We start from the raw sequence: 113,478 nt of genomic DNA on the forward strand, positions 1-113,478 counted from the left end.
ACCAGCTCGGGGTCGAGGCCGAGGCTCTGGCCGGCCAGGGCACCGGAGCCGTACGGCGAGTCGCCGGCCACGCGCCGGCGCCAGTCGCCGAGCCGCTCGACGTCGCGGAGCAGGGCCCAGGCGTGCGCGAGCAGGTGGTGCGAGAGCAGCACCGGCTGGGCGTGCTGGAGGTGGGTGCGGCCCGGCATGACCGCCGGTCCCCCGTCGACCGAGGTGAGGTGCTGCTCGGCCTGTCCGGCGAGCGCGTCGACCAGGTCGAGGACCAGGCCGGCCACGGTGAGCGAGTGGTCGAGCAGGTAGCACCGGAAGAGCGTGGCGATCTGGTCGTTGCGCGAACGGCCGGCGCGCAGCTTGCCGCCGACGTCGGGTCCGACCTCCCCGATGAGCAGCCGCTCGAGGGCGCCGTGGACGTCCTCGTCGGAGGGATCCGGCTGCAGCGAGCCGTCGGTGAACCGGGCAGCCAGGACGTCGAGGCCGCGGTGCAGCTCGGCCTCCTCGTCGGCGGTGAGCAGGCCCGCGGCGCCGAGCGCCTTGGCGTGGGCGTGGGAGCCGGCGATGTCGTAGAGCCCCAGGCGCCAGTCGAAGTGGGTCGAGCGCGACAACGCGTCCAGCTCCGGCGAGGGTCCGCCCTCGAAGCGTCCGCCCCACAGCTTGCCGGTATTGGTGCTCATTGCGCTGGTTCCGTCCTGTCAGTTCTGCCGGACGTGCGCGATCGCCGCCCGCATCTGGTCGATCAGCCGCGGGTCCACCGCGCGGCCGTCCCGGTCGAGCTCCTCGGGCGTCCACCAGGCCGCGTCGAAGATCGACTGCGACTCCAGCAGGTCCAGGCCCGCGAAGCTGATCGCTCCTGCATCCGACTCCTCCAGCGCCACGGCGAAGAGGGTCGAGTCGTTGACGTAGTCACGCCCGTCCCACGAGAACGCGACCTCGAAGGTGCCGTACGGCTCACCGAGCGCCTCGGGAGACACGACCACGCCGGTCTCCTCGCGCAGCTCGCGGGTCGCGGCCTCGGCGAGGGACTCCCCTGCGTCGGCCGCTCCCCCGACGGTGAACCAGTACCGCACCTCCGGCAGCGCCGGGTCGCACCCGAGCAGCAGCAGGACCTTGCCCTCGCTGCTGACCGGGAGGACCCGGGCCACCGTGCGCCTCGTGGGCTCGTGGTGCATCAGTCGGTCCCGAGCTCCATCGCGACCTCCTCGAGGATGGCCTCGCCCTCGTCGCCGCCCTCGGGGTTGGCGGTGATCTGGTCGTAGCCGCCGGCCGGGAGCTCACCGAACAGGGTGCCGTTCTCGACGAGGACGGTGCCCTGGTCGAGCGGCTGGCCGGCGTACGCCTCGAGCTTGGCGCGCGAGTCGGCGATGTCGAGGTTGCGCATCGTCAGCTGACCGATCCGGTCGGTCGGGCCGAAGGCGGCGTTCTCGACACGCTCCATGGAGAGCTTCTCCGGGTGGTAGGAGAAGTTCTCGCCCTCGGTCTTGAGGATCGTGTAGTCGTCACCGCGGCGCAGGCGCAGGGTGACGGTGCCGGTGACGAGGGAGGCGATCCAGCGCTGGATCGACTCGCGCAGCATCAGCGCCTGGGGGTCGAGCCAGCGACCCTCGTAGAGCAGCCGGCCGAGCTTGCGGCCCTCGAGGTGGTAGTTGGCGAGGGTGTCCTCGTTGTGGATCGCGTTGAGCAGGCGCTCGTACGCCGCGAACAGCAGCGCCATGCCGGGCGCCTCGTAGATGCCGCGGGACTTGGCCTCGATGATGCGGTTCTCGATCTGGTCCGACATGCCCAGGCCGTGGCGACCACCGATGGCGTTGGCCTCCAGCACGAGGGCCACCGCGTCGTCGTAGCGCCGGCCGTTGATCGCGACCGGACGGCCCGCATCGAAGGTGACGGTGACGTCCTCGGTCTCGATCGCCACCGACGGGTCCCAGAACTTCACGCCCATGATCGGCTGGACGATCTCGAGGGAGACGTCGAGGTGCTCGAGGACCTTGGCCTCGTGCGTGGCGCCCCAGATGTTGGCGTCGGTGGAGTAGGCCTTCTCGGTCGAGTCGCGGTAGGGCAGGCCGTGCTCGACGAGCCACTCGCTCATCTCGTGCCGGCCGCCGAGCTCGTTGACGAAGTCGGCGTCCAGCCACGGCTTGTAGATGCGCAGCTCGGGGTTGGCCATCAGGCCGTAGCGGTAGAACCGCTCGATGTCGTTGCCCTTGTAGGTCGAGCCGTCTCCCCAGATGTTGACGTCGTCGGCCTGCATGGCACGGACCAGCATGGTGCCGGTGACGGCACGGCCCAGCGGGGTGGTGTTGAAGTACGCCTTGGCGCCGGAGCGGATGTGGAAGGCACCGCAGGCCAGGGCGGCGAGGCCCTCCTCGACGAGCTGGGGCTTGATGTCGACCGCACGGGCGATCTCGGCGCCGTACTGCTTCGCACGCGCGGGGACACCGGCGATGTCGGGCTCGTCGGGCTGACCGATGTCGGCGGTGTAGGTGCACGGGATCGCACCCTTGTCGCGCATCCACGCCACCGCGACGGAGGTGTCGAGGCCGCCGGAGAAGGCGATACCGACGCGCTCTCCCTGGGGAAGGGAGGTCAGGACCTTGCTCAACTGTGTGAATCCTTTCGGGTGTCGCCCTCGGCGAGTGCGGTGAACTTGTGGGCCAGGGCGTCTCCCCCGGCGGGGTCGCGCCCGATCACGAGCACAGTGTCGTCCCCGGCGATGGTTCCGAGCACGTCGGCGAGCTCGACCTTGTCGATCGCACTCGCCAGGAACTGCGCCGCGCCGGGCGGGGTGCGCAGCACGACGAGGTTGGCGCTGGCCTCGGCGCTGACGAGCAGCTCGGAGGCCAGCCGGGACAGGCGGTGCTGACTGGCGGCGCTCTCCCCCGTCACCGGGCTGCGGTTGCCGCCCTCGGCGGGCACGGCGTACACGAGGGCGCCGGTGGTGGAGCGCACCTTGACCGCGTCGAGCTCGACGAGGTCGCGGCTCAGGGTGGCCTGGGTGACGTGCACGCCCCGGCTGCCCAGCAGGTCGGCGAGCTCGGGCTGGGAGCGCACCTCCCGGGTCTCCAGGAGCTCGACGACGATCGCCTGCCGGGCGCTCTTGGTCATCGGGGTCAGGGCGTGCTCGCTCATCTGGGGTCCCCGACGAGTTGTTCGGGGAAGCGCAGCGGAGGAGAGGAGCTCGGTGGGGTGGTCATCTCAGGACCGCTTGCCCTCGAGCCAGGTGAGGACCGCCTTCTGCGCGTGGCGGCGGTTCTCGGCCTCGTCCCACACCACGCTCTGCGGACCGTCGAGGACCTCGGCGGCGATCTCCATCCCGCGGTAGGCCGGCAGGCAGTGCATCACGATGGCGTCGGCCTTCGCGGCGGCGACGAGCTCGGGCGTGACCGCCCAGGGACCGAAGACCGCGCGGCGGGCGTCGCGCTCGTCCTCCTTGCCCATCGAGACCCAGGTGTCGGTGATGACGATGTCGGCACCGGCGACGGCGTCGCGCGGGTCGGCGACCGCCGTGCCGGATCCGCCGGTGGCGGCGCCGATCTCGTCGGCCCTGGCGAACATCGCCTCGTCAGGCACGTAGCCCTCGGGCCCGCTGATCCGCACGTGCATGCCGGCGGTGGCACCCGCGAGCAGCCAGGAGTTGCCCATGTTGCACGCGCCGTCGCCGAGGAAGGCGGCCGTCAGGCCGGCCAGGTCGCCCTTGTGCTCACGGATGGTGAGCAGGTCGGCGAGCAGCTGGCAGGGGTGGAACTCGTCGGTGAGGGCGTTGACGACCGGCACGCCGGCGTACGCCGCCATCTCGTCGAGGTTCGTCTGGGCGTAGGTGCGCCACACGATCTGCGCGGCCTGGCGGCCGAGCACCCGGGCGACGTCGGCGACCGACTCGCGCTTGCCGATGCCGGCGAGGGTGCCGTCGACGAGCATCGGGTGGCCGCCGAGCTCGGCGATGCCGGCGGCGAAGGAGGCCTGGGTGCGCAGCGTCGGCTTGTCGAAGATCATCGCGACGGTGCGCGGCCCGGCGAGCGGCTGGTGACCGTAGGGCTCGGCCTTGAGCTTGGCCGCGAGGTCGAGGACCTCGGCCTGCTCGGCCGGGGTCAGGTCGTCGTCGCGGAGGAACGATCGAGTCATGCGGTCACTCCTGCCGAGTCGTTGGCGTGGTCGAGGATCGCCGGCCAGGCGGCCGCGAAGGCGGCGACGTCGGCGTCGGCGAGGTTGAGGGGCGGGGCCATCCGGACCCGCTCAGGGGTGGCGGCGTTGAGGAGGAACCCGGCGTCCTGCGCGGCGGTCACGACCTCGGCGGCCTTCGGCTCGGCGAGGGTCAGCCCGACGAGCAGGCCCTCGCCGCGGGTCTCGACGACGCGCGGGTCGGTCGCCGCGGCGGCCTTGAGCGCGGCGCCCTGGGCAGTGGCGTGGGCGAGCAGGTCCTCCTCGACGATCACGTCGAGGACGGCGAGCGCGGCCGCCGCGGCGACCGGGTTGCCGCCGAAGGTGGTGCCGTGGTTGCCGGGGTCGAAGAGCTTGCCGGCGCCGTGGGTGGCCAGGCAGGCACCGATCGGGATCCCGCCCGCCAGGCCCTTGGCGAGCGTGACGATGTCGGGCGTGACCGGGGCGTCGACGAGCGCAGGGTTCTGGTGGGCGAACCAGGTGCCGGTGCGGCCGACGCCGGTCTGGATCTCGTCGAGCCACAGCAGTGCGCCGTTCTCGTGGGCGATCCTCTGGGCGGTCGGCAGGTAGTCGCGCGGCGGCACGATGACGCCGGCCTCCCCCTGCACCGGCTCGACCAGGATCGCCGCGGTGTCGCGGTCGACGGCTGCCTCGAGAGCGGCGGTGTCGCCGTACGGGACGAAGACGACGTCGCCGGGCAGCGGCTCGAAGGGCTCGCGGTAGGCGGGCTTCGACGTCAGGGCGAGCGCGCCCATGGTCCGGCCGTGGAAGGAGCCCTCGGTGGCCACGATCCTGGTGCGCCCGGTACGCCGGGTCAGCTTGAACGCGGCCTCGTTGGCCTCGGCGCCGGAGTTGGTGAAGAACACCCGGGCCTCGGTGCCGAGGAGGTTCACGAGCCGCTCGGCGAGCGTGATCTGCGGCCCGCTGGCGAAGAAGTTCGAGATGTGGCCGAGGGTCTGCAGCTGCCCGGTGACCGCGGCGACCAGGCGCGGATGGCCGTGGCCGAGCGCGTTGACGGCGATGCCGCCGAGCAGGTCGACGTACTCGCGACCGTCGGCGTCCCACACGTGGGCACCCTCGCCGCGGACCAGGACGGTCTTGGGCGGGCCGAAGGTGTTCATCAGCGCACCGGCGTAGCGCTCGGTCCACTCCCGGTTGCCGGGTTCGGTGGCGGTCACGTGAGGGCCTCCCGGGCCTTGCGGGTCTTGGTGGTGACGCCGGGCAGCACCTGGGTGCCGACGCCCTCGTCGGTGAACAGCTCGAGCAGGACGGCGTGCGCCTGGCGCCCGTCGACGACGGTCGCGCGCTTCACGCCGTCGCGCACGGCCTGCAGGCAGGCGCTCATCTTCGGGATCATGCCGCTGGCCAGCGACGGGAGGATCTCCTCCAGCGCCTCGGGACTGATCTCGCCGATCACCTCCTCGGGGTCCGGCCAGTCGAGGTAGAGGCCCTCGACGTCGGTGAGGACGAGCAGCTTCTCGGCGCCGAGCGCGGCGGCCAGCGAGGCCGCGGCGGAGTCGGCGTTGACGTTGTGGACGACCCCGTCGACGTCGGGCGCGACGCTGGACACGACCGGGATCCGGCCGGCCTCGATCAGGTCGAGGACCGCCTCGGGCCGGACCTGGGCGACCTCGCCGACCAGGCCGAGGTCGACCTCCTCGCCGTCGACGACGGTGCCGGTCTGCTCGGCGGTGAAGAGGCCGGCGTCCTCGCCGGACAGGCCGACCGCGAGCGGGCCGTGCTCGTTGATCAGGCCGACCAGCTCGCGCTGGACCTGGCCGACGAGCACCATCCGGACGACGTCCATCGCCTCGGGCGTGGTGACCCGCAGGCCACCACGGAACTCCGACTCGATGCCGAGCCGGTCGAGCATGGTCGAGATCTGCGGGCCGCCGCCGTGCACGACGACCGGGCGGAAGCCGGCGAAGCGGAGGAACGCGATGTCCTCGGCGAAGGCACGCTTGAGCGTGTCGTCGGTCATGGCGTTGCCGCCGTACTTGATCACCACGATCTTGCCGTGGTAGGCCTTCAGCCAGGGCAGCGCGCCGGCGAGGGTGTGGGCCTTGAACTGGTCCGGCTTGCCGGGCTCGTGGGTCTCGGTGGTGTCGCTCATGAGGAGTAGGCGCTGTTCTCGTGGACGTAGGCGTGGGTCAGGTCGTTGGTCCACACGGTCGCCTCGGCGTCGCCGGACTTGAGGTCGATGGTGACGGTGACCTTCCGGTCGGACAGGTCGACGAGCGACGGGTCCTCGGCGGGCGTGCTGTTGCGGCACACCCACACGCCGTTCATCGCGACGTCGAGGTTCGCAGGGTCGAACGCGGCCTGCGTCGTACCGACGGAGGCGAGGACCCGGCCCCAGTTGGGGTCCTTGCCGAACACGGCTGCCTTGAACAGGTTGCTCCGGGCGACGCTGCGGCCGACCTCGACCGCGTCGTCCTCGGAGGCGGCGCCCCGCGTGGTGATCGCGATCTCGTGGTCGGCGCCCTCGGCGTCGGCGAGCAGCTGGATCGCCAGCGAGCGGCAGACCTCGGTCAGCGCGGCGGTGAAGTCGGACAGGCTCGGCGTCACGCCCGACGCGCCGCTGGCCATCAGGGTGACGGTGTCGTTGGTCGACTGGCAGCCGTCGGAGTCGAGCCGGTCGAAGCTGACCCGGGTCGCGGCGCGCAGCGCGGCGTCCAGGTCGGCAGCGGGTACGACGGCGTCGGTCGTGATCACGACGAGCATGGTCGCGAGCGCCGGCGCGAGCATGCCTGCGCCCTTCGCCATGCCGCCGATCGACCAGCCCTCACCCTGCACGACGACCTGCTTGCTGACCGTGTCGGTGGTCATGATCGCCTCGGCCGCGTCGTTGCCGCCGTCGGCGGAGAGCCGCGCGTGGAGGACCTCGACGCCGTCGAGCAGGGTCTGGCGGTGGTTGACCAGGCCGATCAGGCCGGTGGAGCAGACGACCACGTCACCGGCGGCGATACCGGCGAGCTCGCCGACCTTCTCGGCGACCTGGTGGGTGGTCTGGAAGCCCTCGGGGCCGGTGTAGCAGTTGGCGCCGCCGGAGTTGAGGACGACGGCGCGCACCACGCCGTCCTTGACGACCTGCTCGCTCCACAGCACGGGGTTGGCCTTGCAGCGGTTGCTGGTGAAGACCGAGGCGGAGTCGAACGTGGGGCCCTGGTTGACGACGAGGGCGAAGTCCTTCTTGCCGCTCGACTTCAGGCCGATCGCGGCGCCGGCTGCCACGAAGCCGGCGGGGTGGGTGACGCTCATGGGGTTCTGGGTTCCTTCGGGACGGTTCAGACGGGGACGGCGGGGGCGACGGTGTGCCCCGATCGTCGCCAGGCCTCCTCGGCCCTGTCGGCCATCCCGGTCGGGACGAGGATCCAGTCGGTGTCGAAGGTGGAGAGCGTGAACACCGGGATCTCCGCCTCGGCCAGCGGTGTCAGCAGGCCGGCCAGGATGCCGACCGCGGTCAGGTCGAGCTCGCCGTCGACGCAGAACGCGGTGAGCGGCTTGTGGTGGCGGGCCTTCTTGGGCACGCTGCGGCCGGCGCAGACCAGGGAGGTCTCGGTCGCGGTCGCGGTGATCGAGAAGACCGAGGAGGACTCGGCCCACAGCGGGATCTCGGCGCCGGCCGCGAGCCGGACGACGGCGAGGGTCTCCGGGTAGCGGGACAGGGAGTAGCCGCCCTGCTCGGTCTGCTCGGTCTGCTCGGTCTGCTCGGTCTGCTCGGTCTGCTCGGTCTGCTCGGTCTGCTCGGTCTGCTCGGTCTGCTCGGTCTGCTCGGTCTGCTCGGTCTGCTCGGGCTGCTCGGTCACGGGGCCAGTCCTACGGTGCTCAGGCCCGTGGTCTCGTCGAGACCGAGGGCGAGGTTCATGCACTGCACGGCGGCGCCGGCAGTGCCCTTGGCGAGGTTGTCGATGGCGCCGACGGCGACCAGCCGCCCGGCGGCCTCGTCGACGGTGACCTGCAGGTGCACGGCGTTCGAGCCGAGCACCGACTGGGTCTGCGGCCACTGCCCGGAGGGCAGGACGTGGACGAACGGCTCGTCGGCGTACGCCTTCACGTAGGCGGCGTGTGCCTCCTCGGCCGTGACCGGGCCGGCCAGCGGTGCCGAGCAGGTGGCCAGGATGCCCCGCGACATCGGGACGAGCAGCGGCGTGAAGCTGACCTTCACCTCGGCGTCCGTGAGCCGGCCGAGGTTCTGGGTGATCTCGGGCGTGTGGCGGTGGACCCCGCCGACGCCGTACGCGCTGGTGTTGCCCATCACCTCGCTGCCGAGCAGGTGGGTCTTCGGGGCCTTGCCGGCCCCGCTCGTGCCGGAGGCCGCCACCACCACGACGTCCGGGACGACCAGACCGGCGGCGACGGCCGGGGCGAGGGTCAGCGAGGAGATCGTCGGGTAGCAACCGGGGACGGCGACCCGCTTGGCACCCTGCAGCGCCGCCCGGTTGCCGGGGAGCTCGGGCAGGCCGTAGGGCCAGGTGCCGGCGTGCGCGCTGCCGTAGAACTGCTGCCAGGCAGCCGCGTCCTCGAGCCGGAAGTCGGCGCCGCAGTCGATCACGACCACGTCGGGGTTCTGCGCGGTGAGCTCCTCGGCGAGCGCACCGGACTGGCCGTGGGGCAGGCCGAGGAAGACGACGTCGTGGCCCGCGAGCACCTCGACGGTGGTCGGCTCGAGCACGCGGTCGGCGAGCGGGAGCAGGTGGGGCTGCAGCGTCCCGAGGAGCTCCCCGGCATTGCTGGCTGCGGTGACCGCACCGATCTCGACGCCGGGGTGGCCCAGCAGCAGCCGCAGCACCTCGCCCCCGGCGTACCCACTGGCGCCGGCGACGGCGACCCTCACCTTGCTCATGTGCATGAACATACAGGGTCATGCATGAAACCGCGACAGCGGCCCGCTGAAACCGGGATGAAAGCGGTGCCCGGCACGCTCGGCGCCATGAACGACATCCTCCACCCTCCCGCGGCGGGACGCGACCTCGCGGTCGACGCCAGCGGCCTGGTGAAGTCCTTCGGGGACTTCAGGGCCGTCGACGGCATCGACCTGCAGGTCGCCCGCGGCGAGGTCTTCGGCGTGCTCGGACCCAACGGCGCCGGCAAGACCACCACCTTGTCCATGCTCGCGACCCTGCTGCCGATCGACGGCGGCCGCGCCTCGATCTTCGGCGTCGACGTCGCCGGCGAGCCGCACCGCGTGCGGCAGCTGCTCGGCGTGACCGGCCAGTACGCGTCGGTCGACGAGAACCTCACCGCCACCGAGAACCTGGTTCTCTTCGCCCGGCTGCTCGGGCACCGGCGGCAGGGCGCGTACACGATCGCGGCCGACCTCCTCGAGCGGTTCGGCCTCACCGAGGCGGCGACCCGGCAGATCAAGAACTTCTCCGGCGGCATGCGGCGCCGGCTCGACCTGGCCGCCTCGCTGATCGCGCGGCCACCGCTGATCTTCCTCGACGAGCCGACCACGGGCCTCGACCCGCGCACCCGCGGCCAGATGTGGGACACCATCCGCGAGCTGGTCGCCCAGGGCTCGACGATCCTGCTGACCACGCAGTACCTCGACGAGGCCGACCAGCTGGCCGACCGGATCGCGGTCATCGACGCGGGCCGCAAGGTCGCCGAGGGCACGCCGGAGCAGCTCAAGTCCGGCGTCGGGTCCTCGACCCTGCACCTGCGCCTGGCCGACCGCGAGCAGACCGCGGCTGCCGCCGCCGTCGTCGAGCGTGCGCTCGGCGAGGCGCCGGTCCTGACCCCCGAGGCGGGCGGCCTCAACGTGCCGCTGACCCATGCGGACCGGGCCGGTGACGTGCTGATCGCGCTGCGCCAGGCCGAGCTGTCGATCACGACCGCGACGGTGCGCCAGCCCACGCTCGACGAGGTGTTCCTGGCGCTGACCGGGCACCACAGCGAGCCCCACGAGAACGACGACGACACCGAGGAGGTGGCCTGATGACCACGCTCACCGACACCCGGCCCGCGGCCGCCGTACCGCTGTCGCCCGCGGAGCTCCCCGCCCGGCCCACCCTGCGCGACACCGTCGACCAGACCCTGGCGATGGCGTGGCGCTCGACGAAGAAGATGCGCCGCAACCCGGAGCAGTTCTTCGACGTCACGATCCAGCCGCTGCTGTTCACCGCGATGTTCGCCTACATCTTCGGCGGCGCGATCTCCGGCAGCGTCAGCGCGTACCTGCCGCTGATCATCCCCGGCATCCTCGCCCAGACCGCGCTCACCTCGTGCATGGCGATGGGCACGCAGCTGCGCGAGGACATGGACAAGGGGGTCTTCGACCGGTTCCGCTCCCTGCCGATCGCGCGGATCGCTCCCCTCGCAGGGCCGGCGCTGGCCGACGTCATCCGCTACACGATCGCCTCGACGCTGACCATCCTGGTCGGCCTCGCGATGGGCTACCGCCCCGGCGGCGGCGTGCTCGGCACCCTCGGCGGCTGGCTGCTGACCATCGTGGCCGCCTGGTCGCTGGCCTGGATCTTCACCTGGCTGGGCACCGTCGCCCGGTCCGCGCAGGCGGTGCAGGGCATCTCGATGCTGATCATGTTCCCGCTGACGTTCCTGTCCAACGCGTTCGTCCCGGCCGAGTCGCTGCCCGGCTGGCTGGAGGCGTTCGTGAAGGTCAACCCGGTCTCGCACGTGGTCACCGCGTGCCGCGACCTGATCAACGAGGGCCAGGTCACCGCCGAGGTCGGCTGGGCGCTGCTCGGCTGCGCGGCGGTCGTCGCGATCTTCGCGCCGCTGGCGGTGCGGTCGTACTCGCGGAAGTTCTAGGCCGGGACGGCCGGGCCGAACAGCCGGCCGACGACGTCGCGGGCCTCGTCCAGCAGGTCGAGCCCGCGGCGTTCGTCGTACCCGGCATCGACGGTGGCGAGCAGGCCGGGCTCGCGCTCCTCGGCGAGGGTGGCGACGTGGTGCCAGTCGAGGGTCGGGATGAAGCGCGGGTAGGCACAGCGCTCGGCGAGGACCAGCAGGCGTACGGCGTCCGCGTCGGCCAGCGCCCTCTTGCGCAGGGCCCACGTGCCGAGCGCGAACAGCAGCAGCCCGACGACGGGCATGTCGACGAAGCCCCGCTCGCGCGCCAGGACCCGCGGCGCGGCGGCGCCCAGCCAGGCGTAGAGGTCGGCGCCGTCGTCATCGCGGCCGTGGGTGGCCAGGGCGACGGCGGCGACGCCGTTGCCGTAGATGGTCCAGGGCGCCAGGTCGGCATCGCGGCCCATGCCCGGGAACCGCAGGGCGCTCATCGTCGTGGCCGCCTGCCGCACGATCCGGCAGCCCTCGTCGACGTCTCCGCGCGCGAAGGCGATCTCGGCGCGGGTGGCGAGCACGGTGCCCTCGGTGCCGATGCCGCCGCTGTAGTCGCCGTCGGCGTACGCCGCCACGTCGTCGAGCACCCGCTCGGCAGCGTCCGGGTCGCCACGCAGCAGGGCCGCGACCGCCGAGACGGTCATCGCCTGCAGCGCGTCCTCCCGTGCGCCGAGGCGGGCCAGGACCGGGGTCGCGGCCCGCGCGTGCGGCTCGGCCCGGTCGACCATGCCGAGCTGGCTGTAGAGGCCGGCGAGCTGGGTGTGCAGCACCGCGCGGCTCCAAGGGCCGGTGTCCTCGGTGACCACCTCGAGCGCCTGCTCGGCCGCCTCGACGGCGCCCTCGATGTCGCCGGCGTTCTCGCGCGCGTGGCTGCTCCACTGCAGCGCCACGCCCCACACCATCGGGTCGTCGGACTCGAGCGCCTCGACGGCGTCGTGGGTGTTGCCGGAGTCCCGGGCGCCCAGGACCACGGTGACGATCGCGGCGATCCGTGGGCTCGTCGTACCCGGGCCGAGGGCGGCGAGGCGGGCGTGGACCTCGGTGAGCACGTCGAGCTGGGCGACCCACGAGTTCACCAGGGTGAGGGACAGCGCCGCCCGGGTCTGGTCGGCACGCCCGGGTCCCGGCTCGTAACCGGCGACCGCGGCGGCGAGCGGCTCGCACAGCATGATCACGCGGGCGTGCTCGCCGCGGATGCTCCAGAACCCGCCGAGCAGCGCCATCAGCGCGACGACGGCGTCGGGGTCGGGAGCGGCGAGCGCCTTGCGCAGGGCGTCGGCGAGGTTGTTCTCCTCGACGGCGACGGCGTCGATGGTGGCCACCTGGTCGCGGGAGAAGATCGCGGGACCGTACCGGTCGGCGTACGCGACCGCCCAGGCCTGGTGGGCCGCCTGGGCCTCGGCCTGCTCCCCCGCGTCGACCAGCTGCATCCGGCCGAACTCGCGGACGGTCTCGAGCATCCGGTAGCGCAGCGGCGCACCGGGACCGGGGTCGAGGACGGTCAGCAGCGACTGCGCGACCAGCTCCTCGACCGACGCCAGCGCGTCGTCGCCGAGCAGTCGCTCGGCCGCGTCGAGGGTGAAGCCGTCCTGGAAGACGGAGAGCCGGCGCAGGCCGCGGCGGTCGCGCTCGGCGAGCAGGTTCCAGGACCAGTCGATGACGGCGAGCAGCGTCTGGTGACGGTCGGGTGCGCTGCGGTCGCCGCCGCGCAGCAGGGCGAACCGGTTCTCGAGGCGGGCTGCGATGTCCTCGACCGACATCGCGCGCACCTTCACCGCCGCGAGCTCGATCGCGAGCGGCAGGCCGTCGAGGCGCTCCACGATCTCGTCGACCGCCGCCGTGGGCAGCACGACGCCGGGTCGCGCCGCGAGCGCGCGCTGGCGGAACAGGTCGGCGGCGTCGGTCGGACCGAGCCGGCTGAGCTCGAAGACGTGCTCGGCCGCGATCGCGAGCGGGGCGCGGGTGGTGGTGAGCACCCGCAGCGCCGGGGTGACGGCGACCAGGAAGGCGACCAGGTCGGCGACGGCCTCGACGAGGTGCTCGCAGTTGTCGAGCACGAGCAGGGTCGGCGCCTGGTCGAGCTGTTGGGCGATCCGCGAGCGGATGTCGCGCTGCTGCTCGGCGGTCAGGCCGTGCCGCCCGATGAGGGAGTCGCGGACGCCGAGTGCCGAGCCCACCTCCGCGACGACGTCGGCCGGGTCGACGACGCCGACGAGCTCGACGACGTGGACCACCGGCTGGTCGGCCTCGGCCGCGACCAGCTGGGCCAGGCGGGTCTTGCCCAGCCCGCCGGGGCCGAGGATCGACACCACGCGGTGGGAGCCGACCAGTCCGCGCAGCCGGGCGAGGTCGTCGGTGCGGCCGACCAGGCTGCTGGCGTAGTGGGCCAGGCCCGAGCGGACCGGGCGGTCGAGGAGCAGCAGCTCGTGGTGGAGCGCCTGCAGCTCCGGGGCGGGGTCGACGCCGAGGCGGTCGGCGAGCCGCGCCCGGTGCTCCTCGAAGCGGGTGAGCGCCGCCGGCACCCCGCGGACGGCGGCCTCGCTGCGCAGCAGGGCGGCGAGGGCGAGGTCGTCGCCGTCGGTGCCGCGCGCCTCGAGCAGCGGCAGCGCCTCGTCGTGGCGGCCGAGGGCGGCGAGGATCCGGCCGGCGAGGGCGGGGTGGTCGCCGAGCTGTGGGAGGTACGCCGCCGCCTCGCTCCAGGCGCCGGCGGCGACGCAGCGGCGTGCGGCCTCGAGTGCCTGGTCGCTGGCCCACAGGTCGACGTCGCCGGTGCCGAGGGCCAGGCGGTAGCCGTGGCCGGCGCGCTCGACGACACCGGGCGCGGTCGCGGCCCGGGCGCGGGACACGACGACCTGCAGTGCCTTGGTCGGGCTGACCGGCGGGTCGTCGCCCCAGATGGCGTCGATCAGGGACTCCTCCCCGACCGTCTTGCCGCGGGCACCGGCCAGGGCCGCGAGCAGCGTGCGCGTCCGGTCACCCGGAACGGGGACGCCGTCCCAGGTGATCTCGTCGGACAGCCGCAGCCGCGGCCCCGGCCTCCCGGACGTCAGCGTTGCACCGCTCCGGTCAGCTCCGCGGCACGGGCCACGGCGGCGTCGCGGGCGGCACCGGTCTCGGCCTCGGTCAGGGTGCGGTCCGGAGCCCGGAACCGCAACGCGAACGCGAGCGACTTCTTGCCCTCGTCGATCTGCTCACCGGTGTAGACGTCGAAGAGCCGGATCGACTCCAGCAGCTCGCCCGCGCCCTCGCGCAGTGCGGCCTCGACCGCCGCGACGGTGACGTCGGCGTCGACGACCAGCGCGACGTCCTCCTTGGCCAGCGGCATCGTCGAGAACTCCGGGCCCGGGACGACGTCGGTGGCGGCGGCCATCAGCGCGTCGAGGTCGAGCTCGACCGCGGCGCTGCGGGCCGGCAGGCCGTAGGCGCGGCACACGTTGGGGTGCAGCTCACCCGCGTGGCCGATCTCGACGCCGTCGATGCTGATCAGCGCGCAGCGACCGGGGTGCCACGGCATCCGGCCGGCCGAGGCGACCTGGACCGTCACGCCGAGGTCGGCGGCGAGGCGTCGTACGACGGCCAGCGCGTCGGTCCAGCCGGCGTCGGTGCCGGCACCCCACCAGCCGGCCCGGCGCCGCTCGCCCGCGAGGACGACGGCGAGGTGCTGGGGCTGGACGGGCAGGGCCTCGACCAGCTTCTCCAGCTCGGCCTCGGACGGCCTGGTGTGCACGCCGTAGATCGGCGCCGGGCCGTTGTCGGCGGGGAACGCGACGGTGCCCGTCTCGAACAGCGCGACGCCGGGCGCACCGCGACCGACGTTGCGCGCGGCCGCCTCGAGCAGGCCGGGCAGCAGCGTGGTCGTGTAGGCCGGCTCCTCGCTGGACAGCGGGTTGGCCAGGCCGACGGTGGCGCGCAGCGGGTCGTCGGCGGGCAGGCCGAGCTTGTCGAAGGTCGCCTCGCCGACGAACGGGAAGCTGACCACCTCGACGAGCCCCGCACCGGCGAGGGTGCGACCGATCCGGCGGCGCAACCGCTGGGTGCGGGTCAGGCCGCGCCCGGTCGCCCGACGCGGGAGCACGCTCGGCACCTGGTCGTAGCCGACGATCCGGACGACCTCCTCGACGAGGTCGTAGGGGTCGTTGATGTCGGGACGCCAGGTCGGCGGGACGACCTCGATGGTCTCGGCGTCCTGCTCGGTGACCGTCGCGCCGATGGCGCGGAGGTTCTCGACCGTGGTCATCGCGGTGATGTCGATGCCGCTGAGCCGGGCGGGCAGGTCGGTGGCGATGGTGATCGCCGGCCGCTCGGGCGCGGTGCCGACCAGGGTGTAGCCGGGCTCGGCGGTCGCACCGCCGTGCTCGACGAGCAGCTCGACCACACGGTCGGCGGCGATGCCGGGCAGCAGCGGGTCGACGCCGCGCTCGTTGCGCTTGCCGGCCTCGGAGGTCAGCTTGTGGCGCTTGCCGGTGCGGAACATCGAGACGGCGTCCCAGTGGGCGGCCTCGACGAGGATGCGCGTGGTGGTCTCCGACATCTCGGTGGTCGCCCCGCCCATCACGCCGGCCAGGCCGATCGGGCCGGAGTCGTCGGTGATGACGAGGTCCTCGGTGGAGAGCTCGCGCACGGCGCCGTCGAGCGTGGTGAGCCTCTCGCCCTCCCGGGCCCGGCGGACGCCGAGGGCTCCCGCGACCTTGTCGGCGTCGTACCCGTGGATCGGCTGGCCGAGCTCGAGCATGACGTAGTTGGTCACGTCGACGGCCAGTGAGATCGAGCGCATGCCGGCCTGCTCGACGCGGCGCTTGATGAACTCCGGCGTCGGGGCGGCCGGGTCGAGACCGCTGACGAGGCGGGCCGCGAAGACCGGGCAGCCGGCCGGGTCGTCGACGACGACCTCCCACGCCTTGCCGTCGACGTCGGGCAGCTCGCGCTCGGCCGGGTCGGCGAACGGGACGTCGAAGCCGAGCGCCGCCTCGCGGGCGACGCCACGCAGGGAGAGCGCGTAGGCGCGGTCCGGGTTGATCTCGAACTCGATGACCTCGTCGTCGAGGCCGAGCAGCGCGAACACGTCGTCGCCGGGCTGACCGGCGTCGGGCGGCAGCACGATGATGCCGTCGTGGTCCTCGCCGATGCCGAGCTCACGGGCCGAGCAGATCATCCCGGCCGAGACGTGGCCGTAGGTCTTGCGCGCGGAGATCTCGAAGCCACCGGGCAGCACGGCGCCCGGGAGCACGACGACGACGAGGTCGCCGGGACCGAAGTTGTGGGCTCCGCAGATGATGCCCTGGGGCTCGCCCGTGCCGTTGGCGTCACCGACGTCGACGGTGCACCAGTTGATGACCTTGCCGTTCTTCTGCGGCTCCTTGTCCTGGGTGAGGACACGGCCGATGACGAGCGGACCGGTGATGTCGGCGCCCTCGATGGCCTCGAGCTTGAGACCGAGCGCGGTGAGCCGGTCGGTCAGCACCTCGGTGGTGACCGACTCGGGCAGGTCGACGAGCTCCCGGATCCAGGAGACGGGGGCCTTCATGTCAGAGCTCGCTTCCGAATGCGGTGGTGAAGCGCACGTCGCCCTCGAACAGGGTGCGCAGGTCCTCGAGGCCGTGCCGGAACATCAGGGTCCGGTCGATGCCCATGCCGAACGCGAACCCGGAGTAGCGCTCCGAGTCGACGCCGCAGGCCTGGAGCACGCGCGGGTTGACGATGCCGCAGCCGCCCCACTCGATCCAGCCCTCGCCCCGACAGGTGCGGCACTGGTCGGAGTCGACGCCACGGCACACGAAGCACACGAGGTCGACCTCGGCGGACGGCTCGGTGAAGGGGAAGTACGACGGCCGGAAGCGCGTCGTGATGCCCTCGCCGAACATCTGCGTCGCGAAATGGTCGAGGGTGCCCTTGAGGTGCGCCATCGAGATGCCCTCGTCGATGGCGAGGCCCTCGACCTGGTGGAACATCGGCGAGTGGGTGGCGTCGTACTCGTCGGTGCGGAAGACCCGACCGGGGCACACGACGTAGATCGGGGGCGTGCGGGTCAGCATGGTGCGGGCCTGGACCGGGCTCGTGTGGGTGCGCAGCACGACGTGGTTGTCGGCCGGCTCGGTCCAGAAGGTGTCCTGCATCGTGCGGGCCGGGTGGTCCGGACCCAGGTTGAGGGCGTCGAAGTTGAGCCACTCGGCCTCGATGACCGGCCCCTCGGCGACCTCCCAGCCCATCGCGACGAAGATGTCGGCGATCAGCTCGGCGCCGGTGGTCAGCGGGTGGCGGCCGCCGAGCGGGAGCTCGTCGGTCGGCAGCGTCACGTCGACGGCCTCCTCGACGAGGATCCGCGCCTCGTGCTCGGCCTCCAGCACCTCCTGCCGCGCGGCGAGCGCCTTGCTCACGGCGCCGCGGGCCTGACCGACGCGCTGGCCGGCCTCCTTGCGGGCCTGGGGAGGCAGTGCACCGATCTCGCGGTTGGCGAGGGCGAGCGGCGAGCGGTCGCCGGCGTGCTCGGTGCGCACCGCCTTGAGCTGCTCCAGGTCGGTGGCGGCGGCGATCGCGGCCAGGGCGGCGTCGCGCGCCGCTTCGAGCTCGGCAGGGCTCACGGCGGCGACCTCCACGGGGTCGTAGTCAGTGTTCGGGCCAGACATATCGGCGCCAGTCTAGGAACCCGGGCCGCTCCCCCGCGAACCGGTATTGCTACGTGGGGAACTGCTCGGCGATCGCGGTCAGCCGGGCGACGTACGACGGCCAGTCGACGCCGTCCGGGACGTTGGTCACCGCCGGGCGCAGACCGGCGGCTCCGTCGAGCTGCTCGCGGAGTATGTCGAGCTGGCCGGCGTGCCGGTGGAGGTCGCACAGGACGTGGACGGCGATGTGCTGCAGCGTGGTCTGCGCGCCCTCCTCGGGCCACCACGGCACCCGGCCCGGAGCGTCGAGGGGCAGCTGCGCCAGGGCCGCGTCGGCGAACGCGCCGACGCGGCCGTAGAACGCGATCAGGTCCGCGGCCGGGATCGTGGCGGGGACGGTCCAGTCGGCCTGCGGATCGGAGTCGTAGGCGTCCAGCGGGATCACCGCGGGGTGGTCGGGCTCCGGCCAGACCCGGCCGAAGGTCGGGCCGAAGTAGCCGATCTCGACGTTGGCGCAGTGCAGCACCGTGCCCAGGAAGGAGGTGCCGGTGGGAGTGCGCGGCAGCCGCAGCTGCCGCTCCTCCAGGCCCTCGAGCTTCCAGAGCAGCGCCTCGCGCGCGGCCCCGAGGTAGCGGCGGAGCACGTCGCCGTGGTCGGCCTCGGTCATGGGGTCATGCTGCCACGGACCGCGCGACCGGCCAGGTCGTGGTGATCCGCGCACCGCCGCCGGGGCGGTCGTCGACCACGATGGTGCCGCCGTGGGCCCGGACCAGGCCGCGGACGATGTAGAGGCCGAGGCCGGAGCCGCCGCCGGTGCCCTCGGTCCAGAACTTCGTGAAGATCCGCTGGCGCAGCTCGGGGGCGATCCCGTTGCCCTCGTCGGCGACGGTGACGGCGAGGTGGTCGTCGTCCTCGCGCCAGCGGCCGACGTGGACGCGGACGGTGCCGCTGCCGTGGCGCACGGCGTTCTCGACGACGTTGGTGAGCACCTGCATCACCTTGTCGGGGTCAGCGTCGACCGGTGGGAGGTCGGGCTCGACCTCGAGCTCGATCGGGGTCGAGGTGACCACGGTGATCGACTGGTGGACCAGCTCGGCCTTGCGTCCCAGGTCCGTGGGACGCCGGTGCAGCTGGAGCCGGCCGGTGTCGATCCGCGCGACGTCGAGCAGCTCGGTGATCAGCCGACTGAGCCGGTCGGCGTCGGCGCTCGCCGTGGTGAGCATGAGTCGCTTCTGCTCGTCGCTGAGCTTGTCCCAGCGGTTGAGGAGGGCCTGCACGAAGCCCTTGACGCCGGTGAGCGGGGAGCGCAGCTCGTGGGCGAGGGTGGCGACGAGGTCGGACCGGTCGCGGTCGAGACGGGCCCGGCCCCGGCCGGAGCGCAGGTCGACGGCCACCGCGGTGACCGGGCCGTTGCGCACCTCGCGGTGCAGCCGCGCGGTGACCAGGACCTCCGTGCCGTCGGGCAGCAGCCAGGACTGCTCGGGAATCCCGCTGCGCGTCGAGAGCCCGCGGTACGGCGCGTTCGCGTCGGTCCAGGTCTGGGCGTCGTGGTCGGTGAGCGCGAGGACCTCGGCGAACGGACGTCCGAGGGCCTCCGACGGGTCGACGCCGAGCATCGCGGCCGCGACCGCGTTGACCGCGCTCACCGTGCCGTCGGCGTCGGCCAGGACGACGCCGTCCGGCAGGAGGTCGAGGGGGTCGGTCACGCCCTCATCATGGCGCGGGCACTGGCGTAGAGACAGACCGCCGCGGCGGTGGCGAGGTTGAGCGACTCGGCTGCGCCGAGGATCGGGATGCTGACCCGGTGGTCGGCCAGCGCGGCGAGCTCCTCCGGCAGGCCCCAGGCCTCGTTGCCGAACAGCCACGCCGTGGGCCGCGCGAGCAGCTCGTCGGCGCCGAACAGGTCGACCTCTCCCCCGCCGTCGGCGGCGAGGACCGTGAGGCCGGCCGCCTGCGCCCGTCGGACGGCGGCCGCCGGGTCGCGCTCGACGACGACGGGCAGGTGGAACAGGCTGCCCACGCTCGCCCGGACCGTCTTCGGGTTGTAGGGGTCGACCGAGTCGCCGGCGAGCACGACCGCCTCGGCACCGGCCGCGTCGCTGGTGCGGATGACCGTGCCGGCGTTGCCGGGGTCGCGCACGTCGGCGCAGATCGACAGGAGCCGCGGCGCGGGCGGCAGCTCGCCGTCGAGGAACCGGCACACGGCGACGAGGCCGGCCGGGTTGACGCTGTCGCTGAGGCCGCCCATGGCGCGGTCGTCGACCAGGGTGACGGCGGCGTCGCCGAGCAGGCCGGCGTACTGCTGGGCGGCGTCGGCGGTCGCGAAGACCTCGACGACGACCCCGGCACCGAGGGCGCCTTCGACGGCCTTGGGGCCGTCGGCAAGGAAACACCGCCGCCCGGATCGCTCCGGACGGCGGTGCAGCTTGCGTGCTTCCTTGACGCGAGTGTTGCCCGCGGTCAGAGGAGTCATGCTCAGGCGGAGACCTTGGGCGCGTTGACGTCCTCGGGCAGCGCGGCCTTGGCCTGCGCGACGAGCGCGGCGAAGGCGGGGGCGTCGTTGACGGCGAGGTCGGCGAGGATCTTGCGGTCCACCTCGATGCCGGCCAGGTTGAGGCCCTGGATGAAGCGGTTGTAGGTCAGTCCCTCGGCGCGGGCAGCGGCGTTGATGCGCTGGATCCACAGGCGACGGAAGTTGCCCTTGTTCTTCTTGCGGTCGTTGTAGCTGTAGACCAGCGAGTGGGTGACCTGCTCCTTGGCCTTGCGGTACAGCCGCGAGCGCTGGCCGCGGTAGCCGCTGGCCCGGTCGAGGGTCGTACGACGCTTCTTCGCCGCGTTCACTGCGCGCTTGACGCGTGCCATCTTCTTACTCCTTGTTGCTCAGGTTCAGGGGCGGACGGCCGGTCAGAGACCGAGCATCTTCTTCGCGCGCGGGACGTCGTTCTTGGCGACCTCGACCGTGCCGGTGAGGCGACGGGTGACCTTGGAGGCCTTCTTCTCGAGGTTGTGGCGCTTGCCGGCCTTCTCGCGAAGGATCTTGCCGCTGCCGGTCACCTTGAACCGCTTGCTGGCGCCGGAGTGCGTCTTGTTCTTGGGCATCTGATGTGTCCGCTCTGTCTCTGAGTTCGTCTTACAGGTCGATGTCGGGGTCGAGCGCCTCGTTGGCGCGCTTGGCCTTCTTGGTGGTCGAGGGCTGCACCGCGGTCCGCTCGGCGTGCTCGGCGGCCTGCTCGGCGGCGCGCTCGGCAGCGGCCTCCTGCTTCGCGGCCTTGACCTCGAGCTTCGCCTCGGCCTTCTTCTTGTGCGGGCCCAGCACCATGACCATGTTGCGGCCGTCCTGCTTGGGGTTGGACTCGACGAAGCCCAGCTCCTGGACGTCCTCGGCCAGCTTCTGCAGCAGCCGGTAGCCCAGCTCGGGGCGGTGCTGCTCGCGGCCGCGGAACATGATCGTGATCTTGACCTTGTCGCCGGCCTTGAGGAAGCGAACGACGTGACCCTTCTTGGTCTCGTAGTCGTGCGCGTCGATCTTGGGCCGGAGCTTCATCTCCTTGATGATGACGTTGGTCTGGTTCCGTCGCGCCTCACGGGCCTTCTGGGCGTTCTCGTACTTGAACTTCCCGTAGTCCATGAGCTTGCAGACGGGGGGCTTGCCCATCGGGGCGATCTCCACCAGGTCCAGGTCGGCCTCCTGCGCGAGCTTGAGGGCCTGGTCGGTGGGGACGATGCCGACGGTCTCGCCGTTGGGTCCCACGAGACGGACCTCGGGAACCCGGATCCGCTCGTTGATGCGCAGCTCGGTGCTGATGTGTCCTCCAAACTAGGTGTGTCGGGAGGTCTTCAGCCCTGCAAATGAGAAGAGGCTCCCGCTGGTGCAAGCGGAAGCCAGTCATGGGCCCCGTGAGCCCGGTGTCGTCGTACGACGGCCCCGGCAGGGCTTTCCACGGACCGGACCCGACGACCTGGTGGCCGCCTGGGTGGGAGACGATGGTGCTGGTCCCCGCTTGTGGATCCGTCATCCCCACTCGCGCAGGCATGACGGATCGGTCAACGCCCGATGCTATCTCGTTTGTTCCGCGCAGTGCTAATCCGCGGTGCCCAGCCAGGCCCAGTCTCCGTCCTCGAGCCGGACGGGCGTCCAGCCGGAGGCGATCCGGTGCAGGTCGTCGTCGGCGAGGACGAAGGTGTGCGGGCCCGCGACGTCGACCACGAGCGCGTGGGCGCCCTCCTGGACGGCGGTCGCGGCGGCGAGGTGCGCGGCGACCGGGACCGGTCGCGCCTGCGGGTCCCAGGCGGCCAGGGCGGCGAGGTCGGTGAACGCGAGCAGAGCCAGCCGGCCGTCGGCGCCGGTCAGCAGCACCGCGGCCATGTCGCTCGACTTGTCGCGGGCCAGGCCGTCCTCGCCGACCTCGGCCTCGCCGAGGATCGCGACGACCGGGACGAGCAGCCGGGACGGGGCGAGGGCCGCCAGCGCCTCGGGGTACGCCGCCGTGCCGGCCGCGTGGGCCGCCAGCGCCGCGGCCAGTGCGGCGTCGGCGGTGCCGTCGTCGTCGACGTACTCCGAGCCCTGGAGGCGGCGGGCGTCGGGGCGCTCGTTCGGCGATGCGGTCACGTGGCCATCCTTTCACTCCGCCCTACCAGCCGTGGAACGATGACCCGATGCAGCACCACCCCCCTGCGCCGTCGTCGGTCGCGCGCAACAAGCTCGCTGCGCGCCTGCGCGAGGCGGTCGCCGCCTGGGGCGAGCCCCTGTCCACCCCGGTGTTCGTCGTCGACCTCGACGCGTTCGACGCCAATGCGGCCGACCTGGCCCGCCGCGCCGGCGGGACGCCGATCCGGGTCGCGTCGAAGTCGATCCGGGTCCCGGCGCTGGTGAGCCGGGCGCTGGCGGCGGACGGCTTCGCCGGGGTGCTCGCCTACACCCTCGCCGAGGCGCTGTGGCTGGCCGACGAGGACGTCTGCGACGACGTCGTGGTCGCCTACCCGAGCGTCGACCGGGGTGCCCTGGCCACCCTGGTCGCCTCGCCGCGGGCGGCCTCGCGGATCACGATCATGGTCGACGACGTCGCCCACCTGGACCTCGTCGACAGCCTGCGGGCCTCGACCGCGGTGCCGGTGCGGGTGGCGATCGACGTCGACGCCGGGCTGCGCTGGGGCGGGCAGGCGGTCGGTCCCAAGCGCTCCCCCCTGTACGACCTCGGCGCGATCACGTCGCTGGCCCGGACCGTGATCGACCGGCCCGGGTTCCAGCTGGTCGGCGTGATGACCTACGAGGGCCAGGTGGCCGGCGTACCGGACGCGGTGCCGCACCAGCGGGCGAGGTCGGCGATCGTGCGCAGGCTCAAGCAGCTCTCCGTCGCCCAGCTGCACGTGCGCCGCGCGGCGATCGTCGAGGCGCTCGACGCGCTCGAGGGGTACGGCGACTTCACCGGCCTCGGGTTCTGGAACGCCGGTGGCTCGGGCTCGATCGAGTCGTCGGCGGCCGACCCGGTCGTGACCGAGGTGACCGCCGGCTCGGGCCTGCTGGCGCCCACGCTGTTCGACCACTACGAGTCCTTCTCCCCCACCCCGGCAGCCTTCTTCGGCCTCCCGGTCACCCGACGACCCTCGGCGGACGTGGCGACCGTGCACGGGGGCGGGCTGATCGCGTCGGGTCCGACGGGCGCCGACCGGGCGCCGACGCCGTGGGCGCCGGCCGGGTTGAGCCTGACCGGCCTCGAGGGCGCCGGTGAGGTGCAGACCCCGCTGGTCGGCGCCAACGCCGGACGGCTCGCGATCGGGGACCTCGTGTGGTTCCGGCACGCGAAGTCCGGCGAGCCCTTCGAGCACGGCCGCACCGCGCTGCTCCTGCAGGGCGAGCGGTTCGTCGAGGAGGTCCCGACCTACCGTGGCCACGGCCTCGCCTTCTGACGTCCTCGCCGCCGCGCTGTCACGGCCACCGACGCTCGGCGAGGGGCGGCTGATCTGCATCGACGGGCTCGCGGGATCGGGCAAGACGACCCTGGCGCGCGCGCTGGCGTCGCTGGCACCGGAGGCGGTCGTGCTCGGCACCGACGAGATGCTCGAGGGGTGGCGCGGGCTGCCCGGTCTCGGCGCCTCCGTCGACGCGCTGCTGCGCCCCCTCTCCGCCGGGCGGCCGGGGCGCTGGCGGCGGTGGGACTGGTACGCCGACGCCTGGGACGGGACCTTCGTCGTCGACCCCGGGCCGCTGCTCGTGCTCGAGGGGGTGGGGAGCGCAGCGGCGTCGTACGCATCCCTGGTGACGCTGGCGGTGTGGGTCGAGGCGGACCTCGACGTGCGGCTGGCGCGGTGGCTGGAGCGCGACGGGGAGGAGATGCGTCCGCACTGGGACGCGTGGCTGGCCGACGAGGAGGCACTGCACGCCAGGGAGGGGACGCGGGAGCGCGCGGACCTGGTCGTGCGGACATAGGGTCGGGCCCGTGACCGCACCGACCGGCGAGCAGCACGTCCTGTCCTCCCACGGCTACCGAGCCGTCGTCACGCAGGGCAGCGGCGCTCTGCGGTCGCTGACCCACGACGGCCGTGAGCTCGTCGACGGCTTCGCGGAGGACGCGATGCCGTCGGGTGGGCGCGGGCAGCTGCTGGTGCCGTGGCCGAACCGGATTCGGGACGGGCGCTACACCTTCGAGGGGACCACCCAGCAGCTCGCGCTGACCGAGCCGAAGCGGGGCAACGCGTCGCACGGGCTCGTGCGGTGGGTCTCGTGGACACTCGTGTCGGCCGCCGACGACCGGGTGGAGCTGTCGTACTTCCTGCCCGCGCAGACGGGCTACCCGTGGGCGCTGGCACTGACGACGACGTACGCGCTGGGGCCCGAGGGACTGACCGTGACGCAGGCCGCGACGAACCTGGCGGCCACGGCCGCGCCGTACGCGTCGGGAGCGCACCCGTACCTGCTGGCGGGGCCGGGCCCGTGCGACGGCTGGACCGTCGGGCTGGACGCAGCGACGGTGCTGGAGGTGGACCCTGACCGGCTGCTGCCGACCGGGCGCGCGCCGGCAGACGGACTGGTCACCTCCCCGCTCGGGAGCACCGTCCTCAACCACGCGGTGACCGACCTGGCCCGTGACGCCGACGGCCGGGCGACCGTGACGCTGCGATCCGGGCAGACCGGCGTGGCGCTGTGGGTGGACGAGAACCACCGGTGGCTGCAGGTCTACACCGGCGACGACACCCCGACCCCGCGGGTGAGCGTCGCCGTCGAGCCGATGACCGCTCCGCCGGACGCGTTCAACTCCGGTGACGACCTGGTGGTGCTGGCCCCCGGGGCGTCGTACGCCGCCTCGTGGGGGATCCGGGCGCTCTAGCCCTGGTGGGCGGCCACGACCGCGCGCAGCTCGCGGATCGCGGTGGCGGCACGCGCACCGTCGGAGGCGTGGATGCCGAGCAGGGAGACCCGCTCGTCGTCGCCGAGGTCGAGGTGCGGCCACGGTGCGCCCTGGGGGAACCGGACCGTGCCGACCTCGCTCCAGGCGAAGCGCCGGGTGCGGTAGCCGTTGACGACGGTCAGCCCGTCCTCGCGGGCGACGACCCGGGACCGGGCCAGCGCGTTGAGCAGCGCCAGGCCGATCAGGATGAAGAAGATGACGGTCGCCTTCTCCAGGTCGTTGACCGCGGCCCTGGTCTGGTCGTCGAAGCTGACCCACAACCAGGCGAAGGCGCCCACGAGGATCACCGCGAAGACCGCGGCGGCCATCCGGGGACCGAACGGCCGCCAGGTCCGCGGCAGGGTGGGCAGGCCCGACCGGTCGGGATCGGCCATCAGAGCCGGCAGGCGTGGATGTCGGTGGTGAGGATCGCGCGGGCGCCCAGCGCGAACAGCTCGTCCATCACCCGCTGGGCGCTGGCCCGCTGCACCATGGAGCGGACCGCGACCCAGCCCTCGCGATGCAGCGGGCTCACGGTCGGGCTCTCGATGCCGGGGGTCAGGGCGATCGCCTGCTCGACCTTCTCGGCGCGGATGTCGTAGTCCATCATCACGTACGCGCGGGCGACCAGGACGCCCTGCAGGCGGCGGGTGAAGACCTCGAGCGCGCTCGGGTCGGCACCCTCGCGGGTGATCATCACGCCCTCGGACTCGAGGATGACCTCGCCGAAGACCTCCAGGCCCGCTGCGCGCAGGGTGGAGCCGGTCTCGACGACGTCGGCGATCACGTCGGCCACACCGAGCTGGATGCTGGTCTCGACCGCGCCGTCGAGGCGGACGACCGAGGCCTCGATGCCACGCTCGGCGAGGTAGCGCTTGACCACGCCTTCGTACGACGTCGCGATCCGCATGCCCGCGAGGTCCTCGATCTTCTCGGCGGTGCCGGGGCGCGCAGCGAAGCGGAACTTCGAGCGCCCGAAGCCGAGCTGGAGCGACTCGGCCGCAGCCGAGTGCGAGTCGAGGAGCAGGTCGCGGCCGGTGATGCCGGCGTCGAGGGTGCCCTCGCCGACGTACAGCGCGATGTCGCGCGGACGCAGGTAGAAGAACTCGACCTCGTTGTCCGGGTCGATCTTGGTGAGCTGCTTGGAGTCCAGGCGCTGGGCGTAGCCCGCCTCGCGGAGCATGCCGGAGGCAGCCTCGGACAGGGCCCCCTTGTTGGGGACGGCGATCTTGAGCATGTGCGTTACCTCAGAGGTGTGCGTAGACGTCGTCGAGCGAGAGGCCGCTCGCGATCATGAGGACCTGGGCGTGGTACAGCAGCTGGCTGATCTCCAGGGCCGTGGCGTCCTTGCCCTCGTGCTCGGCGGCCATCCAGGACTCAGCGGCCTCCTCGATCAGCTTCTTGCCGATCGCATGGACGCCGGCGTCGAGCTGCCGGACCGTGCCGGATCCCTCGGGCCGCGTCTGTGCCTTCTCGCTGAGCTCTGCGAACAGCTCGTCGAACGTCTTCACGGGAGGTCAGCCTACGGCGTGGCCGCAGCCCGACCGCCGCCGGTCTCAGCCCGTGTAGCCGCGCGAGCGGATCCTCTTCAGCGTGGCCGCGGTCTGCAGGGCCGCCGAGGCGGCCTCGTAGCCCTTGTCCTCGCAGGATCCCTCGAGGCCGGCGCGGTCCAGCGCCTGGGCCTCGTCGTCGCAGGTGAGGACGCCGAACCCGATCGGGGTGTGGTGGTCGAGCGAGACCCGGGTCAGGCCGTCGGTGGCGGCACTGCAGACGTACTCGAAGTGCGGCGTGCCGCCGCGGATGACCACGCCGAGCGCGATCACGGCGTCGTACGACGGCGCGAGGGCCGCCGCGGTGACGGGCAGCTCGAAGGTGCCGGGGACCCGGACGACGACGGGCGCCTCGACCCGATGGTCGGCGAACGCGCGCTGGGCGCCGGCGATGAGGCCGTCCATGACCTCGGTGTGCCAGCTCGCCGCGACGACCGCGACCCGCAGGTCGTGGCAGTCGGTGGGGGCGATGTCGGGGGCGCCGTGTCCGGCCATGTCAGTTGACTCCTTCGAGGTCGAGGTCGGGCAGGTCGTGGCCCATCCGGTCGCGCTTGGTCAGCAGGTAGGCGAGGTTGTGGCCGTTGGGGTGCGGCGTGAGCGGGACCCGCTCGGCCACGGTGATCCCGTAGTCCTCGAGCGAGGTGACCTTGTCGGGGTTGTTGGTCAGCAGCCGCACGTCGGAGACGCCGAGGTCCTTCAGGATCTGGGTGGCCGCGCCGTAGTGGCGGGCGTCGGCGGGCAGGCCGAGGTCGAGGTTGGCGTCGACGGTGTCGCGACCACCGTCCTGCAGCTGGTAGGCCTGCAGCTTCGCGACCAGGCCGATCCCCCGGCCCTCGTGGCCGCGCAGGTAGATGACGACACCGCGGCCCTCCTCGACGATGCGGTCCATCGCCTCGTTGAGCTGGGGACCGCAGTCGCAGCGGCTGGAGCCGAACACGTCACCGGTCAGGCACTCCGAGTGCACGCGGGTGAGCACCGGGCCGCCCTCGGCGAGGGTCGCCGGGTCGCCGTACACGAGGGCGACGTGCTCGCTGCCGTCGACCGTGATGGTGTAGCCGATGGCGGTGAAGTCACCGTGGCTGGTGGGAAGGCTGGTCTCGGCCTCGCGGACGACGTGGGTCTCGACGCGGCGGCGGTAGCGGACGAGGTCCTCGATCGAGATCATCGCCAGGCCGTGCTCGTCGGCGAACGCACGCAGCTCGGGGGCGCGCTTCATGGTCCCGTCGTCGTTGACGACCTCGACCAGGACACCGGTCGGGGTCAGTCCGGCGAGGCGGCACAGGTCGACGGCGGCCTCGGTGTGGCCGCGGCGGACCAGCACGCCGCCCTCGCGGTAGCGCAGCGGGAACACGTGGCCCGGGCGGGTCAGCTCCCACGGCTCGGTCGCGGAGTCGGCGAGCACGCGCACGGTGTGCGCGCGGTCGGCGGCGGAGATGCCGGTGCTGACGCCGTCGCGGGCGTCGACCGAGATGGTGTACGCCGTGCGGTAGGCGTCCTTGTTGTGCGGGGTCATCAGCGGGATCTCGAGCCGGTCCAGCATCGCGCCGGGCATGGGCGCACAGATGACCCCGCTCGAGTAGCGGATCGTGAAGGCCATCAGCTCCGGCGTCGCCTTGCTGGCGGCGAAGATGATGTCGCCCTCGTTCTCGCGGTCCTCGTCGTCCACGACGACGACCGCCCTGCCCGCCGCGATGTCGGCGATCGCGCGCTCGACCGGGTCCAGTCGCACCGACATGTCAGTTCTCCTCGCTGCTGGCGCTGCTGGCGCTGGGGGTGCTGGTGTAGGCACGGACGAGCTTCTCGACGTGCTTGGCGATGACGTCGACCTCGAGGTTGACCTGGTCGCCGACGGCACGGAAGCCGAGCGTGGTCCGGGCCAGGGTCTCGGGGATCAGGCTGACCGTGAAGGTGTGGTCTCCGGCCTCGACGACGGTGAGCGAGGTGCCGTCGACGGTGATCGAGCCCTTGTCGACGAGGTAGCGGCCGAGCTCGGCGGGCATCTTGATCTCGACGAGCTCCCAGTGCTCGCTGGGCGTGCGGGCGACGACCTCGCCGACGGCGTCGACGTGGCCCTGCACGACGTGGCCGCCCAGGCGCTTCTCGGCGGTGACCGCCCGCTCGAGGTTGACCCGGTCACCCACGTCGAGCCGACCGGTCGTGGTCTTGGCGAGGGTCTCGGCCATCACGTCGGCGGTCCAGGTCGTGTCGGTGCGCTCGGCGACGGTCAGGCAGCAGCCGTTGACGGCGATCGAGTCACCGAGGCCGGCGTCGGACAGCGTCACGTCGGAGGCGATGGTGAGCCGGATGGCGTCCCCCTGGTCCTCGACGGCGGTGACGGTGCCGAGCTCCTCGACGATGCCGGTGAACATCAGGCGGTTCCTTCCTTGTCCCGGCCCTTGGTGGGCCTCATGATCATGCGCACGTTGGCCTCGGCGCCCTCGCCGACGACGGTGGTGTCGACGAGCCGGAGGTGCAACGCGTCGGCGATGGTGCCGATTCCGAGGTCGCCGACAGCCGAGCGGCCGGAGCCGAGCAGCATCGGGGCGACGTAGGCGACGACCTCGTCGACGAGCCCCGCCTGCAGGAAGGCAGCAGCCAGGGTCGGCCCGCCCTCGAGGAAGACGTGGTGGCGGTCGTGGTCGGCGTACAGGGTGCGGAGTGCCTCTGCGGGGTCCTGCGTGCGCAGGTGCACGGTGGGCGCGGCGTCGTCGAACACGCGGCGGTCCTCGGGGAGGTCGCGCTCCCCCATCACGACGCGCAACGGCTGCTCGCCGACCGGCTGGTCGTCGTCGCCGCGGACGGTGAGCTGCGGGTCGTCGACCTCGACGGTGTTGGTGCCGACGAGCATGGTGTCGCACAGGCCGCGCAGCAGGTGCGTGTCGCGGCGCGCGGCCGGCGAGGAGACCCACCGCGACGTGCCGTCGGCGGCGGCGCTGCGCCCGTCGAGGGTGGTCGCGAACTTCCAGGTGACGAAGGGCCGGCCGTTGCGGTGCGCGAACGTCCAGGACCGGTTGACCTCGGCGGCCTCGTCGGCGAGCAGGCCGGCGTCGACCTCGATGCCCGCCTCCAGCAGTGTCTCCATGCCGCCCGCGGCCTGAGGGTTCGGGTCGCGCTGGGCGATGACCACACGCGCGACGCCGGCGGCGATCAGCGCCCGGGAGCAGGGCCCGGTGCGCCCGGTGTGGTTGCACGGCTCCAGCGTCACGACCGCGGTCGCACCGCGAGCCAGCTCGCCGGCCACCTTCAGCGCCTCGACCTCGGCGTGCGGCGTACCGGCGCCGTGGTGGTAGCCCTCGCCGACGATGCTGCCGTCGGGTCCGAGCAGGACGCAGCCCACCCGCGGGTTGGGGTGCAGCGGCACCCCGGGGGTCACTGCCAGCGCGAGCGCACGACGCATCGCGTCGTACTCACGGGTGAAGCTCTCCGTCACCGGCCACCGCCTCTCGTCGTCCTGGACGCGGACTCCGGGGCTTGCCTGGCGTACGGCGGGCGCCCACTGCGGGGCGTCCGTCGGACACTCGTGCGTGCACTTCCCATCCGGACTTTGACCGTCGGTCCAGGAGTTCCACCTGGTCAACCGATCACTGGCTGCGATCGGGTCGCGGACTGTCACCGCCGGTTCGGATTTTCACCGACCCCAGAGCACGCGAGCTCTTGGGATCCATGGTGGCACACCGCGACACGCCGTGCGCCGTGGGTCCGGTCACTGGGACCTCCTGGCGGCCTCGGTAGCGTCGCTGCATGTCGTATCCCCCACCCCTCCACGACGGCGACGGCGAGGTCTCGGCCCGGGTGCGTCCCGGCACCGACGGCCCCGACCTCGTCTACCCCAACGGCAACCGGGTCCACTACCTGGCCCGCGGCGAGGCGACCGGCGGCCTGTTCGGCCTCTACCGCTGGGAGTTCTCCGAGGCGGTCAGCGGACCGGGCCCGCACTTCCACCGCAGCATGGCGGAGTCCTTCTACGTCCTCGAGGGCGAGGTCCGGATCCACACGGGCGCCGAGTGGGTGACGGCGCGGCCGGGCGACTTCCTGCACGTGCCGCCCGGCGGGATCCACGGCTTCCGCAACGAGTCCGGCGCCCCGGCGTCGATGCTGCTGCACTTCGCGCCGGGCGCGCCGCGGGAGCCCTACTTCGAGGGTCTCGACCGGCTGGCCCGGGGTGAGGAGTGGACCCCGGAGGAGTACGACGCGTTCATGCGCGAGCACGACAACGTGTGGGTCGAGGAGTCGTAGGGCCCTCAGGCCGACAGGATCAGCCCGCTCGTCGGCACGCCGGTGCCGGCGGTGACCAGCACGTGGTGCGCGTCGGCGACCGGGTTGACCGAGGTGCCGCGCACCTGGCGCACGCCCTCGGCGATGCCGTTCATCCCGTGGATGTAGGCCTCGCCGAGCTGGCCGCCGTGGGTGTTGACGGGCAGCCGGCCACCGAGCTCGATGGCGCCGTCCTTCACGAAGTCCTTGGCCTCACCGCGGCCGCAGAACCCGAGCTCCTCGAGCTGCATGAGGACGTACGGCGTGAAGTGGTCGTAGAGCACGGCCATCGGCATGTCGGCGGGGGTGAGGCCGGACTGCTTCCACAGCTCACGACCGACGACGCCGATCTCCGGGATCCCGATGTCGTCGCGGTAGTAGGACGTCATCACGAACTGGTCCCTGCCCGAGCCCTGTGCGGCGGCGGTGATGTACGCCGGCCTCTGGGCCAGGTCGCGGGCCCGCTCCGCCGAGACGACGACGAGGGCGACCGCGCCGTCGGACTCCTGGCAGCAGTCGAGCAGGTGCAGCGGGTCGGCGATCATCCGGGACGCCTGGTGGTCCTCGAGGGTGATCGGCCTGCCGTAGAAGAACGCGGCCGGGTTGGTGGCGGCGTGCCTGCGGTCGGCGACGGCGACGCGGCCGAAGTCCTCGGAGGTGGCGCCGTACTCGTGCATGTAGCGACGCGCCTGCATGGCGACCGTGGCGGCCGGCGTCGACAGGCCGAGCGGGTAGGTCCAGGCGTTGTCGAGGCCGTTGGTGTTGACCTGCGCGGCGGCCCAGCTGGACACCTGGCCGAACCGGTCGCCGGAGCGCTCGTTGAAGCCGCGGTAGGCGACGACGACGTCGGCGACGCCCGTGGCGACCGCCATCGCGGCCTGCTGGACGGTGGCGCAGGCCGCCCCGCCGCCGTAGTTGATCCGGCTGAAGAAGCGCAGCTCGGGGATGCCGAGCTCGCGGGCCACCGCGATCTCGGACGAGGTGTCCATGGTGAAGGTGACCAGGCCGTCGACGTCGGCGGGCGTGAGGCCACAGTCGGCGAGGGCGTGGCGCACGGCCTCGACGGAGAGCTGGAGCTCGGAGCGGCCGGACTCCTTGGAGAACTCGGTCGCGCCGATGCCGGCGATGGCGGCCTTGCCGGAGAGGGTGCGCTCGCTCATGCGGCCACCTTGACCGTGCCGATGACGTGGTCGCCGAGCGAGACCGAGCCGACGACCTCGATCGTCGCGACGCCGTCCTCCACCTCGGTCACCTCGCCGGTGAAGGTGAACGTGTCGTAGGGGTACGCCGGCGCGCCGAGCCGGATCGCGATGCCCCGGATCTGGACGTCGGGTCCGGCCCAGTCGGTGACGTAGCGCTCGCACAGCGCCGTCGAGGTGAGGATGTTGACGAAGATGTCCTTCGAGCCGGCCGCCTGGGCGATGTCGCGGTCGTGGTGGACGTCTTGGAAGTCGCGGGTCGCGATCGCGGTCGAGACGACCAGGGTCGGCGTGATGGGCAGGCTCCACTCGGGAAGCCGCTCCCCCACCTTCAGCTCGGCGCTCATCGGTCCACCTTCGTCCAGATCGGGAGGGTCAGGTCGTCGTCGATCACGTTCCAGCCGACGACCGCGCGGTCGCCGATCTCGACGGGACCGGTCATCTCGGCCACCATCCGCACGCCCTCGTCGAGGTCGAGCAGCGCGATGACCAGCGGCAGCTCCTTGCCGGGCACCTGCGGGGCGTGGTGGACGAGGTAGGAGAACACCGTCCCCTCGCCGGCGGAGACCACGTAGCCGCGGTCGAACGCGCCGCAGTCCGGGCAGGCCGGCCCGGGCGGGTGGCGCAGGACGCCGCACTGGTTGCACTTCTGGATCCGCAGCTCGCGGTTCGCCGTGCCCTCGAAGAAGTAGGCGTTGTCCCGGTTGACGACCGGGCGCACCGGGCCGCTCACGCGTCGGCCTTCGCGCGGGGGATGAACTTGAGCACCCGGAAGAGCATGGTCGCGACCCGCTCGTCGCCGACGTACCAGGTGTTGCGGGAGGTCACGAAGTAGCCGACTCCCATGCCGGTGACCTTCGGGCCGACGACCGAGTCGAGGGCGGTGGTGACCCGCACCTTCTCCCCCACCGTGAGGTAGCGGTCGTAGGACTGCTCGCAGTTGGTGCCGAGGACGGCGGTGAAGCCGGCGTCGGTGAGCACCCGCATCATCGAGTGCAGCGGGTCGTCCTCGGACGGCTTGCCGCCCAGCCCGTACATCGTCCACACCTGGGCCATCGACGGCGGCGCCTCGCCCGCCTCGAAGCGCGGGTTGTCGAGGCCCATCGCCTCCAGCCAGTTGTTGATCGTCGGCTGGTTGACCTCGTCGCGGGCGACCCGCTCGGCGGCCTCTCCCCAGCCCTTGATCCGCTCGGCCTCGGCCATCACCTTCTCGTGGACGGCGGCGGGAACGATCTCGACACGCTCGCTGGCGCTCGCTGCTCGATCACCGGCGGGGGCGCTCATCGCGGCACCCGCGGCAGGCCGAGGCCGAACATCGAGATCAGCTCGCGCTGGACCTCCTGGACCCCGCCGCCGAAGGTCAGCACGAGGTTCCGCTTGGCCTGCGCGTCGAGGTAGTCGACCAATTCCTTCGTCTCCTGTTCTCCTGCGTCACCGTGGCGGTGCACGAGCGAGATGAGGTCGGCGAGCAGGTGCTGCACCTGGTCGGAGGCGAACACCTTCGACGAGGACGCGTCCGCGACCTTGATCTCGCCGGCGGCCGCGGCCCGGGCGACCTCCCAGTTGAGCAGCTCGTTGACCCGGAACACCGCGGTGGCCCGGCCCAGCACCTCCCGCACGTCGGGAAGCTCGAGCACGCCGGCGGCGCCGGCCCAGCGCACGACGCGGTCGCGCAGGCCCTCGATCCGGCCCGCGGGGCCGAGCATGACCCGCTCGTGGTTGAGCTGGGTGGTGATCAGCCTCCAGCCCTGGTTCTCCTCGCCGACCAGCATGTCGGCGGGGACCCGGACGTCGTTGAAGTACGTCGCGTTGACGTGGTGGGAGCCGTCGGCGGTGATGATCGGGGTCCAGCTGTAGCCGGGGTCCTTGGTGTCCACGATCAGGATCGAGATGCCCTCGTGCTTCGGGGCGTCCGGGTCGGTCCGGACCGCGAGCCACAGGTAGTCGGCCTGGTGGCCGCCGGTGGTCCACATCTTCTGGCCGTTGACGAGGTAGTAGGGCTCGCCGTCGCCTTCGACGAGCCGCGCGGTGGTGCGCAGCGAGGCGAGGTCGGTGCCGGCGTCGGGCTCGCTGTAGCCGATCGCGAAGTGCACGTCGCCCTTGAGGATGCGCTCGAGGAAGAGGTCCTTCTGCTTCTGCGTGCCGTAGCGGATCAGGGTGGGGCCGACGGTCTGCAGGGTGACGGACGGCAGGTGCACGTCGGCGTACTGCGCCTCGTTGGCGAAGATCGTCTGCTCGATCTCGCCGAGCCCGTGGCCGCCGTACTCCTTCGGCCAGCCGACGCCCATCCAGCCGTCGGTGCCGAGGCGGCGGATCATCCGCTCGTACGTCGGCCCGTGCCGGTTCCACGCGCCCTCGACCGGGTCGGGGTCGTGGATGCCGTCGAACTCGGCCGCGACGCCACCGAAGTACGCGCGCAGCCGGGCCTTGAGGGCACGCTGGTCCTCGGTCAGCTCGAGGTTCTTCGCGCCGGCACCCTCGACGGGGACGTCGGCGGCCGTCGTGTCGAGCGCGTGGGCGAGGTCGGTGCCCCACGTGGTCAGCGCGACGAGGGGGTAGGTGATGTCGACGCCCATGCCGCCGTGGAGGTGGTGGCAGGTCCGCAGGGCGTACGGCGCGACCTGGCTCACCCAGTAGCCGGCGACCGCCAGGTCGTCCTCGGCCGGAAGTCCCTCGGCGACCCGCCACACGGCGTTGTCGGCAGCCAGGTCGAGGGTGCGCGAGGCGACGTAGACGTCGGCCATCTGCAGCGAGACGGCCTGGAACTCGGCGAGCGCTCGGCCGAACTGCTGGCGGCCCTTGACGTAGTCGGCCGTCAGGTCGCGCGCACCGGCGAGCACCCCGGCCGCGGTCACGGCGAGCCCGGCGCGGGCCAGGTCGCGCAGCCGCGCGGCGGCGCCGTCGGCGAGCGGCTCGGCGGGAGCGCCGTCGAGGACGACGGTGTGCTGCGGGGTGGCGCTGGACGCGCTCGCGGGCAGCAGGGTGACGCCGGGGCCGGTGGGGTCGACGAGCACGACGACCTCCTCGTCCCCGTCACGGGCGGTCACGAGCAGGCGTGCGGCCCGCTCGGCGTGGGTGACGGCGAGCTTGCGGCCGCTCACGGTGCGGTCGGCGTAGCGCGCCTCGCCGCGCAGCGCGGGCGTGACGACCAGCTCGCCGGCGGCGATGCCCGGGAGCAGCTCCTTGCGCTGGGCGTCGGTTCCGTGGTCGGCCAGGGTGAGCGCGCCACAGCACAGGGTCTCCCAGACCGGCACCTGGACGGCCGCCCGGCCCGTCTCGCGGAGGAGGACGGCGACCTCCGCGAGCCCGAGTCCTTCGCCACCATGCTCCTCGGGAACCGGCAGCGAGGTGAGTCCGGCTCCGGCCCAGGCCGCCCAGGCCCGGGCGTCGGAGTCGCGCTCGAGCACCTCGCCGACGACGGCACGAACTGCGTTGATCGCCTCTGCATCCACAGGGAAACTGTAACGTGTTCTAGTCTGGCCCGCATGGGTGCCGTCTCACTGATCGACGTCGCGCGCCGCCGCGTGGAGCTGCCACAGACCCGGATCCCGTCCGGACGGATGGTGGAGCTGCCCGGGCGCGGCGGGTCGACGTACGTGACCGACACGCCGGGGCCGCACCCGGAGTCGCCGACGATCGTGCTGCTGCACGCTCTCGGCACGACCGGCCTGCTGACCTGGTTCCCCGCGATCGAGCCGCTGTCGCGCCGCTTCCGCGTCGTCACGCTCGACCAGCGCTGGCACGGGCGCGGCATCCACAGCGAGCAGTTCAGCCTCGTCGACTGCGCTGACGACGTCGCCGCACTGATCGACGTGCTGGGCCTGCACGACGTCATCGTCGGCGGCTACTCGATGGGCTCGATCGTCGCCCAGCGGGTGTGGCGCCAGCACCCGTCGCTCGTGCAGGGCCTCGTGCTCGGCGCGACCACCGACCGCTTCCAGCTCACCCCCGCCGAGCGCGGCTTCTTCCTCGGGATGGGCTCCACGATGGTCGCACTGCGCGGCGTGTCGCGGTCGCGTACGGCGGTTCGCGCCGCCCGGGCCGCCGCGCGCGGCGTCGACCTCGAGGTCTCCGACCTGCACGAGTGGGCGCTGCGCGAGTTCCGCTCCACCAGCCCGTGGGCCGTGGGCCAGGCGCTGGCCGCGCTCGGCCAGCACCACTCCCGACCGTGGCTCTCGCGGATCGACGTACCGACCGCGGTGGTCGTGATGATGCGCGACCGGGTGATCCCGACCCCGCGTCAGCTGGCGCTGGCCCGGGCGATCCCGGGGGCGACCGTGCACGAGGTCGACGACGGGCACGCGGGCTGCGTGCTCGGCGCCGAGAGGTTCGTGCCCCGCTTCGTCGAGGCGGCCGCGACCGTCAACGCGCGGCGTCGGGACTTCCAGCGGCATCGACCGCCGCGCTGAGCCGGGCCAGCTCGGCCGGGAAGTGGCGCACCAGTGCGTCGGTGTCGGGCATCGACTCGCGGCAGGCGATCGCACCGACGTGCATCTGCCCGGCGTTCGACATCACCGTGACGTTGAGGCCGGCACCGTGGAAGACCGGGCCAAGGGGGCACAGGGCCTCGATCCTGGCGCCCATGAAGTAGAGCGGGATCGGCGGGCCGGGGACGTTGGAGATGACCAGGTTGTGCACGACCGGGTGCTTCTCGGCGAGACGCAGGTTGGCGTAGGCGCGCACGGCGAGGCCGAAGGTGCGGGGCGCGGCGAACTCCGCCCAGTCCTGGAGCGCGTCGGCGCTGATCGCGTTGTGGTGCTCCTTCGCGTGCTGGTTGCGCTCGGCCAGCATCTGCAGCCGCTCGAGCGGGTCGTCGATGTCGGTGCCGAGCTTGGTGAACAGCGCGGAGACCTTGTTGGCGCCGGTCGAGCGGCGCGAGCTGTCGCGCACGCTGACCGGGACCGTCGCGAGCAGCGAGGAGTCGGGCAGCTCGTCGCGCTCCTCGAGGTAGGCACGCAGGGCGCCGCCGGAGACGGCGAGGACGACGTCGTTGACCGTCGTGCCGGTGACCTTCTTGATCCGGCGGATCTCCTCGAGGTCGAGGTCGGCCATCGCGATCGAGCGGTGCGAGGTGATGGTGCCGTTGAAGGAGGTCCGCGGAGCCGAGAACGGCGCCGCCATGGCGGTCCCCTGCCGGGCGCGGCCGATGCTCTTGGTGACCAGCTGGGCCGAGGGCTTGAGCACCTTGGCCAGCGTGACCGGGCGGGTCGCCGTACCGATGACGGCGCGGCCGAGCAGCTCCCCACGGCCGGGGTCGCGCGGGTGCGGGGCGTGCTCGGGAACCAGCGGCGGCGAGTCCGGCTCGAGCGAGCACAGGTGCGAGATCAGGTTGGAGCCGGAGACCCCGTCGACGGTCGCGTGGTGCATCTTGGCGAAGACGACGACCTTCTCGTCCTCGGGCTCGCCGTCCTCGCCCGCCGGCCGGTAGCCCTCGATGACCCACATCTCCCACAGCGGGCGCGACCGGTCGAGCGGCAGCGACGCCAGGTGGGCGCACAGGTCCATCAGCTCGGCGTACACGCCCGGCGTCGGCAGCGCGAGGCGGTGGACGTGACGTTCGATGTCGAAGCCCTTGTCGCGCACCCAGACCGGGTGGTCGAGCCCGAGCGGGACGCCGCGGACCTTGCGGGTGAACCCGGGGACGTCGCGGACGCGGACGTCGATCTCACGCTGCATCGCCCCGAAGGTGTACGGCGTCGTCATGGTCGCCGGGTCGAGCACCATCACCGCGCACACGTGCATGAGCTGAGCGGGCGTCTCCAGGTAGAGGAAGCTCGCATCCAGTCCCGACAGCCGATCCATTGCTGACCCCCATGAAAACTAGAACGGGTACCAGTTTCTCACAACGAGCCGGATACCCTCGCGTCATGGGATTCGTACGGCGCCAGCTCGTCACCGCGGCGCTGACTGCCAACGCCATCCGCCCCGTCCCCGGCTTCCGTGCCGGCATCCCGGCCTTCTTCGCGGGCTGGCTGACTGGTGAGCTGGCCCCGCACGTGCTCGGCCTCACGGTCGCCGACGCCGCCGCCCACGCGACCGGGTCGCGACGCGACTGGCGCGGGCTGGCCCTGGCCGGCCTGTCGAGCGCGGGGCTGGCCTACCTCGTCAGGCAGAGCCGGCAGGCGGTCGACGACGCCGAGACCGCGCTCGTCGAGGGTCTCGGGGTCGAGTACGTCGAGCAGCTCGACGCGCGCCCGACACCCGCCGACCTCGCAACCCCGTGGCGGCGTCTGGCCAACCCGTTCGCGTTCGGCCGGGCGGCCCGCAGAGCGGGGATCGAGGTGCACCGCGACATCCCCTTCGCGCCGTACGGACGGCGGGGCCTGCTCGACGTCTACACCTCGGAGGTGACCCCGGCCGCCGGCGCGCCGGTCCTGCTGCAGGTGCACGGCGGCGGCTGGACGATCGGCAACAAGGACCAGCAGGGCCTGCCGCTGATGCAGCACATGGCGGCCAAGGGCTGGGTGTGCGTGGCGATCAACTACCGCCTCGCACCGCGCGACCCGTGGCCCGCGCAGATCGTCGACGTGAAGGCCGCGATCGCGTGGATCCGCGAGCACATCGCGGAATTCGGCGGCGACCCGTCGTACATCGCGATCACCGGCGGGTCCGCCGGCGGCCACCTCACCGCCCTCGCGGCGGTCACCCCGAACGCCCCCGAGTTCCAGCCCGGCTTCGAGTCCGCCGACACCGCCGTCCAGGCCGCGGTCCCCTACTACGGCGTCTACGACCTCGCCGGAGCGAGCGGGCTGCGCACCGCCGAGCTGATGCGCGACAAGTTCCTCGCCCCGATCGTGTTCAAGAGGTCGCCGCGCTCCGAGCGCGAGGTCTTCGAGGAGGCCAGCCCGCTGCTGCGGGTCACCGCCGACGCGCCGGACTTCTTCGTGATCCACGGCTCGCGCGACACCCTCGTCGACGTCGGTCAGGCGCGTGCGTTCGTGGCGGCGCTGCGGTCGACGTCCAAGCGCACGGTGACGTACGCCGAGCTGCCGGGCGCCCAGCACGCCTTCGACATCTTCCCGTCGATCCGCTCGCAGCACCTCGTGCGCGCCACCGACCGGTTCCTGCACTGGCACTGGAACGGGTGGCGGCGGGAGCGGCACTCCTCACCGCGGTGAGCGGCGCGGCGCCCCCAGGCCAACTGGTCAGGAACGAAGAAGCAACCGCACCATCCGTCCTCCTACGCTCGTGGCGAACCCGATCGAGAGAGGAAGACCGATGGCGAGCAACAGCACGTTCAGCGACGAGGAGAAGGCGGCCATGAAGGAGGCCGCCGCGGAACGGCGGGCGGCCGCGAGCCGCGGCACGGGCGCCAAGAAGGCCCAGGCCGACCTGGCGGACTGCCTGGACAAGATCGCCGCGATGGACGACGCAGACCGTGCCATCGGCGAGGCGCTCCACGGCATCGTGACCACGCACGCGCCCGACCTGGCCCCGAGGACCTGGTACGGGATGCCGGCGTACGCCAATGCCGACGGCAAGGTCGTGGTGTTCCTCAAGAGCGCGGGCAAGTTCAAGATGCGCTACGCGGAGGTCGGCTTCCAGGAGTGGGCGCACCTCGACGACGGCGACATGTGGCCCACGGTCTTCGCCGTGGCGACGATGAGCCCGGGCGTGGAGGAGAGCCTCACCGCCCTCGTGAAGAAGGCCGTTCGCTAGCGCGGCAGCCCGAGGATCCGCTCGCCGGCCACGTTGCGCAGGATCTGGGTGGTGCCGCCCGCGATGGACAGGCAGCGCGTGTTGAGCTGCTCCCAGACGTCGGCCGCGAGCGGGTCGCCGGCCTCCTTGCCGATGGCGCCCAGCAGCGCGAGGTCGTCGCCCTGGAGCTTGACCACCAGCTCGGAGGAGTCCTGGCGGCTGCGTACGCCGAGGAGCTTGGCGACGCTCGACTCGGCGCCGGGACCGTGGCCTCCGAGGGCGCGCAGCGTGGTGCGGACGCCGAGCAGGGCGCAGACGGTGGCGAGGGCCACCTGGCGGCCGACCTCGACGCGCCCGACCGGGCCGAGGTCGCGGGAGGCGGCGAGCTCGACGGCGCGCTCGACGCTCTTGGTGAGCCGGGCGCTGGCCATGGCGACCCGCTCGTTGGCGAGCGTCGTGCGGGCCAGCCTCCAGCCGTCGCCCGGCTCGGCGACGACGCACTCGTCGGGGACGAAGACCTCGTCGAGGAAGACCTCGTTGAACAGCGCCTCGCCGGTGATCTCACGCAGAGGGCGGACCTCGATGCCCGCTGCCCGCATGTCGACGAGGAAGTAGGTGATGCCCTTGTGCTGCGGGACGTCGGCGTCGGTGCGGGCCAGGCAGATGCCCCAGTCGGCGCGCTCGGCGACCGAGGTCCACACCTTCTGGCCGGTCAGCGACCAGCCGCCGTCGACCTTCACCGCGCGGGTGCGCAGCGAGGCGAGGTCGGAGCCGGAGCCGGGCTCCGAGAACAGCTGGCACCAGGTCAGCTCGCCGAGGAGCGAGGGCCGCACGAACCGCTCGCGCTGCGCGTCGGTGCCGTGGGCGAGGATCGTCGGGACGGCCCAGCCGGCGATCACCAGGTCCGGGCGCACGACGCCGGCACGGGCGAGCTCCTGGTCGATGACGATCTGCGTGGTGGGGTCGGCGCCCAGGCCGTAGGGCGTGGGCCAGTGCGGCGTCAGGTAGCCGGCGTCCACGAGCGCCGCCCGCTGCTCCTCCGTGGGGAGGGCCGAGATCCGCTCGGCGGTGGCGCGGGCCTCCGGGCGGACCGCCTCGTCCCGTCCCTCCAGGTCCACGTCGACCCGGCGCCGTACGCCGGCCACGGCGGCCGCCGTCACCCGCTCGGCCGCGGCGTCGGCGGAGCCGACGAGGGCGCGCAGGGTGAGGGCGCGACGCAGGTAGAGGTGGGCGTCGTGCTCGTAGGTGAAGCCGATGCCGCCGAGCACCTGGATGCAGGCCTTGGCGACCTCGACGGCACCGTCGAAGCAGGTCACGTGGGCGACGTCGACCGCGAAGGCCCACTGCTCCTCGTCGGCCGCCCTGCCGTCGAGCACCGTCGCCGCCGAGGCCGCATCCCAGGCCGCCGCGGTGACCGCCTCTGCTGTCTCCAGCATCTGGGCGCACAGGTGCTTGATCGCCTGGAACGCGCCGATCCGCTGACCGAACTGCTCGCGGACCTTGGCGTAGTCGACGGCGGTCTCCAGGCACCAGCGGGTCACTCCGGCCGCCTCGGCGGCCGCGAAGGTGATCGCGGTGCGCCGCGCGGCCGGGTCGGCGAGTCCGGGACCGGTGCCGCGGGCGTGCCGCGCGGAGAGGTCGATGCCGGGCTCGGGGGTGCCGCGGCCCGCCGTACCGCCGTCCCACACGACACCGTCGTCGTCGAGCTGGACGCCGTGCCGCGCGGGCGTGCCGGTCAGGGTGCTGCCGATCGCCGCACCGAGCAGTCCGCCGGGCAGCAGCTCGTGGGCGCAGGCCTCCAGCGCGACCGCCTGGTCGAGCACGGTCCCGCCGCCACCGCCGGCCGCCTCGGGGACGGCGATCGCGTGGACGCCCATCTCCTCGATCGCAGCCCAGATCGTCGCGAAGTCCGCAGCGACGTCGCCCTCGGCGGCGCGGACCGCCTCCACCGGGGACAGGCTCGTGGCCCACTTGCGCAGGCTGTCGGCGAGCTCGACCTGCTCGTCGGTGATGCCGATCGACATTGATGTCCTCCCGCCGGTACGAAAACTAGAACGCGTTCTAACTCTACTAGAGTGCACGGGTGACCGACACCATGCCGTCCGACCTGCTGGACCACGCCCGTGCCGCGAAGGGCTTCATGCCCGAGGACGAGGGCGCGTTGCTCCACCGGATCGCGCTCGAGCGACTCCCCCACGGGCCTGCGCTCGAGGTCGGCACCTACTGCGGCAAGTCCGGCATCTACCTGGGGGCGGCGGCACAGCAGGTCACTCGCGAGACCGGTGGGACGGCCGTCGTGTTCACCGTCGACCACCACCGCGGCTCCGAGGAGAACCAGGCCGGCTGGGAGCACCACGACGCCAGCGTCGTCGACCCGGAGCTCGGCCTGATGGACACCCTCGGGCAGTTCCGCAGGAACATCGCCCGCGCCGGCCTCGAGGACCACGTGATCGCGGTCGTCGGCCAGTCCACGACCGTCGCCAGCCACTGGCGCACGCCGCTCTCGCTGCTGTTCATCGACGGCGGCCACGGCGAGGAGCCGGCCCGCGCCGACTTCGCCGGCTGGGCGCACTGGGTCGAGGCCGGCGGCTACCTCGCCATCCACGACGTCTTCCCCGACCCCGCGGACGGCGGGCGGCCGCCGTACGAGCTGATCTACCTGCCCGCACTGGCCTCCGGCGCGTTCACCGAGGTCACCCACACGGGCTCGCTCCGCGTCCTCCAGCGCACCGCGGGGTCAGCGGGCGCCCCGTTGTGATCTGGCGCTTGATCTCGCGCGCGGCGAACCGCCGCGCGCGAGGCCGGCGCGTCAGCGAACCGAGGTCGAGGTGCAGTCGCACTCCAGTGCGATCTCGTCGAAGTGCGGGGCGAGCGAGGTGCCGCGCATGATCCCCGAGCCCGGGGTGGCGTGGCCGTAGGTCTCCCCCAGCGCGTCGACGGCGAGGACCACCGCGGCGGCGGTGTAGGTCGTGTGCTCGTGCGGCCAGTGCACGTCGCGCGGCTCGTCAGCGGGCCCGGGGCGGGCCGGGTCGTCGTAGACCCAACCGGTCCAGTAGCGGCCGTCGTCCTCGCGCAGGTGCTGCATGTCGGTGAGCAGCGCGAGGGCACGCCTGCTGGAGTCGGGGTCGCCGAGGACGTCGAGGGCCATGGCCAGCTCGCAGGTCTCGGCGCCGGTCACCCAGGGGTTGGTGTCGACGCAGTGGATGCCGAGGCCGGGCACGACGAAGTCGTCCCAGCGCCGGGCGAGCAGCTCGCGGGCCGCGTCGCCGCGGACGGCGCCGCCGAGGACCGGGTAGTACCAGTCCATGGAGTACGTCGACTTGTCGGCGAACCGGTCCGGGTGGGTGCGCACGGCGTGGCCGAGGCGACCGCCGGCGAGCTCCCACTCGGGCTGCGGGTCGTCCATCAGGTCCGCGAGCGCGACGCCTGCGCGCAGCGAGTGGTAGATGCTGGAGCTGCCGGTCAGCAGGCAGAAGTCGTCCTCGGGCGTCCAGCGGATGCCGCCGAAGGGGTCCTGCAGGGACACCACGAAGTCGAGCCCTGCGCGGACCGAGGGCCAGTAGCGCTCGACGAAGCGGATGTCGCGGCGCACCAGCCAGTGGTGCCACAGGCCGACGGCGAAGTACGCCGACATGTTGACCTCGCCGCGCTCGTCGTCCGCGACGCCGCCCACGATCTTCATCGGCCACGAGCCGTCGGCGCGCTGCATGGTCGGGATCCAGGCGTAGGCACGCTCGGCGGCCTCGACCTGGCCGCCGACGAGCATCGCCATGGCGGCCTCGACGTGGTTCCAGATGTCGACGTGCTCGCCGGTGGTCCACGGCACGGCGCCCCACGGCTCCTGCATCGCCGCGATCGCCGCGGCGGTGTCGGCCACCTGCTGGGCCGAGAGCACGCCCTCGACGTACGGCAGGCGGCTCAGCGGCACCTCGGGCGTGGTGCCCCGCGTCATGCGGCGTCCGGCTTGCGGAAGTACAGCACCATGCTCTTGCCGATCACCGGGTCGAGGACCTTGCCGGCGAGCTGCAGCGCCTTGGGCTGCTTCATGATCTCCCAGACCAGCAGCTTGTGGTACGCCTTGGCGAGGGGGTGGCCGTCGTTCTCCACGCCGACGGCGCACTTGATCCACCAGTACGGCGCGTGCAGGCCGTGCGTGTAGCTCTTGCCCTCGAAAACCATCGCGTCGCCGGGGGTGCCGTCGTTGGAGCGGCCGCCCTTGGTGACCTTGTCGACCAGCTCGTGGTCGGTGTAGATCCGGATGTGCCCGCCCTCGGCGTTGTGGTAGTCGGCCGACAGGCGCCAGTTGATGACCTCCGGCAGCCACCGGGGCACGGTCACGGCGAGGGTGCCGCCGGGACGGAGCACCCGGATCAGCTCGCGGATCGCGGCGACGTCGTCGTGGATGTGCTCGAGCACCTCGGAGCACACGATCCGGTCGAACTCGCCGTCGGCGAAGGGCAGCGCGAGGGCGTCGCCCTGCTTGACGTCGGCCTCGGCACCCTCGGGCACCTCGCCGGCCTCCTTCATCGCGACGAAGAGGTTGCGGACGTTCTCCAGCTCCTCGGCGTCGAGGTCGAACGCGATCACGTCGGCACCGCGCCGGTACATCTCGAAGCTGTGGCGGCCGGCACCGGCACCCATGTCGAGGACGCGGTCGCCGGCCTGCAGGCCCAGGCGGTCGAAGTCAACGGTCAGCATGTCTGTCTCTCCTCAGGCCTTCTCGGCCTTGTACTCGGCGATCACGTCTTCCAGCACGTCGGCGGTGCTCGCCGCGACGGCACTCCAGCTGAACAGCTCCTTGACCCGACGGCGGCCCGCGGCCCCCATCTCGGCCCGGCGCGTCGGGTCGTCGAGGAGACTCGCGAGAGCAGCGGTCAGCTGACCGACGTCACCGGGCTCGACGACGTCGGCGCACAGGCCGTCGGGACCGACGACCTCGGGGATGGCTCCGGCCCGCGAGACGACCAGCGGCGTCTCGCACGCCATCAGCTCGGCGGTCGGGAGCGAGAAGCCCTCGTAGAGGGACGGCACGCAGGCCAGCTCGGCGGAGCCCATCAGCGCGACGAGCTCGTCGTCGGTGAGGCCGTTGGCGAAGGACACGCGCTCGGCGATGCCGAGCTTGTCGATGAGCTTCTCGGTGACGCCGCCCTCCTTGGGCTTGGTGACCAGCACCAGCTCGAGGTCGCGCTCGACGACGAGCTTGGCGAAGGCCTCGAGCAGCACGGAGATCCCCTTGAGCGGCGCGTCGGCGCTGGCCATGGCGAGGATGCGGCCGGGCACGCGGGGCTCGGTGGGCGGCACGAACCGGTCGTCGACGCCGAGCAGGATCGTGTCGATCCGCTCCGGGTCGACCTTGAACTCGCGGACCACGTCGCGCTTGGACGACTCGGACGGCACGATGACGCGGCGCAGCTGTGGAGCGGTGCGCTTCTGCTCGTTCAGGAACGAGTACCAGCGCCACACGCCGATCTTCGGCAGCTCGAAGCGCCAGCGCGAGCCGTGCTTGCGCTTGGCCCAGACCGCCGAGGCGAGCTCGATGCGGCGGTCCATGGTGATCGGGTGGTGGATCGTGGTCGCCAGCGGCAGGCCCACCACCGAGGGGTCCTCGATACCGAGCAGCGGGGTGGCCAGCGTCTGGTTGTCGAAGACGATGTCGAAGTCGTCACGTCGCCGCTTGAGCAGCTTGACCACGCGCTTGCTGAAGGTGAGCGGCTCGGGGAACGCACCGCTGCGCATCGTGAGCCACTCCTCGACGTCGACCAGGTCGCGGAACTCGCTCGGGCGCGGGTTGCGGAACTCGTCGCCCGGCCGGTACAGGTCCAGGCTCGGCACCTTGGTGAGGGTCACCCCCTCGTCGAGCTCCGGGTACGGCTGGCCGGAGAACACCTCGACGGTGTGGCCGAGCGCGACCAGCTCCCTGGTGAGGCGGCGGATGTAGATCCCCTGCCCGCCCACGTGGGGCTTGCTGCGGTAGGACAGCATTGCGATTCGCATCAGGTACTTCTCCCCTTTTCAAGCTCCCGGGGAGCAGGGCCGAAACAAAAACGTAGTGGAACGTGTTCCATTTTATGCGCTACCTGCCGGTAGCCTATCGACTGGGTCCACAATGACCCGTCTTGTCACACCACCGCAGGGGGAACTTCCGTGAGCATCGCGAACCCGTCCACGTCCGAGGACCTCGGCTCGGCCGCGCAGCGGGAGCGCCGCAAGCGAATCCTCGACGCGACGTACGAGCTGGCCAAGTCGGGCGGCTTCGACGCCGTGCAGATGCGCGCCGTGGCCGAGCAGGCCGACGTGGCGCTCGGCACGCTCTACCGCTACTTCCCGTCCAAGATCCACCTGCTGGTCTCCGCCCTGGGCCGTCAGTTCGAGGACGCCTCGGCGCGCCTCAACGAGCGCGACATCCCCGGCGACACCCAGGCCGAGCGTGTGCTCTACGTGCTCAAGCGGATGGCCCGCGGCATGCAGGGCGACCCCAAGCTGACCGAGGCGCTGACCCGGGCCTTCATGTTCGCCGACAGCAGCGTGACCAACGAGATCCACGTCGTCGGCATGGCGATGACCTCGATCGTCACCCACGCGATGCACGGCGGCGTGCCCGCCGAGGACGCCCTCACCGACGAGGACGTCGCGATCGCGCGGGTCATCGGCGACGTGTGGCTCTCCGCCCTGGTGGCCTGGGTGACCGGCCGCTCCACGGCCGCGGAGACCGCGGCGCACATGGAGAAGGCCGTTCACCTCATCCTCCGCGACTGACGACCCCGTCGGGGGCCGTCAGGCCCCGAACGCGTGGGTCGAGGTCACGCCGCCGTCGACCGCGATCTCCGCGCCGTTGATGTACGACGACTCGTCGCTGGCGAGGAAGACGTAGACCGGCGCGATGTCCTCGGGTGTGCCGACGCGACGCAGCGGCACCTTGCTGGCGCCGTACTCCATCGCGGCGTCGCCGCCGTGCACCCGCGTCATCGGGGTGTCGATCATGCCGGGGTGCACGGAGTTGACCCGGATCCCCTTGGGGCCGAGCTCCATCGCCGCACACTTGGTCATGCCGCGGATCGCCCACTTGGTGGCGGCGTACGCCGTGCACGACGGCATGCCGGCCAGTCCCTCGACCGACGAGGCGTTGATGATCGAGCCGCCACCGTTCTTGCGCATGGTGCGGCTGACCGCCTGCATGCCGAGGAAGACGCCGAGCTGGTTGACCCTCCAGAGCAGCTCGACCTCCTCCGCGGGCATCCGCTCGATGTCGCCGAAGCGGAGGATGCCGGCGTTGTTGGCGAGCACGTCGACAGTGCCGAAGCGGGTGGTCGTGTCCTCGACCAGGCTCGCCCAGGAGGCGGCGTCGCTGACGTCGTGGTGCACGAAGTGGGCAGCCGCGCCCAGCTCGTCGGCCAGCGCCTGGCCCTGCTCCTTGGCGACGTCGGCGATGACGACCGACGCGCCCTCGGCGACGTATGCGCGGGCGATCTCCGCGCCCTGCCCCATCGCGCCGCCGGTGACGATCGCGACCTTGCCGTCGAGGCGTCCGTTCGTGTCGGCCATGCTCACACCGTCAGCTTCATGATCGAGTCGGCGGCGAAGCCGACGTGCGGGTCGCGGCCGGCGAAGAAGCCGCCGAGCTGCTTGTCGAGGTCGTCGGCGGTCCACAGGTCACCCGAGGCGTCGAAGCGCTCCTCGACGACCGGCGCCGCGACGACGGCCACCATGCCGCCGTAGACGACCATGACCTGGCCGGTGATCCGCTCGGCGGCCGGCGAGGCGAGGTAGGCGACCACGGGCGCGACGTGCTCGGGCGAGTAGGGGTCGACCGCCTTGCCCGACTGGTCCTCGCCGAAGACGTCGGCGGTCATCGCGGTGCGTGCACGGGGGCAGATCGCGTTGGCGCGAACGCCGATGCGGGACAGGCCGCGCGCGCTCGACAGGGTCAGCGCGGCGATGCCGGCCTTGGCTGCGGCGTAGTTGGCCTGGCCCGGCGAGCCGCCGAGGAAGGCCTCGGACGCGGTGTTGACGATGCTGCCGTAGACGGTGCCCGACTCGCTCTCCTTTGCCTTGCCGCGCCAGTAGGCGGCGGCGTTGCGCGAGAGCAGGAAGTGGCCGCGCAGGTGGACCGCGATGACGGCGTCCCACTCGTCGTCGCCGAGGTTGAAGAGCATCCGGTCGCGGGTCATGCCCGCGTTGTTGACGACGATGTCGAGCCCGCCGAGCTGGTCGACGGCGGCCGCCACCATGGCGTCGGCCGTCTCGCGCCGGCTCACGTCACCGGCGACGACGACCGCCTCGCCACCGAAGGCGCGGATCTCCTCCGCGGCCTCCTCGCCGGCGCCCGGCAGGTCGTTGACGACGACGCGGGCACCCGCGCGGGCCAGGGCGACGGCCTCGGCGCGGCCGAGGCCCGCGCCCGCGCCGGTGACGACGGCGACCTTGCCGTCGAGGCTGGTGGTGCTCACGCGTCGTCCTCCACGAGGGTGATGGCGGCGCGCGGGCAGGCCGCGACGGCGCGCTTGACGTTCTCGATGTTCTCGTCGGTGGTGTGCTCGGTGTGCAGCTGGAGGAAGTCGTCGTCGTCCAGCTCGAACACCTCGGGAGCCATGGCCTCGCACAGGCCGTTGGACTCGCACAGGTCGAAGTCGACCTTGATCTTCATCGGTTCATTCCCTCTCAGGTCATCTTCCGGTGGTCCCAGGACGCGACCCGCTCGGGGTGGATGATCACGCCCACCCGCTTGGTCGCCTGCTTCTGCACGGCCTGCATGCCGATCTCCCCGAGCGACTCGAACGAGTCGGCGCCGACCATGCGGGTCGCGACGGCCGAGCCGATCTCGAAGATCGTCTCCGGGTCGCGCACGATCTCGGCGCGGCCCTCGATGGAGACGCCACGGAGCTCGAAGTAGTCGGTGCCGTCCTCGACGAGCGCGGTGACCCGCGGGTCGCGGTCGAGGTTGAGGATCTTCTGGCTGCGGCCGTAGGTCCAGAACGCGATCTTCCCGTCGCGCACGACGTAGAACAGCGTGGTCAGGTGCGGGAAGCCGTCGCGACCGTTGGCCGCCACCTGCACCTTGAGGTTCTCGCCGAGCAGGCCCTGGACCTCCTCCTCGCTCAGCTTGACCTTGTCACGTCCAGAGCTCATGGGGGTCGTCAGCTTCCTTCCGAGGAGTGGCCGGGAAACACGTGGGCGGTCGGGTCGATGACGACCGCGGCGTTGTTGACGGCGGTCGCGGCCTCGCCGAAGCCGACCGCGATGAGCCGGACCTTGCCGGCGTACTCGGTGATGTCGCCGGCCGCGAACACCCGCGGCAGCGAGGTGCGCATCGAGGAGTCGACGACCACGTGGCGGCGGTGCGTCTCCAGGCCCCACTGCTGGAGCGGGCCGAGGTCGGCGACGAAGCCGAGCGCGGCCACGACGGCCGTCGCGGGTACGACGCGGGACTCGCCGTCGACGACCAGCTCGAGCTCGGCGAGCGGTCCCGTCGTCCCGCCGCCGGCGTCGCGGAGCGCGACGACCTCGGCCTTGGTGACCACCTGGACCGAGGAGGCCAGGACCTGGTCGACGGTGCGCTGGTGGGCACGGAAGGCGTCGCGGCGGTGCACGAGGGTGACCGAGCGCGCGATCGGCTCGAGGTGGATCGCCCAGTCGAAGGCGCTGTCGCCACCGCCGACGATGACGACGTCCTGGTCGCGGTAGGGCTCGAAGCCCGGCACGAAGAACTCCACGCCGCGGCCGATCCAGCCCTCGGCCGCCGGGAGCGGGCGCGGGCTGAACTTGCCGATGCCGGCGGTGATGACCATCGCCTTCGCGCGCACGGCGGTGCCGTCGTCCAGCGTGAGGGTCAGGCCCTCGTCGTCGGTGACCAGGTCGGTGGCCGTCCGGCCGAGGAGCTGCTCCGGCTTCGCGGTCAGGGCCTGCGCGACGAGGCCCTCGACCAGGTCACGGCCCTTGACGTCCGGGAAGCCGGCGACGTCGAGGATCGCCTTCTCGGGGTACATCGCGGTGATCTGGCCGCCGAGCTCCGGCAGCGAGTCGACGAGCGCGACCCGCATCCCCCGGAACCCGGCGTAGTAGGTCGCGAACAGTCCGCTGGGACCGGCGCCGACCACGACCAGGTCGCAGTCCACGATGCTCTCTCCCGGTGTGGCCACGACCGAACTGTAACGTGTTCTAGTTGGTCTTGTCTTGGGTCGGCGCGCCTTCGGACGGCGCGTCGCTGCTGGGGGCGTCGCTGCTGGGAGCGCCGGAGGGGGCGTCCTGCCGGGCCGCCGCGGACGGGTCGTCGGTGTCGAGCCGGTCGACGAGCCAGCCGTGGTCGGTGTGGACCATCGTCACCAGCACGCGGTACGGCGTCACGACGGTCTCCTTCTTGCCGTCGCGCACCCGCTCCACGACCTGGTTGAGGAAGACCAGCGCCTCGAGCCGGGTCCGGTTGGCCCGCACCACGCCCTGGGCGACGACGCTCGCCTGGACCTTGAGCTGCTGCGCGATGCCCTGGTCCTTCACGTCCCCGATCGTCTTGAGGTAGTCCTTCTCGTAGCGCGACGTGGTGAGCGCGACCGCCTTCTTCACCTCGTCGTCGTACTTGCTGTAGTCGACCGAGACGAGCTCCTGGGCCGCCTTGGCGGCGGCCTCGACGCCGTCGCGCCACTGCAGCGCGGACGCCACGACCGGGCGGCCCTTGGGCACGACGAGGCTCCCGGTGGCGACGTCGTCACGGGCGGTCGCCTTGTCGTCGTCGCCCAACCGGTCGACGACGAGCAGCGCGAACTCGGCGACCAGCGCGATGGTCACCAGGGCGAGCACCGCGATCAGGATCCGGGTGGTGCGGGGACGCGCCAGCAGGCCCGGCCCGGCGTCGGTCGGTGTGGTCGGGTCGAGCGGTGCGGTCGGGTCCGCCAGAGAGTCGGCGGCCGCAGCCGCGTCCACCACGTCGACCGCGTCGTCCGGGTCGTTCGGGTCGTTCGTGTCGTCGGTGAGCGGACGCGGGGCACCGGCCTGTCCGGCGATCCGGCGCGGCCGGGGGGTCTGTCCGCGGGAGCTGGCGGGCTTGCGGGGGGTGGGGCGGGTCATCTGTTCCTCGTCCTGCGCAGCCTCAGCCCAGCGCGACGTACTGGAGGTCCTTGGTCAGCCAGCGACCGCCCTCCCGCACGAGCTCGAGCTGGATGCGGTAGTTGCGGGCCTCCGGCTGGAAGTTCGTCGTCTTGTTCTTCACCGTGCCGCTGGTCGCGACGATGGCCGTGGCCGTGTCCTCGTCACCGGCGACCAGGCCGGTCCAGACGACCTCGGCGACCATGTTCGACTGCGCCTCGGTGGCGAGCTTCTCGAGGTCCTTCGCGCCCTTGGAGTACTGCGAGAGGAAGGTGCCGGTCGCCATCGACTTGACCGCCTCGATCGTGCGGTCGGGGTCCTGGTAGTCGAAGTTCACGAACGCGGTGACCATCTTGCTCGCGGCCTCGAGCTGGGCGGCGGTGCGCTCCTGCTCGGCGTCGTCCGCCAGCGGGACCGCCTCGACCAGTCCCCGGCCCACGTCCTGTCCCGCACCGGGGACGACGTCGGTGCCGTTGACCTCGTTGTCCGAGGTGGAGACGTGGATGTAGAGGAGCAACAGCGCCACGCAGCCGCAGACCACCGTGGCGGCGTAGAGGGCGATGTTGAGGCGGACGCGGCTCCTGTCCTGCGCCACGGGTGGGGTCACTTGCTCGCCACCGGACCGACCAACAGCCACTTCCACGCATCCCCTCCCAGGACGGAAAGGTCCTCCGGCTGCCGCAGCTCGACCGGAGTCCCCTGGTTGTCGACCAGCCCGGGCACCTGACCGGTGGACGGGTCGTAGGTGCCACTGTAGACGCGACCCGGCGAGGCCCGGTTCTTGCGGTACGCCGGCGCGTACTTGCTGCCGCGCATCGAGTACGGAGCCCCCGCGGTGCAGCCGACGTCGGCCGGCTTCTTGTCGGTCAGGTCCTGGGTCGAGCGCCACTCGGACGGCGGCAGGTAGCCCTGGGTGCACGGCGGCACGCTGTAGTCGAACTGCAGGTTGACGTGACCCCAGCCGTCCGCGGTGCTGCCGGTGGGTCCACCGGAGATGAGCACCGGGTAGGTGACGAGCAGCTGCTCGATGCCGTCGAGCTCGGTGACGAGCACCTGGTCGACGGTCACCAGGTCGCCCAGGAGCACCGGGACGGTCGGCGAGAGCTCCTTGAGCAGCCGGGTCAGTGCCTTCGCGGCCCCGGGGGTCGCGCTCAGCACCGTGCGCAGGTCGCCGTCGCTCCCCCGCAGCGCGCTGGTGAGCGTGTCGAGGTCCTCGGCGAACCGGCGGATGTTCTCCTTCTGCCCCTGCTGGGTCTTCAGGACGGCCAGGCCGCTGTCGAGCAGCTGGATCGTCTCGTCGGTGTGGGCGTTGGCCTCGGCGATGAACGCCGAGCCGCCGTCGAGCAGCTTCTGCAGGTCGTCACCGGTGTCGGTGAACATGGTGCCGAGCTCCTTGACGACCTTCTCGAGGCTGTCCTTGTCGACCGAGTCGACGAAGCGGTTGAGGTCGACCAGCAGGTCACCCTCGTCGACGGGCAGCGACTTGTCGTCGCCGGCGAAGCTCGAGCCGTCCTCGGCGTACGGCCCCTTCTCGTCGGGCGGCTGGAAGTCGAGGTACTGCTCGCCGACGGCCGAGAGGTTGTGCACGAACAGCCGCGAGTCCAGCGGCAGCCGGGTGTCCTCCTCGAGGTCGAGGGTGAGGTCGACGCCCTTCTCGGTGGTGTCCATCCTCGCCACCCGGCCGATCTTCACGCCCCGGTAGGTCACCTCGCTGCCCTCGAAGAGGCCGCCGGAGCCGGGCAGGCTCGCCGTGACCGTGATCCCCCGGCCGGTGATGCGGTCGACGACGCCGAGGTAGCTCGCCGCGATGTAGGTGATGCCGACGGCGCTGAGGACGACGAACGCCATCAGCCGGATCCGTACGCCCCTGGTCATCGGGGCCCCCGCGAAGTCGTGCGCTGGAGGAGCGCAGCGGGGGAAGCGGAGAACGTCGTGGGGTGGTTCATGCCAGTCCCCCGCCCAGCAGGCTCTGTGTCGATGTCCGGTACGACGACGGTCTCGCCCCGCCACCGGTCAGGCCGTTGAGCAGCCCGCCGAGCAGGCCGTTGGGCCCGAGCACGCCGTTCGAACCGCCGAGCAGGCCGCCGAGGTCGAGGTTGGGCAGCGAGGTCAGCAGCTTGCAGACCGGGCTGCCGCTGATCTTGGGGTCCTTGCACTTGGTCTGCAGGTCCTGGAGCAGGTTGACGTCACTGAGCACCTTGAGGCAGGACACGCTGGTGAGGCTGCCGCTCTTGAGGCACTTGGTGACCGAGTCGAGGACCTGGCCCAGGTCGGGCAGCTCGATCTCGGGCAGGCCGAGCGTCTTGTACAGGTTCTCGAGGTTGAGGTCGGCACGGATGATCGTGTCGGCGTAGTCGCCCTGCACGATGTTGTTGGCCGCCTGCGGGAACGGGAAGCTCACCAGCAGGTTGAGACCGGGCGCGAGCTGCTCGTCGGCCTCGGTGAGCCGGCGCAGGATCGGGCTGAGGTCCGCGAGGATCTTCAGCACGTCCTCCTTGCTCGCGTTGATCACGCGCGTGCCGACCACGCCGAGCTCGTCGAGGGAGCCGAGCATCGCGACCAGCTCGTCGTGCTGGGCGGCGAGCACGTCGACGGCCGGACCGACGGCGTCGAGCGCGTCGCCGATGGTCTTCTTCTCGGCGTTCAGCGTCGAGGTCAGGTTGTTGAGCGACTCGAGCGCCTGGATGATGTCGAGCTTCTGCTGGTCGATGGTCCCGACCACCGAGTCCAGCGACGACAGCAGGCTGCGCAGGCGGTCCTCACGACCGGACATCACCAGGTTGGCCTCCTTGGTGATGGTGCCGAGCTGGGCGACACCGCCTCCGCTGAGCAGGAAGGACAGCGCGCCGAGCACCTCCTCGACCTCGGGGTTGCGGCCCGTCTTGGCGAGCTCGATCTGGTCGCCCTGACCGAGCCGCCCGGTGGGCGCCTCCTGCTGGGGCGCCTGCAGCGAGACGTACTTCTCGCCCAGCAGGGAGACCTGCCGGATGTCGGCGATCGAGTTGTCGGGCAGCTTCACGTCGTCGCGCACCCGCAGGGTGACCTTGGCGTTCCAGCCCGAGCGCTCGACCTCGGTCACCTCGCCGACGACGACGTCGTCGACCATCACGGGAGAGCGCGGGACCACGTTGAGCACGTCGCGGAAGTACGCCGTGACCTCGAACGCGTCGTCGGCGTCGACCGGGTGCCCCGGCAGCGGCAGGTCGTAGGCACCGCTGAAGCTGCTGCACCCGGTGAGCAGGGCGGTGCCGAGCAGCAGCGCCACCAGGGCGTGCCACCTGCGGCGCAGCGACGGGCGCAGCGTGCTCACGAGCCACCTCCGAGCAGGTTCTGGACCGAGACGTCGTCACCGGTGGAGTAGGACACGTCGGAGATCGACGGCACCTGGACGCCCTTCTTCGAGGCCGCCTGCTTCGGCAGGTACTGCTTGTAGCCGGGCGGCAGCCACGGCAGCTTGGTGACGATCGGCTCGATCAGCTTCTCGATCAGCTCGCAGGCGGTGTCCTTGAGCGCCGGCGGCATCGCCGGATGCTGCTGGATCAGACCGCAGATGAAGCCGTCGGCGTCCCACACGTTGCCGCCGATGGCGAACCGGGAGTTCTGGCTGTCGCTGACGTGGTCGAAGCCCATCGCCAGGTTGCCCATCGCGACCGGCGCCACCTCGACGGCGGTCTGGATGTTCTCCTTCTCCGACGCGATCGTGCTCATCACCTCGGTGAGCTTCTGGATGTCGGCGACGAAGGCGTCGCGGTTGTTCTTGACGAACCCCTTGACGCTGCCGACCGCCTTCGCGACCGCGGCGACGGCCTTCTGCAGCTCGTCGCTCTCGTCGGCGAGCATCGCCGAGACGCCGGTGAGGTCCTGCATGAAGCCGCGGACCAGCGAGTCGTTCTCGGCGAGCGTGGTGGTGAACTTGGCGAGCTGGGTGACCGACTCGAACAGCGGCCCGGCGCCGTCGCCGAAGGTCTGCGCCGCGTCCGCGAGGTCCTGGATCATCTGGTTGCCCTTGGCACCCTGGCCGCTGAAGGCCTTGTTGCCTGCCTCGAGCAGGTGGTCGAGGGTGCCGTCGGCGTTGACGCCGTTGGGCCCCAGCGCCCGGGTCAACGCCTGGAGGCTGCCGTAGATGCGGTCCAGCTCGACCGGCACCGCGGTCTCGGGCAGCGCGATGTCGGCACCGTCGGCCATCACGTCGCCGCCCTGGAACACCGGGGTGAGCTGGACGAAGCGGTCCGCGACCAGCGTCGGCGTGACGATGACGGCCTGGGCCTTCGCCGGGACCTTGTAGGAGGCGTCGTACTCCATGTCGACCCGCACCGAGTTGCCCTCGGGGGTCACGGCGGTCACTTTGCCGACGTTGACGCCGAGGATCCGCACGTCGGTGCCCTTGTAGACGCTGACGGCCCGCGGGAAGTGCGCGGTGACGGTCTTCATCTGCGCCGGTGAGCGGACCAGGTTGACGCTCACGGCGAGCAGGAGGACGACGGCGACGAGCGCGATGACGCGCCGGTCGATGCGCTTGAGGACGGTGGACACCATGGCGATCACAGCCCCGTTCCGGGGACGAACTCACCGGTCGGGATCGCGAGCACGTTCGCGGCGTACGCGTCGAACCAGGGCCCGGTGCCGATGATGTTGCTGAGGATGGACACATAGGGCCCGAGCGCGGCGAGGGTCGCCTTGAGCTTGTCCTTCTTGGAGACCAGGAAGCTCACCAGCCCGTCGACCTCGGCGAGGGCGGGGCCGATCTGCTGCTCGTTGTCCTTGACCACGCCGCGCAGCTCCTTGGCGAGGGTGCGGGCGTTGACGAGCAGTGCGTGCACGGCGTCCTTGCGCTTGGTCAGCTCCTGGAAGACGAGGTCGCTGTTCTTCATCAGGTCGACGATGTCGTCGCTGCGGTCGGCGAGGACCTTCGTGACCTCCTTCGAGCTCTCGAACAGGGTCTGGATCTCTGCGTCGCGCGACGCGATGCTGCGCGAGAGCCGGGAGATGCCGTCGAAGGAGGCCTGGATCTCGGGTGCGGACTCGTCGAGGGTGTCGGCGACGGTGTCCAGCGCCGTGGCGAGCTGCTGGGTGTCGATCTCCTCGGTCGTGGTGGTGAGGTCGCCGAAGACGCCGACGATGTCGTAGGCCGCCTGCGTGCGCTCCAAAGGGATGGTGCCGCCCTCGGCGAGCTGGCCCTTGCCCCCGGGGGTGAGGTCGAGGAACTTCTCGCCGAGCAGGTTGAGCACCTCGATCGAGGCGCTGCTCTCCTTGCCGAAGTCGACGTCGCCGTCGATCTCGAACTTCACCCGGACCCGGTCGCCGGCGAGGGTGACCGCGGCGACGCGGCCGACGCGGATGCCGCCGACCTGGACGATGTTGCCCTTGTGGATGCCGCTGGCGTCGCTGAACTCGGCGTAGTAGGTCGTGCCGCGGAAACCGGGGAACTTGCCCAGGTTGAAGGTCGCGGCGGACACCACGGCCATCACCACGAGGGTGATGACGCCGAGGCGGAGGACGCGGGCGTCGCGGGCGCGCTGGTGCTTGTTCATCGGTCCTGACACCTCGGCGCCTTGGACTTGAAGGAGAAGTTCGTGAGGTAGTCCTCGATCTCCTTGAGGATCGGCAGGTCCTTGATGATGGGCAGCCGGATCCGCGCGGAGACGCCGCAGACGTAGTACTGGTACCAGGAGCCGTACGTGCCGGTGCGGGTCTGGTCGGTCATCATCTCCGGCATCCGGTTGAGGAGGCTGGCCAGGTTGTCCCGGTTCTCCTTCTTGTTCAGCAGCTTCGCCAGGTCGCGCAGCGCGGCGATGTCCTCCTTGACCAGCGGCCGGCCACGGCGCAGCAGGTCGGCGACGGCGACGGTCAGCTCGGAGATGTTGTCGAGCGAGGAGCCGATCGTGTCGCGGTCCCTGGCGAGGTCGGTCATCCAGTCCTTGAGCGAGACGATGAGCGAGCTCAGCTGCTGGTGCCGGTCGTCGACCGTCTTCAGGGTCTGGGTCAGGTTGGTGATCACGTCCCCGACCAGCTGGTCGCGGTCGGCGAGGGTCGAGGTCAGCGACGCGGTGTGGTCGAGCAGGCTCTTGACCGTGCCTCCCTCGCCCTGGAGCACCTGGACCAGGTTCATGCTCAGCTCGTTGACCTGGTCGGGCGTCAGGGCCGCGAACAGGGGCTTGAAGCCGTCGAAGAGGACCGTCAGGTCGAGCGCCGGCTCGGTGTTGCCCACCGGGATGGTGGCGCCGTCGGCCAGCGGCTCCGCATCGGCCGCACCGGTGCCCTGCTCGAGCGCCATGTAGCGGTCGCCGACCAGGTTGAGGAACCGGATCTTGGCCTGCGACGCCGTGGTCATCTTGACACCGGAGTCGACCTTGAAGGTCACCTTGGCCATGGTGCGGTGGTAGTGCTCGACCTTCTTCACCTCGCCGACGTTGACGCCGGCGACCCGGACGTCGTCGCCCTTCTCCAGCATCGTGGCGTTGGTGAAGATCGCCTGGTACTCGTTGCGGTCGCCGAAGCCGACGTTGCCCATGATCACGGCCAGCAGGCCGGTCACGAACACCGACACGAGCGTGAAGATGGCGAGCTTGATCGCCGCGGCCCTGGTGGCCGCGTTGCGCTGGTTCCCCCCGGGGTTCATCCGGCTGCCTTCCCTTCCCGGACGACCGGCCCGTAGAGCAGCGTGCCCAAGGAGCCGTACGACGCCGGGTCGTGGCCGCTGTGACCGGCGAGCATCGCGTTGACGACGCGCTGCTCGGCCTCGGTGCCGGCGTACCCGCTGTCGATGGCGGACGGCCGGCCCAGCAGGCCCTGCAACGGGAGCGGCGAGAAGCCGCCCTTCTCGTCGATGTCGGAGCCCTGGTCGAGCGGGTGCGCGGGCGCCGGGATGGTGAAGTTCGGCAGGCCCAGGCACCACGGGCCGTGCCCGACCTCGCCGTACGTCGGCAGGTCGCGCTCGTCGTAGGGCCGGAACTGCGGCTGGAAGAACTCGATGTACTGCTTGACCACGTTGCCCTCGAACGTCTTGGACAGGATCGGCGCGTAGTTGGCGGCGCCGCGGATCAGGCAGGGGAACTCCGGGGAGTACTCGGCGAGCAGGTCGAGCACGGGAGCGGTGACCTGGCCCATCCGGATCAGGTTCTGCTCGTTGTCGGCCAGGAACTTCGTCGCGGTGTCGGACAGGCCGGTCAGGTCGGAGAAGAAGACGTCGAGGTCCTTGGCCTTCTCGGTGACCGTCTTGCTGGTGACCGTCACGTTGTCGAGCACGTCGAGCAGGTCGGGCGCGGCGACGTCGTACGCGTCGGCGACGTCGGCGAGCGCGACCAGGTCCTTGCGCAGCGTCGGCAGGTGGTCGTCGATCGCACCGATGTAGTCGCCGAGCTGGTCCATGGTCTCGCCGAGCTTCTCGCCGCGGCCCTCGAGCGCGGTGGCCAGGGCGTGCAGCGTGGCGTTCAGGTCGGCGGGACGCACCGCACGCAGCAGCGGGAACAGGTTGGCGAGCACCTGGCTGAGCTCGACGTTGGTCTCCACCCGGTCGGCGGGGATGACGTCCCCGTCCTGCAGGTGCCCGCTGGCCGCCTCGGGACGGACGAGCGCGACGAACTTCTGGCCGAACAGCGTGGTCGGCAGGATCCGCACGCTGACGTTGGCCGGGATCTTCCTCGCGGCGTCGTTGTCGATGGCCAGGGTGATCTCGGCCTGCTCGCCGTCCTGGTCGATCTTGTCCACCCGGCCGACGAGGACGCCGTTGATCCGGACGTCGCCGAACTTGGCCAGCTGCAGGCCCGCCCGGTCCGCCTTGACGGTGACCACGGTCGAGCTGTCGAAGGTCTTGTTGTAGATCGCGATCGAGAGCCACACCAGCAGCGCGATCACGGACAGGAACACGACCCCGGCGACGAGGAGCCGGTTGTGCTCCTTGGCGCTGTCGTGGTGGATGTTGATCAGCATCGCCGGCTCACCCCGTGATCCGCACGGTCGTCGTCGAGCCCCAGATGGCGAAGGTCAGGAAGAAGTCGGCCATCACGATCGTCACGATGCTGGTCCGGATCGCCTTGCCGACGGCCCGGCCGACGCCGGCGGGACCGCCCGACGCGGTGTAGCCGTAGTAGCAGTGGATGAGGATCACCGCGACGGCGAGGAAGAGCAGCTTGAAGAACGACCACACCATGTCGATCGGCGGCAGGAACTGCAGGAAGTAGTGGTCGTAGGTGCCGCCCGACTGGCCGTAGATCATGGTGACGATCAGCCGGGGCGAGAGGTACGACGCGCACAGGGCCACGATGTAGAGCGGGATGACCGCGACGAAGGCGGCGATCATCCGGGTCGTGACGAGGAACGGCAGCGACGGGATGCCCATCACCTCGAGCGCGTCGATCTCCTCCGAGATCCGCATCGCGCCCAGGCGGGCGGTGTAGCCGCAGCCGACGGTCGCGGCCAGTGCGATCGAGGACACCAGCGGCGCGACCTCGCGGGTGTTGAAGTAGGCGGAGATGAAGGCGCTGAACTTCGCGACGCCGATCTGGCTCAGCGACGCGTAGCCCTGGATGCCGACCTCGGTGCCGGCGAAGAAGGCCATGAACGCGATCACGCCGACCGAGCCCAGGATCAGGCTCAGGCCGCCCGCACCGAAGGCGACCTCGGCGAGGGTGCTCAGGATCTCGCGCGGGTAGCGCCTGACCGCCCGCGGCGCCCAGGCCAGGGCCTTGACGTAGAACAGCAGCTGGTCGCCGTACCCCTCGAGGGAGGAGCGCCCGCTCCTGTAGGTGTTGGAGACGAAGTCGGCGGCTGCCATCACAACCCCACCGGCGGAGCGACCTGGAAGTAGATCGCGGTGATCACCGCGTTGAGGAAGAACAGCGCCATGAACGCGATGATCACCGACTCGTTGACCGCCCGGCCGACACCGCTGGGTCCGCCGCCGGCGTTGAGACCCTTGTAGGCACCGATGATCGCGGCGAGCCAGCCGAAGATGATCGCCTTGATCATGGCGATGTAGAGGTCGGGCAGCGAGGCCAGCGCGGTGAACGACGACAAGAACGCGCCGGCCGACCCGCCCTGGACGATGACGGTGAAGAAGTAGCCGCCTCCGATGCCGGTGCCGATCACGATGCCGTTGATCATGAAGGCGACGAACATGGTCGCCACCACCCGCGGCGCGACCAGCCGCTCGAGCGGGTCGATGCCGAGGACCTCCATCGCATCGATCTCCTCGCGGATCTTGCGCGCGCCGAGGTCGGAGCAGATCGCCGAGCCGGCTGCGCCGGCGATGATCATCGCGGCCGCCATCGGTGCCGCCTCGCGCACCGTGGCGAGCACGGCCGTCGCACCCGCGAAGGACTGGGCGCCGAGCTGGCCGGTCAGGTTGCCGACCTGGAGCGAGATGACCGCGCCGAACGGGATCGAGACCATGATCGTCGGCATCAGCGTCACGCTGGTGACGAACCAGGCCTGCTCGAGGAACTCCCGCACCTGGAAGGGCCGGGTGAAGATCCGCTTGGTCACCTCGACGACCATCAGCGCGATCTCGCCAGGGCCACGCACGACCGCCATGGCATTGAAGGCCACGCCCCGACTCCTCTCCCCACATGTCCAAAGCCGGTCCCGCTCCAGGGACCCGGCGATATTAGAACACGTTCTCGTTGTGACCAAGGTGACTTGGCCAGCCCTCGGTCTTTTTTGCTCCTCGTCCCGCTCAACGCCGTCGTGGTGGCGGGGGTCACGCCGAGGGGTCCCTAGGATCGGCCCGTGCAGTCCTCCGCCGCGCGGCCGTCCCGGCCACTGGAAGTGATCGGCCGCCACCCCTCGGCGCTCCTGCTGGCGGCACAGCTGGTGGTGGTGCTCGCCTACCCCGCGCTCGAGGGATCGGCGGCCGGGCGCGCGGTGGTCGGCGTGGTCCAGATGGTCGTCGTGCTCTCGGCGGTGTGGGCGGTGCGGCGGACGGCGACCCTGCGCTGGGTGGTCCTGTTCCTGGGCGCACCGGCCGTCGTCCTGGCCGTGCTGGAGGCGGTGCAGCCGGACGTGGAGTGGATCGTGCTGGCCTCCGCCGCCTTCCACGTCCCGTTCTACTTCTTCGTGTCGTACGCCATGATCCGCTACCTCTTCCACGACGACCGGGTGACCGCCGACGAGATCTTCGCGACCGGCGCCGCGTTCACTGTCGTGGCCTGGGCCTTCGCCTACCTGTACGCCGCGGCCCAGGTCCTCTGGCCGGGTTCGTTCGTCGGCTTCAACAGTCCCGACGGCAGCGCGCCGCTGACCTGGTTCGAGCTGCTCTTCTTGTCCTTCACCACGCTGACCAGCGTCGGGCTGTCGGACGTGTACCCGGTCGTGAGCCAGGCTCGGTCGTTCGTGATGGTCGAGCAGGTCGCGGGCGTCTTCTACGTGGCGCTCGTCGTGGCCCGCCTGGTCGGCCTCAGCGCGCGTCGGGCGTGAGGTCCACCATCGAGGACCCGCCGGCCACCTGCTCGCGGGTGGTCAACGAGCGGATCCGGCGCCGGTAGCGCAGCACCTGCACCACGCCGAGGGTCCACAGGACGTACTGGGTGGCCATCGCCCAGCGGAACGCCTCGGGCGTGTAGTCCTGCGCGCCGGGTGTCAGCGCGTCGAGCACCGCACCGACGGCAAGGACGGCCAGCAGGCCCGAGGTGAAGCCGCCGACGTTGATGATCCCGCTCGCACTCGCCGTGCGGTGGTCGGGGTTGCTCGTGCGCGCGACGTCGAAGCCGATCATCGACCCGGGCCCGCCGGCGCCGACCACGACGATCAGCAGGACCAGCAGCAGGAGCGGGGCGTCCCCGGGCCACAGCAGCACCAGCGCCCAGACCGTCGCAAGCGCGCCGACGATGACCAGCGCCGTCGTCGAGCGGTGCCACGGGTGCCGCCCGACCAGCCAGCCGAGCAGCGGGCCGTAGCCCACGGAGGTCGCCACGAGCAGCGAGAGCAGCGCGCTCGCCGTCCCGGCGGAGACGTGCTCGGCCGTCACCAGGAACGGGAAGCCCCACAGCAGGCCCATCAGGGTCGTGCTGAACGGCGTCGAGAAGTGCACCCACAGCCCGAGCCGGGTCCCCGGCTGGGCCCACGAGGCGGCCAGGCTCGCCGCGAGGGCGCGCGCCGTCATCGGTACGCCGCGCAGGTGCGCCTGCGTCGGCGTGTCGTGGAGCAGCACCCGCAGCAGGACGAGCGCGACGAGCCCGACGAGCGCGCCGCCGAGGTAGGCGCGGGTCCACCCGAGGTGGCCCAGCGCCCAGGTCATCGGCGCGGCCGCGGCGAGTGCGCCGAGCTGGCCGAGGTTGCCGGTCAGCTGGCTGACCAGCGGCACCTGGCGCCGGGGGAACCACGAGGTGACCAGGCGCAGCACGCAGATGAACGTCATCGCGTCACCCGCACCGACCAGCACCCGGGCGCCCAGGGCCAGCGCGTAGCTGTCGGCGAACGCGAACGCCGCCTGCCCGGTGCTGACCACGGTGACGGCGGCCGTGAGCACGGTCCGCGAGCCGAACCGGTCGACCATCAGCCCGACCGGGATCTGCATGGAGGCGTAGACCAGCAGCTGGAGCACCGTGAACGACGCCAGCTGGCTGGCCGAGATGTCGAAGCGATCGGTCGCGGCGAGGCCGGCGACGGCGAGGCTGCTGCGGTGGAAGACGGCGAGGGCGTAGACGAGGAGGCCGACGACCCACACGGTGTAGCGACGCCCGGGGACCGACCCAGGCTCGTTGCTCACACCAGCAGGGTATCGGCTTCCTGTGGCCCAGACCGCCTCGGCAGGGACGTGCGACGGCTCACTTCGTCGCCTGCGCTCGCGCGCTCGTCGGGAGCGCTCCGAGCTCGTTCCTCGCTCGGCGCTCCCTCCTCACTTGGTCGCTTCCATCATCTGGCGCAGCTCCTTCTTGAGCTCGCCGATCTCGTCGCGCAGCCGCGCGGCCAGCTCGAACTGCAGCTCGGCGGCCGCGGCCTTCATCTGGTCGGTGAGGTCCTGGATCAGCTGGGCAAGGTCCGAGCTCGGCAGTCCGGCCAGCTCGGCGGCGTGCCCGCCGATGTCGGTCGAGCGCAGCTGGGGCGTGGGCGACTTCTTCGGCTTCACTCCCCCGGCGCGCCCCTTCTGGCCGACGTCGGCCCAGGTCTGCAGCAGCTCCTGGGTGGTCTCGTCCTCGCGCGCCAGCATCTCAGTGATGTCGGCGATCTTCTTGCGCAGCGGCTGCGGGTCGATGCCGTGGGCCTCGTTGTAGGCGACCTGCTTGGCCCGGCGCCGGTTGGTCTCGTCGATGGCCGACTCCATCGACGGGGTGATCCGGTCGGCGTACATGTGGACCTCGCCCGACACGTTGCGCGCCGCGCGGCCGATGGTCTGGATGAGCGACTTGTCGGAGCGCAGGAAGCCCTCCTTGTCGGCGTCGAGGATCGACACCAGCGACACCTCGGGCAGGTCGAGGCCCTCACGGAGCAGGTTGATGCCGACGAGGACGTCGTAGGCGCCCAGCCGCAGGTCGCGCAGCAGCTCGATCCGCTTGAGGGTGTCGACCTCGGAGTGGAGGTAGCGGGTGCGGATGCCGGCGTCGAGGAGGTAGTCGGTGAGGTCCTCGGACATCTTCTTGGTCAGCGTGGTGACCAGGACGCGTTCCTGCTTCTCGGCACGCTGGCGGATCTCGTGGATCAGGTCGTCGATCTGGCCCTTGGTCGGCTTGACCACGACCTGGGGGTCGACCAGGCCGGTCGGGCGGATGATCTGCTCGACGACGTCGCCCTGCACCTTGTCGAGCTCGTAGTCGCCCGGCGTCGCGGACAGGTAGACCGTCTGCCCGATCCGCTCGAGGAACTCCTCCCAGCGCAGCGGGCGGTTGTCCATCGCGCTCGGCAGCCGGAAGCCGTGCTCGACCAGGTTGCGCTTGCGCGACATGTCGCCCTCGTACATCCCGCCGATCTGCGGGACCGCGACGTGGGACTCGTCGACGACGAGCACGAAGTCCTCGGGGAAGTAGTCGAGCAGCGTGTTGGGCGCGCTGCCGCGCGAGCGGCCGTCCATGTGCATCGAGTAGTTCTCGATGCCCGAGCAGGAGCCGACCTGGCGCATCATCTCGATGTCGTACGTCGTGCGCATCCGCAGCCGCTGCGCCTCGAGCATCTTGCCCTGCCGCTCGAAGGTCTGCAGCTGCTCGGCGAGCTCGGCCTCGATGCCGTTGATCGCCCGCTCCATCCGCTCCGGGCCGGCGATGTAGTGGCTCGCCGGGAAGACGTAGAGCTCCTGGTCCTCGGTGAGCACCTCGCCGGTGACCGGGTGCAGCGTCATCAGCCGCTCGATCTCGTCGCCGAAGAACTCGATCCGAACCGCCAGCTCCTCGTAGACCGGGAAGATCTCGAGGGTGTCGCCACGGACCCGGAAGGTGCCGCGGGTGAAGGCCAGGTCGTTGCGGGTGTACTGGATCTCGACCAGGCGGCGCAGCACGGAGTCGCGGTCGTGCTCCTCGCCGACGCGCAGCCGGACCATCCGGTCGACGTACTCCTGCGGGGTGCCCAGGCCGTAGATGCACGACACGGTCGAGACCACGATCACGTCGCGGCGGGTGAGCAGGCTGTTGGTCGCCGAGTGCCGCAGCCGCTCGACCTCCTCGTTGATCGAGGAGTCCTTCTCGATGTAGGTGTCCGTCTGGGGGACGTAGGCCTCGGGCTGGTAGTAGTCGTAGTAGGAGACGAAGTACTCGACCGCGTTGTCGGGGAACAGCTGGCGCAGCTCGTTGGCGAACTGCGCGGCCAGCGTCTTGTTGGGCTGGAGCACGAGCAGCGGCCGCTGCACCTGCTCGGCCACCCACGCCACCGTCGCGGTCTTGCCGGTGCCGGTCGCGCCGAGCAGGACGACGTCCTGGACGCCGTCATTGAGACGCCTGGTGATCTCGGCGATCGCGGCCGGCTGGTCGCCCGAGGGCTGGTAGTCGGACTGCACGTGGAAGGGCGCGACGCGACGCTCGAGATCGGTGACCGGACGCATGGCTCCAGCGTACGAGGGGGCGCCGACACTCCCCTCACCGTGGCTGGTCGGGCTGGACCCGCAGCGCGTGCAGCGCGGTGGCGAGCATCGCGTAGTGGCCCACGAGCATCACGATCTCGATCCGCTCGCGGTCTTCGAAGGACTCCCCCAGCGCGGTCCACAGGTCGTCGGACAGGTCCTGGTCGGCGAGCAGCTCGTCGCTCGCGCGCAGCAGCAGCCGCTCGCGCTCGCTCAGCCCCGGGTGCTCGCCGAAGGCCTCGACCACCGCGACCTCCTCGCGCGACAACCCGGCCCGGCGCGCCAGGCGGCGGTGCTGCTCGAGCTCGTACGCCGAGCCGCGGCGGGCCGCGACCCGCACGATGACCAGCTCCGACTCGCGCCGGGACAGCCGGCCGCCGGGCATCAACCGGCCCGCGAAGTGCAGCCAGCCCCAGAACAGCCGGCGGTGCCGGCCCAGGGTCAAGAAGACGGCCGGCGGCTCGGTGCCCTGCACCCTCCCCGCGATCCGGGCGAAGGCCGCCACGAACGGACCGACCTCGCGCCAGCCGCCGGGCGTGATCCGCGCGCCGCTGACCGGGCGGTTCACGCCGCCTCCGTCCGACGGGCCTGCTCGACGGCGGGCAGCACCCGGTTGGCGCCGTAGTTGAACGCGCGCATCGCCACGGCGTACCCGGGCGGGAACCAGCGCTGCAGCCAGTGGACGAGCCGGATGTCGGACGAGGTGTAGACCCAGTAGCGGTTGCGCAGCGCGCCCTTCCAGATCGCGGTGGCGGCCTGCTCGGGCGAGACCGCCCGCTTCTGGAAGCGGCGACGGGCGCGGACGAACGCCCTGCTCTGCTGGTCGACACCGGCGATCCGGATGGTCTCGACCAGGCCGGTGTCGACCCCTCCCGGGCAGACCAGGCTGACCCCGATCCGGTGCTTGCGCAGGTCGTAGCGCAGCACCTCGGAGACCCCGCGCAGGCCGAACTTGGTCGCGCTGTAGGCGGCGTGCCACGGCATCGCGATGATGCCCGCGGCGGAGGAGACGTTGACCAGCTGCCCACCGCGGCCCGCGTCGATCATCGGCGGCACGAACTCCTCGATGACGTGGATCGGGCCCATCAGGTTGACGTCGACCAGGCGCTGCCAGTGCTCGGGCTCGAGACTGCGGACCGTGCCCCAGATCGCGATGCCGGCGACGTTGAGGACGACGTCCATCGCGCCGGCCCGTTCGGTGACGTGGGCCGCGAGGCGGCGCACCTGCTGGTGGTCGGAGACGTCGGCGACCTCGGCCGTGCCGACCGTGCCGCCGCGTGCGCGGATCGCGTCGGCGACCTCGGCGAGCCGGTCGGGCTGCACGTCGGTGAGGTGCACCACGGCACCGCGGTCGGCGGCCTGCTCGGCGACGGCGCGACCGATGCCGGAGGCGGCACCGGTGACCAGGACCTGCTTGCCGGCGAGGTCACGGACGGGAGCACGGAACCACATGGACTTCTCCTGATCGGTTGTCAGCTCGAGAACAGCGACGCCGCGAGGGCGACGAGCGGCCGGTGCAGCCCTGCCAGGGACGCCGGCTCGTCGAGGGTGATCCGGGTGGTCACCATCTGGACGACCGCGGCGAGCAGGGCCTCGCAGGCGAACTGCGCCTGCGCGTCGTCCGCCGAGAAGATCTCGGCGAGCACCGCAGCGGCCTCCCGCTGGACCTCGACCCGCCGCCGCATCGCCTCGGGGCCGGCGGCGTAGACCTCGACGAGGAAGAGCCGGGCCCGGCCGGGGTCCTCGGCGAGGGCGGCGAGGTAGCGGCCGAGCAGGTCGGAGAACCGGTCCAGCGGCGTGCCGGAGCCGGCGATCCCGGCCGCGAAGCCGGTCCTCAGCGCGTCGGTCGCCCAGGCGTACGCCGCGATGAAGCACTCCTGCTTCGAGCCGAAGTGCTGGTAGAAGGTCTCGCGCGAGACGCCGGCTCGCCTGATGATCTCGGCGACCGGGGTCGCGACGTACCCGCGCTCGGTCATCGCCGCCGCGAGGGCGCGGAACATCCGCTCGCGCTGGTCGGCCGCCACCTCGGCACGGCTCAGCCCGTGCCGGCCGCGGGGCAGGGTCGCCATGCGCCGCAGAGTTTCACGAACAGTGGTGTTCGTCAATGCTGTATGGCGCTCGCTGCGCTCGCGCATGTCGCGCGCGCTTTTGCGCGTCGCCTTCCTCCGCTCCGCTCGCTGGCGCTCGCTCCGCTTCGTCCAGGCAACGCGGCGCGCGCGACGAGTCTCAGCCGAACGTCATGCGCACCCCCACGACGCACAGCCGAAGGCCGTCGGGCGCCCCACGTGGTCTGGACCGAGCGGAGCGAGCGAGGAACGAGCGAGCGCAGCGAGGGAAGACCACGCGCCAAAGCGCTCGCATGTCGCGCGCGCTTTCGCGCGTCGCCTTCCTCCGCTGCGCTCGCTGGCGCTCGCTCCGCTTCGTCCAGGCAACGCGGCGCGCGCGACGAGGCTCAGCCGAACGTCATGCGCACCCCCACGACGCCCGACATGCGCGAGCGAAGCGCACCAGCCCCGACCCGCCCCTACAAGAGCGGCCGCAGCGGGGCGAGCACCGCCTCGGTGAACTTGCGGTGCACGTCGCGTGCCTCCCACTCGCCGCTGGTCAGCTCGAGGCAGTTCGACTGGTCCACCTCGAAGATCTCCTCGAGCTCCCGGGCGAAGCCCTCGTCGATGATCTCGACGTTGATCTCGAAGTTGCCCGTCAGGCTGAGCCGGTCGATGTTGGCGGTGCCGACCGTCGCCCAGGTGCCGTCGACGGTGGCGGTCTTCGCGTGCACCATCGCGTCGCGGTAGCGCAGGATCCGCACGCCGGCGTCGAGCAGCTGGGTGAAGTGACCGCGGGAGATCCAGTCGGCCACGATGTGGTTGGACTTGAGCGGAAGCAGCAGGCGTACGTCGACCCCGCGCCGGGCCGCGGCCTTCACCGCGTCGATGAAGTCCTCGTCGGGCAGGAAGTAGGCCTGGGTCATCCACACGTTGCGGCTGGCCCGGTTGATCGCCTCGATGTACATCGCGCGGATCGGGAACATCCACAGCCGCGGCACGTTGCGCTGCACCCGGACCCGCGGCTCCCAGGTGGAGGCGGTCTCGAGCAGCAGCGGTCGCTCGGAGGTGCGTAGCCGGCGGCGCCGGTTGAGGTTCCAGAAGTCGGCGAAGGCCCGCTTGAGGTCCCACACCGCGGGCCCGGTGATCCGGACGTGGGTGTCGCGCCACTCCGACTCGTAGGCCGAGCCGATGTTGTAGCCGCCCACGAAGCCGACGTTGTCGTCGACCACCAGGATCTTGCGGTGGTCGCGCCCGTAGCGGCGCAGGTCGAAGAACCGCCAGCCGGCCGTGTAGACCGGGTAGCGCAGCACCTTCACGCTCGACGGGAAGCGCTGGAAGGCCGGTGAGACCACGAGGTTCGCGAAGCCGTCGTAGATGCAGTAGACGTCGACGCCGCGCTCGGCAGCCGCGATCAGCGCGCGCTTGAACCGCTCCCCCGTCGCGTCGCCCTTCCAGATGTAGGTCTCGAAGAGGATCTGGCGCTGGGCGCCCTCGATCGCGGCGAGCATGTCGTCGTACAGGTCGCGACCGAAGGTGTACGTCGTCACGTCCCCGTCGCCCACGGCGACCGTGCGCGGGGCGGTGGTCGGGAACGGCTTGGGCCGCTTGCCGCGCCGCCGGTAGGAGTCGACGAGCGACATCGCGATGGCGACGACGAACGGGATGCCGACCAGGGTCAGCAGGACGCGCCGCAGCACGGTCCTCAGGCCGGCCAGCGAGTCCCCGTCGTCGTTCGCCACGCGCGTCAATCTAGTGGGTGGGTCCCGACGCTACTGCGCACCCTCACCGCCGTTGGTGCCGCTGAGCAGGTCCAGCCGGTCGACCAGCCACTCGCCCTTGACGAGCTTCATGGTCATGCTGACGCGCTGCTCCTCGATCTTGACGTCGGTGTTCTTGTCGTCGGTGATCGCCTGGTCGACGAACGCCAGCACCTCGACCTGGGTGTCGTCCACGACCCGGCCGGCCGCGTCGACGACCTGTCCCTTCGCGGTGACCTTGCCGTCGACGATCGCCTTCTGCAGGTCGCCGACGTTGGGCGCCAGCTTGTCCTTGAGCTCGGCGTTGGCGATCTTGTCGACCCAGGCGAAGTCGTGCTCCCCGTCCTTCCAGGAGTACGACGTGATCTCGACCAGGAGCTTCTTGGCGGCATCGAGCGCAGCCTTCTCCGCGTCGTTGCGTGCGGTGAGCTCGTCGACCTTGGCCAGGGCGTCCTTCAGGGCCTCGTCGTCACCGCTGGAGCCGCAGCCGCCGGCCAGGAGGCCCACCGCGAGCAGCAGGGCGCACAGCAGGGCCAGCGGACCTCGGCTGCGCAGGGTTCGCTTCGTTCGCACCACGCGGGTCACCGTACCGGGCCGGGCGCGTGCGCCGCGCCGCGCTGCAGCGTGGCGAAGGAGGCCGCGCAGCGACCGTCCTTCTGCAGCGGCCGCCGCTCGGTCCGCTTCGGGTCGAGGCGGGTCGTGCCGTAGTCGCAGCGCGGGTCCATGTCGGGGATGATCTCGATGCGCAGCTCGCCGTTCTGGACCTTCGAGAGCAGGGACTGCAGGCCCGGCGAGTAGTTCTGCAGCAGCGCGCGCAGGTGCGGCTCGTAGGAGCGGAACACGTCGGTGAAGCTGACGCCGGTCGACAAGAACCCGGGCAGCACGGCGTCGGCGTCCTTCACCAGCTTGAGCAGCTCGTCGACCTGGCCCGGTCCTCGCTTGAGGAGGTCGCGCAGCTCCGGGTCGTAGTTGCGCAGGAACCTCGCGAACTGCTTGGCCGAGGTCGCCAGCCGGCGCAGGGAGTCGGCGTTGTCGGTCGCGATCGACAGCACGTCTCCGGAGTTGCTGATGATCCGGTCGGTCTCGGGCCACACCTCGTCGAGGGTCTGCAGGATCGCGGTGCCCTGGTCGAGGATCTGGCCGAGGTCGTCACCGGTCCCCTTGAGACCGGTGCTGAGCTCGCCGAGGACGATCCTCAGCTTCTTGTCGTCGATCTGGCGCAGCACGTTGTTGACCGCGACGACCGTTGAGCTCAGGCTCTTCGGCAGGTCGGTCGACGTCGCGGGGACGACGTCCCCGGTGGCGAGGTAGGGCCCCTTGACCTGCTTGGGCTGGAAGTCGAGGTACTGCTCACCGACCGGCGAGAGGCTGCGCACCCGGGCCAGCGAGTCCTTCGGGACCTGGGTGCCGTCGGTGATGCGGACGGTGGCCTCGACGCCCTCGGCCGTGGGCACGATCGACTTGACCTTGCCGACCTTGATGCCGCGGTAGGTGACGACCGAGCCCTCGAACAGGCCGCCCGTCTGCGCGAGCTGGACCTTGACCTCGACCGGTCGCGACGTGAGCGGCTGGTCGAGGACCGCCGAGAAGATGTACGCCGTCGTCACGATGAGCACGACGATGATGCCCGCGAGGCTCAGGTAGAGCTTGTTGCCCAGCAGCTTCAGCACCTCAGGCCCCCCGTCCGAAGAGGCCTCCGAGGAGGCCGTTGAGTCCGAGCGGGTCGGTGTTCGTGGTTCCCGTCCCGCCACCCGTGCCACCGCCCGTGCCGCCGGTGGCCGGCGTACCGCCGCCCTTGGCGCCGGCCTTGGCTCCTGTCTTGCCACCGCCGAGGAGGGGCAGGTTCGGGAGCAGCTTGTCGAGCCCGATCAGGCCGAGCAGGTCGGTCACGATGCCGTTGACGGTCCCGGTGAGCAGGCCGTTGACGTTGAGGTTGTCGACGTGCAGCTCGAGCGCGATGTTGAGGTAGTCGGTCCCGATCACGGCGTCGGCCGAGCCGGACGCCTTGATCACGGCCTGCAGCGACTTCTCGAACGTGCCGTTGTTGGCGGCGAACTCGGCCAGCACCGGCTCGAGCTCGCTGAGCATGGTGAGCAGCTGCTGGCGGGTCTTGGTGACCGTGTCGTTGGCAGCGCCGCTGAACTTCTCCACCTCGGCCAGCAGCTCGGTGAAGGCCGGGGTCTTCTCCCGCAGCACCTTCGCCGCCGGGCGGATGTCCTTGAGTGCCCGGTTGATGGTCTTCTTGCGCCCGTTGAGCGTGGTCGAGAGCGAGTTCATCGAGGTCAGCACGCTGTCGATGGCCTGGGTGGTCGAGTTGGCCTGGGTGAGGAACACCGAGGCCTTGTCGAGCAGCGCCCGGTAGTCGGCCTCGTTGCCGTTGAGCGCGGTGTTGAGCTCCTCGGTCACCGTCTGCAGCTGGTCGAGGCCGCCGCCGTTGATGAGCAGCGAGGCCTGGGCCAGTGCGTCCTCGACCGAGGGGGCCGTCGTGGTGTTCTCCCGGGCCAGGACGGCCTTGTCGGCCAGCACGGTGCCGTCGGCAGGGTTGGTCACGTCGACGAACAGCTCGCCCAGCGGCGTGGTGTAGCGAAGCCGCGCGTGGGCGCCCTCACGGACCTCGGCGTCCTTCTTCACCGTCAGCGTCGCGCGGGCGGTGAAGTCGTCGGCCTCGATCGACTTCACCTTGCCCATGTCGACACCGTTGACCTTGACCGGCGCGCCGACGGCGAGATTGAGGGCGTCGTCGAACTGGGCCTGGATCTCGATGGTGTCGCCCGAGACTCCCGTCCCGGGGATCGGCAGGTCGCGCATGGTGGTGCCGCACGCGGACAGCAGGCCCAGCGCCAGCGCGAGGAGCGCGACCAGGGCGGTCCGTACGGCGGTCGTGCGTGCCGTCAGCTTCATCGCAGTCATCGCTCCCCTCACGCTCCCGGCTGCGTGCCGTTGATGACGCTGCACAGCGGTCCGAGCAGGCCCTTGCACAGCTGCTGCAGGACGCCACCCAGCGGGTCGAGGATCAGCGGGTCGATCCGGACCGGGAGCCGGTCGCCCTGGATCATCCGCAGGTTCTGCAGGGCCAGCGGCATGACCCGCAGGATCTCGGCGAGCTGGTCCTGCTTGCTCAGCAACGTCTTCATCAGCGTGGTCGAGCCGTCCAGGCTGTCGACGATCGACTGACGGTTGTCGACGGCGAACTTCGCGACCGTGGTGACCGCCTCGTCGAGCGAGCGCAGCGCCTGCTGGAAGTTGCCCCGCTCGTCGGCGAGCAGCTGGGAGGCCTGCGACACCTGCTGGATGAAGGTGCGCGCGGTGTCCTCGTTGGCCGAGATCGTCGTGAGCAGCACGTCGAGCGACTTCAGCGTCGCCGCGATGTCCTCGCGGTGGGTGGCGATCCCGTCGACGCCGTTGGCGAGCGAGTGGATCGTCTGGTTGAGCAGCGGTCCGCGGCCCTGCAGGGCCTGGGTGCCGGCGTCGATGAAGCGCTGGACGGCCTTGGTCGTCTCCGCATTGCCGCCGATGCCCGTGGCGAAGTCGTTGAGGGACTCCAGCACCTGGTCGAAGTCGACCGGCGTCTGCGTCTTGTCGAGCGCGATCGTCGCGTCGTCGGCGAGCTTCTCGTCGCCCTCGTGGTAGACGGGCGTCAGCTCGACGTAGCGGTCGGTCGCGACCGAGCGGGCCACGACGACCGCGCCGGCGTCGGCCGGCACCGGCTGGTCGGAGTCGACCTCCATCGTGACGAGCACCTTGTCGCCGTCCGGCTTGATCGAGGTGACCTTGCCGACGGTGACACCGAGCACGCCCACGTCGTTGCCGACGAACAGGCCCGCGGAGTCGGCGAAGTACGCCTTGACGGTGATCGTGTCCGATCCACCGACGACGCCGCACCCGGTGGTGAGCAGGACCGCGAGGGCGGCAACGGCCGCCCCGGCGGCACGCACGGCGCGCCTGGTCTTGGGTGCCCGGTTCATCGCTGGCACGTCCCTTCCAGCTTGCAGGTGGTGTCGTCGGCCGGGATCGCGGGGGGCTTCAGGTAGAGCGGGAGGTAGGGACCGCTGCCGGTCGCGTTGGCGACGTACCGGACGGCGGGCGCCATGTTCTCCAGCAGCGTCGTCAGCTGCTTGTCCTGGCTGTTGAGGGTGTCGAGCACGGCCTTGACGTCCTTGAGCGCCGGCTTGAGCTTGCCGTTGGTCGACTTCACGATCGCGGTCAGCGCCTTGGACAGGTCGGTGGTCTCCACGAGCAGGCGGTGGATCGCCTCGCGCCGGGCGGTGATCTCGCTGACGACCAGGTTGGTCTGCTCCATCAGCCCGACGATGTCCTGGCTGCTGGCCGAGAGCTGGTCGGTCACCTTGCGGGTCGAGGCCAGCAGGTCGCCGACCTGGTCGGAGCGCTTCGAGACGACCTCGGAGAGCCGCGCCACGCCCTCGAGGGCCGGCCCGATCTCGTCCTGGCTGGCGCCCAGGGTGCCGGCCATCGCGGTGAGGGCCTTGGCCAGCAGTTCGGGGTCGAGCTCGTCGAGGGCGTCGGTGCCCTTCTCGATCACGTCCTGCAGGTTGTAGGGCACCGAGGTCCGGTCGAGCGGGATCCGGTTGCCCGCCAGGCTGCCGGTGCCGTTGGGGTCGACCTCGAGGTAGTGGGTGCCCAGCAGGGTCGCCACCTTGACCGTCGCGGTGGACCGGTCGCCCAGCGAGATGTCCGAGTCGAGGGCGAAGGTCACCTGGACGTGGTCGTCCTGGATCTCGATGCCGGTGACCTTGCCGGAGATGACGCCGTGCACCTGGACGTCCTCGCCCTTGCGCAGCCCGGCGGTGTGCTCGAGCAGCGCGGTGTACTTCTTCGTGCCGAAGGTGCTGACACTGAGGAAGATGACCAGTCCGGCCACCAGGCCGATGACGACCAGGGTGACGATGCCGACGCGCAGCGGGTTGCGCTCGTTCATGGGCTTCATCGGCACGCCGCCGACCACGGGCCGTTGTTGCCGACCGGGTTGATGCCCGCGCTGTTCGCCGTCAGCGCCACGGAGAGCGAGCAGACGTAGACGTTGAGCGCGTTCTCGTACGACGTCGCCCGGCCGAGCGACTCGAAGACGGTCGTGAACGCCGGGATCGCTTGCACCAGGCTCCCTCGGGACCTCTCGAACATGTCCGCGACCGTGACCAGCTGGTCGGTCGTCCTGGTCAGGGGCACCTTGACCTCCTTGAGCAGGGAGCTGGTCGCGCCGACGAGCCGGCTGACGCCGTCGATCGAGGCACCGATGGACTTGCGGTCCTCGGCGAGCCCGGTCATCAGCTTGCGCAGCTCGACGACCGTCTTGGAGAGCTCGTCGCCCTGTCCGGCGATGTTGTCGAGCACGGGCTTGAGGTTCGTCATCACCTCACCGATCACGGTGTCGCGGTCGGCGAGGAAGTTGCTGAGCTGGCCGGTCTGGGCGAGCAGCTGCTCGACCGTCCCGCCCTCCCCCTGGAGCACCTTGACCAGGGAGGTCGCGAGCTTGTTGACGTCGCCGGGCTGCAGCACCTTGAAGAGCGGCCGGAAGCCGTTGAGCAGACCCGTGAGGTCGAAGCCCGGGTCGGTGCGCGCGATCGGCACCGTCGCGCCGTCCTTCAGCTTCGCGCCGCGCTGGGCTCCCTGGATCAGGGAGATGTACCGCTGGCCGAGGAGGTTCTGGTAGCGCATGACCAGCTTCGTGGTGTCGAGCAGCGGCTGCTCCTTGACGAGCTCGACCTTGATCTCGGCACCGTCGGCCGTGGCCCTGATGTCCTTGACCTGGCCGACCCGGACACCGGCCGCCTTGACGTCGTCGCCGACGCGCAGACCGCTGACGTCGGCGAACTCGGCCTTGAACTCGTGGGTCCCGCCCGGCACGCCGTTCTGCATGGTGTTGACCAGCAGGAGCAGCATCAGCCCGCTCACCACGGCGAACGCGGTGAACTTGATCGCGATGGAGCGCAGCCCGGTCATCGGCCCTCCCCCCAGAGTCGCCCGACGCCCGCGGGGTCGGTGCTGCCCGTGCGGTACGACGGCTGCTGGCCACTGGTGTAGTAGGCCGGCGGCGAGAGGCGCAGCGTGCCGTCGGTCTTCACGAAGCCACCGCGGACCGCCTGGGGCAGGTTGGTGCCGAGCAGGATGTTGACCGCGAGCGCGTCGGTGATGCCGGCCTTGCGGTTGTCGTAGACCGCGTCGAGCAGCACCGCCGAGCCGTTGATGAAGTCCACCAGGTTCTTCTCGTTCTTGTTCAGGAAGGCACGCGAGGTCTTCGCAAGGTTCGTGCCGCCGCTGATGAGCGCGGTGATCGCGGCCTCCTGCGTGACGATCGTGTGCAGCGTGACCAGGACGTCGTCGGTCGCGTCGAGCAGGTCGGGCGCGATCTGGTTGACGAGCTGGGTCGTCGAGGCGAGCGCCTGGAGGTCGGCGCGGACCTGCGGCATCCGCGGGTTGATCCGGTCGAGGTAGTCGTTGAGCGTACGGACGGTCTGCCCGATCTGGCCGCCACGACCGTCGAGCGCCTCGGCCGCCGAGCCGATCGCCGAGGCGAGCTCGGCCGGGCCGAGCGCCTTGACCAGGCGGTCGATGTCGTCGAGGGCCTGCTGCAGCTCCAGGGTCTCCTGGCTGCTGTCGGCCCGGACCTTGGCACCCGCCTTGAGCTCTCCGGACGGCTTGCCGTGGACGACGAGGTCGACGAACGTCGTACCGAACACCGTCGCGGGGAGGATCCGTGCCACGACGTTGCCGGGGACGACGTCCAGGTCCTGCTTCGACATCTCCATGTCGACGGTGACGCCGCCGGAGGCGGCGCGGCTGATCTGGGTGACCTTGCCGACGATGACACCGTTCATCTTGACGTCGGACCCGGAGCGCAGCGCGCCGCCGGCGTTGGCGACCTCGGCACTGACGTGCGGCTTGGAGCCGAACGTGCCGTTGCTGCGCAAGGTGATGAAGGCACCGATGACGGCGAGCGCGACGATCGCGATCAGGCCGCGCCGGGCCAGCTGGTTGCGGGAGATCTCTCGTGCCATCTCGTCACCTCACCCGGAGATCCGGAAGCCCGGGTCGCCGCCCCAGAACACCAGGGTGAGGACCATGTCGAGCAGGACGATGGAGACGATGCTGGCCCGGATGCCGGTGCCGGTCGCCTCGCCGACCGCCTGCGGACCGCCGCCGACCCGCATGCCGTACCAGCAGTGGATCAGGGCCACGGTCAGGGCGAAGATCAGGATCTTCACGATCGAGAAGACGATGTCCCTGCCCTGGATGAACGTCGAGAAGTAGTGGTCGTACTGACCCGGTGACTGCCCGAACAAGATCACGACCGAGGCCTGCGAGGCGATGTAGGAGCCGATCAGCCCGATCAGGTAGAGCGGCAGGATCGCGACCATGCAGGCGATGACGCGGGTGGTGCAGACGTAGCGCACGGCGCTGACCGCCATCACCTCGAGGGCGTCGATCTCCTCGTGGATCTTCATCGAGCCGATCTGGGCGGTGAACCGGCAGCCGACCTGGGCGCCGAGCGCCAGGGCGGCGATGAGCGGCGCCAGCTCACGGGTGTTGACGCTCGCGGAGATGAAGCCCGTCAACGGCGCCAGGCCGACGATCTCGAGGCCGTTGAAGCCCTCGATGCCGATCGACGTGCCGGCCGCGACGGACAGCAGGATCATCACGCCGACCGTGCCGCCACCGACGAGGAGGGCACCGCTGCCCCAGGCGATGTCCTTGATCTGGCGCAGCACCTCCTTGGGGTAGAGCGCGATGGTCGCGGGGACCTCGCGGAAGACCTTGCCGGAGAAGCTGACGAACGAGCCGAGCATCGCGAGCGTGCTCATCACCGAGTCGGCGATGCCGACCAGCGCGTCGGAGAACCGGGCTCCGACGCTGCGACCGAGCTGCACCCCGGACATCAGGCACCCCCGGGGAAGAGCATCACGTAGGCCTGGGTCAGGCCGACGTTGATCACCGCGAGGATGATCACGCTGAGCACGACGGCCTGGTTGACGGCGTCGGCGACGGCCTTGGGGCCGCCGTGGGCGCTGAGTCCCTTGTGGGCGCACACGATGATCGCGACGAACCCGAACAGCAGGCCCTTGAACTCGGCGAGCACGAGGTCGCCCGGCTGGGCCAGCCCGACGAAGGAGTCGAGGTAGGTGCCCGAGGAGATCTGGCCGCCACCGACGACGATCACGAACGCGGTCGTCATGGCGGTCATCGCCACGATGATCGTCAGCAGGACCGAGACCAGCAGGGCCGCGAGGATGCGGGGCGCGACCAGGCGCTGGATCGGCGAGATGCCCATGACCTTGAGGGCGTCGATCTCCTCGCGCACGGTGCGGGCCCCGAGGTCGGCACACACGGCCGAGCCGACCGCGCCCGCGATCATCAGCGAGGTCACGAGCGGCGCACCCTGCCGGAGCACGCCGATGCCGTTGACCGCACCGATGAAGGACTGGGCGCCGATCTGGTTGGCGGCGGCACCGATCTGCACGGAGGTGATCACGCCGAACGGGATCGCGACCAGGATCGTGGGCAGCAGCGACACCCGGGTCATGAACCAGCACTGCAGCAGGAACTCCGACCACGAGAACCTGCGCGCGACGATGTCGGAGAACCCCCACTGGATGGACTCCACGGCGAGCTTGACCAGCTCCCCGGTGGTGACCACCCCGGCCCGGAACCGACCGGTCATGTTGTCGAGGAGGGATCGTCCCCCGGCGACCACGGCGCTCATCCGGGCAACCGCCTCTCGTGCATAACCACCCCTGCCTGTCTCACCGGCGGAACCGGTAGCAGCCTGCCCCCCGTGACTGACTGTTGCTCGGTGTAACACCTATCACGCAATTTGGTCACGGCCCCCGAGATGTTCACGTGGCGCCATCCGCGGACCACGACGGGGACGGTGCAGCCCGGCGGCCGCCACGAGGAACGGGATCCGGCCCCGGTGGCCCTGCCAGGGGCGGAGGTACCGGGCCAGCTCGGCGTCGTCGAACAGCCGACCCTCCAGCGCCCAGCCCACGTCCTTCGCGACGTGGTAGTCGCCGTACGAGACGGCATCGGGGTCGCCGAGCGCGCGCTGGCGGACCTCCGCGGCGGTCCACACGCCGATACCGGGCAGTGCCCGCAGCCGCGCCTCGGCCTGCTCCCCCGGCAGGCCGGCGGCCCGCTCCAGTGCCTCGGCGTGCCGGGCTGCGGTCACCACCGCACGGCTGCGGGCGGGGTCGATGTGCAGGCGCAGCCACTCCCAGGACGGGACCCGGCGCAGCGCCTCGGCGTCGGGCTGGACCATCAGGCCGAGCGCTGCGCCCGGTCCGGGTGCGGGGGTGCCGTGGCGCCGTACGAGGGCACGGAAGCCGGCGAAGGCCTCCTGGCCGGTGACCTTCTGCTCGATGATCGCCGGGACCAGGGCCTCCATGACCAGGCCGGTGCGACCGAGCCGCAGGTGCGGGTGGTGGCGCCGGGCCTCCTCGAGGACCGGGTGGCGCGGCTCGAAGCCGGACCAGTCGTCGAGCTCGCCGAGCAGCGCGGGCAGCTGGGCGATCGCCCAGTCCGCGCCCGGCCCCCAGGCCTGTGCAGTGATCGCCCCGGTCGCGTCCTGGTCGGTCACGGCGAGGGTCGCCACGCCGTCCGGCGTACGGGAGGCCCGCCAGTGCCGGCCGGCGAGCGCCAACCGGTGCGTCGGGTCACCGCCGCCGTGGCGCTGCTGACGCACCAGTGCGCCGACCGGAACGGGCCGGCCCGGGAGCCACACGCGCTCCGCGTCCGCGGCGACCGGTTCGTCCGGGGAGGTCACGGGAGCACTGTAGGGCTCGGGCAGGTCGCTGCGCTCCGAGTCGCGAGAGACTAGGCTCTCTCACCCGAGGACGAATACCTTTCGTTCTCCACCGACATTCTTCTCCAGGCTCCGGAGGGCAGTTGAGCATCGACACGACCCGCAGTCGCCGGGCCCGCCTCGACCAGGAGGCGGTCCTCCAGGCGGCAGAGGCACTCGTCGACCGTGACGGTTACGACGCCCTCACGATGACCTCGCTCGCCGCCGAGCTCGAGGCCCGGGTCTCCTCGCTCTACAACCACGTCGCGAACCTCGAGGACCTGCGCGCGCTGATCCAGGTCCGCGCGATGCGCCTGCTCGGTGACCACGTCCGCGGCGCGGCGATGGGACACGCCGGCGTCGCCGGCCTGCGCGCGCTGAGCCACGCGCTGCGCGCCTTCGCCCGCACCCACCCGCAGCGCTACGCCGCCCTCACCCGGCCGCCGATCGACCGCGAGGCGTTCTACGCCGCCGCCCTCGACGCGATCGAGGCGCTCGCCATCATGGGCCGCTCCGCCGGCCTGCCCGACGAGAGACTGCTGCAGAACGCGATGGCACTCTTCGCCTGCCTGCACGGCTTCGTGTCCCTCGAGGTCGCCGGCTACTTCGGCGACCTGTCGGGTACGAACGCCGACCTCGACCTCGACGAGGTCTACGAGCACGTCATCGACGGTGCCGTCACCGCCGCCTCCCTGGACGCCACGCGCTAGGTGTTCTGACCACGGACGTTAGGTACGGCGGGTCGGCTGGACCATGACGAAGACCTCCGGGTGAGGTGTGGAGCTACCACGCACCCACACTCACCACGGAGGTCTTCATGACCCACGCTAACGCCACCCTCACTCCAGCGGGACGCCTGCGTCTCGCCAAGCTCATCGTCGACAAGCGCTGGTCCCATGCCCGAGCTGCCGAACGGTTCTCGGTGAGCATCACGACCGCCCGGCGGTGGGCCAGCCGCTACCGCGAGTCCGGCAAGGCCGGGATGGTCGACCGCTCCTCCCGCCCGCACCACAATCCGAACCGGCTACCCCAGCGCACCGAGCGTCGGATCGTGAACCTGCGGGTGACCCGACGCTGGGGACCGGCCCGGATCGCGTACCACCTCGGCCTCAACCCATCGACCGTCGGTCAGGTCCTGCGCCGCTACGGCTGCCCACGGTTGAAGTGGACCGACCCGGCCACCGGCACCCGGATCAAGACCTCCTCACGCGACAAGAACCGCTACGAACACCCTGCGCCCGGTGACCTGGTCCACGTCGACATCAAGAAGCTCGGCCGGATCCCCAACGGCGGTGGATGGCGCGCCCACGGCCGCGGCTCGGCACAAGACCAACGCGCCGGCGCGGCGCGTGATCGCGCAGCCCGCGCCGGTGCATCGCCCTCGCGTGGCTACGCCTACCTGCACCACGCCGTGGACGACCACTCCCGGCTGGCCTACTCCGAGATCCTCACCGACGAGCGCAAGGAGACCGCAGCAGCGTTCTGGAAACGTGCCACGGTGTTCTTCGCCGCGCACGGCATCACAGTCAAGGCCGTGCTCACCGACAACGGGCCCTGCTACCGCTCACGCCTGTGGGCAAAAGCCCTCGGCAAACAGACCAAGCACCGCCGCACCCGCCCCTACCGACCGCAAACCAACGGCAAGGTCGAGCGGTTCAACCGGACCCTGCTCGAGGAATGGGCCTACGCCCACCCCTACACCTCAGAGGCCGACCGCGCGGCGACCTATCCAGAGTGGCTGCATCACTACAATCACCACCGCGGCCACACCAGCCTCAAAGGCAAGTCACCCATCGACCGCGTGCCCAACCTGCCCGGTCAGAACAGCTAGGCCTCGATCCCATGCTGCTCCGCGACCTCGTCGACGTCTCCCGCCAGGTCGCCGCGACGCGCTCGCGCAAGGAGAAGACCCGGCTGATCAGCTCGCTGCTGGTGTCTGCGGCCGCCGACGAGCGGGCCCTGGTCGCGCACTACCTCAGCGGGCGGCTCCGGCAGCGTCGTACCGGGCTCGGCTGGCGCGGTCTCCAGGCCCTCCCCTCCCCCGCGCCCGCGTCGTCGCTCGAGGTGCGCGAGGTCGACGCGGCCTTCGAGGCGATGTCGCTGCTGGCCGGCCCGGGCTCGGTCGGGCTGCGCGCGGCAGCGGTGGCGGACCTGTTCGGTCGCGCCACCGCCGTCGAGCAGGAGTGGCTGCGCGCCGTCGCCGTCGGCGAGGTCCGCCAGGGTGCGCTCGAGGCGGTCGTCACCGAGGCCCTCGCGGTCGCCGCCGACGTGCCGCTCGCCGCGGTGCGGCGTGCCGCGATGCTGGCCGGCGGGTCGACGTACGTCGTCGACGCGGCGTTCCTCGGAGCTGACGCGCTCGCCGACGTCGGCCTGACCGTCGGCCGCCCGGTGCTCCCGATGCTCGCCTCCTCCGCACCCGACGTGGCCGCGGCCATCGCCAAGGCGGGCTCGGGGACGGTGGGTGTCGACGCGAAGCTCGACGGCATCCGGATCCAGGTGCACCGCGACGGCGACGACGTCGTGGTCGCCACCCGCAGCCTCGACGACATCACCCAGCGCCTGCCCGAGGTCGTTGCCATCGCCCGCTCCCTGCCCGCCTCCCAGGTCGTGCTCGACGGCGAGGCGCTGTGGCTCACTGCGGACGGTCGCCCCCGGCCCTTCCAGGAGACGGCCTCGCGCACGTCCTCCTCGACCGTCCCCGCCGAGTCGGTGGTGACGCCGTACTTCTTCGACGTGCTGCACCTCGACGGCACCGACCTGATCGACCGTCCCGCCCACGAGCGTTGGCAGGTGCTGGAGGACCTGGTCCCCGCCGCGCACCGGGTCCAGCGCTGGATCGGCTCCGACGTCCCCGCGGCGAGCGCTTTCACCGAGTCCGTGCTGGCGTCGGGACACGAGGGCGTCGTCGTGAAGTCCCTCGACGCGCCGTACGACGCCGGCCGCCGCGGCTCGGCCTGGGTCAAGGTGAAGCCCGTCCACACCCTCGACCTGGTCGTCCTCGCCGTCGAGCACGGCTCCGGTCGCCGCCGCGGCTGGCTCTCCAACATCCACCTCGGCGCCCGCGACCCGTCCTCGCCCACCGGCTTCGTCATGCTCGGCAAGACGTTCAAGGGCATGACGGACGAGATGCTCGCCTGGCAGACCGCCCGCTTCCGCGAGCTCGAGGTCGAGGACGACGGCTGGGTGGTCACCGTCCGCCCCGAGCAGGTCGTCGAGATCGCCTTCGACGGGTTGCAGCGTTCCACCCGTTACCCCGGCGGGCTGGCGCTGCGGTTCGCCCGGGTCGTGCGGTACCGGGACGACAAGTCCGCCGACGAGGCCGACACGATCGAGACGGTGCGCGCGCTGGCGACCCCCTGACCGCGGCACCGTCTCGGTCCCGCGGAGATGTTGCAACACCGAGTTGCACGTCTCGTACACTTCCGTCATGGCGACCAACGCACCAGCCACCGATGGCCGTCGCAAGGCGGCGGCCGCGCGTCGGAAGGCACGGCAGGCGGAGATCATCGCGGCGACGCGGCAGATCTTCGACTCCAAGGGCGTGCGGGACGTCCAGATCGAGGAGATCGCGAGCGCGGTCGGGATCAACCGCGCGATCGTCTACCGGCACTTCACCGGCAAGGAGGAGCTGTTCGCGCTCACCCTGGTCGGCTACCTCGAGGAGCTGCACGACGCGATGGCGGCGGCCGCGGCGAGCGGGAGCGCCCCCGGCGAGCAGCTGGAGCGGATCGTGGGGGCGTTCGTCGACTACGGCGTCGCCCATCCCGCGTTCGTCGACTGCGCGCAGGCGCTGATGGTGCGGCCCGGTGACGAGCTGCTCGACGAGATCGCCGAGGGGCCGCTGTTCAAGCTCGGGCGCGGGATCACCTCGTGCCTGACGGTCCTGTCCGACACCCTGAGCCACGGGGTCGAGGAGGGCGCGTTCGACCTGAGCGACGACCCGGTGCTGCTCGCCAACGCGCTCTACGCCAGCGGCCTCGGCGCCCTGCAGCTGGCCCGGCTCGGGATCCTGGTCAGCGAGGCCGCGCCGGGGATCCCCACGGTCGGGCAGATCTCGGCGGCCCAGGTGCGGTCCTACATGGTGCGCTCGGCGCTCGCCCTGGTCACCGCCTGACCCGGCACGCACGAACGAACGGCCCGTCCCCCACGAGGGAGGACGGGCCGTCTCGACGAGCTCGGTCCTCAGCGCTCCATGATCGCGACGACGCCCTGGCCGCCGGCCGCGCAGACCGAGATCAGCGCCCGGCCACCGCCGTTGGCCTTGAGCAGCTTGGCCGTGTTGGCCACGATCCGGCCGCCGGTGGCGGAGAACGGGTGACCCGCGGCGAGCGAGGAGCCCTTGACGTTGAGCTTGCTGCGGTCGATCGAGCCCAGCGGCGCGTCGAGGCCCAGGCGCTCCTTGCAGAACACCGGGCTCTCCCACGCAGCGAGGGTCGAGAGCACCTGCGAGGCGAAGGCCTCGTGGATCTCGTAGAAGTCGAAGTCCTGGAGGCTCAGGCCGTTGCGCTCGAGCATCCGCGGGACGGCGTACGCCGGCGCCATCAGCAGGCCCTCGGCACCGTTGACGAAGTCGACGGCAGCGACCTCGGAGTCGACGAAGTACGCGAGCACCTCGAGGCCGTGGGCCTCGGCCCACTCGTCCGAGCCGAGCAGGACGGCGGAGGCGCCGTCGGTCAGCGGGGTCGAGTTGGCGGCGGTCATCGTGGCCGCCTCGCCCTTGCCGAAGACCGGCTTGAGCTTGGCGAGCTTCTCCAGCGAGGAGTCGGCGCGCAGGTTGTTGTCGCGCTCGAGGCCGCGGAACGGCGTGATCAGGTCGTCCTGCCAGCCCTCGTCGTAGGACGCCGCGAGGTTGTGGTGCGAGGTGACGGCCAGCTCGTCCTGGGCCTCGCGGGTGATCTGCCACTCGAGGGCGGTCAGCGCCTGGTGCTCGCCCATGGAGAGCTTGGTGCGCGGCTCGCCGTTGGACGGGATCGCGAGGCCGATGTCGCCGGGGCGGATGGTCGAGAGGATCGCGAGGCGGTCCTTGGTGGAGCGCGCGTTGTTGAGCTGGATCAGCTTCTTGCGCAGCTTCTCCGAGATCGCGATGGGCGCGTCGGAGGTGGTGTCCACGCCGCCGCCGATGCCGGAGTCGATCTGGCCGAGCTTGATCTTGTTGGCGATGTAGTTGATCGCCTGGAGGCCGGTGCCGCAGGCCTGCTGCAGGTCGATGGCCGGGGTCTCGGGGGCGAGACGGGTGCTGAGCACCGACTCGCGGACCAGGTTGAAGTCGCGGCTGTGCTTGAGCACGGCGCCACCGGCGACCTCGCCCAGGCGCTCGCCCTCCAGGCCGAAGCGCGCCACGAGGCCGTCGAGGGCAGCGGTCAGCATCTCCTGGTTGGAGGCGGTGGCGTAGGCGCCGTTGGAGCGGGCGAACGGAATGCGGTTACCGCCCAGTACGGCGGCCCGGCGAACAGTCTCGGTCATGGATCAATCCTCACGCAGCGGGGCCCTGTCGGAGAACCGATTGAGGGCGAGATCACGAAATGTGGACTCAGAGTTACACATCTAGTTACATGGTGTCATGACTGACAAGTACCAGGGCTTCGTGAGCTCCCCGATCGGCAAGCTCCTCGTCAAGAACCTCGGGCTGCCGAACCCCACCAAGCTGGACCGCTACAAGGCCGGCGACCCGCTGGTCAGCGGCACCGTCCTCGTCGGCGGTCGCGGTCGCCTGATCGAGTCCCTGCCGGGCCTGCTCGACGTGCTCGGCATCGACTCGGCGAGCGCGCAGGCCGAGGGCGAGAAGTACAAGGGCCTGGTCTTCGACGCCACCGGCATCACGACGGTCGAGCAGCTCGTCGAGCTGCAGGCGTTCTTCACCCCGGTCATGCGCAGCCTGAAGAGCTGCGCCCGCGTCGTCGTCATCGGTACGCCGCCCGCCCTGGTCGAGGGCAGCGAGGAGATCGCGCAGCGCGCCCTCGAGGGCTTCACCCGCAGCCTCGGCAAGGAGATCGGCAAGGGCGGCACCGTCCAGCTGGTCTACGTGGCCGACGGCTACGAGGACTCGGTCCTGTCCACCCTCGGCTTCCTGCTCAGCCCGAAGTCGGCCTACGTCTCGGGCCAGGTCGTCCGGATCGGCACCCACGCCGAGACCCACGGCTCGGCGCTCGCCGACTGGACCCAGCCGCTCGCCGGCAAGGTCGCCTTCGTCACCGGCGCCAGCCGCGGCATCGGCGAGGAGATCGCCCGGGTGCTGCACCGCGACGGCGCCAAGGTCGTCGGCCTCGACGTCCCGCAGGCCGCCGACGAGCTGGTCAAGGTCATGAACGAGCTCGACGGCGACTGGCTCACCCTCGACATCACCGCGGCCGACGCGCCGCAGCGGATCGCGCACCACCTCAAGGAGAAGCACGGCGGCGTCGACATCGTCGTGCACAACGCGGGCGTGACGATGGACAAGAAGCTCGCCAACCAGACGCCGGAGCGCTTCGGCAAGGTGCTGCAGATCAACCTCGAGGCGCCCGAGCGGATCACCGCCGAGCTGCTCGACCAGAAGGTCGTCAACGCCAACGGCCGGATCATCGGCGTCGCCTCGATCGCCGGCATCGCCGGCAACCTGGGCCAGACCAGCTACGCCGCGTCGAAGGCCGGCGTGATCGGCTTCGTCGACTCGCTCGCCGACAGGCTCGAGGACGGCATCACGATCAACGCCGTCGCGCCGGGCTTCATCATCACCCAGATGACCGCCGCCGTGCCGTTCGCGACCCGCGAGGTCGGCCAGCGTCTCAACGCGATGGCCCAGGGCGGTCTGCCGGTCGACGTCGCCGAGACCATCGCCTGGTACGCCTCCCCCGCCTCGACCGCCGTCAACGGCAACGTCGTGCGGGTCTGCGGCCAGATGATGCTGGGGGCCTGACCATGGCTGGCATGGCCCTCCCCGTGATGCTGAAGGCCGCGCTGCCCGCGGTCCCGGGCGTGAACCAGCTGCCCGGCATCAAGAAGACCGGCGGTGCGCTGCCGGACCTCACGCTGTCGCGCAACGACGTGCTGGTGGAGCGCTCGGCCGTGGAGCGGTACGCCGACGTGTGCGGCTTCCCGAACCGCGACGTCGCGCCGGTGCCCTACCTGCACATGCTGGCGTTCCCGCTGCACATGCAGCTGATGACCGACGCGACGTTCCCCTTCCCGGCCATCGGCTCGGTGCACCTGGAGAACACGATCGTCCAGCACCGGCCGGTCGCGATCGGCGAGACGGTGTCGCTGTCGCTGAAGGCCGACAACCTGCGGGCGAGCACCAAGGGCCGCGCGTGGGACATGAACGTCACCGGCACCGTGGGCGACGAGGTCGTGTGGGAGTCCGTGTCGACGTACCTGCGCGTGGGCAAGGGCGACAAGGAGAACGGCGACCCGGGCATGCAGCTGGAGGCGATCACGGCCAAGGGCCCCGTGTGGAGCATCCCGGAGAACATCGGCCGGACCTACGGCGCCGTCTCCGGCGACCGGAACCCGATCCACCTCTACCCGCTGACCGCGAAGGCGCTGGGCTTCCCTCGCCACATCGCGCACGGCATGTGGAGCAAGGCCCGCTGCATCGCGGCGCTGGAGAACCGGCTGCCCGACGCGGTCAAGGTCGAGGTCGCGTTCAAGAAGCCGATCTTCCTGCCGGGCAAGGCGCAGTTCGGCGCCGAGGCCAACGCGGCGGGCTACGACTTCACGCTCGTGAACCCGAAGAACGGTGCGCCCCACCTGCTGGGCCGCACCACCGCCCTGTAGGGAGGCCGTCAGTCAGCCCTGGTGGTGCAGGCGCGGCGTGACCTGCCGCGCCTGCTCCTCGGGCATCGGCTCGTAGTGCGCGAAGGTGCGGGTGAAGGTGCCCGCACCTCGCGTCGAGGCCCGCAGGTCCACGGCGTAGCGGACCAGCTCGCGCTGCGGGACGTGGGCGCGCACCAGGGTCCGGCCGCCGTCGACGTTCTCGTTGCCGAGCAGCCGGGCCCTTCGTGCACTCAGGTCGCTCATCACCGGACCGACCAGGTCGTCGGGGACCAGGACGCCGACCTCGTCGTAGGGCTCCAGCATGGACACGCCGGCAGCCTCGGCCGCCTCGCGCAGCGCCAGCGCCCCGGCGCTCTGGAAGGCCATGTCGGACGAGTCCACGCTGTGTGCCTTGCCGTCGGTCAAGGTGACCCGGAGGTCGACGACCGGGTAGCCGTGGCGCAGGCCGCGCTCCATCTGGGCGCGGACCCCCTTCTCGACGCTGGGGATGTAGCTGCGCGGCACCGCACCACCGACCACCTTGTCGACGAACTCGAAGCCGCTGCCCTCGGGGAGCGGCTCGATCTCGATGTCGCAGATGGCGTACTGGCCGTGGCCACCGGACTGCTTGACGTGTCGGCCGTGCCCCTTCGCCGGTCCTGTGACGCACTCGCGCAGCGGGACCAGCAGCTCGCGCTGCTCGACGGTCACGCCGTGCCGCTCGGCGAGGCGTTCCAGCACGACGTCGGCGTGCGACTCCCCCATCACCCACAGCACGAGCTGGCCGGTCTCGGCGTTGTGCTCGACGCGCAGGCTCGGGTCCTCCGCGGCCAGCCGGGCCAGGGCCTGGGACAGCTTGTCCTCGTCGGAGCGGGTGGCCGCCTCGATCGCGACGGGCAGCAGGGGGTCGGGCATCGACCAGGGTCGCAGCACCAGGGGCTTGTCGACGGCCGAGAGCGTGTCGCCCGTCTCCGCGCGGGACAGCCGCGCGACCGTGGCGAGGTCGCCGGCCACCACCCGGGCAGCCGGGACCTGCGCGGCGCCGAACGGATGTCCGACGGCGCCGATCCGCTCGTCCTCGTCGTGGTCCTCGTGACCGGCGTCGGCGGAGAAGAACGACGAGAAGTGACCGGACACGTGGACGGCGGCGTCCGGCTCGAGGGTGCCGGAGAAGACGCGGACCAGGCTGATCCGGCCGACGTACGGGTCGCCGGCGGTCTTCACGACCTCGGCGACCAGCGGCCCCGTCGGGTCGCAGGACACGCGGCCGACGGACGCTCCGGCAGGGGTGAACACCTCGGGCGAGCTGTGCTCGAGCGGCGAGGGGAAGCCGTCGACGCAGAGGTCGAGCAGCTCGCCCAGCCCGACCCCGGTGGCGGCGCAGACCGGGACCACCGGGTGGAGGCTGGCCCGGGCGACGGCGGTCTCCAGGTCGGCGACCAGGACGTCGAGACCCACCTCCTCGCCACCGACGTACCGGTCCATCAGGTCCTCGTCCTCGGACTCCTCGATGATCGCCTCGATCAGCTCGCCGCGGCGCGGGTCGTCGGTCTCGCCGGTGAGCAGCCCGGTCAGGCCGTCGGGCCCGGCGAGGTAGACCGGCAGCACCTTGTCGCCGAACGCCTCGCGGGCCTGCGCGACGACGGCGTCGACGTCGGCGCGCGGGTGATCGAGCTTGGTGACCACGACCGCACGGGGCATGGCGACCTGCTCGCACTCGCGCCACAGGGCACGGGTGGCCTCGTCGACCTCCTCGTTGGCCGCGACCACGAACAGCGCGCAGTCGGCTGCGCGCAGGCCGGCGCGCAGGTCACCGACGAAGTCGGCGTACCCGGGGGTGTCGACGAGGTTCACCTTGACGCGCCGGTGCACCAGCGGGGCGACCGCCAGCGAGATGGAGCGGCCGTGGCTGCGCTCCGCGTCCTCGGTGTCGCACACCGTCGTCCCGTCGGCCGTGCTGCCGGCCCGGTTGATCGCGCCGGTGTGCAGGAGGAGGGCCTCCACGAGGGAGGTCTTGCCCGAATGGGAAGGCCCGACCAGGACCACGTTGCGTACCTGGTCGGGCCCGGTTACCGCGAGGTCGTGCTCACCTCGCCTCTCTGCGCGCTTGTCCGCCATGGGTTCACGTAACTCCTGTGGCGGCCCGGAGACAAGCCCCGAACGCGGGAGGTCAGCGCGACGGGCGGATCAGGCCTTCCTGGGCGACCGTGGCGACGAGGGTGCCGTCCTGGGTGAAGATCCGGCCCAGGGCGAGGCCACGACCGCCGCTGGCCGACGGGGACCACTGGTCGTAGAGCCACCACTCGTCGGCGCGGAACGGGCGGTGGAACCAGATCGTGTGGTCGAGGGACGCCATCTGCACCTTGTGCGGCCCGTGCTCCGGGTGCGCGGCGAGGGTCGCGCCGAGCAGGGAGACGTCGCTGGCGTAGGTGAACGTCGCGAGGTGCTCCATCGGGTCGTCGCTGAGCCGGCCGTCGACCCGGATCCAGACCTGGGTCTTCGAGGGGTGCATCGGGTCCGGCTCCATGCCGTGCGCCGAGCTGCCGAGCCAGCGCACGTCGAGCGCGGCCCACTCCTTGCTCAGCCCGTCGTCGGTCCCGCGCTCGGCCATCAGCGCCATCAGGTCCAGCCCGTCCTCAGGCGGCCGGACCTCGGGCATCACGTCCTGGTGCTCGAGACCCTCCTCGGCACGCTGGAAGTTGAGCGACTGGTAGTAGATCGGCCGGCCGTGCTGGCGCGCGAGCACCCGCCGGGTGGCGAAGGACTTGCCGTCGCGGATCCGCTCGACGTCGTAGATGATCGGGACGTTGTAGTCGCCGGGCAGCAGGAAGTACGAGTGCAGCGAGTGCACGTGCATGCCCTCGTCGACCGTCCGGGACGCGGCGATCAGGGCCTGCGCGGCCACCTGGCCGCCGTAGACCCGCTGGCGGATGGTCTCCGGCTGCTGGCCACGGAACAGGTCGGTGTCGAGCCGCTCGAGGTCGAGCAGGGCGACCAGCCGCTGGGTGGCCTCCCCCATCACCCGCTCGCTCGTCTGGTCGGTCATGACCCGCCTCCGTTGTCCTCGGGCCCCTCGAGGCCGGCCAGGAACTGCTCGAACTGCCGGCCGATCTCCTCACCGGTCGGCAGCGGCTCGTCCTCGGCAAGGAGGCTGCTGCCCTCCTCCTCGGCGCGCGCGAAGGTGTCGTACTGCTGCTCCAGCGCGGTCACGACGTCCTGCACCTCGTCGTTGGCCGACAGGTAGCGACCGATCTCCTCCTCGCGCTCGTCGGCGGACTCGCGCAGCTCGGAGAGGTCGACGGTGATCCGCGCGGCCAGCTCGACCTGCTCCAGCAGCGAGACCGAGGCGCGCGGGTAGTCGAGCTGGGCCAGGTAGTGGGGCACGTGGGCGACGAAGCCCTGCGCGTCGTGGTCCCACTCGCCGAGCCGGACCTCCAGCAGCGCCTGTGCGCTGCTCGGCACCCGCAGCTCGCCCCGCCACGGGCTGGTGCCGGTGAGCAGGTCGGGGTTGTTGGCGTGGTGGGTGATCGCGATCGGCCGGGTGTGCGGCACCGCCATCGGCACCGAGCCCATCGAGACGACCAGCGTGACGTCGAAGCGCTCGACGACCTCACGCACGCCGCGGCAGAACGCCTCCCAGCGGATGTCGGGCTCCGGCCCGTGCAGCAGGAGGTACGGCGTACCGCCGGCGTCGCGCAGCATCCGCACCACCAGCCGCGGCGCCTCGTAGCCCTCGTAGTGGTCGCGCGCGAAGGTCATCGGGGGGCGGCGGGCGCGGTAGTCGTGGAGCTGGTCGACGTCGAAGGTCGCGACGACGACTCCTCCGCCGTCGCTCGAGAACGCGCCGGACCGGACCAGGTGGCGCGCGGCGAGCGCACCGGCGTTGCCGGCGTCGAGGAAACCCTCGAGCGCGACCACGAGCGCGAGGTTCTCGACGCCCTCCAGCTCGGGCACCTCGTCGACGATGTGGACGAGACGGGGCGATGAGGTCACACGGAGAGCCTATTCGGTCGCCCGTTGCTGCTGCAGGCGGCTGTGGCTGCGGCCGTAGGCGAAGTACACGACGAACCCGATCACCATCCACACCCCGAACCGGATCCAGGTGTCGCCGGTCAGGTTGAGCATCAGGTAGAAGCACATCAGCGTCGACACCGCGGCCACGACCGGCGCGGCCGGCGTGCGGAAGCCGCGGGGCAGGTCGGGGCGGCTGCGGCGCAGCACCACGACGCCGATGCTGACCAGCATGAACGCGAACAGGGTGCCGATGTTGACCAGGTGGGCCAGGGTGCTGAGGTCGACGAGGCCGGCCATGGCGGCGACGGCGATGCCGGTCAGGATCGTGATCCGGTACGGCGTCCCCCAGGTCGGGTGCACCTTGGCGAGGCTGCGCGGGAGCAGTCCGTCGCGCGCCATCGCGAAGCCGACGCGGGACTGTCCGAGCATCAGGATCATGGCCACGACGACCAGGCCGATGCAGGCGCCGATCGAGATCAGGTTCGGCATCCAGTCGACGCCGGAGGCCTGGAACGCGTCGGCGAGGGGCGCCGCGCTGTCGGGGTCGATGTCCTTGTAGCTGCGCAGTCCGGTGACCACGAGGCTGACGGCGGCGTACAGGACCGTGACGATCGCCAGCGAGCCGAGGATCCCGATGGGGACGTCACGCTGCGGGTTCTTCGTCTCCTCCGCGGTGGTGGCGACGATGTCGAAGCCGATGAAGGCGAAGAACACGATCGCCGCGCCGGAGATGACGCCGGCGAGCCCGAAGACCGCGGGCTCGAGGCCGAGCAGGCTGGTGATCAGCGGGACGTCGGCGAAGCCGCCGCTCGACGCGGGCGCGGGCTGGGCGTCGGGGATGAACGGGGTCCAGTTGCCCACGTCGATGTGGGCGATGCCGACCACGATCACCGCGGCGACCACGACCAGCTTGAGCGCGACGACGACCTGGTTGAAGCGGCTGGAGAACTTCGTGCCGCGGATCAGCAGGAACGTGACGAGCAGTGCGATCACCACGGCCGGCAGGTCGATCACGCCGGTGGCGGCGGAGCTGATCTGCGAGGGCAGCGTGACGTCGACGATGCTCAGCACCTCCTGGAGGTACGCCGAGAAGCCGGTCGACAGCGCCGCGGCACCGACGGTGAACTCCAGCACCAGGTCCCATCCGATGATCCACGCGACGAGCTCGCCGAGCGTGGCGTAGCTGAACGTGTAGGCGCTGCCGGCGACCGGCACCGTCGAGGCCAGCTCGGCGTAGCAGAGCGCGGCGAGACCGCAGGCCACGGCCGCGATCACGAAGCTCAGCGCGAGGGCCGGGCCGGCGTTGCTGGCGGCCACGGTGCCGGTGAGCACGAAGATGCCGGCGCCGATGATGACGCCGACGCCGAAGACGGTGAGGTCCAGCGCCGAGAGGTCCTTGCGCAGCCGGTGGTCCGGCTCGTCGGTGTCGGCGATCGACTGCTCGACGGACTTGGTGCGGAAGAGGCTCATCAGCCCTCCTGTCCCGAGTAGGTGCGTTGCATCAGTCCTACACCCCGCTGGGCCAGCTGTGCGGGAGTGACACCGAGGACCTCGGGCAGGACCTGGGCCTGGTCCGCGCCGTCGGCGAGCCGGTCGAGCAGCAGGAGGAGCACGGGGCGGCCGTAGACGCTGGCGACGTACTCGCAGACCCACCAGGACACGGCGTACCACGCCTCGGCGTCGGGGCCGCCGAACTGGGCCGCGCCCGGGAGGTCGGTCACGGTCGCGGCGAGGTCGAGCGCGCGGGCCGGGAGCCGGCGGCGGCTCGGCGCCATCGGCTGGACCGAGACGTACTCGGCGACGCCCTCGCTCAGCCACAGCGGCGCGCCGCGGCCGCGGGAGCCGAGGGTGGCGTGGGTGAGCTCGTGGCGGACCAGCCGACCGAGAACGCCGAGCGGCTGGTCGAGGACCCGCGGGTTGAGGAGGATCCGGTACGACGCGACGCCCTGGCTCGCGTCCGTGCCGTCGACCGGCACCGCGATCGTGAGCCCGTCGGCGCGGTCGGGGTCGCCCACCGTCTGGTCGGCGAGGCCGCGCAGGAACGCCGGGTCGCGCAGCGAGTAGACGACCACGCCCGTCGGCGCGCTCGTGCCGGTGGAGCCGATCACGCTGCGCACCTCGGAGCGGCCGCTGCTCGCGGCGTCGAGGACCTTGCCGGCGTTGCGCACGGTGGTGTCGTCGAAGATGCCGAGGACGCCGACGGCGCGCTCGACCCGGATCGGGCCGACGTCCCAGGGCTGGACGTTGCCCGGGTGCCCGGTCTCCCACGAGTAGTCGGTGGTCGAGGTGATCAGGAGTCGGCGGCCGTCGGGCGAGGGCGTGAAGAGGAACCGGTCGCGGGTGCGGGTGGGCGTGGCGTCGTACCCGTCGAGGCCGAGGCTCAGCACCACCTCGACCCAGTAGTCCTCGCTGCCCTCGACGGGCGTGATCGTGTCGGCGGCGACCTCGTAGTGCAGCTCACCGACGGGCAGCTGGGCGAGGTTGTCGAAGTAGGCCTGCTGCTCCTCGACGAGCCCGGCATCCCCGCGGTCCAGCGCCTTGCGGAACCGCGCGACGTCGTGGGTGCGCAGCCCGCGCGCCCGCCTGTTGAGCGTCTTCTGCATCAGGGTCGCGACGTCGTCGTACCCGGTGCCGGAGTACGTCGGCGGGGGCGGGTCGTCGGAGCAGGCGGTGAGCGGCAGCAGGACCAGGGCCAGGGCCGGGATGAGGGCCCTAGCGGTCACCACTAGCGCGAGCCGTCGACATCGAGGAGCGCCCGTCCTTCCGGGGCGGGCTCCGCGCTGTCCCGAGCGATGTCGTGGAGCACCTCCAGCGCGATCGCCGAGGGGGTCAGGCCGATCCGCTCGAGGATCGCGGCCCGCTTGGCGTGGTCGAGGAACTCCTGCGGGATGCCGTGGATGCGCACCGGGGTGCGGACGTCGGCGGCCGCGAGGGTCTGCAGCAGCACCGCGCCGACGCCGCCCACGACGCCGTTGTCCTCGAGGGTGACGACGCGGGTGTGGGTGCGGGCGAGCTCGACCAGGGCGGGGTCGACCGGCTTGACCCAGCGCGGGTCGACGACCGTGACGCCGATGCCCTGGTCGACCAGGCGCTGGGCGACGTCGACGGCGATCGGAGCCATCGAGCCGACCGAGACGATGAGCACGTCGCGGGCGCCGTTGCGGACCAGCACGTCACAGCCGCCCTCGGTGCCGATCGCCGGGACGTCCTCGGGCGGCGGGCCCTTCGGGAAGCGGACGACCGTGGGCGCGTCGGCGACCTCGACCGCCTCGTCGAGCAGCTCGCGCATCCGGGTCACGTCGCGGGGCGCCGCGAGGCGCAGGCCCGGCACGACCTGGAGGATGGACATGTCCCACATGCCGTTGTGGCTGGCACCGTCGTCGCCGGTCACGCCGGAGCGGTCGAGCACGAAGGTGACCCCGCACCTGTGCAGCGCGACGTCCATCAGCACCTGGTCGAAGGCCCGGTTGAGGAAGGTGGCGTAGACCGCGAAGACCGGGTGCAGGCCGCCCATCGCCAGGCCCGCGGCGGAGGTCGCGGCGTGCTGCTCGGCGATGCCGACGTCGAAGGTGCGCTCGGGGAACCGGGCCTGGAACTTGTCGAGCCCGACCGGGTGCATCATCGCCGCGGTGATCGCGACGACGTCGGGCCGGCGCTCACCGATCGCGACGACGTGGTCGGCGAAGTGGTCGGTCCAGATCGGCCCCTTGGGCTTCTCGGCGCCGGTCTGCACGTCGAACGGGCCGGGTGCGTGGAACTGGTCGGCCTCGTGCCGCTCGGCGGGGTCGTAGCCGAAGCCCTTGCGGGTGATCGCGTGCACGATGACCGGTCCGCCGAAGCGCTTGGCCTGGGCGAGCGCCTGCTCCATCGCCGGGCGGTCGTGGCCGTCGACCGGGCCGACGTACTTGAGCCCGAGGTCCTCGAAGAGGCCCTGGGGGGCGAGCGCGTCCTTGATGCCCTTCTTCATGGCGTGCAGGGCGTCGTAGGCCGCCGCACCGACGCCGGGCACCGCGTTGAGGCGACGCTTCACGATGTCGAGGACGTGCTCGTAGCGCGGGTTGGTGCGCAGGCTGGTCAGCGCCGTCGCGAGGCCGCCGATGGTCGGCGTGTAGGAGCGGCCGTTGTCGTTGACCACGATCACGAGCTTCGAGTCGTGCTGGATCGCGATGTTGTTGAGCGCCTCCCAGGCCATGCCGCCGGTGAGCGCGCCGTCGCCGATCACCGCGACGGTGTGCCGGTCCTCGCCGCGGATCCGGAACGCCTTGGCGATGCCGTCGGCGTAGCTCAGCGCCGTGGAGGCGTGGGAGTTCTCGACCAGGTCGTGCTCGGACTCGGCCCGGCTCGGGTAGCCGCTCAGCCCGCCCTCGCGACGCAGCGTGCCGAACTCGCCGGCGCGGCCCGTGACGAGCTTGTGGACGTAGGACTGGTGGCCGGTGTCGAAGACGATCTTGTCGCGCGGCGAGTCGAAGACCCGGTGGATGGCGAGGGTCAGCTCGACGACGCCGAGGTTGGGCCCGAGGTGGCCGGTGTTGGTCGCGACGGTGCGGATCAGCAGGTCGCGGATCTCGGCCGCCAGCTGGGTCAGCTCGTCCTCGGACAGGGCCCGCAGGTCGCGCGGGGTGCTGATGCGCTCGAGGACAGACATGGCGGCCAGTCTAGGCGGTCACAGGTCGGTGAACGCGATCGCGGGTTCGTGCAGGCTGCCCAGCCAGACCCGGCCGTCGTGCTCCCGCACGCCGGTCACCATGTGGTACGCCGCGCCCTGCTCCCCCGGCGGCAGGTCGAGGTCGTGCACGAGGGTGCCCTGCTCGTCGTACGCGACGACGCGGACGGTCTGCTTCGGCTTGGGCTGGAACTCCTCGGGCAGCTTGGTGGCCAGCTTGCGCAGCACCATCGGGCCGCGCTGCAGCCGCTCGACGAGCGGGTCGGTCGGGCTGGCGATGGTGATCCAGATCAGGCCGTCGGAGCCGCGGGCGATGTTGTCGGGATAGCCCGGCAGGTCGGTGGCGAGGAAGTCGCGGGTGCCCTGCTTGTCGCCGCTGATCCAGTGGCGGACGACCGTGCGGGCGCCGGTCTCGGCGACGCAGACGAAGTCGCCGGCACCCGAGAGGGCGACACCGTTGGCGAACGCGAGGCCGTCGAGGACGACCGTGATCGTGCCGTCGGGGTCGCGCCGCACCAGCCGGCCGGTGCGGGTGTTGCGGACGAAGTCGTCCTTCCAGCGCGCGATCCCGAACTCCGTCGAGGAGTCGGACCACCAGATGGTGCCGTCGGCCGCGATCGCGGCGTTGTTGCAGAACACCATGGCCCGGCCCCCGACCTCGGCCGTGATCAGCTCGACGGCCCCGCTGGCCGGGTCGACCCAGAGCAGGCCCCGCTGCGCGTCGCACACGAGCAGCCGCCCGTCCGGCGCGAACTCGATGCCGAGCGGGCGCCCACCCGTGTGCGCGACGCGGTCGACCTTCGCGCCGTCGGGGCTGACCCGGAAGACGGCGCCGTCCTCGGTGCCGGTGAAGACGCAGCCCTGGTCGGGGCCGGACGTCGCCACGACGACGTCCTCCGCGCCGTGGCCGGGAACAGGGATCACGGTGAGGGAGGTCACGTACCGACCCTAGTCGCCGGCCTCACGGCGTGAGCACGTAGAACCTCATGACGTCGTGCTCGATCGGCGCGATCCGTACGTCGGAGAAGCCGGCCTCGGCGGCGTACTTCCTCAGCACCGAGGGCCGGAACAGGGCACCCGTGCCGGCCGAGTCCGGCTCGGCCAGTCCGACCGGCAGGCAGTGCAGCACGCTCGCGGCGCCGAGGAGCCGCTCGACGGGTGAGCCGTCGGGGGCGAACTCCTCCTCGGCGGCCTCGTCCATGACCACGACCAGCCCGTCGGGACGCAGCGCCCGGCGTACGGCCCGGAGGGCCGCGACCGGGTGCGCCATGTCGTGCAGGCTCTCGAAGAAGAACGCGACGTCGTAGCGACCGGTGCCGTGGTCGGCGTCGGAGGCGACGACCTCGAACCGGGCGTGGTCCGCGACCCCGCTCTCGACCGCGTGGGCGCGGGCGTCCATCACCGAGGCCTCGTCCAGGTCGACGCCGTCCGCGGCGAGACCGGGATACCCCTGCACGAGGGAGATGGTCGACCAGCCGACCCCGCAGCCGAGGTCGAGCGCCCGGGCGCCGTCGCGTCGCAGCAGGGCGTCGACGTCGGGCAGGGACGGCAGCCAGTCGGCGACCAGGCGCTGGGTGAAGTCGGCCTTGTTGAACAGGCCCTGCCCGTCGCGCACGTCGTCGCCGTAGGCGCCGAACGACAGCCCGGTGCCCGAGCGCCAGGCCTCGAGGACCTGCGGCAGGACCGCGCCGCAGCCGCCGGCGAGCAGCGCCAGGGCGCCGCCGTAGAACGGGCTGTCCGGGTCGGCCAGCACCGCCCGCTGGTCCTCGGCCAGGTGGTAGCGGCGCAGCTCGGGCGCGGCGGACGGGTCCGCGACGGACACGAAGCCCGCGATGGCCTGCTGCTCGAGCCACTCCCGCACGTACCGCTCGATGACACCGGTCCGTGCGGCGATCTCCGCCGGGGTGCCGGGCTCGCCGAGCGCGTCGTACAGCCCCAGTCGGTGGCCGAGCCAGACCGTCGCCATCTCCAGCGAGCCGAGCGCCTGCCCGAACAGGCGCTCGACGAGGGCCTCGGCGCTCACGACGACGCCCCCGTGATGGCTGCCTCGGCGGCCGCGTCCCACGAGCCCGCGCACGTGCACAGCACCCGGCTGATCCGGCCGCCGGTGACCGTGGCGAGGACCGTCCCCACGGACAGGTACGACGGCGACCCGGTCGTGCGCCAGGCGTACTCGGCGACGAAGCCGGTGGGCGTCGGCTGCACGTCCCAGGTGTCGAAGGTGTGCCCCGGGCCGTCCTGCGCGAGCAGTCCGCCCAGCTCCCCGGCGCCCGTCGCGTGCACCAGGGCGTTGGGGAACATGCCGGTGAAGACGACGTCGTCGGTGTAGGCGGACGCCGTGGTGGCGGACCGCTCGACGTCGGCACGGAAGGTGGCGGCGAGCTCGGTGCGCTCGTCGGCGGCGGGGACCTGGTCGAGGTCGAGGAAGGCGACCTCCCCGGTCACGAGCGGGCCGAGCTTGGCGGCGAAGGCGTCGGTCTCGGGCAGGGCCGAGTTGACCATGGCCGACTCGTAGGAGTCGAAGGCCGCGACCACGACGTAGTGCGTGGGGTCGGTGCGGTCGACGTAGACCTGCTCGCTGCGCAACGTGCGCCGACCGACGGTGTCGGCCCTCCACTGCGCGGCGAGCTCGTCGATCTCGGCGAAGCGGTCGGTGTGCAGGTCCTGGATCTGGATGAACGACATGGCGGGCCTCCTGGGTCCTCGGGATGGGTGGAGCTGACGACCAGGAGGCGTGAGGAAACGCCTCACGGTGGGAGGTCAGGTCTCCCAGGTCACCGGGCGCTCGGGGTCGTAGCGGCAGAACGTGCCGGTGCGCACCGAGCGGCGCAGGTGCTCGCCGAGGTCGGGGTGGACCTCCTCGATCCGGCGGATGGCGTCGCGGATCCGCCAGGTGACGGCGCTGCGGGCGCGCTCGGCCGCGGCGCCGGTACGACGGGCCCGGCCCCCCAGCCCGTAGGCCGCGCCGAGCTCGGCGAGCAGGAACGAGCGCTCCTCCTCGGCGCGGACCTGACGTTCGCGGTCGTCGTCGAGCGCAGCGCCGTCGATCTCCTCGTCGAGCTCCTCGAGCCGGACCTTGTACGCCGCCCGCGCGCGGTCGTCGAGGACCGGCCCGGTGTCGGCCTCGCGTGGTGCGGCCGGCGCGCCGGCCAGGTCCAGCGCGTGCACCTCGGCACCGGGACGGGCGAGCAGCACGCTCAGGTCGGTCATGCCCTTGACGTGCCGGACGACGCCTGAGGCGCCGCCGAACGCGACCTGCCAGAACTGTCCGTCGCGGCTGAAACGGGCCACCGACGCCGACGGCGCGGAGGCGGCCTGCTCGCCCCGGAGCCGGGCGAGCCGCGCCTGCGCGGCGCGGACGTGGTGCCCGGAGCGGGAGGCACCAGCGGCGGCGGCCGCGCCGGCCGCCCTGGCCAGGTAGGACTCCGCCCCGTCGAGGTCGCCCTCGAGCAGGGCCAGCTCGCCGAGGTAGCGCGTGACCGGACCGATCGCACCGGCGACGATCCCGTCGACCGCGAACCGGTCGGCCCAGGGCTCCAGCGCGCGGCGTACGACGGCCGCCGCCCAGGGCGGGTCGTCGTTCATGACCGCGGCCACCGCCATCAGGCACAGGTTGGAGATGAGCTCGGCATCGTCCGGGAGGGAGGCGACCGCCGCCTCGATCCCCGGCAGGGCGGCCTCTCGGACGGCCCGGGGCTGTCCCGGGAACAGGCCGACGAAGCCCTGGCCGGCAGGCGCGGTCTCGGCGAAGAGGTCGATCAGGCCCGCGAGCTCGCGCAGCACGTCCTCCTCGTGGCCCTCCTCGATCGCGATCCAGCTGCGCTGCACGGCGGCCAGGATCACGGCGTTGTGGCTGCCGGCGCGTCGGCCGACCTGCTCGGCCTCGTCGGCACAACGTCGCACCTGCGCGATGTCGCCCTCCAGGTGGGCGATGAAGCCGCGGAACAGCGGCACGTACCAGCTGTAGAGGGGCTGGCCGACGGTGCTGGCGGCCGCCTCGAACGCGGCCATGTCCGAACGGGCGGCCAGGAGGTCGCCCTGCTCGGCCCGGGCCACGATCCGCAGCCGCAGCCCCAGCAGCTCCAGGCCGCGGTCGCCGACCTCGCGGGCACAGGCGATCACCTCGGCGGCGTCGGCCTCCCGGCGCTCGGACCAGGCGGGACCGGCCATCGTGTCGCAGCGCGCGGCCAGGGCGTGCGCGACTGCGCGCGGGTCGCCCAGCCGCCGGGCCAGCGCGACCGCGCCCTCGGCCAGCTCGCTCCGCCGTTCGGAGGATCCGGCGAAGGACAGGGCCACCGACAGCCGTGCCATCACGTCGGCACGGGCGACGCTCTCGCGCTCGCCGAGCATCAGCAGCGCCTCCTCGAGGAGGTCGAGCTGGGCGCGGTCCCACAGCCGGACCTCGAAGCCCGAGATCCCCGCGGCGAAGCCGAGGGCCGCATCGGCCATGCCGTCCGCGTCGCCGGCGACGCGGGCAAGTCGCGCTGCCTCCACGAAGTCGGCCCGGGCGGCGTCGAGGTCCTCGTGGGCGAGCACGGCCGCGCCACGCTCGAGGAGCACCTGGCGCCGCACGTCGCCCGAGGTCGGCGCCACCGCAAGCGCCGTCGTGAGGTGCTCGGCCGCGTCCTCCCAGGCGTGCCGGGCCATGGCGGCGGCCGCGGCCCGCCGGCTCATGGCGACGGCCTCGGCCGGGTCGGCGAGGGGCAGCGCGCGGTGCAGGTGCTCGGCCACCTCCGCGGCCGCGGTCGGGTCGTCGTCCAGCCGTCCGCAGAGCAGGTCGGCCACGGCGCGGTGCAGCTCACGGACCCGGCCGGCGGGTGCGGAGCCGGCGACGGCGGCGCGGACCAGGGCGTGGGGCAGCTCCACACGGCCCGGTACGTCGCGGGCGAGGCCGGCCGCGACCGCCTCGTCGACCAGCGCGACCACCTCCTCGGGTGAGCGTCCGGTCAGCCGCTGGACGACGTCGACGGTGCTGGCGGTGCCGGCGACGGCCGCGGCCACGAGCAGCTCGTGGCAGTCCTGCGACACCCGGCCGAGCCGGCGGCGGATCACGGCGGTGGCCGAGCCCGGCACCTCCGCCAGCACCGCGCCACTGCCCCGGTCGGCGGCCAGCCGGGCCAGCTCGGCGACGAACAGCGGGTTGCCGCCGGAGCGCTCGCACACCTGCCGGGCCTGCTCCGCGGCGAGCTCGACGCCCGACTCGGCCCGCACCAGCAGGCCGACCGCCTCCGGGTCGAGCCCCACGAGCGCGATCCGCTCGGCCCGGGCGGCGAGGCCGTCGGCGAGCTCGGCGAGGCCGGGGTCGCCCGGCTCGTGGTCACGCCACGCCGCCAGCACGAGCAGCGGCCGGTGGGCGAGCACGCGCTCGACGAAGCCGAGCAGCCGCAGCGACCCGGCGTCGGTCCAGTGCACGTCGTCCAGCACGACGAGGACCGGGCCCTCGCCGGCGAGCCGCTCGAGCACGGAGCAGACCGAGTCGAAGAGCGTGAACCGGTCGCCGCCCGCCGGGTCCGCGGGTTCCGGGCCGGGACGGGCGCCCGGGAGCAGGGCGAGGGCCGGTGCGGCGCGCGGCCCGAGGTCGTCGTACTCCGTCGCGGCGTCGCGCAGCACCTGCGCCCACAACCAGAACGGTGGGGTGCCGGTGTCCTCCCAGCCGCTTCCGAGCAGCACCCGGAACCCGAGGTCCTCGGCGAGTCGGCGCGCCTCACCGAGGATCCGGGTCTTGCCGATCCCCGCTTCGCCGCTGACCCACACCAGTCCGCCCTGGCCCCGAGCAGCCCTGGCGAGCCTCTCCGAGAGGCGTGCTCGCACGGCGTCGCGGCCCAGGAGCAGGGGCTCCCCCGCGGTCGCCATGCGGTTCAGGCTACTCGCGCAGCGCCTGCTGCGGCAGCGCCCAGGCGGGCAGCGGCCGCGGGTCCGGGACGGGGAGGTGGTCGGCGTCGTACGTCCACCGGGGCCCGGTCGTCAGCAGCTGCCGGAGCCCGTCGAGCAGCCGGTCGACGTCGGCACTGCTCGTCCCGAGTCCCACGCTCGCCCGCACGGCCGGCGCCCCGCCGGTGAGGCGGGCGAGCAGCGGGTGAGCACAGAACCTGCCGTGCCGTACGCCGACACCGTGCTCGGCGGAGAGGAACTGCGCGACCAGGTCGGCCGGGTGTCCGTCCACGACGAACGTGGCCAGGCCGAGGACGTCGGTCTCGTCGTCCCACAGGCGCAGCAGCCGGACGCCGGGCAGCGCGGCCAGACCGTCGCGCAGCCGGTCGCGCAGGTCTGCCTCGTGCCGGACCTGGGTGGTCTCGGAGAGGGAGGCGAGCGCCTCGCAGGCCGCGGCGAGCGCGACGGCGCCGACGACGTTCGGGGTGCCGGCCTCGTGCCGGGCGGGGGTGTCGGCCCAGGCCACGTCGTCGAGGGTGACCGAGCGAACCGCTCCCCCGCCCGCGAGGTACGGCGGCGCCGCGGCCAGCCAGTCCGGGCGTCCGACGAGCGCTCCGGCGCCGTACGGCGCGTAGAGCTTGTGCCCGGAGAAGGCCAGGTAGTCGACGTCGAGGGCGGTCAGGTCGACCCGGCGGTGCGGGACCAGCTGGGCGCCGTCGACCGCGATCCGGGCCCCGTTGCGGTGGGCGATCTCGACCAGCGCGGCCAGCGGCAGCACCTCGCCGGTGACGTTGGAGGCGCCGGTGACGGCCAGCAGGGCCGCCGGGCGGCGCGCCAGCTCGGCGTCGAGCGCGGCCAGCGTGGCGGCCAGCGTGGGCCGGGCGGTGACGGTGCGGCGCCCCGGGCCGGCCCACGGCAGGAGGTTGGCGTGGTGCTCGACGTCGAGCGTGACGACCTCGCCGGGAACCGCCGTGGCGAGCAGGTTGAAGGCATCGGTGGTGTGCCGGACGAGCTGGACGACGTCGTCGGGGCGGGCGCCGACGAAGTCCCCGACGCTGCGTCGGGCGGTCTCGTGGGCGGTCGTGCTGACCGCCGACGCGTGCCCGGCGCCGCGGTGGACGCTGGAGTAGTACGGCAGGAACTGGGTCACCCGCTCGGCGACGCTGCCGAGGGCCGGGGCGCTGGCGGCGATGTCGAGGTTGGCGTAGGGGACGGTGCCGCCGGTGACGAGCGGGACCCGGAGGTCGCCGCCGACGACGGGGAGCAGGGAGGTGGTCACGGGGGTCTCCGATCAGGGGTTGGGACGGGAACGGACCGGGTCCGGCAGCGGTGCTGCCGGACCCGGTCGAGGGAGGGATCCTCGTGCTACTTCGTCACCTTGATCGCCTTCGCGGAGGCGGTCAGCGGCAACCAGGTCGCGTCACCGGAGTAGGCGATGGTGACCTTCCACTTGCCCTTGGCGAGCTTGGGCAGCTTCACCGTCGCGACGCCGTTGACGACGACGGCGTTCTTCGCCGTGCGCTTGGTGCTGCCCTTGGTGAGCACCACCTTCACGGTGCCGGTGGCCGCGGCCTTGCCGGTCGGGACGGAGACGGCCACCTTCGCCGCACCGGCCTTCTTCGAGGTCGGCTTCTTCGTCACCGACAGCGTCGCGCCCGAGGCCGCCACGGGTCCGGCGGGCGTGGCCGTCGAGGCCTGGACCGTCAGCGGCTGGGTCCGCTCGGCGCCGCCGACGAGACCGGCCGCGCCGCCGCCGTACACGTAGCGGACGGTGTGCTGCCCGACGGTCAGGGCCGGCAGCGGGAGGCTCACGTCGACCACGCGGTCGGCGTCCACGTCGACCTCGCCGAGCTTGGCGTCGTCGACGAAGACCTGCACCGAGCCGCCCAGCGGGCGCAGCCCGGTGAGCGGCGCGAGGGTGGCGCCGGCGGTCCGGTCGGAGAAGAAGCCGCTGAACCTGGTGCCGACGCTGACCTGGGCGGTGAGGTTGCCGGGCTGCGTCGCGGAGACCGTCGCCGGGGCACCGGTGACGGTGACCTGGCTGTCGTAGCCACCGGCGACACCGGCGATCACGTCGCGCACCTCGTCGATCGCCTCACGGGCGAAGTTGCGCTGGTTCTGCAGCGAGTTCTGCCCGGCTTCGGCACTGACGTTGACGTTGCCGCGCAGCTTGTCGGGGTCGCCGGCGTCGTACGACGCGTCCTTGCCCTTGGTGAACCAGACCTCGGTCATGTACTCGACGTTGCCGGCGAACTGCGGTGCCGCCGGGTCGCCGACGGCCGGGTTGGTCCAGTCGTCGCGGATCGCCTGGTCGAGGACCGGCGCGGGCTGGCCGCCGGCGGTGGCGTCCTTGTCGTAGGACAGCAGGTGGCCGACCTGGATCTTGCGGGCGAGCTTCTCCTGGCCGTTGACGACGTACTTCACCGGGCTGGTGCTCTGGGTGCCGGGCTCCTCGGCGAGCACCTTGTACTGGGTCTTCGCGTTGGAGAGCTTCTCGAGGATCCGGCCGTAGAGGTACGACGGGCGGGTCTGCAGCGAGGATCCGTTGACGGTGCGGAACGCGTTGTCACGGATGTGCTTGTCGAGCGAGCCGGAGTTGCCGGTCGAGTCGAGCGAGAAGTCGAAGTTGTAGACCTTCTTGATCCCGTAGCGGCGCGCGTACTCGGCGGTCTGCTTGATGATCGCCGCGGTGTTGTGGCACCAGGTGCCCCCGAAGAGGATGAGGAAGTCGCCCTCGCTGTCGAGGATGTCGATCAGCTCCGGGTAGGTGATGGCCTGGATCCGGAAGTCGTCCTCGTCGCCGTTGGTGAGGTCCTCGGCGGCGTCGAAGATGTCTCCGCCGAACCGCTTGAGGTTGAGCGCCTCGGTCGCCGGGTCGGCGTTCTTGACGTAGCGCTCGTAGTGGCGGCGGTTGTGCTCGGTGCTGAGGAAGTCCCACTGGGTGTCGACGTCGAGGTCGGCGGAGGTCAGCACCCGCTTCACGTCCGTCTTGTACGACGCCAGCGCGGCCGGCGAGGAGAGGTCGGCCGGCGGCGTGACGAGCGCGTCGACGATGCGGTTCGTGTCGCCGCCGGCGGCGTCGTACACGAAGAGGTAGGGGTGCTGCGCGGAGACCCGCTGGTCCGGCTTCGCCGGGTCGGTGGCGAGGGTGAAAGGCGTCTCGGCGTCCTTGCCGAGGTAGCTGGTCACGAGCCGCTCACCGAGGTCGAGGAACTGGTCCTTGCCGGCGTTGTCGGCGGTGGCGAGGTCGAACCCGGTGAGGTCGAAGACGCTGAGCGCCTCGCCGTCGAGGTTGGGGTCGAAGTTGTAGATCCTCTCGATGCCCTCGGCCTTCGCGACGTCCTGGATGGCACCGATGGTGTCCTGGAGGTAGTCGTCCTCCGGGCCGCCGATCACGAAGGCCCACTTGCCGGTGTTCTTCTTCAGCAGGTACTCGAAGCGCTCGAAGGTGACCGTCTCGAAGACGCTGCCCTTGTCGAGCGCCGGGAACTCGTCGTCGAACCAGTCGACGGTCGCGCCGTGCGTGGCCGCGGGGTAGGTGGCCGGAGCCGGGTCGGGGTCGGCGGCGCGCGCGGGTGCGTCGATGCCCAGGAGGGGCGACGCCGCGAGCGCGGCGACCGTGGCGGCCGCGGCGGTGCGCCTCAGGTGGGTGCGGTGCTTCATCAGGGGGATCGCTCTCTTGTTCTCGGGATGGGTGATGCGGGCTGTCGGGAGGTCAGGCGGGGACGAGGACGCGACGCGGACGGCGGCGACGCCCGCGCAGGACGTGCCAGGCCAGCGCGAGCGCGCCGGCACCGGCGAGCCCGCCGAGGATCGCGAGGCCGGCGTTGTCCGGGATCGGCGCCGGCTCCTCGTCCGCTGCGGCCTCGCTCTCGGCCTTCGCGGGCGCACCGCCGGCGGCGGCGACGGTGACCGGCGTGGTGGCGACCTGGGTGCCGCCGAAGAGGACGACGAGCTCGTGCTCGCCCGCGGCGACGCCCGCGGGGACGACGACGTCCGCGGTGAACCCGCCGTTGTCGTCGGTCTTCACGGTGCCGAGCGGGACGGGATCGGAGTGCAGCTCGAGGGCATAGCCCTCGATCCGCGGCGCGAAGCCGGTGCCGGTGACGGTCACGGTGGCGCCGGGCGTGAGGTCGCCCGTCACGGTCACGGTGCCGGCGACCGTGGTCGGGTCGACGCCGACGACGACCGGCTCCGACGGCGGCGAGCCCGCCGACTCGCCGGCGGCGTTGCTGGCCCAGACCGCGGCACGGTAGCTGCCGGGGGGCACGTCCTCGAAGACGTACTCCAGGGTCGAGGCGTCGGTCTCGACGGCGGCCTGTCCGGTGAAGCGGACCAGGTAGCCGGTCACCTGCTCGATCTCCGCGTTCGGCGAGGCCGCCCACGAGACGGTCACGGTGTCGCCGTCGACCGTCAGGGTCGGCGCGGCGAGCGCGCTCGGCGCGCCGGGCGCGACCTGCTCGGAGGCGGTGTCGGTCGGGTCGACCACGGCGCCCGTCGTACCGGTGGAGCCGCTGGTCCCGGTGCTGCCCGTGCCCTTGCCCGGGCTCTTGCCGCCGCTCGCCTTGCCGCCCGATCCCGTCGTACCGCCGCCGGTGCTGGGCGTGTTGGGCGTCGGGGTCGCCGTCGGAGTGGGCGTCGGCGTGGGCGTCGTGGTCGGCTTGTCGCCCTTGTAGCTGTAGCTGCCGGCCGGGTACGACGTCTTGCCGTTGCGGTTGGGGTAGATCGGGTGCTGGTTCTCGTCGAGCTCGCAGTCCTGGATCCACAGGCAGGTCACGTCGTCGAGGCAGGGGAACTCGTCGCCCCCGTCGACCCAGCCGTCGGCGTGGGCGGCCGGGGCCGGTCCGATCGAGACGGCCAGGGTGGCCGCGATCGCGGCGACGGGCAGCAGGGCGAGGATCCGGTGGGATCGCCGGACGGTCATGCGTTCACTCCTTGGGGGATGGGGGTGGAGACGGGGGCGGAGACGGGGGCCGGCAGCGCGCAGGCGCCGACGGGGACGCCGGGGTCGAAGAGCGCCCCGCCCGGGTCCTCGGTGACCTCCCCGGCCAGGTCGTCGGGGACGACGAGCCCGTCGAAGACCGCGTCGTCGAGGCGTCCCTCCTGGCGGGCCACGATGGTGGCGGCGACGGCGGCGGACGTGACGTTGTCGAGCGTGCGCGCCATGTCGGCGACCATGCTGACCGGCAGCGTGATCGCGACGAGCTCGAGCGGGAGACCGGCCGCGGTGAGCACGGTGGTGGCGGTGATCGTGGCGGTGCCGGGCACGCCCGCCGTGCCGACCGAGACGATCACGCCGAGCAGCACCAGGACGAGGTAGTCCTGCACGCCCCACGAGATGCCGAGGGCGTTGACGCCGAAGACGGCCAGCAGGACCGGCCACACGCCCGCACAGCCGGGCATGCCGATGGTGGTGCCGAGAGGCGCGGTGAAGCCGGCGATGTCGGACGGGACGCCGATCCGCTCGCGCAGCAGCCGCGTGGTCACCGGCAGGGTGCCGGCGCTGCTCTGCGTGGTGAACGCGGTCAGCTGGGCGGGGGCGATCCGGCGGAAGAAGCGCACCGGGTCGACGTCGGCGAACACGCGCAGCAGCACGCCGTTGACGAGGAACGCATGCACGAAACAGGCCGCCCACGCCAGGCCGAGCACCCCGAGCAGCGAGACCATCTGCGACCACTGCCCCGCGGCACGAGCGGTGGCGACGGCGGTCAGCGAGAGCACGGCGTACGGCGTCAGCGCGATCACGAAGCCGACGGCGCGGTAGATGATCTCGCGCAGCGCGTCGATGAACGCCTTGAACGGCGCCACGGTGGCCGGTGCGCGGTCGGCGACGAGCGAGTAGGACACCGCGATCAGGACGCTGAACAGGATGATCGGGATGATGTTGTTCTCGGCGATGTCGGTGACGATGTTCGTCGGGAAGAAGTCGATGAAGACCTCGGTGAACGGCTTCTTGATGTTCTCCAGCGCCGAGGTGTTCGTCTCGCCGAGCGTCAGGTCGGCGCCCTTGCCGATGCCCAGCTGGAGCGAGAGGCCCAGGGTCAGCAGCACGGCGAGCGCGTTGAGGGCGAGCAGCCAGCCGACCGACCGGGCGCCGATGGTGCGCAGCTGGGCGGTGGTGCCGAGCGAGGTGATGCTCGAGAGGATCGAGACGATGATCAGCGGCGCGACGATCGCGAGCAGCAGGTTCAGGTAGACCTTGCCGACCGGCTCCACGTAGTCGAGGTGGCCCTCGAAGACCACGCCCACCGCCACTCCCAGCCCCAGTGCGCCGATGGTCAGCACGCTGAAGTTCACCCGCATCCGGCCCAGCACGTGGATGCCGGCGAACAGTCCCAGCGTCACCAGCAGTGCGGCGACGGCGTACCCGCCCATGAGTCCCTCTTCTTCTTTAGTCGACTATTTCGATCGACTTAAAGACTAGGGGATTGGTGAGGGTGCTCCATGCCAGATCGCCTGAAATGCGGTCAGCCATCCCGGATTCCGGGATGGCTGATCGGTGGGGCCTATCAGGGGGTCAGACGACGGGGCCTCCGGCCGGCGGCAGGTCGGCGGGGTCGACTCCCCCGTTGCACGACGCGAACGGCTCGGGCGCGGTGTCGCCGGCACCGAACTGCGCGACGAACAGTGCGATCCGCGGGTCGTCCGGGCCGGTGAGCTCCAGCTGGCGGCCCCAGACGGTGATCACGACGGGCGCCGCCTGGTCGTCGTACGGCGACAGGATGCCATTGGCCGGCAGTGCCTCGGTGAGTCGTCGGACGCCGGCGGCGTCGACGTCGTCGGTGCGATAGGTCAGCCACACGGTGCCGTGCTCGAGGTCGTGCACGGCGTTGGCCTCGGGGACCGGCTCGTCGTACGCCCCGCACTCGAGCCAGGACGGCGCGTGGTCGCCACCCACCGGCGGGGACTGCGGGTAGTCCGGCTCCTCCCCCGGAGCGACGTGCTGGTTGGTCAGGCCGTCGTACTCCTCGACGGCGGCGAGGCTGCTGGTGTCGGGCTCCGCCGCGGTGGCCTGGTCGTCGGCCTCGGCGTCGTCGTCGGTCGCGAGCACGACAGGGACGACGATCGCGACCGCGAGCACGAGGACGGCGGCCAGCACGGCGAGCACGATCGGCACCGCTGAGCGCTTCCGCGGAGGCGGGAAGCCGGGCGGAGGGAACGCCGGGGGCGGGGAGGGTGGGGAGGGCGGCGGGTAGGGCGGCGGCGGGAAGAGCGGCTCGCTCACTGCTCGAGTGCCCGCTCGACCCGCTCCACCTTGGCGCTCAGCTCACCGGTGAAGCCCGGCCGGATGTCGGCCTTGAGCACGAGCCCGACCCGCGGCGAGGTCGCGGCGACGACGTCGACCGCCTGCTTCACCACGGCCATCACCTCGTCCCACTCGCCTTCGATCGTCGTGAACATCGACGTCGTCTCGTTGGGCAACCCGGACTCGCGGACCACCCGGACCGCGGCGGCCACGGCCTCGGACACGCCACCGGTGTCGTCGGAGCTGGAGGGGCTGATGCTGAACGCGACGAGCATGCGCCCACCGTAGCCAGCATCCGGACAGCCGAACGGCCCGCCCCCGTGCGGGAGCGGGCCGTCCGGTTGGACCAGCGTGCTGCGTCAGCCGCGGAGCAGGTTGCGCAGGACGTACTGCATGATGCCGCCGTTGCGGTAGTAGTTCGCCTCACCGGGGGTGTCGATGCGGACGACCGCGTCGAACTCCACACCCGTGTCGGTGGTGACCTTCACCGTCGACGGCGTGGTGCCGTCGTTGAGCTCGGTGATGCCGGCGATCGAGAACGTCTCCTCGCCGGTCAGGCCGAGCGACTCGGCATTCTGGCCCTCGGGGAACTGCAGCGGGATGACACCCATGCCGATCAGGTTGGAGCGGTGGATGCGCTCGTAGCTCTCGGCGATGACCGCCTTGACGCCGAGCAGCGAGGTGCCCTTGGCCGCCCAGTCGCGCGAGGATCCGGAGCCGTACTCCTTGCCGGCCAGGACGACCAGCGGGATGCCCGCCTCCTGGTAGTGCACCGAGGCGTCGTACACCGTGCTGACCGGACCGCCCTCGACCGTGAAGTCGCGGGTGAAGCCGCCCTCGGTGCCGGGCGCGATCTGGTTGCGCAGGCGGATGTTGGCGAACGTGCCGCGGATCATGACCTCGTGGTTGCCGCGGCGCGAGCCGTAGGAGTTGAAGTCACGCGGGGCGACGCCGTGCTCGGTGAGGTAGATGCCCGCGGGCGAGTCGGCCTTGATCGAGCCGGCCGGCGAGATGTGGTCGGTGGTGACCGAGTCGCCGAGCTTGAGCAGCACACGGGCACCGGAGATGTCGGTGACCGGGGCCGGCTCGTCGGGCATGCCGTCGAAGTACGGCGCCTTGCGGACGTAGGTCGACGCCTCGTCCCAGGTGAAGGTGTTGCCCTCGGGAGTGGGCAGCGAGCGCCAGCGCTCGTCACCCTTGAAGACGTCGGCGTACGACTCGGCGAACATGTCCGAGTTGATCGCACCGGCGATGGTCTCCTCGACCTCGGCCGGCGAGGGCCAGATGTCCTTGAGGAAGACGTCGTTGCCGTCGGCGTCCTGGCCCAGCGCGTCGTTGAACAGGTCGACGTCCATCGAGCCGGCCAGCGCGTACGCGACGACCAGCGGCGGCGAGGCCAGGTAGTTCATCTTGATGTCGGGGCTGATCCGGCCCTCGAAGTTCCGGTTGCCCGAGAGCACCGAGACGACGGCGAGGTCGTTCTCGTTGACCGCGGCGGAGACCTCGGGGATGAGCGGGCCCGAGTTGCCGATGCAGGTGACGCAGCCGTAGCCGACCAGGTTGAAGCCGAGCTTGTCGAGGTACGGCGTGAGGCCGGCCTTGTCGTAGTAGTCGGAGACGACCTGCGAGCCGGGCGCGAGGGTGGTCTTGACCCACGGCTTGCGGGTCAGGCCCTTCTCGACGGCCTTCTTGGCGAGCAGCGCGGCGCCGATCATGACCGACGGGTTGGACGTGTTGGTGCAGGAGGTGATCGAGGCGATCGTGACCGCACCGTGGTCCAGCGTGAAGGTCGTGCCGTCCTCGAGGGTCACCTCGACCGGCGTGGAGGCGCGGCCGCCGTCGGTCGCCGCCGCGGAGAGGTGCGTGTTGGGCGCGTCCTCGCCGTTGGACTGCGCCGGGTCGTGCGAGGGGGCGTCCGAGCCCGGGAAGGACTCCTCGACGGCCTCGTCGTAGCCCGTCGTGTGCTGCACCTCGCCGGCGTAGTCGACCAGCGCGGTGCGGAAGGACTCCTTGGCCTCGGAGACGAGCACGCGGTCCTGCGGGCGCTTCGGGCCGGCGATCGACGGTACGACGGTCGCCAGGTCGAGCTCGAGCTTCTCGGAGTAGCGCGGCTCGGCGGCCGGGTCGAGCCAGAGGCCCTGCTCCTTGGCGTACTTCTCGACGAGCGCGATCTGCTCCTCGGAGCGACCGGTCAGGCGCAGGTAGCTGGTGGTCTCGCCGTCGATCGGGAACACCGCGATGGTCGAGCCGAACTCCGGCGACATGTTGCCGATGGTGGCGCGGTTGGCCAGCGGCAGCGCCGCGACGCCGGGGCCGTAGAACTCGACGAACTTGCCGACGACGCCGTGCTTGCGGACCATCTCGGTGATCGTGAGGACCAGGTCGGTGGCGGTCGAGCCCTCGGGCAGCTCGCCGGAGAGCTTGAAGCCGACCACGCGCGGGATCAGCATGGAGACCGGCTGGCCGAGCATGGCGGCCTCGGCCTCGATGCCGCCGACGCCCCAGCCGACGACGCCGATGCCGTTGACCATGGTGGTGTGGGAGTCGGTGCCGACGCAGGTGTCGGGGTAGGCCAGCAGCTCGCCGTCGACCTCGCGGGTGAAGACCGTGCGGGCGAGGTGCTCGATGTTGACCTGGTGGACGATGCCGGTGCCCGGCGGGACGACCTTGAAGTCGTCGAAGGCGCCCTGGCCCCAGCGCAGGAACTGGTAGCGCTCGCGGTTGCGCTCGTACTCGATCTCGACGTTGCGGGCGAAGGCCTCGGGCGTGCCGAAGACGTCGGCCATGACGGAGTGGTCGATGACCATCTCGGCCGGCGCGAGCGGGTTGATCTTGGTGGCGTCGCCGCCCAGGTCGGCCATGGCCTCGCGCATGGTGGCGAGGTCGACGACGCAGGGGACGCCGGTGAAGTCCTGCATGATCACGCGGGCGGGCGTGAACTGGATCTCCTTGTCGGGCTGGGCGGTCTCGTCCCAGCCGGCGAGGGCCTTGATGTCCTCGGCCGTGATGTCCGCGCCGTCCTCGGTACGGAGCAGGTTCTCGAGCAGCACCTTCAGCGAGAAGGGCAGGCTCTCGACGTCGAGGCCCTCCCCCTTGACCGCGTCGAGGCGGAAGATCTCGTAGGACTTGCCGTCCACGTCCAGGGTGCTCTTGGCGCCGAAGCTGTTCTTGCTGGCCATCGCGTCTCCGTCCTCATCGACTTCATCGTTGTCGCTAGGTCTCCTGTTGCATCCTGCCGCCGCGAGCGGCCGATCGGATAGTGAGGCTGACCTAAGTCCTGCAGGACACCGGACTCCCGATATCTCTTGACGTCAAGATACACGATCCGCGGGCAGATCTCCACGCAGGTCCGCCACCGGCGCGTCCTCGGCGAACTGCGTCCGGTAGAGCTCCTCGTAACGGCCACCGGCGGCCAGCAGCGCGGCGTGCGTGCCGCGCTCGACGATCCGGCCGTCCTCGACGACGGCGATCAGGTCGGCGGCCCGGATCGTCGAGAGCCGGTGCGCGATCACCAGGGCGGTCCGCCCGGCGAGGGCCTCGCCCAGCGCCGCCTGCACGGCGGCCTCCGAGGTGGAGTCGAGGGACGCGGTCGCCTCGTCGAGGATGACCACCTGCGGCTGCTTGAGCAGCAGCCGGGCGATGGTGAGCCGCTGCCGCTCCCCTCCCGAGAGCCGGTAGCCGCGCTCCCCCACCACCGTGTCGAGACCGTCGGGCAGCCCGCGCACCAGGTCGGCCAGCCGGGCCCGGGACAACGCGTCCCACAGGTCCTGCTCGCTGGCCTCCGGCCGGGCGAGCAGCAGGTTGCCGCGGATGGTGTCGTGGAACAGGTGCCCGTCCTGGGTGACCATGCCGACCGCGCCCCGGATGGAGGCGGCGGTCAGGTCCCGCACGTCGACCCCCGCCAGGCGTACGGCGCCCCCGTCGACGTCGTACAACCGGGACACGAGCTGCGCGATGGTCGACTTGCCCGCGCCCGAGGAGCCGACGAGCGCCACGACCTGGCCGGGCTCGGCGCGCAGGGAGATGCCGTGCAGCACCTCCTCGCCACCACGGGTGTCGAGCGTGGCGACCGCCTCGAGCGAGGCCAGCGAGACCTTGTCGGCCGACGGGTAGGCGAACCGGACGTCGTCGAGCTCGACCGCGACCGGGCCGTCGGGCACCTCGCCGGCACCGGGGCGGTCCTTGATCAGCGGCTCGAGGTCGAGCACCTCGAAGACCCGCTCGAAGCTGACCAGTGCGCTCATCACCTCGACCCGGGCGCTGGCCAGGGCGGTCAGGGGCGCGTACAGCCGCGTGAGCAGCAGGGACAGCGCGACCACGTCACCGGCGTCGAGCGTGCCCTGCAGGGCGAGGGCGCCGCCGAGGCCGTAGACGACGGCGACCGCGAGCGCGGAGACCAGCGTCAGCGCGGTGACGAAGGTGGTCTGCACCATCGCCGTGCGCACCCCGATCTCGGCGACCCGCCGCGCCCGCGCGGCGAACTCGACGGACTCCTGCTCGGGCCGGCCGAACAGCTTGACCAGGGTGGCTCCGGGAGCGGAGAAGCGCTCGGTCATCTGGTTGCCCATCGCGGCGTTGTGGTCGGCAGCCTCGCGCTGGATGCCGGCCAGCCGGCGCCCCATCCGCCGGGCCGGCACGACGAACACGGGCAGCAGCACCAGCGCGAGGAGGGTGACCTGCCAGGAGATGCCGAGCATCACGACCAGGGTCAGCACCAGCGTCACCAGGTTGCCGACGACACCGGACAGGGTCTGGCTGAACGCGCGCTGCGCGCCGATCACGTCGTTGTTGAGCCGGCTGACCAGCGCGCCCGTCCGGGTGCGGCTGAAGAAGGCGACCGGCATCCGCTGCACGTGGTCGAACACGGCGGTGCGCAGGTCGAGGATCAGGCCCTCGCCGATGCTCGACGAGAGCCAGCGCGACACCAGCCCGAGCGCGGCGTCCAGGACGGCCAGCACCGCGATCGCCAGCGCCAGCCGTACGACGACCGAGCGGTTGTCGCCCGCCACGATCGCGTTGACGACGTCGCCGGCCAGCACCGGCGTCGCGACCGCGAGCCCGGCCGTGACGACGCTGAGCACCACGAACCCGATCAGCTTGCGTCGGTGCGGACGCGCGAAGCGCAGGATCCGCTTCGCGGTCGCGGTGCTGAACTCCCGCTGCTCGTCGGGCCCGTGCATCCCCCGGTACACCTGGCTCCAGGCGATCGACTCCATGCTCATGGTTGCGACCGTAGAACCTCAAGCCGACATGAGGACAAGCCGACGGGACCCCACGCCGCGGAAATCGCCGGAAAAAAGATCCGCCCGGCCTGTCGTACCGGTTCTCCCCCGTTCGTGGAGAGGATGTCAGCGCCCCAGTCCCGACCCCGGAGGTCACCCATGCGCACCCTGATCTACACCGCCTTCGTCTCCGTCGACGGCGTCGTCCAGGCCCCCGGCCCCGAGAACGGCTACCGCAACGGCGGCTGGACCTTCCAGGGCCTGGACTTCCTCCCGGAGGTCTACGAGCTCAAGGGTCGCGAGCAGGAGGAGGCGGGCGCCCTGCTGCTCGGCCGGGTCAGCTACCAGGCGTTCGCGCCGGTCTGGCCGTCGATGACCGAGGAGTTCCCGAGGTACAACGCGATGCCGAAGTACGTCGTGTCGTCCACGCTCGAGGACGAGGACCTCGTCACCGACTGGGGCGAGACCACGATCCTGCGCTCCCTCGAC

At 71.6% G+C, this 113,478-nt stretch carries 106 protein-coding genes and 1 riboswitch (2 of these 107 only partly in view); of the genes, 19 read left to right on the forward strand and 87 right to left on the reverse strand.

The features are described from left to right. The 10 genes from argH to argC all read right to left on the reverse strand — a co-directional run. Positions 1-671: the 5' end (the start) of an argininosuccinate lyase gene (argH, locus tag BJ958_RS07810; protein ID WP_179726320.1), read on the reverse strand. Its footprint begins 757 nt before the window's first position; 671 of the gene's 1,428 nt are visible here — the first part of the coding sequence; its start codon is at positions 669-671; the stop codon falls past the left edge of the window. Between the two features lie 18 nt (positions 672-689). Next, on the reverse strand, positions 690-1,166 hold the full coding sequence (locus tag BJ958_RS07815; RefSeq protein WP_179726321.1) for an NUDIX hydrolase: 477 nt from the start codon (positions 1,164-1,166) through the stop codon (positions 690-692). Next, the gene (gene argG, locus BJ958_RS07820; RefSeq protein ID WP_179726322.1) at positions 1,166-2,596 is read right to left on the reverse strand and encodes an argininosuccinate synthase; all 1,431 of its coding nucleotides are present in this window, start codon (positions 2,594-2,596) and stop codon (positions 1,166-1,168) included. The genes BJ958_RS07815 and argG overlap by 1 nt, the downstream gene beginning before the upstream one ends. After that, a complete protein-coding gene (locus tag BJ958_RS07825; RefSeq protein WP_179726323.1) occupies positions 2,593-3,123 on the reverse strand; it encodes an arginine repressor in 531 nt (176 codons plus the stop codon). Before BJ958_RS07825 ends, argG begins: the two co-directional genes overlap by 4 nt. 66 nt (positions 3,124-3,189) lie before the next feature. Then, positions 3,190-4,116 carry an ornithine carbamoyltransferase gene (gene argF, locus BJ958_RS07830; RefSeq protein WP_179726324.1) on the reverse strand — a complete coding sequence of 309 codons (927 nt, stop codon included), beginning with the start codon at positions 4,114-4,116 and terminating at the stop codon, positions 3,190-3,192. Beyond that, the gene (locus BJ958_RS07835; RefSeq protein WP_273516360.1) at positions 4,113-5,330 is read right to left on the reverse strand and encodes an acetylornithine transaminase; all 1,218 of its coding nucleotides are present in this window, start codon (positions 5,328-5,330) and stop codon (positions 4,113-4,115) included. Before BJ958_RS07835 ends, argF begins: the two co-directional genes overlap by 4 nt. Next, positions 5,327-6,265 (reverse strand): acetylglutamate kinase, encoded by a 939-nt coding sequence (gene argB / locus BJ958_RS07840; protein WP_179726325.1) that lies wholly within the window; start codon positions 6,263-6,265, stop codon positions 5,327-5,329. Before argB ends, BJ958_RS07835 begins: the two co-directional genes overlap by 4 nt. Next, positions 6,262-7,413 (reverse strand): bifunctional glutamate N-acetyltransferase/amino-acid acetyltransferase ArgJ, encoded by a 1,152-nt coding sequence (gene argJ / locus BJ958_RS07845; RefSeq protein WP_179726326.1) that lies wholly within the window; start codon positions 7,411-7,413, stop codon positions 6,262-6,264. The genes argB and argJ overlap by 4 nt, the downstream gene beginning before the upstream one ends. Positions 7,414-7,439: 26 nt before the next feature. Next, positions 7,440-7,961 (reverse strand): ACT domain-containing protein, encoded by a 522-nt coding sequence (locus BJ958_RS07850; RefSeq protein ID WP_179726327.1) that lies wholly within the window; start codon positions 7,959-7,961, stop codon positions 7,440-7,442. Beyond that, positions 7,958-9,004 (reverse strand): N-acetyl-gamma-glutamyl-phosphate reductase, encoded by a 1,047-nt coding sequence (argC, locus tag BJ958_RS07855; protein WP_218865642.1) that lies wholly within the window; start codon positions 9,002-9,004, stop codon positions 7,958-7,960. Before argC ends, BJ958_RS07850 begins: the two co-directional genes overlap by 4 nt. 81 nt (positions 9,005-9,085) lie before the next feature. Between argC and BJ958_RS07860 the strand changes: the two genes are divergently transcribed. Together BJ958_RS07860 and BJ958_RS07865 are read left to right on the forward strand one after the other, a co-directional pair. Beyond that, positions 9,086-10,093, forward strand: coding sequence for an ATP-binding cassette domain-containing protein (locus BJ958_RS07860; protein ID WP_179726329.1), 1,008 nt, complete (start codon positions 9,086-9,088; stop codon positions 10,091-10,093). After that, positions 10,093-10,926 carry an ABC transporter permease gene (locus BJ958_RS07865; protein WP_179726330.1) on the forward strand — a complete coding sequence of 278 codons (834 nt, stop codon included), beginning with the start codon at positions 10,093-10,095 and terminating at the stop codon, positions 10,924-10,926. Before BJ958_RS07860 ends, BJ958_RS07865 begins: the two co-directional genes overlap by 1 nt. Here BJ958_RS07865 and BJ958_RS07870 read toward each other — a convergent pair. The 10 genes from BJ958_RS07870 to BJ958_RS07915 form a co-directional block, all read right to left on the reverse strand. Then, positions 10,923-13,805 (reverse strand): AAA family ATPase, encoded by a 2,883-nt coding sequence (locus BJ958_RS07870; RefSeq protein WP_218865643.1) that lies wholly within the window; start codon positions 13,803-13,805, stop codon positions 10,923-10,925. The genes BJ958_RS07865 and BJ958_RS07870 overlap by 4 nt on opposite strands. 200 nt (positions 13,806-14,005) lie before the next feature. After that, positions 14,006-16,483, reverse strand: a complete 2,478-nt coding sequence (pheT, locus tag BJ958_RS07875) for a phenylalanine--tRNA ligase subunit beta (protein WP_179726331.1) — start codon at positions 16,481-16,483, stop codon at positions 14,006-14,008. Position 16,484: 1 nt separating this feature from the next. Further along, the gene (gene pheS, locus BJ958_RS07880) at positions 16,485-17,582 is read right to left on the reverse strand and encodes a phenylalanine--tRNA ligase subunit alpha (protein WP_179726332.1); all 1,098 of its coding nucleotides are present in this window, start codon (positions 17,580-17,582) and stop codon (positions 16,485-16,487) included. Between the two features lie 49 nt (positions 17,583-17,631). Further along, positions 17,632-18,228, reverse strand: coding sequence for a DinB family protein (locus BJ958_RS07885; RefSeq protein ID WP_179726333.1), 597 nt, complete (start codon positions 18,226-18,228; stop codon positions 17,632-17,634). 4 nt (positions 18,229-18,232) lie between these two features. After that, a complete protein-coding gene (locus BJ958_RS07890) occupies positions 18,233-19,267 on the reverse strand; it encodes an ATP-binding protein (RefSeq protein ID WP_273516347.1) in 1,035 nt (344 codons plus the stop codon). Further along, complete coding sequence (locus tag BJ958_RS07895) at positions 19,264-20,034, reverse strand: TrmH family RNA methyltransferase (RefSeq protein ID WP_179726334.1); 771 nt, start codon at positions 20,032-20,034, stop codon at positions 19,264-19,266. Before BJ958_RS07895 ends, BJ958_RS07890 begins: the two co-directional genes overlap by 4 nt. Before the next feature lie 2 nt (positions 20,035-20,036). After that, positions 20,037-20,423: a 50S ribosomal protein L20 gene (rplT, locus tag BJ958_RS07900; protein WP_141798554.1), complete on the reverse strand. Its 387-nt coding sequence runs from the start codon at positions 20,421-20,423 to the stop codon at positions 20,037-20,039. Between the two features lie 42 nt (positions 20,424-20,465). Beyond that, positions 20,466-20,660, reverse strand: coding sequence for a 50S ribosomal protein L35 (gene rpmI / locus BJ958_RS07905; RefSeq protein WP_028654205.1), 195 nt, complete (start codon positions 20,658-20,660; stop codon positions 20,466-20,468). Between the two features lie 31 nt (positions 20,661-20,691). Then, a complete protein-coding gene (gene infC, locus BJ958_RS07910) occupies positions 20,692-21,366 on the reverse strand; it encodes a translation initiation factor IF-3 (RefSeq protein ID WP_273516366.1) in 675 nt (224 codons plus the stop codon). Between the two features lie 276 nt (positions 21,367-21,642). Continuing rightward, positions 21,643-22,170, reverse strand: coding sequence for an SseB family protein (locus BJ958_RS07915; protein WP_179726335.1), 528 nt, complete (start codon positions 22,168-22,170; stop codon positions 21,643-21,645). A gap of 47 nt (positions 22,171-22,217) precedes the next feature. On the opposite strand from BJ958_RS07915, the gene BJ958_RS07920 reads away from it, so the two are divergent. Genes BJ958_RS07920 through BJ958_RS07930 form a run of 3 tightly spaced genes read left to right on the forward strand, consistent with a single transcriptional unit; the run spans position 22,218 to position 24,886 of the window. Next, positions 22,218-23,468 (forward strand): amino acid deaminase/aldolase, encoded by a 1,251-nt coding sequence (locus BJ958_RS07920; protein ID WP_179726336.1) that lies wholly within the window; start codon positions 22,218-22,220, stop codon positions 23,466-23,468. Next, positions 23,446-23,988: a 4-amino-4-deoxy-L-arabinose transferase gene (locus tag BJ958_RS07925; RefSeq protein ID WP_273516344.1), complete on the forward strand. Its 543-nt coding sequence runs from the start codon at positions 23,446-23,448 to the stop codon at positions 23,986-23,988. Before BJ958_RS07920 ends, BJ958_RS07925 begins: the two co-directional genes overlap by 23 nt. Before the next feature lie 10 nt (positions 23,989-23,998). Then, entirely contained in the window at positions 23,999-24,886 is an 888-nt protein-coding gene (locus tag BJ958_RS07930) for an aldose epimerase family protein (protein ID WP_179726337.1), read from the forward strand. Here the strand turns inward: BJ958_RS07930 and BJ958_RS07935 are convergent. From BJ958_RS07935 to ribD, 7 genes are read right to left on the reverse strand one after another with little or no spacing between them, the layout of a single operon-like run. Beyond that, positions 24,883-25,341 (reverse strand): PH domain-containing protein, encoded by a 459-nt coding sequence (locus tag BJ958_RS07935; protein ID WP_179726338.1) that lies wholly within the window; start codon positions 25,339-25,341, stop codon positions 24,883-24,885. The two genes, BJ958_RS07930 and BJ958_RS07935, sit on opposite strands and share 4 nt — an antisense overlap. Next, on the reverse strand, positions 25,341-26,183 hold the full coding sequence (gene hisG, locus BJ958_RS07940) for an ATP phosphoribosyltransferase (protein ID WP_179726339.1): 843 nt from the start codon (positions 26,181-26,183) through the stop codon (positions 25,341-25,343). The genes BJ958_RS07935 and hisG overlap by 1 nt, the downstream gene beginning before the upstream one ends. A gap of 10 nt (positions 26,184-26,193) precedes the next feature. Further along, positions 26,194-26,457: a phosphoribosyl-ATP diphosphatase gene (locus BJ958_RS07945; RefSeq protein WP_141798548.1), complete on the reverse strand. Its 264-nt coding sequence runs from the start codon at positions 26,455-26,457 to the stop codon at positions 26,194-26,196. Positions 26,458-26,502: 45 nt separating this feature from the next. After that, positions 26,503-26,991, reverse strand: coding sequence for a 6,7-dimethyl-8-ribityllumazine synthase (gene ribH, locus BJ958_RS07950; protein WP_179726340.1), 489 nt, complete (start codon positions 26,989-26,991; stop codon positions 26,503-26,505). A 1-nt stretch (position 26,992) separates the two neighbouring features. Continuing rightward, positions 26,993-28,231 (reverse strand): bifunctional 3,4-dihydroxy-2-butanone-4-phosphate synthase/GTP cyclohydrolase II, encoded by a 1,239-nt coding sequence (locus BJ958_RS07955; protein ID WP_179726341.1) that lies wholly within the window; start codon positions 28,229-28,231, stop codon positions 26,993-26,995. 1 nt (position 28,232) lies between these two features. Further along, the gene (locus BJ958_RS07960; RefSeq protein WP_179726342.1) at positions 28,233-28,865 is read right to left on the reverse strand and encodes a riboflavin synthase; all 633 of its coding nucleotides are present in this window, start codon (positions 28,863-28,865) and stop codon (positions 28,233-28,235) included. Then, entirely contained in the window at positions 28,865-29,893 is a 1,029-nt protein-coding gene (ribD, locus tag BJ958_RS07965; protein ID WP_179730046.1) for a bifunctional diaminohydroxyphosphoribosylaminopyrimidine deaminase/5-amino-6-(5-phosphoribosylamino)uracil reductase RibD, read from the reverse strand. The genes BJ958_RS07960 and ribD overlap by 1 nt, the downstream gene beginning before the upstream one ends. Positions 29,894-30,016: 123 nt before the next feature. After that, positions 30,017-30,146: riboswitch (FMN riboswitch) on the reverse strand. 91 nt (positions 30,147-30,237) lie between these two features. Here ribD and BJ958_RS07970 point away from each other — a divergent pair. Next, a complete protein-coding gene (locus BJ958_RS07970; protein WP_179726343.1) occupies positions 30,238-30,732 on the forward strand; it encodes a cupin domain-containing protein in 495 nt (164 codons plus the stop codon). Between the two features lie 5 nt (positions 30,733-30,737). On the opposite strand, the gene BJ958_RS07975 is transcribed toward BJ958_RS07970, so the two are convergent. From BJ958_RS07975 to BJ958_RS28975, 5 genes are read right to left on the reverse strand one after another with little or no spacing between them, the layout of a single operon-like run. Then, positions 30,738-31,910 carry a lipid-transfer protein gene (locus tag BJ958_RS07975; RefSeq protein ID WP_179726344.1) on the reverse strand — a complete coding sequence of 391 codons (1,173 nt, stop codon included), beginning with the start codon at positions 31,908-31,910 and terminating at the stop codon, positions 30,738-30,740. Further along, on the reverse strand, positions 31,907-32,296 hold the full coding sequence (locus tag BJ958_RS07980) for a MaoC family dehydratase (RefSeq protein ID WP_179726345.1): 390 nt from the start codon (positions 32,294-32,296) through the stop codon (positions 31,907-31,909). The genes BJ958_RS07975 and BJ958_RS07980 overlap by 4 nt, the downstream gene beginning before the upstream one ends. Then, on the reverse strand, positions 32,293-32,682 hold the full coding sequence (locus tag BJ958_RS07985) for an OB-fold domain-containing protein (RefSeq protein ID WP_179726346.1): 390 nt from the start codon (positions 32,680-32,682) through the stop codon (positions 32,293-32,295). The genes BJ958_RS07980 and BJ958_RS07985 overlap by 4 nt, the downstream gene beginning before the upstream one ends. After that, positions 32,679-33,233 (reverse strand): FAS1-like dehydratase domain-containing protein, encoded by a 555-nt coding sequence (locus BJ958_RS07990; RefSeq protein ID WP_179726347.1) that lies wholly within the window; start codon positions 33,231-33,233, stop codon positions 32,679-32,681. Before BJ958_RS07990 ends, BJ958_RS07985 begins: the two co-directional genes overlap by 4 nt. Beyond that, complete coding sequence (locus BJ958_RS28975; RefSeq protein ID WP_179726348.1) at positions 33,230-35,401, reverse strand: acyl-CoA dehydrogenase family protein; 2,172 nt, start codon at positions 35,399-35,401, stop codon at positions 33,230-33,232. Before BJ958_RS28975 ends, BJ958_RS07990 begins: the two co-directional genes overlap by 4 nt. A gap of 33 nt (positions 35,402-35,434) precedes the next feature. On the opposite strand from BJ958_RS28975, the gene BJ958_RS08000 reads away from it, so the two are divergent. Further along, positions 35,435-36,358 carry an alpha/beta fold hydrolase gene (locus BJ958_RS08000; protein ID WP_179726349.1) on the forward strand — a complete coding sequence of 308 codons (924 nt, stop codon included), beginning with the start codon at positions 35,435-35,437 and terminating at the stop codon, positions 36,356-36,358. Here BJ958_RS08000 and BJ958_RS08005 read toward each other — a convergent pair. Further along, positions 36,312-37,751 (reverse strand): WS/DGAT/MGAT family O-acyltransferase, encoded by a 1,440-nt coding sequence (locus tag BJ958_RS08005; RefSeq protein WP_179726350.1) that lies wholly within the window; start codon positions 37,749-37,751, stop codon positions 36,312-36,314. The two genes, BJ958_RS08000 and BJ958_RS08005, sit on opposite strands and share 47 nt — an antisense overlap. A gap of 65 nt (positions 37,752-37,816) precedes the next feature. Here BJ958_RS08005 and BJ958_RS08010 point away from each other — a divergent pair, with 65 nt between their 5' ends. Both BJ958_RS08010 and BJ958_RS08015 read left to right on the forward strand, forming a co-directional pair. Beyond that, entirely contained in the window at positions 37,817-39,067 is a 1,251-nt protein-coding gene (locus BJ958_RS08010) for an alpha/beta hydrolase (protein ID WP_179726351.1), read from the forward strand. Positions 39,068-39,167: 100 nt separating this feature from the next. Next, positions 39,168-39,608, forward strand: a complete 441-nt coding sequence (locus BJ958_RS08015) for an iron chaperone (RefSeq protein WP_179726352.1) — start codon at positions 39,168-39,170, stop codon at positions 39,606-39,608. Here the strand turns inward: BJ958_RS08015 and BJ958_RS08020 are convergent. After that, complete coding sequence (locus BJ958_RS08020) at positions 39,605-41,611, reverse strand: acyl-CoA dehydrogenase family protein (RefSeq protein WP_179726353.1); 2,007 nt, start codon at positions 41,609-41,611, stop codon at positions 39,605-39,607. The two genes, BJ958_RS08015 and BJ958_RS08020, sit on opposite strands and share 4 nt — an antisense overlap. Before the next feature lie 59 nt (positions 41,612-41,670). Here BJ958_RS08020 and BJ958_RS08025 point away from each other — a divergent pair, with 59 nt between their 5' ends. Beyond that, positions 41,671-42,345, forward strand: a complete 675-nt coding sequence (locus tag BJ958_RS08025) for a class I SAM-dependent methyltransferase (RefSeq protein ID WP_343052611.1) — start codon at positions 41,671-41,673, stop codon at positions 42,343-42,345. Positions 42,346-42,396: 51 nt separating this feature from the next. On the opposite strand, the gene BJ958_RS08030 is transcribed toward BJ958_RS08025, so the two are convergent. The 3 genes from BJ958_RS08030 to BJ958_RS08040 are packed head-to-tail and all read right to left on the reverse strand — an operon-like array spanning position 42,397 to position 45,581. Continuing rightward, positions 42,397-43,539, reverse strand: coding sequence for a prenyltransferase (locus BJ958_RS08030; RefSeq protein WP_179726354.1), 1,143 nt, complete (start codon positions 43,537-43,539; stop codon positions 42,397-42,399). Next, complete coding sequence (locus BJ958_RS08035; protein WP_179726355.1) at positions 43,536-44,285, reverse strand: class I SAM-dependent methyltransferase; 750 nt, start codon at positions 44,283-44,285, stop codon at positions 43,536-43,538. Before BJ958_RS08035 ends, BJ958_RS08030 begins: the two co-directional genes overlap by 4 nt. 12 nt (positions 44,286-44,297) lie before the next feature. After that, positions 44,298-45,581 (reverse strand): glycosyltransferase family 4 protein, encoded by a 1,284-nt coding sequence (locus BJ958_RS08040; protein WP_179726356.1) that lies wholly within the window; start codon positions 45,579-45,581, stop codon positions 44,298-44,300. Between the two features lie 150 nt (positions 45,582-45,731). Here BJ958_RS08040 and BJ958_RS08045 point away from each other — a divergent pair, with 150 nt between their 5' ends. Beyond that, positions 45,732-46,343, forward strand: a complete 612-nt coding sequence (locus tag BJ958_RS08045) for a TetR family transcriptional regulator (RefSeq protein WP_179726357.1) — start codon at positions 45,732-45,734, stop codon at positions 46,341-46,343. An 18-nt stretch (positions 46,344-46,361) separates the two neighbouring features. Here BJ958_RS08045 and BJ958_RS08050 read toward each other — a convergent pair whose 3' ends face one another. The 15 genes from BJ958_RS08050 to BJ958_RS08120 form a co-directional block, all read right to left on the reverse strand. Next, a complete protein-coding gene (locus BJ958_RS08050) occupies positions 46,362-47,129 on the reverse strand; it encodes a glucose 1-dehydrogenase (RefSeq protein WP_179726358.1) in 768 nt (255 codons plus the stop codon). Positions 47,130-47,131: 2 nt separating this feature from the next. After that, entirely contained in the window at positions 47,132-48,034 is a 903-nt protein-coding gene (locus BJ958_RS08055) for a 3-oxoacyl-ACP reductase (RefSeq protein ID WP_179726359.1), read from the reverse strand. After that, positions 48,031-48,231: a ferredoxin gene (locus BJ958_RS08060; RefSeq protein WP_179726360.1), complete on the reverse strand. Its 201-nt coding sequence runs from the start codon at positions 48,229-48,231 to the stop codon at positions 48,031-48,033. The genes BJ958_RS08055 and BJ958_RS08060 overlap by 4 nt, the downstream gene beginning before the upstream one ends. 14 nt (positions 48,232-48,245) lie before the next feature. After that, entirely contained in the window at positions 48,246-48,713 is a 468-nt protein-coding gene (locus BJ958_RS08065) for a pyridoxamine 5'-phosphate oxidase family protein (RefSeq protein WP_179726361.1), read from the reverse strand. An 8-nt stretch (positions 48,714-48,721) separates the two neighbouring features. Further along, entirely contained in the window at positions 48,722-49,723 is a 1,002-nt protein-coding gene (locus BJ958_RS08070) for an FAD-dependent oxidoreductase (RefSeq protein WP_179726362.1), read from the reverse strand. Positions 49,724-49,742: 19 nt separating this feature from the next. After that, positions 49,743-50,645: a hypothetical protein gene (locus tag BJ958_RS08075; RefSeq protein ID WP_179726363.1), complete on the reverse strand. Its 903-nt coding sequence runs from the start codon at positions 50,643-50,645 to the stop codon at positions 49,743-49,745. A gap of 22 nt (positions 50,646-50,667) precedes the next feature. Continuing rightward, a complete protein-coding gene (locus BJ958_RS08080) occupies positions 50,668-51,270 on the reverse strand; it encodes a hypothetical protein (protein ID WP_179726364.1) in 603 nt (200 codons plus the stop codon). Beyond that, positions 51,267-52,538, reverse strand: coding sequence for an MCE family protein (locus BJ958_RS08085; protein ID WP_179726365.1), 1,272 nt, complete (start codon positions 52,536-52,538; stop codon positions 51,267-51,269). Before BJ958_RS08085 ends, BJ958_RS08080 begins: the two co-directional genes overlap by 4 nt. A gap of 67 nt (positions 52,539-52,605) precedes the next feature. Then, on the reverse strand, positions 52,606-53,973 hold the full coding sequence (locus tag BJ958_RS08090) for an MCE family protein (RefSeq protein ID WP_273516314.1): 1,368 nt from the start codon (positions 53,971-53,973) through the stop codon (positions 52,606-52,608). After that, entirely contained in the window at positions 53,970-55,199 is a 1,230-nt protein-coding gene (locus tag BJ958_RS08095; RefSeq protein ID WP_179726366.1) for an MCE family protein, read from the reverse strand. Before BJ958_RS08095 ends, BJ958_RS08090 begins: the two co-directional genes overlap by 4 nt. A 5-nt stretch (positions 55,200-55,204) precedes the next feature. Continuing rightward, positions 55,205-56,194 carry an MCE family protein gene (locus tag BJ958_RS08100; RefSeq protein ID WP_179726367.1) on the reverse strand — a complete coding sequence of 330 codons (990 nt, stop codon included), beginning with the start codon at positions 56,192-56,194 and terminating at the stop codon, positions 55,205-55,207. Next, on the reverse strand, positions 56,191-57,282 hold the full coding sequence (locus BJ958_RS08105; protein WP_179726368.1) for an MCE family protein: 1,092 nt from the start codon (positions 57,280-57,282) through the stop codon (positions 56,191-56,193). The genes BJ958_RS08100 and BJ958_RS08105 overlap by 4 nt, the downstream gene beginning before the upstream one ends. Continuing rightward, the gene (locus BJ958_RS08110; protein WP_179726369.1) at positions 57,279-58,592 is read right to left on the reverse strand and encodes an MCE family protein; all 1,314 of its coding nucleotides are present in this window, start codon (positions 58,590-58,592) and stop codon (positions 57,279-57,281) included. The genes BJ958_RS08105 and BJ958_RS08110 overlap by 4 nt, the downstream gene beginning before the upstream one ends. Before the next feature lie 7 nt (positions 58,593-58,599). Beyond that, positions 58,600-59,436, reverse strand: coding sequence for an MlaE family ABC transporter permease (locus tag BJ958_RS08115; protein WP_179726370.1), 837 nt, complete (start codon positions 59,434-59,436; stop codon positions 58,600-58,602). Beyond that, entirely contained in the window at positions 59,436-60,209 is a 774-nt protein-coding gene (locus tag BJ958_RS08120; protein WP_260805944.1) for an MlaE family ABC transporter permease, read from the reverse strand. Before BJ958_RS08120 ends, BJ958_RS08115 begins: the two co-directional genes overlap by 1 nt. Positions 60,210-60,389: 180 nt before the next feature. Between BJ958_RS08120 and BJ958_RS08125 the strand changes: the two genes are divergently transcribed. Then, positions 60,390-61,076, forward strand: a complete 687-nt coding sequence (locus BJ958_RS08125) for an ion channel (RefSeq protein WP_273516310.1) — start codon at positions 60,390-60,392, stop codon at positions 61,074-61,076. Here BJ958_RS08125 and BJ958_RS08130 read toward each other — a convergent pair. The 16 genes from BJ958_RS08130 to BJ958_RS08205 all read right to left on the reverse strand — a co-directional run bounded on the left by BJ958_RS08130 (position 61,057) and on the right by BJ958_RS08205 (position 78,224). Then, positions 61,057-62,367, reverse strand: coding sequence for an MFS transporter (locus BJ958_RS08130; protein WP_343052612.1), 1,311 nt, complete (start codon positions 62,365-62,367; stop codon positions 61,057-61,059). The genes BJ958_RS08125 and BJ958_RS08130 overlap by 20 nt on opposite strands. A gap of 129 nt (positions 62,368-62,496) precedes the next feature. Beyond that, positions 62,497-64,626: an excinuclease ABC subunit UvrB gene (uvrB, locus tag BJ958_RS08135; protein WP_179726371.1), complete on the reverse strand. Its 2,130-nt coding sequence runs from the start codon at positions 64,624-64,626 to the stop codon at positions 62,497-62,499. A gap of 34 nt (positions 64,627-64,660) precedes the next feature. Beyond that, positions 64,661-65,212: a carboxymuconolactone decarboxylase family protein gene (locus tag BJ958_RS27715; RefSeq protein ID WP_179726372.1), complete on the reverse strand. Its 552-nt coding sequence runs from the start codon at positions 65,210-65,212 to the stop codon at positions 64,661-64,663. Then, positions 65,209-66,096, reverse strand: coding sequence for an SDR family oxidoreductase (locus tag BJ958_RS08145; protein ID WP_179726373.1), 888 nt, complete (start codon positions 66,094-66,096; stop codon positions 65,209-65,211). Before BJ958_RS08145 ends, BJ958_RS27715 begins: the two co-directional genes overlap by 4 nt. A 20-nt stretch (positions 66,097-66,116) precedes the next feature. Further along, on the reverse strand, positions 66,117-66,713 hold the full coding sequence (locus tag BJ958_RS08150) for a TetR/AcrR family transcriptional regulator (RefSeq protein ID WP_179726374.1): 597 nt from the start codon (positions 66,711-66,713) through the stop codon (positions 66,117-66,119). 455 nt (positions 66,714-67,168) lie between these two features. Then, entirely contained in the window at positions 67,169-68,431 is a 1,263-nt protein-coding gene (locus tag BJ958_RS08155) for a phospholipase D-like domain-containing protein (RefSeq protein WP_273516305.1), read from the reverse strand. Between the two features lie 30 nt (positions 68,432-68,461). Next, complete coding sequence (locus tag BJ958_RS08160; RefSeq protein WP_179726375.1) at positions 68,462-69,025, reverse strand: hypothetical protein; 564 nt, start codon at positions 69,023-69,025, stop codon at positions 68,462-68,464. A 5-nt stretch (positions 69,026-69,030) separates the two neighbouring features. Then, positions 69,031-70,119: an MCE family protein gene (locus tag BJ958_RS08165; protein ID WP_179726376.1), complete on the reverse strand. Its 1,089-nt coding sequence runs from the start codon at positions 70,117-70,119 to the stop codon at positions 69,031-69,033. Between the two features lies 1 nt (position 70,120). Next, positions 70,121-71,359 (reverse strand): MCE family protein, encoded by a 1,239-nt coding sequence (locus tag BJ958_RS08170; RefSeq protein WP_179726377.1) that lies wholly within the window; start codon positions 71,357-71,359, stop codon positions 70,121-70,123. Positions 71,360-71,367: 8 nt separating this feature from the next. Further along, positions 71,368-72,414: an MCE family protein gene (locus tag BJ958_RS08175; RefSeq protein WP_179726378.1), complete on the reverse strand. Its 1,047-nt coding sequence runs from the start codon at positions 72,412-72,414 to the stop codon at positions 71,368-71,370. Further along, the gene (locus BJ958_RS08180; RefSeq protein ID WP_179726379.1) at positions 72,411-73,385 is read right to left on the reverse strand and encodes an MCE family protein; all 975 of its coding nucleotides are present in this window, start codon (positions 73,383-73,385) and stop codon (positions 72,411-72,413) included. Before BJ958_RS08180 ends, BJ958_RS08175 begins: the two co-directional genes overlap by 4 nt. 5 nt (positions 73,386-73,390) lie before the next feature. Continuing rightward, a complete protein-coding gene (locus tag BJ958_RS08185; protein WP_179726380.1) occupies positions 73,391-74,407 on the reverse strand; it encodes an MCE family protein in 1,017 nt (338 codons plus the stop codon). Continuing rightward, positions 74,404-75,462: an MCE family protein gene (locus tag BJ958_RS08190; protein WP_179726381.1), complete on the reverse strand. Its 1,059-nt coding sequence runs from the start codon at positions 75,460-75,462 to the stop codon at positions 74,404-74,406. The genes BJ958_RS08185 and BJ958_RS08190 overlap by 4 nt, the downstream gene beginning before the upstream one ends. A 9-nt stretch (positions 75,463-75,471) precedes the next feature. Next, entirely contained in the window at positions 75,472-76,341 is an 870-nt protein-coding gene (locus BJ958_RS08195) for an MlaE family ABC transporter permease (RefSeq protein ID WP_246319020.1), read from the reverse strand. Further along, positions 76,341-77,165, reverse strand: a complete 825-nt coding sequence (locus BJ958_RS08200) for an MlaE family ABC transporter permease (RefSeq protein WP_179726382.1) — start codon at positions 77,163-77,165, stop codon at positions 76,341-76,343. Before BJ958_RS08200 ends, BJ958_RS08195 begins: the two co-directional genes overlap by 1 nt. A 102-nt stretch (positions 77,166-77,267) precedes the next feature. Beyond that, a complete protein-coding gene (locus BJ958_RS08205) occupies positions 77,268-78,224 on the reverse strand; it encodes a DNA glycosylase family protein (RefSeq protein WP_179726383.1) in 957 nt (318 codons plus the stop codon). A gap of 122 nt (positions 78,225-78,346) precedes the next feature. Here BJ958_RS08205 and BJ958_RS08210 point away from each other — a divergent pair, with 122 nt between their 5' ends. The 4 genes from BJ958_RS08210 (at position 78,347) to BJ958_RS08225 (ending at position 82,356) form a co-directional block, all read left to right on the forward strand. Further along, the gene (locus BJ958_RS08210) at positions 78,347-78,952 is read left to right on the forward strand and encodes a TetR/AcrR family transcriptional regulator (protein WP_218865645.1); all 606 of its coding nucleotides are present in this window, start codon (positions 78,347-78,349) and stop codon (positions 78,950-78,952) included. Between the two features lie 107 nt (positions 78,953-79,059). Continuing rightward, complete coding sequence (locus BJ958_RS08215; RefSeq protein WP_179726384.1) at positions 79,060-80,073, forward strand: IS481 family transposase; 1,014 nt, start codon at positions 79,060-79,062, stop codon at positions 80,071-80,073. Positions 80,074-80,084: 11 nt separating this feature from the next. After that, the gene (locus BJ958_RS08220; protein WP_179726385.1) at positions 80,085-81,602 is read left to right on the forward strand and encodes an ATP-dependent DNA ligase; all 1,518 of its coding nucleotides are present in this window, start codon (positions 80,085-80,087) and stop codon (positions 81,600-81,602) included. A 67-nt stretch (positions 81,603-81,669) separates the two neighbouring features. Further along, positions 81,670-82,356 carry a TetR/AcrR family transcriptional regulator gene (locus tag BJ958_RS08225; protein WP_179726386.1) on the forward strand — a complete coding sequence of 229 codons (687 nt, stop codon included), beginning with the start codon at positions 81,670-81,672 and terminating at the stop codon, positions 82,354-82,356. A gap of 68 nt (positions 82,357-82,424) precedes the next feature. Here BJ958_RS08225 and BJ958_RS08230 read toward each other — a convergent pair whose 3' ends face one another. Beyond that, the gene (locus tag BJ958_RS08230; RefSeq protein WP_179726387.1) at positions 82,425-83,705 is read right to left on the reverse strand and encodes an acetyl-CoA C-acetyltransferase; all 1,281 of its coding nucleotides are present in this window, start codon (positions 83,703-83,705) and stop codon (positions 82,425-82,427) included. 97 nt (positions 83,706-83,802) lie between these two features. Here BJ958_RS08230 and BJ958_RS08235 point away from each other — a divergent pair, with 97 nt between their 5' ends. Together BJ958_RS08235 and BJ958_RS08240 are read left to right on the forward strand one after the other, a co-directional pair. Next, on the forward strand, positions 83,803-85,137 hold the full coding sequence (locus tag BJ958_RS08235) for a 3-oxoacyl-ACP reductase (protein WP_179726388.1): 1,335 nt from the start codon (positions 83,803-83,805) through the stop codon (positions 85,135-85,137). Between the two features lie 11 nt (positions 85,138-85,148). Further along, the gene (locus BJ958_RS08240) at positions 85,149-85,994 is read left to right on the forward strand and encodes a MaoC family dehydratase (protein ID WP_246319021.1); all 846 of its coding nucleotides are present in this window, start codon (positions 85,149-85,151) and stop codon (positions 85,992-85,994) included. Between the two features lie 12 nt (positions 85,995-86,006). On the opposite strand, the gene BJ958_RS08245 is transcribed toward BJ958_RS08240, so the two are convergent. The 18 genes from BJ958_RS08245 to BJ958_RS08330 form a co-directional block, all read right to left on the reverse strand. Beyond that, entirely contained in the window at positions 86,007-88,091 is a 2,085-nt protein-coding gene (locus BJ958_RS08245) for an elongation factor G-like protein EF-G2 (protein ID WP_179726390.1), read from the reverse strand. A gap of 52 nt (positions 88,092-88,143) precedes the next feature. Then, on the reverse strand, positions 88,144-89,019 hold the full coding sequence (locus tag BJ958_RS08250) for an acyl-CoA thioesterase (RefSeq protein WP_246319022.1): 876 nt from the start codon (positions 89,017-89,019) through the stop codon (positions 88,144-88,146). Further along, complete coding sequence (locus BJ958_RS08255; RefSeq protein ID WP_179726391.1) at positions 89,016-89,966, reverse strand: PAC2 family protein; 951 nt, start codon at positions 89,964-89,966, stop codon at positions 89,016-89,018. Before BJ958_RS08255 ends, BJ958_RS08250 begins: the two co-directional genes overlap by 4 nt. A 9-nt stretch (positions 89,967-89,975) precedes the next feature. Continuing rightward, a complete protein-coding gene (locus BJ958_RS08260; protein ID WP_179726392.1) occupies positions 89,976-91,457 on the reverse strand; it encodes an amino acid permease in 1,482 nt (493 codons plus the stop codon). Then, complete coding sequence (locus BJ958_RS08265) at positions 91,457-92,710, reverse strand: hypothetical protein (RefSeq protein ID WP_179726393.1); 1,254 nt, start codon at positions 92,708-92,710, stop codon at positions 91,457-91,459. Before BJ958_RS08265 ends, BJ958_RS08260 begins: the two co-directional genes overlap by 1 nt. 2 nt (positions 92,711-92,712) lie before the next feature. Continuing rightward, the gene (gene dxs, locus BJ958_RS08270) at positions 92,713-94,632 is read right to left on the reverse strand and encodes a 1-deoxy-D-xylulose-5-phosphate synthase (protein ID WP_179726394.1); all 1,920 of its coding nucleotides are present in this window, start codon (positions 94,630-94,632) and stop codon (positions 92,713-92,715) included. An 18-nt stretch (positions 94,633-94,650) separates the two neighbouring features. Continuing rightward, on the reverse strand, positions 94,651-95,589 hold the full coding sequence (locus tag BJ958_RS08275; RefSeq protein ID WP_179726395.1) for an SMP-30/gluconolactonase/LRE family protein: 939 nt from the start codon (positions 95,587-95,589) through the stop codon (positions 94,651-94,653). A 22-nt stretch (positions 95,590-95,611) separates the two neighbouring features. Further along, positions 95,612-96,673 (reverse strand): methyltransferase, encoded by a 1,062-nt coding sequence (locus tag BJ958_RS08280; protein ID WP_273516285.1) that lies wholly within the window; start codon positions 96,671-96,673, stop codon positions 95,612-95,614. After that, on the reverse strand, positions 96,670-97,335 hold the full coding sequence (locus BJ958_RS08285) for a hypothetical protein (protein ID WP_179726396.1): 666 nt from the start codon (positions 97,333-97,335) through the stop codon (positions 96,670-96,672). Before BJ958_RS08285 ends, BJ958_RS08280 begins: the two co-directional genes overlap by 4 nt. 75 nt (positions 97,336-97,410) lie before the next feature. After that, on the reverse strand, positions 97,411-100,503 hold the full coding sequence (locus BJ958_RS28445) for an ATP-binding protein (RefSeq protein ID WP_179726397.1): 3,093 nt from the start codon (positions 100,501-100,503) through the stop codon (positions 97,411-97,413). 10 nt (positions 100,504-100,513) lie between these two features. After that, a complete protein-coding gene (locus tag BJ958_RS08295; RefSeq protein WP_179726398.1) occupies positions 100,514-101,800 on the reverse strand; it encodes an aminotransferase class V-fold PLP-dependent enzyme in 1,287 nt (428 codons plus the stop codon). Between the two features lie 86 nt (positions 101,801-101,886). Continuing rightward, positions 101,887-104,184: an Ig-like domain-containing protein gene (locus BJ958_RS08300; RefSeq protein WP_179726399.1), complete on the reverse strand. Its 2,298-nt coding sequence runs from the start codon at positions 104,182-104,184 to the stop codon at positions 101,887-101,889. A gap of 52 nt (positions 104,185-104,236) precedes the next feature. Next, positions 104,237-105,445: a fibronectin type III domain-containing protein gene (locus tag BJ958_RS08305; RefSeq protein WP_179726400.1), complete on the reverse strand. Its 1,209-nt coding sequence runs from the start codon at positions 105,443-105,445 to the stop codon at positions 104,237-104,239. After that, positions 105,442-106,896: a dicarboxylate/amino acid:cation symporter gene (locus tag BJ958_RS08310; protein ID WP_179726401.1), complete on the reverse strand. Its 1,455-nt coding sequence runs from the start codon at positions 106,894-106,896 to the stop codon at positions 105,442-105,444. The genes BJ958_RS08305 and BJ958_RS08310 overlap by 4 nt, the downstream gene beginning before the upstream one ends. Before the next feature lie 142 nt (positions 106,897-107,038). After that, entirely contained in the window at positions 107,039-107,638 is a 600-nt protein-coding gene (locus BJ958_RS08315) for a DUF3105 domain-containing protein (RefSeq protein ID WP_179726402.1), read from the reverse strand. Positions 107,639-107,742: 104 nt separating this feature from the next. Continuing rightward, a complete protein-coding gene (locus tag BJ958_RS08320) occupies positions 107,743-108,042 on the reverse strand; it encodes a thiamine-binding protein (protein WP_179726403.1) in 300 nt (99 codons plus the stop codon). Positions 108,043-108,126: 84 nt separating this feature from the next. Further along, a complete protein-coding gene (gene acnA / locus BJ958_RS08325; RefSeq protein ID WP_179726404.1) occupies positions 108,127-110,946 on the reverse strand; it encodes an aconitate hydratase AcnA in 2,820 nt (939 codons plus the stop codon). Positions 110,947-111,078: 132 nt separating this feature from the next. Beyond that, entirely contained in the window at positions 111,079-112,989 is a 1,911-nt protein-coding gene (locus BJ958_RS08330) for an ABC transporter ATP-binding protein (protein ID WP_179726405.1), read from the reverse strand. A gap of 159 nt (positions 112,990-113,148) precedes the next feature. On the opposite strand from BJ958_RS08330, the gene BJ958_RS08335 reads away from it, so the two are divergent. Beyond that, positions 113,149-113,478, forward strand: the 5' portion of a protein-coding gene (locus BJ958_RS08335; protein ID WP_179726406.1) for a dihydrofolate reductase family protein. Its footprint extends 246 nt past the window's final position; only the first 330 of its 576 coding nucleotides appear in the window; it begins with the start codon at positions 113,149-113,151; its stop codon lies off the right edge, out of view.

It is taken from the genome of Nocardioides kongjuensis, assembly GCF_013409625.1.
Taxonomy (GTDB): domain Bacteria; phylum Actinomycetota; class Actinomycetes; order Propionibacteriales; family Nocardioidaceae; genus Nocardioides; species Nocardioides kongjuensis.

Excerpts from the sequence above, each read along its gene's own strand:
- BJ958_RS07815 (WP_179726321.1), bottom strand. The coding sequence starts at position 1,166 with ATGCACCACGAGCCCACGAGGCGCACGGTGGCCCGGGTCCTCCCGGTC.
- BJ958_RS07825 (WP_179726323.1), bottom strand. The coding sequence starts at position 3,123 with ATGAGCGAGCACGCCCTGACCCCGATGACCAAGAGCGCCCGGCAGGCG.
- argF (WP_179726324.1), bottom strand. The coding sequence starts at position 4,116 with ATGACTCGATCGTTCCTCCGCGACGACGACCTGACCCCGGCCGAGCAG.
- argB (WP_179726325.1), bottom strand. The coding sequence starts at position 6,265 with ATGAGCGACACCACCGAGACCCACGAGCCCGGCAAGCCGGACCAGTTC.
- argJ (WP_179726326.1), bottom strand. The coding sequence starts at position 7,413 with ATGAGCGTCACCCACCCCGCCGGCTTCGTGGCAGCCGGCGCCGCGATC.
- argC (WP_218865642.1), bottom strand. The coding sequence starts at position 9,004 with ATGCACATGAGCAAGGTGAGGGTCGCCGTCGCCGGCGCCAGTGGGTAC.
- BJ958_RS07860 (WP_179726329.1), top strand. The coding sequence starts at position 9,086 with ATGAACGACATCCTCCACCCTCCCGCGGCGGGACGCGACCTCGCGGTC.
- BJ958_RS07865 (WP_179726330.1), top strand. The coding sequence starts at position 10,093 with ATGACCACGCTCACCGACACCCGGCCCGCGGCCGCCGTACCGCTGTCG.
- pheT (WP_179726331.1), bottom strand. The coding sequence starts at position 16,483 with ATGAAGGCCCCCGTCTCCTGGATCCGGGAGCTCGTCGACCTGCCCGAG.
- pheS (WP_179726332.1), bottom strand. The coding sequence starts at position 17,582 with ATGTCTGGCCCGAACACTGACTACGACCCCGTGGAGGTCGCCGCCGTG.
- BJ958_RS07885 (WP_179726333.1), bottom strand. The coding sequence starts at position 18,228 with ATGACCGAGGCCGACCACGGCGACGTGCTCCGCCGCTACCTCGGGGCC.
- BJ958_RS07895 (WP_179726334.1), bottom strand. The coding sequence starts at position 20,034 with ATGACTCCTCTGACCGCGGGCAACACTCGCGTCAAGGAAGCACGCAAG.
- rplT (WP_141798554.1), bottom strand. The coding sequence starts at position 20,423 with ATGGCACGCGTCAAGCGCGCAGTGAACGCGGCGAAGAAGCGTCGTACG.
- rpmI (WP_028654205.1), bottom strand. The coding sequence starts at position 20,660 with ATGCCCAAGAACAAGACGCACTCCGGCGCCAGCAAGCGGTTCAAGGTG.
- BJ958_RS07920 (WP_179726336.1), top strand. The coding sequence starts at position 22,218 with ATGCAGCACCACCCCCCTGCGCCGTCGTCGGTCGCGCGCAACAAGCTC.
- BJ958_RS07935 (WP_179726338.1), bottom strand. The coding sequence starts at position 25,341 with ATGGCCGATCCCGACCGGTCGGGCCTGCCCACCCTGCCGCGGACCTGG.
- hisG (WP_179726339.1), bottom strand. The coding sequence starts at position 26,183 with ATGCTCAAGATCGCCGTCCCCAACAAGGGGGCCCTGTCCGAGGCTGCC.
- ribH (WP_179726340.1), bottom strand. The coding sequence starts at position 26,991 with ATGGCCGGACACGGCGCCCCCGACATCGCCCCCACCGACTGCCACGAC.
- BJ958_RS07955 (WP_179726341.1), bottom strand. The coding sequence starts at position 28,231 with ATGTCGGTGCGACTGGACCCGGTCGAGCGCGCGATCGCCGACATCGCG.
- BJ958_RS07960 (WP_179726342.1), bottom strand. The coding sequence starts at position 28,865 with ATGTTCACCGGCATCGTCGAGGAGCTCGGCACCGTCACCGCCGTCGAG.
- ribD (WP_179730046.1), bottom strand. The coding sequence starts at position 29,893 with ATGCGTCGTGCGCTCGCGCTGGCAGTGACCCCCGGGGTGCCGCTGCAC.
- BJ958_RS07970 (WP_179726343.1), top strand. The coding sequence starts at position 30,238 with ATGTCGTATCCCCCACCCCTCCACGACGGCGACGGCGAGGTCTCGGCC.
- BJ958_RS07975 (WP_179726344.1), bottom strand. The coding sequence starts at position 31,910 with ATGAGCGAGCGCACCCTCTCCGGCAAGGCCGCCATCGCCGGCATCGGC.
- BJ958_RS07980 (WP_179726345.1), bottom strand. The coding sequence starts at position 32,296 with ATGAGCGCCGAGCTGAAGGTGGGGGAGCGGCTTCCCGAGTGGAGCCTG.
- BJ958_RS07990 (WP_179726347.1), bottom strand. The coding sequence starts at position 33,233 with ATGAGCGCCCCCGCCGGTGATCGAGCAGCGAGCGCCAGCGAGCGTGTC.
- BJ958_RS08000 (WP_179726349.1), top strand. The coding sequence starts at position 35,435 with ATGGGTGCCGTCTCACTGATCGACGTCGCGCGCCGCCGCGTGGAGCTG.
- BJ958_RS08005 (WP_179726350.1), bottom strand. The coding sequence starts at position 37,751 with ATGGATCGGCTGTCGGGACTGGATGCGAGCTTCCTCTACCTGGAGACG.
- BJ958_RS08010 (WP_179726351.1), top strand. The coding sequence starts at position 37,817 with ATGGGATTCGTACGGCGCCAGCTCGTCACCGCGGCGCTGACTGCCAAC.
- BJ958_RS08015 (WP_179726352.1), top strand. The coding sequence starts at position 39,168 with ATGGCGAGCAACAGCACGTTCAGCGACGAGGAGAAGGCGGCCATGAAG.
- BJ958_RS08020 (WP_179726353.1), bottom strand. The coding sequence starts at position 41,611 with ATGTCGATCGGCATCACCGACGAGCAGGTCGAGCTCGCCGACAGCCTG.
- BJ958_RS08030 (WP_179726354.1), bottom strand. The coding sequence starts at position 43,539 with ATGACGCGGGGCACCACGCCCGAGGTGCCGCTGAGCCGCCTGCCGTAC.
- BJ958_RS08035 (WP_179726355.1), bottom strand. The coding sequence starts at position 44,285 with ATGCTGACCGTTGACTTCGACCGCCTGGGCCTGCAGGCCGGCGACCGC.
- BJ958_RS08040 (WP_179726356.1), bottom strand. The coding sequence starts at position 45,581 with ATGCGAATCGCAATGCTGTCCTACCGCAGCAAGCCCCACGTGGGCGGG.
- BJ958_RS08050 (WP_179726358.1), bottom strand. The coding sequence starts at position 47,129 with ATGGCCGACACGAACGGACGCCTCGACGGCAAGGTCGCGATCGTCACC.
- BJ958_RS08060 (WP_179726360.1), bottom strand. The coding sequence starts at position 48,231 with ATGAAGATCAAGGTCGACTTCGACCTGTGCGAGTCCAACGGCCTGTGC.
- BJ958_RS08065 (WP_179726361.1), bottom strand. The coding sequence starts at position 48,713 with ATGAGCTCTGGACGTGACAAGGTCAAGCTGAGCGAGGAGGAGGTCCAG.
- BJ958_RS08075 (WP_179726363.1), bottom strand. The coding sequence starts at position 50,645 with ATGACCCGCCCCACCCCCCGCAAGCCCGCCAGCTCCCGCGGACAGACC.
- BJ958_RS08085 (WP_179726365.1), bottom strand. The coding sequence starts at position 52,538 with ATGACCAGGGGCGTACGGATCCGGCTGATGGCGTTCGTCGTCCTCAGC.
- BJ958_RS08095 (WP_179726366.1), bottom strand. The coding sequence starts at position 55,199 with ATGGTGTCCACCGTCCTCAAGCGCATCGACCGGCGCGTCATCGCGCTC.
- BJ958_RS08100 (WP_179726367.1), bottom strand. The coding sequence starts at position 56,194 with ATGAACAAGCACCAGCGCGCCCGCGACGCCCGCGTCCTCCGCCTCGGC.
- BJ958_RS08105 (WP_179726368.1), bottom strand. The coding sequence starts at position 57,282 with ATGAACCCCGGGGGGAACCAGCGCAACGCGGCCACCAGGGCCGCGGCG.
- BJ958_RS08110 (WP_179726369.1), bottom strand. The coding sequence starts at position 58,592 with ATGCTGATCAACATCCACCACGACAGCGCCAAGGAGCACAACCGGCTC.
- BJ958_RS08115 (WP_179726370.1), bottom strand. The coding sequence starts at position 59,436 with ATGGCAGCCGCCGACTTCGTCTCCAACACCTACAGGAGCGGGCGCTCC.
- uvrB (WP_179726371.1), bottom strand. The coding sequence starts at position 64,626 with ATGCGTCCGGTCACCGATCTCGAGCGTCGCGTCGCGCCCTTCCACGTG.
- BJ958_RS08145 (WP_179726373.1), bottom strand. The coding sequence starts at position 66,096 with ATGTGGTTCCGTGCTCCCGTCCGTGACCTCGCCGGCAAGCAGGTCCTG.
- BJ958_RS08150 (WP_179726374.1), bottom strand. The coding sequence starts at position 66,713 with ATGGCGACCCTGCCCCGCGGCCGGCACGGGCTGAGCCGTGCCGAGGTG.
- BJ958_RS08170 (WP_179726377.1), bottom strand. The coding sequence starts at position 71,359 with ATGACTGCGATGAAGCTGACGGCACGCACGACCGCCGTACGGACCGCC.
- BJ958_RS08175 (WP_179726378.1), bottom strand. The coding sequence starts at position 72,414 with ATGAACCGGGCACCCAAGACCAGGCGCGCCGTGCGTGCCGCCGGGGCG.
- BJ958_RS08180 (WP_179726379.1), bottom strand. The coding sequence starts at position 73,385 with ATGAACGAGCGCAACCCGCTGCGCGTCGGCATCGTCACCCTGGTCGTC.
- BJ958_RS08185 (WP_179726380.1), bottom strand. The coding sequence starts at position 74,407 with ATGACCGGGCTGCGCTCCATCGCGATCAAGTTCACCGCGTTCGCCGTG.
- BJ958_RS08190 (WP_179726381.1), bottom strand. The coding sequence starts at position 75,462 with ATGGCACGAGAGATCTCCCGCAACCAGCTGGCCCGGCGCGGCCTGATC.
- BJ958_RS08195 (WP_246319020.1), bottom strand. The coding sequence starts at position 76,341 with ATGTCCGGGGTGCAGCTCGGTCGCAGCGTCGGAGCCCGGTTCTCCGAC.
- BJ958_RS08200 (WP_179726382.1), bottom strand. The coding sequence starts at position 77,165 with ATGAGCGCCGTGGTCGCCGGGGGACGATCCCTCCTCGACAACATGACC.
- BJ958_RS08215 (WP_179726384.1), top strand. The coding sequence starts at position 79,060 with ATGACCCACGCTAACGCCACCCTCACTCCAGCGGGACGCCTGCGTCTC.
- BJ958_RS08220 (WP_179726385.1), top strand. The coding sequence starts at position 80,085 with ATGCTGCTCCGCGACCTCGTCGACGTCTCCCGCCAGGTCGCCGCGACG.
- BJ958_RS08225 (WP_179726386.1), top strand. The coding sequence starts at position 81,670 with ATGGCGACCAACGCACCAGCCACCGATGGCCGTCGCAAGGCGGCGGCC.
- BJ958_RS08230 (WP_179726387.1), bottom strand. The coding sequence starts at position 83,705 with ATGACCGAGACTGTTCGCCGGGCCGCCGTACTGGGCGGTAACCGCATT.
- BJ958_RS08235 (WP_179726388.1), top strand. The coding sequence starts at position 83,803 with ATGACTGACAAGTACCAGGGCTTCGTGAGCTCCCCGATCGGCAAGCTC.
- BJ958_RS08240 (WP_246319021.1), top strand. The coding sequence starts at position 85,149 with ATGGCCCTCCCCGTGATGCTGAAGGCCGCGCTGCCCGCGGTCCCGGGC.
- BJ958_RS08245 (WP_179726390.1), bottom strand. The coding sequence starts at position 88,091 with ATGGCGGACAAGCGCGCAGAGAGGCGAGGTGAGCACGACCTCGCGGTA.
- BJ958_RS08250 (WP_246319022.1), bottom strand. The coding sequence starts at position 89,019 with ATGACCGACCAGACGAGCGAGCGGGTGATGGGGGAGGCCACCCAGCGG.
- BJ958_RS08260 (WP_179726392.1), bottom strand. The coding sequence starts at position 91,457 with ATGAGCCTCTTCCGCACCAAGTCCGTCGAGCAGTCGATCGCCGACACC.
- dxs (WP_179726394.1), bottom strand. The coding sequence starts at position 94,632 with ATGTCTGTCCTCGAGCGCATCAGCACCCCGCGCGACCTGCGGGCCCTG.
- BJ958_RS08285 (WP_179726396.1), bottom strand. The coding sequence starts at position 97,335 with ATGTCGTTCATCCAGATCCAGGACCTGCACACCGACCGCTTCGCCGAG.
- BJ958_RS28445 (WP_179726397.1), bottom strand. The coding sequence starts at position 100,503 with ATGGCGACCGCGGGGGAGCCCCTGCTCCTGGGCCGCGACGCCGTGCGA.
- BJ958_RS08300 (WP_179726399.1), bottom strand. The coding sequence starts at position 104,184 with ATGAAGCACCGCACCCACCTGAGGCGCACCGCCGCGGCCGCCACGGTC.
- BJ958_RS08305 (WP_179726400.1), bottom strand. The coding sequence starts at position 105,445 with ATGACCGTCCGGCGATCCCACCGGATCCTCGCCCTGCTGCCCGTCGCC.
- BJ958_RS08310 (WP_179726401.1), bottom strand. The coding sequence starts at position 106,896 with ATGGGCGGGTACGCCGTCGCCGCACTGCTGGTGACGCTGGGACTGTTC.
- BJ958_RS08320 (WP_179726403.1), bottom strand. The coding sequence starts at position 108,042 with ATGCTCGTCGCGTTCAGCATCAGCCCCTCCAGCTCCGACGACACCGGT.
- acnA (WP_179726404.1), bottom strand. The coding sequence starts at position 110,946 with ATGGCCAGCAAGAACAGCTTCGGCGCCAAGAGCACCCTGGACGTGGAC.
- BJ958_RS08330 (WP_179726405.1), bottom strand. The coding sequence starts at position 112,989 with ATGAGCATGGAGTCGATCGCCTGGAGCCAGGTGTACCGGGGGATGCAC.